This is a genomic window from Microbacterium aquilitoris, assembly GCF_031932285.1.
GTDB lineage: Bacteria > Actinomycetota > Actinomycetes > Actinomycetales > Microbacteriaceae > Microbacterium > Microbacterium aquilitoris.
This window is the reverse complement of sequence record NZ_JAUZVT010000002.1, coordinates 898863-1014205: the sequence shown is the minus strand read 5'-3', so window position 1 is coordinate 1014205 and position 115343 is coordinate 898863. Positions and strand designations below refer to the sequence as shown.

Annotated in this window: 110 protein-coding genes and 5 tRNA genes (2 of these 115 cut by a window edge); 90 read left to right on the top strand and 25 right to left on the bottom strand. The window is 69.5% G+C overall.

The window, feature by feature from the left end; genetic code table 11:
• On the top strand, positions 1-475 hold the 3' portion of the coding sequence (locus Q9S78_RS11755; protein WP_311870327.1) for an alpha/beta hydrolase. 764 nt of this gene lie to the left of the window's left edge; the window shows 475 of its 1239 coding nt (coding positions 765-1239); its start codon lies beyond the left edge, outside the window; it ends in the stop codon at positions 473-475.
• Here Q9S78_RS11755 and Q9S78_RS11750 read toward each other — a convergent pair.
• Complete coding sequence (locus Q9S78_RS11750; protein ID WP_311870325.1) at positions 447-1151, bottom strand: dihydrofolate reductase family protein; 705 nt, start codon at positions 1149-1151, stop codon at positions 447-449. The genes Q9S78_RS11755 and Q9S78_RS11750 overlap by 29 nt on opposite strands.
• A 54-nt stretch (positions 1152-1205) precedes the next feature.
• On the opposite strand from Q9S78_RS11750, the gene zapE reads away from it, so the two are divergent.
• The 4 genes from zapE (at position 1206) to Q9S78_RS11730 (ending at position 5619) form a co-directional block, all read left to right on the top strand.
• On the top strand, positions 1206-2237 hold the full coding sequence (gene zapE / locus Q9S78_RS11745; RefSeq protein WP_311870323.1) for a cell division protein ZapE: 1032 nt from the start codon (positions 1206-1208) through the stop codon (positions 2235-2237).
• 159 nt (positions 2238-2396) lie between these two features.
• A complete protein-coding gene (locus Q9S78_RS11740; RefSeq protein WP_018186702.1) occupies positions 2397-3665 on the top strand; it encodes an ammonium transporter in 1269 nt (422 codons plus the stop codon).
• Between the two features lie 167 nt (positions 3666-3832).
• Positions 3833-5116, top strand: coding sequence for an ABC transporter substrate-binding protein (locus tag Q9S78_RS11735; RefSeq protein WP_116229139.1), 1284 nt, complete (start codon positions 3833-3835; stop codon positions 5114-5116).
• Between the two features lie 32 nt (positions 5117-5148).
• Positions 5149-5619 (top strand): type II toxin-antitoxin system PemK/MazF family toxin, encoded by a 471-nt coding sequence (locus Q9S78_RS11730; protein WP_311856657.1) that lies wholly within the window; start codon positions 5149-5151, stop codon positions 5617-5619.
• Positions 5620-5665: 46 nt separating this feature from the next.
• Here Q9S78_RS11730 and Q9S78_RS11725 read toward each other — a convergent pair.
• A tRNA-Val gene (locus Q9S78_RS11725) sits at positions 5666-5738 on the bottom strand.
• 160 nt (positions 5739-5898) lie between these two features.
• On the opposite strand from Q9S78_RS11725, the gene Q9S78_RS11720 reads away from it, so the two are divergent.
• The 3 genes from Q9S78_RS11720 (at position 5899) to Q9S78_RS11710 (ending at position 6195) form a co-directional block, all read left to right on the top strand.
• Positions 5899-5970, top strand: a tRNA-Gly gene (locus tag Q9S78_RS11720).
• A 55-nt stretch (positions 5971-6025) separates the two neighbouring features.
• Positions 6026-6099: transfer RNA gene (locus tag Q9S78_RS11715), tRNA-Cys, on the top strand.
• Between the two features lie 24 nt (positions 6100-6123).
• Positions 6124-6195: transfer RNA gene (locus Q9S78_RS11710), tRNA-Val, on the top strand.
• Positions 6196-6267: 72 nt separating this feature from the next.
• On the opposite strand, the gene Q9S78_RS11705 is transcribed toward Q9S78_RS11710, so the two are convergent.
• A complete protein-coding gene (locus tag Q9S78_RS11705; RefSeq protein ID WP_020097327.1) occupies positions 6268-6576 on the bottom strand; it encodes a DUF7882 family protein in 309 nt (102 codons plus the stop codon).
• A gap of 135 nt (positions 6577-6711) precedes the next feature.
• Between Q9S78_RS11705 and Q9S78_RS11700 the strand changes: the two genes are divergently transcribed.
• Positions 6712-7062 (top strand): YnfA family protein, encoded by a 351-nt coding sequence (locus Q9S78_RS11700; protein ID WP_116229134.1) that lies wholly within the window; start codon positions 6712-6714, stop codon positions 7060-7062.
• 18 nt (positions 7063-7080) lie between these two features.
• Here Q9S78_RS11700 and Q9S78_RS11695 read toward each other — a convergent pair whose 3' ends face one another.
• Positions 7081-8124, bottom strand: a complete 1044-nt coding sequence (locus tag Q9S78_RS11695) for an NAD(P)-dependent alcohol dehydrogenase (protein WP_311870321.1) — start codon at positions 8122-8124, stop codon at positions 7081-7083.
• Positions 8125-8200: 76 nt separating this feature from the next.
• Between Q9S78_RS11695 and Q9S78_RS11690 the strand changes: the two genes are divergently transcribed.
• Positions 8201-8713: an ACT domain-containing protein gene (locus Q9S78_RS11690; RefSeq protein ID WP_116229132.1), complete on the top strand. Its 513-nt coding sequence runs from the start codon at positions 8201-8203 to the stop codon at positions 8711-8713.
• Between the two features lie 23 nt (positions 8714-8736).
• Here Q9S78_RS11690 and Q9S78_RS11685 read toward each other — a convergent pair whose 3' ends face one another.
• Positions 8737-9903 (bottom strand): SLC13 family permease, encoded by a 1167-nt coding sequence (locus tag Q9S78_RS11685; RefSeq protein ID WP_311870319.1) that lies wholly within the window; start codon positions 9901-9903, stop codon positions 8737-8739.
• A gap of 154 nt (positions 9904-10057) precedes the next feature.
• On the opposite strand from Q9S78_RS11685, the gene thrS reads away from it, so the two are divergent.
• A complete protein-coding gene (gene thrS / locus Q9S78_RS11680; RefSeq protein ID WP_311870317.1) occupies positions 10058-12067 on the top strand; it encodes a threonine--tRNA ligase in 2010 nt (669 codons plus the stop codon).
• The gene (locus Q9S78_RS11675) at positions 12064-12615 is read left to right on the top strand and encodes an HIT family protein (protein ID WP_020097321.1); all 552 of its coding nucleotides are present in this window, start codon (positions 12064-12066) and stop codon (positions 12613-12615) included. The genes thrS and Q9S78_RS11675 overlap by 4 nt, the downstream gene beginning before the upstream one ends.
• Before the next feature lie 21 nt (positions 12616-12636).
• Here the strand turns inward: Q9S78_RS11675 and pdxY are convergent, their stop codons facing one another.
• Positions 12637-13488 (bottom strand): pyridoxal kinase PdxY, encoded by an 852-nt coding sequence (pdxY, locus tag Q9S78_RS11670; protein WP_311856694.1) that lies wholly within the window; start codon positions 13486-13488, stop codon positions 12637-12639.
• A complete protein-coding gene (locus Q9S78_RS11665; protein ID WP_311870315.1) occupies positions 13485-14837 on the bottom strand; it encodes an aminotransferase class I/II-fold pyridoxal phosphate-dependent enzyme in 1353 nt (450 codons plus the stop codon). The genes pdxY and Q9S78_RS11665 overlap by 4 nt, the downstream gene beginning before the upstream one ends.
• Positions 14838-14877: 40 nt before the next feature.
• Between Q9S78_RS11665 and pdxS the strand changes: the two genes are divergently transcribed.
• From pdxS to Q9S78_RS11615, 10 genes are all read left to right on the top strand, one after another.
• Positions 14878-15768, top strand: coding sequence for a pyridoxal 5'-phosphate synthase lyase subunit PdxS (pdxS, locus tag Q9S78_RS11660; RefSeq protein ID WP_018186716.1), 891 nt, complete (start codon positions 14878-14880; stop codon positions 15766-15768).
• Complete coding sequence (gene pdxT, locus Q9S78_RS11655) at positions 15765-16355, top strand: pyridoxal 5'-phosphate synthase glutaminase subunit PdxT (RefSeq protein WP_311870313.1); 591 nt, start codon at positions 15765-15767, stop codon at positions 16353-16355. The genes pdxS and pdxT overlap by 4 nt, the downstream gene beginning before the upstream one ends.
• Positions 16356-16413: 58 nt before the next feature.
• Positions 16414-17178, top strand: a complete 765-nt coding sequence (locus tag Q9S78_RS11650; protein ID WP_018186718.1) for a YebC/PmpR family DNA-binding transcriptional regulator — start codon at positions 16414-16416, stop codon at positions 17176-17178.
• Between the two features lie 56 nt (positions 17179-17234).
• The gene (ruvC, locus tag Q9S78_RS11645; RefSeq protein ID WP_018186719.1) at positions 17235-17795 is read left to right on the top strand and encodes a crossover junction endodeoxyribonuclease RuvC; all 561 of its coding nucleotides are present in this window, start codon (positions 17235-17237) and stop codon (positions 17793-17795) included.
• 47 nt (positions 17796-17842) lie between these two features.
• The gene (ruvA, locus tag Q9S78_RS11640; protein WP_311870311.1) at positions 17843-18454 is read left to right on the top strand and encodes a Holliday junction branch migration protein RuvA; all 612 of its coding nucleotides are present in this window, start codon (positions 17843-17845) and stop codon (positions 18452-18454) included.
• The gene (gene ruvB / locus Q9S78_RS11635; RefSeq protein ID WP_018186721.1) at positions 18447-19478 is read left to right on the top strand and encodes a Holliday junction branch migration DNA helicase RuvB; all 1032 of its coding nucleotides are present in this window, start codon (positions 18447-18449) and stop codon (positions 19476-19478) included. The genes ruvA and ruvB overlap by 8 nt, the downstream gene beginning before the upstream one ends.
• Before the next feature lie 76 nt (positions 19479-19554).
• Entirely contained in the window at positions 19555-20004 is a 450-nt protein-coding gene (locus tag Q9S78_RS11630) for a preprotein translocase subunit YajC (protein WP_018186722.1), read from the top strand.
• A 39-nt stretch (positions 20005-20043) separates the two neighbouring features.
• Positions 20044-21759: a protein translocase subunit SecD gene (gene secD / locus Q9S78_RS11625; RefSeq protein WP_018186723.1), complete on the top strand. Its 1716-nt coding sequence runs from the start codon at positions 20044-20046 to the stop codon at positions 21757-21759.
• Positions 21759-22748: a protein translocase subunit SecF gene (secF, locus tag Q9S78_RS11620; protein WP_028497396.1), complete on the top strand. Its 990-nt coding sequence runs from the start codon at positions 21759-21761 to the stop codon at positions 22746-22748. Before secD ends, secF begins: the two co-directional genes overlap by 1 nt.
• A gap of 69 nt (positions 22749-22817) precedes the next feature.
• A complete protein-coding gene (locus tag Q9S78_RS11615; protein WP_018186725.1) occupies positions 22818-25085 on the top strand; it encodes a RelA/SpoT family protein in 2268 nt (755 codons plus the stop codon).
• Here Q9S78_RS11615 and Q9S78_RS11610 read toward each other — a convergent pair.
• From Q9S78_RS11610 to Q9S78_RS11600, 3 genes are all read right to left on the bottom strand, one after another.
• Positions 25064-25633 (bottom strand): type IV toxin-antitoxin system AbiEi family antitoxin, encoded by a 570-nt coding sequence (locus Q9S78_RS11610; protein ID WP_311870309.1) that lies wholly within the window; start codon positions 25631-25633, stop codon positions 25064-25066. The two genes, Q9S78_RS11615 and Q9S78_RS11610, sit on opposite strands and share 22 nt — an antisense overlap.
• Positions 25634-25729: 96 nt before the next feature.
• Positions 25730-26983, bottom strand: a complete 1254-nt coding sequence (locus tag Q9S78_RS11605; RefSeq protein WP_311870307.1) for a DUF349 domain-containing protein — start codon at positions 26981-26983, stop codon at positions 25730-25732.
• Between the two features lie 70 nt (positions 26984-27053).
• Positions 27054-27395, bottom strand: coding sequence for a dioxygenase (locus Q9S78_RS11600; protein WP_311870305.1), 342 nt, complete (start codon positions 27393-27395; stop codon positions 27054-27056).
• A gap of 89 nt (positions 27396-27484) precedes the next feature.
• Between Q9S78_RS11600 and Q9S78_RS11595 the strand changes: the two genes are divergently transcribed.
• The 48 genes from Q9S78_RS11595 to pyk all read left to right on the top strand — a co-directional run bounded on the left by Q9S78_RS11595 (position 27485) and on the right by pyk (position 79554).
• Entirely contained in the window at positions 27485-28840 is a 1356-nt protein-coding gene (locus Q9S78_RS11595; RefSeq protein ID WP_081626443.1) for a replication-associated recombination protein A, read from the top strand.
• Positions 28833-30341 (top strand): tetratricopeptide repeat protein, encoded by a 1509-nt coding sequence (locus Q9S78_RS11590; protein ID WP_311870302.1) that lies wholly within the window; start codon positions 28833-28835, stop codon positions 30339-30341. The genes Q9S78_RS11595 and Q9S78_RS11590 overlap by 8 nt, the downstream gene beginning before the upstream one ends.
• 139 nt (positions 30342-30480) lie before the next feature.
• The gene (rpsD, locus tag Q9S78_RS11585) at positions 30481-31137 is read left to right on the top strand and encodes a 30S ribosomal protein S4 (RefSeq protein WP_376716544.1); all 657 of its coding nucleotides are present in this window, start codon (positions 30481-30483) and stop codon (positions 31135-31137) included.
• Between the two features lie 81 nt (positions 31138-31218).
• The gene (locus Q9S78_RS11580; RefSeq protein WP_018186732.1) at positions 31219-31455 is read left to right on the top strand and encodes a hypothetical protein; all 237 of its coding nucleotides are present in this window, start codon (positions 31219-31221) and stop codon (positions 31453-31455) included.
• A gap of 70 nt (positions 31456-31525) precedes the next feature.
• A complete protein-coding gene (alaS, locus tag Q9S78_RS11575; RefSeq protein ID WP_116229121.1) occupies positions 31526-34192 on the top strand; it encodes an alanine--tRNA ligase in 2667 nt (888 codons plus the stop codon).
• Entirely contained in the window at positions 34189-34641 is a 453-nt protein-coding gene (ruvX, locus tag Q9S78_RS11570) for a Holliday junction resolvase RuvX (RefSeq protein WP_018186734.1), read from the top strand. Before alaS ends, ruvX begins: the two co-directional genes overlap by 4 nt.
• A 19-nt stretch (positions 34642-34660) precedes the next feature.
• Entirely contained in the window at positions 34661-36061 is a 1401-nt protein-coding gene (mltG, locus tag Q9S78_RS11565; RefSeq protein ID WP_311870296.1) for an endolytic transglycosylase MltG, read from the top strand.
• On the top strand, positions 36061-36909 hold the full coding sequence (locus tag Q9S78_RS11560; protein WP_311870294.1) for a shikimate dehydrogenase: 849 nt from the start codon (positions 36061-36063) through the stop codon (positions 36907-36909). The genes mltG and Q9S78_RS11560 overlap by 1 nt, the downstream gene beginning before the upstream one ends.
• Positions 36910-36913: 4 nt before the next feature.
• Complete coding sequence (gene aroC / locus Q9S78_RS11555) at positions 36914-38140, top strand: chorismate synthase (protein WP_020097306.1); 1227 nt, start codon at positions 36914-36916, stop codon at positions 38138-38140.
• Entirely contained in the window at positions 38127-38672 is a 546-nt protein-coding gene (locus tag Q9S78_RS11550) for a shikimate kinase (RefSeq protein ID WP_311870292.1), read from the top strand. The genes aroC and Q9S78_RS11550 overlap by 14 nt, the downstream gene beginning before the upstream one ends.
• The gene (gene aroB, locus Q9S78_RS11545; RefSeq protein WP_020097304.1) at positions 38669-39748 is read left to right on the top strand and encodes a 3-dehydroquinate synthase; all 1080 of its coding nucleotides are present in this window, start codon (positions 38669-38671) and stop codon (positions 39746-39748) included. The genes Q9S78_RS11550 and aroB overlap by 4 nt, the downstream gene beginning before the upstream one ends.
• Positions 39745-40278 (top strand): GNAT family N-acetyltransferase, encoded by a 534-nt coding sequence (locus tag Q9S78_RS11540; protein WP_311870290.1) that lies wholly within the window; start codon positions 39745-39747, stop codon positions 40276-40278. The genes aroB and Q9S78_RS11540 overlap by 4 nt, the downstream gene beginning before the upstream one ends.
• A 9-nt stretch (positions 40279-40287) precedes the next feature.
• Positions 40288-40734: a type II 3-dehydroquinate dehydratase gene (gene aroQ, locus Q9S78_RS11535; protein WP_020097302.1), complete on the top strand. Its 447-nt coding sequence runs from the start codon at positions 40288-40290 to the stop codon at positions 40732-40734.
• Positions 40735-40824: 90 nt separating this feature from the next.
• Entirely contained in the window at positions 40825-41385 is a 561-nt protein-coding gene (gene efp, locus Q9S78_RS11530; RefSeq protein WP_018186742.1) for an elongation factor P, read from the top strand.
• A 7-nt stretch (positions 41386-41392) separates the two neighbouring features.
• Positions 41393-41800, top strand: a complete 408-nt coding sequence (nusB, locus tag Q9S78_RS11525; protein WP_018186743.1) for a transcription antitermination factor NusB — start codon at positions 41393-41395, stop codon at positions 41798-41800.
• 214 nt (positions 41801-42014) lie between these two features.
• Positions 42015-42545 carry a bifunctional pyr operon transcriptional regulator/uracil phosphoribosyltransferase PyrR gene (pyrR, locus tag Q9S78_RS11520; protein ID WP_311856719.1) on the top strand — a complete coding sequence of 177 codons (531 nt, stop codon included), beginning with the start codon at positions 42015-42017 and terminating at the stop codon, positions 42543-42545.
• Positions 42542-43513, top strand: a complete 972-nt coding sequence (locus Q9S78_RS11515) for an aspartate carbamoyltransferase catalytic subunit (RefSeq protein ID WP_311856720.1) — start codon at positions 42542-42544, stop codon at positions 43511-43513. Before pyrR ends, Q9S78_RS11515 begins: the two co-directional genes overlap by 4 nt.
• Positions 43510-44814: a dihydroorotase gene (locus tag Q9S78_RS11510; RefSeq protein ID WP_018186746.1), complete on the top strand. Its 1305-nt coding sequence runs from the start codon at positions 43510-43512 to the stop codon at positions 44812-44814. Before Q9S78_RS11515 ends, Q9S78_RS11510 begins: the two co-directional genes overlap by 4 nt.
• Positions 44811-45344, top strand: coding sequence for a PH-like domain-containing protein (locus tag Q9S78_RS11505; protein ID WP_311870288.1), 534 nt, complete (start codon positions 44811-44813; stop codon positions 45342-45344). The genes Q9S78_RS11510 and Q9S78_RS11505 overlap by 4 nt, the downstream gene beginning before the upstream one ends.
• On the top strand, positions 45341-46501 hold the full coding sequence (gene carA, locus Q9S78_RS11500) for a glutamine-hydrolyzing carbamoyl-phosphate synthase small subunit (protein WP_018186748.1): 1161 nt from the start codon (positions 45341-45343) through the stop codon (positions 46499-46501). Before Q9S78_RS11505 ends, carA begins: the two co-directional genes overlap by 4 nt.
• A complete protein-coding gene (gene carB, locus Q9S78_RS11495) occupies positions 46494-49781 on the top strand; it encodes a carbamoyl-phosphate synthase large subunit (protein ID WP_311870286.1) in 3288 nt (1095 codons plus the stop codon). The genes carA and carB overlap by 8 nt, the downstream gene beginning before the upstream one ends.
• Positions 49778-50641, top strand: a complete 864-nt coding sequence (gene pyrF / locus Q9S78_RS11490; RefSeq protein WP_018186750.1) for an orotidine-5'-phosphate decarboxylase — start codon at positions 49778-49780, stop codon at positions 50639-50641. The genes carB and pyrF overlap by 4 nt, the downstream gene beginning before the upstream one ends.
• Positions 50634-51530 (top strand): guanylate kinase, encoded by an 897-nt coding sequence (gene gmk, locus Q9S78_RS11485; RefSeq protein ID WP_018186751.1) that lies wholly within the window; start codon positions 50634-50636, stop codon positions 51528-51530. The genes pyrF and gmk overlap by 8 nt, the downstream gene beginning before the upstream one ends.
• A gap of 88 nt (positions 51531-51618) precedes the next feature.
• Complete coding sequence (locus Q9S78_RS11480; protein WP_018186752.1) at positions 51619-52458, top strand: ABC transporter ATP-binding protein; 840 nt, start codon at positions 51619-51621, stop codon at positions 52456-52458.
• Positions 52455-53483, top strand: a complete 1029-nt coding sequence (locus Q9S78_RS11475) for an aliphatic sulfonate ABC transporter substrate-binding protein (protein WP_311870283.1) — start codon at positions 52455-52457, stop codon at positions 53481-53483. The genes Q9S78_RS11480 and Q9S78_RS11475 overlap by 4 nt, the downstream gene beginning before the upstream one ends.
• Positions 53484-53485: 2 nt before the next feature.
• A complete protein-coding gene (locus Q9S78_RS11470) occupies positions 53486-54310 on the top strand; it encodes an ABC transporter permease (protein WP_018186754.1) in 825 nt (274 codons plus the stop codon).
• On the top strand, positions 54307-56322 hold the full coding sequence (gene acs, locus Q9S78_RS11465; RefSeq protein ID WP_311870281.1) for an acetate--CoA ligase: 2016 nt from the start codon (positions 54307-54309) through the stop codon (positions 56320-56322). Before Q9S78_RS11470 ends, acs begins: the two co-directional genes overlap by 4 nt.
• Before the next feature lie 29 nt (positions 56323-56351).
• Positions 56352-57689 carry an O-acetylhomoserine aminocarboxypropyltransferase/cysteine synthase family protein gene (locus Q9S78_RS11460; protein WP_311856730.1) on the top strand — a complete coding sequence of 446 codons (1338 nt, stop codon included), beginning with the start codon at positions 56352-56354 and terminating at the stop codon, positions 57687-57689.
• Positions 57686-58267 carry a CoA-binding protein gene (locus Q9S78_RS11455; protein ID WP_311870279.1) on the top strand — a complete coding sequence of 194 codons (582 nt, stop codon included), beginning with the start codon at positions 57686-57688 and terminating at the stop codon, positions 58265-58267. The genes Q9S78_RS11460 and Q9S78_RS11455 overlap by 4 nt, the downstream gene beginning before the upstream one ends.
• A 111-nt stretch (positions 58268-58378) precedes the next feature.
• Complete coding sequence (gene rpoZ / locus Q9S78_RS11450; protein WP_018186758.1) at positions 58379-58633, top strand: DNA-directed RNA polymerase subunit omega; 255 nt, start codon at positions 58379-58381, stop codon at positions 58631-58633.
• 116 nt (positions 58634-58749) lie between these two features.
• Positions 58750-59943: a methionine adenosyltransferase gene (gene metK / locus Q9S78_RS11445; protein WP_116229103.1), complete on the top strand. Its 1194-nt coding sequence runs from the start codon at positions 58750-58752 to the stop codon at positions 59941-59943.
• 5 nt (positions 59944-59948) lie between these two features.
• Positions 59949-61898, top strand: coding sequence for a primosomal protein N' family DNA-binding protein (locus Q9S78_RS11440; protein WP_311870707.1), 1950 nt, complete (start codon positions 59949-59951; stop codon positions 61896-61898).
• Positions 61899-61908: 10 nt separating this feature from the next.
• Positions 61909-62841 carry a methionyl-tRNA formyltransferase gene (gene fmt / locus Q9S78_RS11435; RefSeq protein ID WP_311870277.1) on the top strand — a complete coding sequence of 311 codons (933 nt, stop codon included), beginning with the start codon at positions 61909-61911 and terminating at the stop codon, positions 62839-62841.
• Positions 62838-64193, top strand: coding sequence for an RsmB/NOP family class I SAM-dependent RNA methyltransferase (locus tag Q9S78_RS11430; protein WP_311870275.1), 1356 nt, complete (start codon positions 62838-62840; stop codon positions 64191-64193). Before fmt ends, Q9S78_RS11430 begins: the two co-directional genes overlap by 4 nt.
• Positions 64194-64208: 15 nt before the next feature.
• Entirely contained in the window at positions 64209-64892 is a 684-nt protein-coding gene (rpe, locus tag Q9S78_RS11425; RefSeq protein WP_020097289.1) for a ribulose-phosphate 3-epimerase, read from the top strand.
• Positions 64893-64948: 56 nt separating this feature from the next.
• Positions 64949-65212 (top strand): phosphoribosyl-ATP diphosphatase, encoded by a 264-nt coding sequence (locus Q9S78_RS11420; RefSeq protein WP_018186764.1) that lies wholly within the window; start codon positions 64949-64951, stop codon positions 65210-65212.
• A 46-nt stretch (positions 65213-65258) separates the two neighbouring features.
• Complete coding sequence (gene hisG, locus Q9S78_RS11415; protein WP_018186765.1) at positions 65259-66101, top strand: ATP phosphoribosyltransferase; 843 nt, start codon at positions 65259-65261, stop codon at positions 66099-66101.
• 1 nt (position 66102) lies between these two features.
• Complete coding sequence (hisF, locus tag Q9S78_RS11410) at positions 66103-66867, top strand: imidazole glycerol phosphate synthase subunit HisF (RefSeq protein WP_311870271.1); 765 nt, start codon at positions 66103-66105, stop codon at positions 66865-66867.
• Positions 66864-67223, top strand: coding sequence for a phosphoribosyl-AMP cyclohydrolase (gene hisI / locus Q9S78_RS11405; RefSeq protein WP_311870269.1), 360 nt, complete (start codon positions 66864-66866; stop codon positions 67221-67223). The genes hisF and hisI overlap by 4 nt, the downstream gene beginning before the upstream one ends.
• Positions 67220-67804: a Trp biosynthesis-associated membrane protein gene (locus Q9S78_RS11400; protein ID WP_116229098.1), complete on the top strand. Its 585-nt coding sequence runs from the start codon at positions 67220-67222 to the stop codon at positions 67802-67804. The genes hisI and Q9S78_RS11400 overlap by 4 nt, the downstream gene beginning before the upstream one ends.
• Positions 67805-67898: 94 nt before the next feature.
• On the top strand, positions 67899-68126 hold the full coding sequence (locus Q9S78_RS11395; protein ID WP_018186769.1) for a DUF6704 family protein: 228 nt from the start codon (positions 67899-67901) through the stop codon (positions 68124-68126).
• A 1-nt stretch (position 68127) separates the two neighbouring features.
• Positions 68128-68904: an indole-3-glycerol phosphate synthase TrpC gene (trpC, locus tag Q9S78_RS11390; protein ID WP_116229097.1), complete on the top strand. Its 777-nt coding sequence runs from the start codon at positions 68128-68130 to the stop codon at positions 68902-68904.
• On the top strand, positions 68901-70160 hold the full coding sequence (trpB, locus tag Q9S78_RS11385) for a tryptophan synthase subunit beta (RefSeq protein ID WP_311870266.1): 1260 nt from the start codon (positions 68901-68903) through the stop codon (positions 70158-70160). Before trpC ends, trpB begins: the two co-directional genes overlap by 4 nt.
• Positions 70157-70957, top strand: a complete 801-nt coding sequence (gene trpA / locus Q9S78_RS11380) for a tryptophan synthase subunit alpha (protein ID WP_311870265.1) — start codon at positions 70157-70159, stop codon at positions 70955-70957. The genes trpB and trpA overlap by 4 nt, the downstream gene beginning before the upstream one ends.
• Positions 70958-70967: 10 nt before the next feature.
• Entirely contained in the window at positions 70968-71939 is a 972-nt protein-coding gene (gene lgt / locus Q9S78_RS11375; RefSeq protein ID WP_020097283.1) for a prolipoprotein diacylglyceryl transferase, read from the top strand.
• A gap of 53 nt (positions 71940-71992) precedes the next feature.
• A complete protein-coding gene (gene gltB, locus Q9S78_RS11370) occupies positions 71993-76597 on the top strand; it encodes a glutamate synthase large subunit (protein WP_376716543.1) in 4605 nt (1534 codons plus the stop codon).
• Positions 76590-78056, top strand: coding sequence for a glutamate synthase subunit beta (locus Q9S78_RS11365; protein ID WP_018186775.1), 1467 nt, complete (start codon positions 76590-76592; stop codon positions 78054-78056). The genes gltB and Q9S78_RS11365 overlap by 8 nt, the downstream gene beginning before the upstream one ends.
• A gap of 49 nt (positions 78057-78105) precedes the next feature.
• Positions 78106-79554: a pyruvate kinase gene (pyk, locus tag Q9S78_RS11360; protein WP_020097281.1), complete on the top strand. Its 1449-nt coding sequence runs from the start codon at positions 78106-78108 to the stop codon at positions 79552-79554.
• Between the two features lie 53 nt (positions 79555-79607).
• On the opposite strand, the gene Q9S78_RS11355 is transcribed toward pyk, so the two are convergent.
• Positions 79608-79693 (bottom strand) — tRNA-Leu (locus Q9S78_RS11355).
• A gap of 57 nt (positions 79694-79750) precedes the next feature.
• Between Q9S78_RS11355 and Q9S78_RS11350 the strand changes: the two genes are divergently transcribed.
• On the top strand, positions 79751-80374 hold the full coding sequence (locus Q9S78_RS11350; RefSeq protein ID WP_018186777.1) for an ANTAR domain-containing response regulator: 624 nt from the start codon (positions 79751-79753) through the stop codon (positions 80372-80374).
• A 10-nt stretch (positions 80375-80384) separates the two neighbouring features.
• Entirely contained in the window at positions 80385-80897 is a 513-nt protein-coding gene (locus Q9S78_RS11345; RefSeq protein WP_311870264.1) for a GNAT family N-acetyltransferase, read from the top strand.
• Between the two features lie 5 nt (positions 80898-80902).
• On the opposite strand, the gene Q9S78_RS11340 is transcribed toward Q9S78_RS11345, so the two are convergent.
• Entirely contained in the window at positions 80903-81334 is a 432-nt protein-coding gene (locus tag Q9S78_RS11340) for a hotdog fold thioesterase (RefSeq protein ID WP_020097280.1), read from the bottom strand.
• Positions 81335-81417: 83 nt separating this feature from the next.
• On the opposite strand from Q9S78_RS11340, the gene polA reads away from it, so the two are divergent.
• The 6 genes from polA (at position 81418) to Q9S78_RS11310 (ending at position 89394) form a co-directional block, all read left to right on the top strand.
• Positions 81418-84045, top strand: a complete 2628-nt coding sequence (gene polA, locus Q9S78_RS11335) for a DNA polymerase I (RefSeq protein WP_311870261.1) — start codon at positions 81418-81420, stop codon at positions 84043-84045.
• A 32-nt stretch (positions 84046-84077) separates the two neighbouring features.
• Positions 84078-85754, top strand: coding sequence for a DUF885 domain-containing protein (locus Q9S78_RS11330; RefSeq protein WP_311870260.1), 1677 nt, complete (start codon positions 84078-84080; stop codon positions 85752-85754).
• A gap of 84 nt (positions 85755-85838) precedes the next feature.
• Positions 85839-86870 carry an LLM class flavin-dependent oxidoreductase gene (locus Q9S78_RS11325; protein ID WP_018186782.1) on the top strand — a complete coding sequence of 344 codons (1032 nt, stop codon included), beginning with the start codon at positions 85839-85841 and terminating at the stop codon, positions 86868-86870.
• Positions 86871-86904: 34 nt separating this feature from the next.
• Entirely contained in the window at positions 86905-88254 is a 1350-nt protein-coding gene (locus Q9S78_RS11320) for an MFS transporter (protein ID WP_311870258.1), read from the top strand.
• A 29-nt stretch (positions 88255-88283) separates the two neighbouring features.
• The gene (locus Q9S78_RS11315; RefSeq protein ID WP_020097275.1) at positions 88284-89054 is read left to right on the top strand and encodes an SGNH/GDSL hydrolase family protein; all 771 of its coding nucleotides are present in this window, start codon (positions 88284-88286) and stop codon (positions 89052-89054) included.
• A gap of 82 nt (positions 89055-89136) precedes the next feature.
• Entirely contained in the window at positions 89137-89394 is a 258-nt protein-coding gene (locus tag Q9S78_RS11310) for a DUF6458 family protein (protein ID WP_018186785.1), read from the top strand.
• Positions 89395-89451: 57 nt separating this feature from the next.
• Here the strand turns inward: Q9S78_RS11310 and Q9S78_RS11305 are convergent, their stop codons facing one another.
• Positions 89452-90774: an MFS transporter gene (locus Q9S78_RS11305; protein ID WP_311856755.1), complete on the bottom strand. Its 1323-nt coding sequence runs from the start codon at positions 90772-90774 to the stop codon at positions 89452-89454.
• Between the two features lie 64 nt (positions 90775-90838).
• On the opposite strand from Q9S78_RS11305, the gene Q9S78_RS11300 reads away from it, so the two are divergent.
• A complete protein-coding gene (locus tag Q9S78_RS11300) occupies positions 90839-91141 on the top strand; it encodes a DUF427 domain-containing protein (protein WP_018186787.1) in 303 nt (100 codons plus the stop codon).
• Here Q9S78_RS11300 and Q9S78_RS11295 read toward each other — a convergent pair whose 3' ends face one another.
• Entirely contained in the window at positions 91142-92845 is a 1704-nt protein-coding gene (locus Q9S78_RS11295; RefSeq protein ID WP_311870255.1) for a glycoside hydrolase family 35 protein, read from the bottom strand. It lies immediately after the preceding gene.
• Positions 92846-93032: 187 nt separating this feature from the next.
• Between Q9S78_RS11295 and Q9S78_RS11290 the strand changes: the two genes are divergently transcribed.
• From Q9S78_RS11290 to Q9S78_RS11275, 4 genes are read left to right on the top strand one after another with little or no spacing between them, the layout of a single operon-like run.
• Positions 93033-94037 (top strand): LacI family DNA-binding transcriptional regulator, encoded by a 1005-nt coding sequence (locus tag Q9S78_RS11290; RefSeq protein ID WP_311856758.1) that lies wholly within the window; start codon positions 93033-93035, stop codon positions 94035-94037.
• Positions 94034-96076, top strand: a complete 2043-nt coding sequence (locus Q9S78_RS11285) for a glycoside hydrolase family 31 protein (protein ID WP_311870254.1) — start codon at positions 94034-94036, stop codon at positions 96074-96076. Before Q9S78_RS11290 ends, Q9S78_RS11285 begins: the two co-directional genes overlap by 4 nt.
• 32 nt (positions 96077-96108) lie before the next feature.
• Positions 96109-97578, top strand: a complete 1470-nt coding sequence (locus Q9S78_RS11280) for an alpha-N-arabinofuranosidase (protein WP_311856761.1) — start codon at positions 96109-96111, stop codon at positions 97576-97578.
• Positions 97575-99827, top strand: a complete 2253-nt coding sequence (locus Q9S78_RS11275) for a beta-L-arabinofuranosidase domain-containing protein (protein WP_311870252.1) — start codon at positions 97575-97577, stop codon at positions 99825-99827. The genes Q9S78_RS11280 and Q9S78_RS11275 overlap by 4 nt, the downstream gene beginning before the upstream one ends.
• A 10-nt stretch (positions 99828-99837) precedes the next feature.
• Here Q9S78_RS11275 and Q9S78_RS11270 read toward each other — a convergent pair whose 3' ends face one another.
• The 5 genes from Q9S78_RS11270 to Q9S78_RS11250 all read right to left on the bottom strand — a co-directional run bounded on the left by Q9S78_RS11270 (position 99838) and on the right by Q9S78_RS11250 (position 105576).
• Positions 99838-101148, bottom strand: coding sequence for a glycoside hydrolase family 27 protein (locus tag Q9S78_RS11270; protein WP_311870251.1), 1311 nt, complete (start codon positions 101146-101148; stop codon positions 99838-99840).
• A gap of 22 nt (positions 101149-101170) precedes the next feature.
• The gene (locus Q9S78_RS11265) at positions 101171-102451 is read right to left on the bottom strand and encodes an ROK family transcriptional regulator (RefSeq protein ID WP_311870250.1); all 1281 of its coding nucleotides are present in this window, start codon (positions 102449-102451) and stop codon (positions 101171-101173) included.
• 31 nt (positions 102452-102482) lie between these two features.
• The gene (locus tag Q9S78_RS11260; RefSeq protein WP_018186795.1) at positions 102483-103331 is read right to left on the bottom strand and encodes a carbohydrate ABC transporter permease; all 849 of its coding nucleotides are present in this window, start codon (positions 103329-103331) and stop codon (positions 102483-102485) included.
• Complete coding sequence (locus Q9S78_RS11255; protein WP_311870248.1) at positions 103328-104266, bottom strand: carbohydrate ABC transporter permease; 939 nt, start codon at positions 104264-104266, stop codon at positions 103328-103330. The genes Q9S78_RS11260 and Q9S78_RS11255 overlap by 4 nt, the downstream gene beginning before the upstream one ends.
• A gap of 65 nt (positions 104267-104331) precedes the next feature.
• Positions 104332-105576 (bottom strand): ABC transporter substrate-binding protein, encoded by a 1245-nt coding sequence (locus Q9S78_RS11250; RefSeq protein WP_018186797.1) that lies wholly within the window; start codon positions 105574-105576, stop codon positions 104332-104334.
• A 187-nt stretch (positions 105577-105763) separates the two neighbouring features.
• On the opposite strand from Q9S78_RS11250, the gene Q9S78_RS11245 reads away from it, so the two are divergent.
• On the top strand, positions 105764-106993 hold the full coding sequence (locus Q9S78_RS11245; protein WP_020097263.1) for an ROK family protein: 1230 nt from the start codon (positions 105764-105766) through the stop codon (positions 106991-106993).
• Between the two features lie 40 nt (positions 106994-107033).
• A complete protein-coding gene (locus Q9S78_RS11240) occupies positions 107034-107507 on the top strand; it encodes a hypothetical protein (RefSeq protein ID WP_311870246.1) in 474 nt (157 codons plus the stop codon).
• On the opposite strand, the gene Q9S78_RS11235 is transcribed toward Q9S78_RS11240, so the two are convergent.
• From Q9S78_RS11235 to Q9S78_RS11220, 4 genes are all read right to left on the bottom strand, one after another.
• Complete coding sequence (locus Q9S78_RS11235) at positions 107488-108414, bottom strand: aminoglycoside phosphotransferase family protein (protein WP_311870245.1); 927 nt, start codon at positions 108412-108414, stop codon at positions 107488-107490. The genes Q9S78_RS11240 and Q9S78_RS11235 overlap by 20 nt on opposite strands.
• A gap of 85 nt (positions 108415-108499) precedes the next feature.
• Positions 108500-109510 carry a hypothetical protein gene (locus tag Q9S78_RS11230; protein ID WP_311870243.1) on the bottom strand — a complete coding sequence of 337 codons (1011 nt, stop codon included), beginning with the start codon at positions 109508-109510 and terminating at the stop codon, positions 108500-108502.
• Complete coding sequence (locus tag Q9S78_RS11225) at positions 109503-109724, bottom strand: helix-turn-helix domain-containing protein (protein WP_020097260.1); 222 nt, start codon at positions 109722-109724, stop codon at positions 109503-109505. Before Q9S78_RS11225 ends, Q9S78_RS11230 begins: the two co-directional genes overlap by 8 nt.
• Positions 109724-110188, bottom strand: a complete 465-nt coding sequence (locus Q9S78_RS11220; RefSeq protein WP_116229080.1) for a DUF2975 domain-containing protein — start codon at positions 110186-110188, stop codon at positions 109724-109726. Before Q9S78_RS11220 ends, Q9S78_RS11225 begins: the two co-directional genes overlap by 1 nt.
• An 84-nt stretch (positions 110189-110272) precedes the next feature.
• Between Q9S78_RS11220 and Q9S78_RS11215 the strand changes: the two genes are divergently transcribed.
• On the top strand, positions 110273-111205 hold the full coding sequence (locus tag Q9S78_RS11215; RefSeq protein ID WP_311870241.1) for an AEC family transporter: 933 nt from the start codon (positions 110273-110275) through the stop codon (positions 111203-111205).
• A 16-nt stretch (positions 111206-111221) separates the two neighbouring features.
• Here the strand turns inward: Q9S78_RS11215 and Q9S78_RS11210 are convergent, their stop codons facing one another.
• A complete protein-coding gene (locus tag Q9S78_RS11210; protein ID WP_311856770.1) occupies positions 111222-111983 on the bottom strand; it encodes an SDR family oxidoreductase in 762 nt (253 codons plus the stop codon).
• Positions 111984-112118: 135 nt separating this feature from the next.
• On the opposite strand from Q9S78_RS11210, the gene Q9S78_RS11205 reads away from it, so the two are divergent.
• From Q9S78_RS11205 to Q9S78_RS11190, 4 genes are all read left to right on the top strand, one after another.
• Positions 112119-112589, top strand: a complete 471-nt coding sequence (locus Q9S78_RS11205; RefSeq protein ID WP_311856771.1) for an NfeD family protein — start codon at positions 112119-112121, stop codon at positions 112587-112589.
• The gene (locus tag Q9S78_RS11200; protein WP_311870239.1) at positions 112586-113548 is read left to right on the top strand and encodes an SPFH domain-containing protein; all 963 of its coding nucleotides are present in this window, start codon (positions 112586-112588) and stop codon (positions 113546-113548) included. The genes Q9S78_RS11205 and Q9S78_RS11200 overlap by 4 nt, the downstream gene beginning before the upstream one ends.
• Entirely contained in the window at positions 113545-114318 is a 774-nt protein-coding gene (locus tag Q9S78_RS11195) for a glycerophosphodiester phosphodiesterase family protein (RefSeq protein ID WP_311870238.1), read from the top strand. Before Q9S78_RS11200 ends, Q9S78_RS11195 begins: the two co-directional genes overlap by 4 nt.
• Positions 114319-114424: 106 nt before the next feature.
• Entirely contained in the window at positions 114425-114796 is a 372-nt protein-coding gene (locus Q9S78_RS11190; RefSeq protein ID WP_018187978.1) for an RNA polymerase-binding protein RbpA, read from the top strand.
• A 3-nt stretch (positions 114797-114799) separates the two neighbouring features.
• On the opposite strand, the gene lnt is transcribed toward Q9S78_RS11190, so the two are convergent.
• Positions 114800-115343, bottom strand: partial view of an apolipoprotein N-acyltransferase gene (lnt, locus tag Q9S78_RS11185; protein ID WP_311870236.1) — the 3' portion only. Its footprint extends 1010 nt past the window's final position; the window shows 544 of its 1554 coding nt (coding positions 1011-1554); its start codon lies beyond the right edge, outside the window; its stop codon occupies positions 114800-114802.

Genomic DNA, 115343 nt, shown 5'->3' with positions numbered 1-115343 from the left:
GGGCGGCGCCATCGCGATGCAGCTCGCGGTCAACTCCGCTCACCGCGACCTGATCGGCGGGGTCGTCCTCGATTCCCCCGTCGTGGACTGGCGCCAAGTGCTCAGCCACCACGCGGCCCTCAGCGGCATCCCTCGTCCGCTGACCCGAGTGGCCCTCGATGCTCTGACTCGTCGGTGGGCGTCCCCGCTGACCGGCGCCGTCGACCCGATCTCCTGGGACCGTCTCGACGTTCTCGCCCAGGCCCGTGATCTCGTGACGCCGACGCTGATCCTGCACAGCGACGGAGACGACTTCGTCCCCGCGCAGGCTTCGCGGGATCTCCGCGACCTGCGCCCCGACCTCATCGAGCTCGAGGAGTTCGAGGGTGCCCGCCACACGAAGCTGTGGAACTACGACGAGGAGCGCTGGACGAGCCGCATCCGCGAATGGCTCGACGCGCGAGGGCTCAGCGTCGCCGGAGCCGCAGGTAGCTGAAGCCGTCGTCGTCGACGAGGACGCCGGCCGGCCACGTATCGATCGGTCGACGAAGGGGCAGGAACGGCCCGGCCGTGGGAACCAGATGCGGCGCGGCGGTGACGCAGTACTCGTCGATCAGGTCGTCCGCTGCGAACTGGGCCGCCAGGGTGGGGCCGCCCTCGCACACGATGTGCCGCAGCCCTCGGTCGATGAGCGATGACAGGATGCCGGTGGCCGACATCCGCCCCTCGCTCGCCGCGACGGGCACCACGGTGACGCCGTGGGCAGCCGGGGGTGGCTCCGCGCCCTCGGGCATGACGAGCAGCACCTGGTCGTCGGGGCCGTCCGGATCCGGGTCGAGGCGGTGGCCGGCGAGGTCTCCGGAGCCGGTGATCACCGCCAGCCGCGAGCGACGGGGGAGCAGGTAGCCCTCTGCCCGCACGGTCTCGGCGCCGACGATGATCGCATCGGCGCTGGCGCGGATGACGCCCAGGATCGCCCGGTCGGCGCGGTTGGTGAGCGTGTCGCTCGTGCCGTCGGGCCCGACCGCGGATCCCGTCAGGGACGTGATCATGTTGAGCCGGACCCAGTTCTCCTGAGCGGGCGCGTACCGATCGGCGATCCAACGACGGCCGTCCGCGCTCGCGGCATCCACTCGCTCTCCGGATGACGGCAACACCTCTGTGACCCACACCCGGCCATCCTCGCACGCGGCGAGGGCGCCTGCCCGGGTGACTAGGCTTGACGGGTGCCTGTCACCTCCTCCGGAACCACTCATCTGAGCGAACGCGATCCGAAGGTGAGCGGAGCCGAGATGGTCGCCGCACTCGTACCGCCTCCGCAGTTCGATCACGCGACCTTCGCGACCTACCGTGCCGACGAGTCCTACCCGTCGCAGCAGGGGGCGAAGGACCTGCTCGAGGTGTTCAGCTCGGGCCGCGGGGCCCCCGCGGCACGCGGCGGGTTCTTCCGCCGGGCCAAGCGCGAGGCTCCGATGAAGCCCGGCGTCTACCTCGACGGTGGGTTCGGCGTCGGCAAGACCCACCTCCTCGCCGCGATCTACCACGCGATGCCGGCCCGTCGGAAGTACTTCGGCTCGTTCATCGAGTACACCGCCCTCGTCGGCGCTCTGGGGTATCAGAAGACGGTCGAGCTGTTCCGCGGCGCCGACCTCCTGTGCATCGACGAGTTCGAGCTCGACGACCCGGGCGACACGATGGTGATGACCCGACTGATCGCCGAGCTCGTGCCGACCGGCACGAAGCTCGCCGCGACCTCGAACACCCCGCCGAACGCCCTCGGTGAGGGGCGTTTCGCCGCGCAGGACTTCCTCCGTGAGATCCAAGCGATGTCCGAGCACTTTCAGACGATCCGCATCGACGGCACCGACTACCGGCAGCGTGCCGTCGACGGTCACGCCGTGGTCCTCGACGACGCCGCCTACGAGAGCGCGATGACGGATGCCGCGGCATCCGCCCTCGTCTCCGATGACGACTTCAGCGCGTTCATCGGTCACCTGGCGTCGGTGCACCCGTCGCGCTACATCCGCCTCATCGAGGGCATCGGAGCGATCGGTCTGCGGAACGTGGTCGGTTTCGATGATCAGGCTGCCGCGCTCCGGTTCGTGGCGTTCGTCGACCGGGCCTACGACGCGCAGATCCCGATCCGCGCGACAGGCGTGGCCCTGGACTCGGTGTTCCGCGAGGACATGCTCGCGGGCGGGTACCGCAAGAAGTACCTCCGCGCCGTCTCGCGACTGGTCGCTCTCACCCACTCGTAAGCACGTTCCTCTCGGAGTGCCGGGAAACCTGATGTTTACCTCGTCGCCACCCTCGTAACCGGCGCGAAACACGGACGCGCCTCCAGGCGAAACCGCGGACCTCGACACTGGGGGCACCCGACGCTACACCTGCGTCCCTGCAGAGAGGTTCCCTTCGAGATGGATCAAGGCAACACCGCATTCATACTCATCGCGGCCGCACTAGTCCTGCTGATGACCCCAGGTCTCGCGTTCTTCTACGGCGGCCTCGTCAAGGCGAAGAGCGTCATCAGCATGATGATGATGTCCTTCGGCGCACTCGGCCTCATCGGCGTCCTGTGGGTGCTCTACGGCTACGCCATCGCTTTCCCGGGCGAGTCGGGAACGGTCTTCCCGTGGGCCATCGATGGCGGAGCGATAGGCCTGAGCAACGCACTGGAGCTCGCTGACGGGGCAAGCTACCCCGAGCTGGCATTCATCGCCTTCCAGGCGACGTTCGCCATCATCACCGTCGCTCTCGTCTCTGGCGCGATCGCCGATCGGGCCAAGTTCGGTGCGTGGATGATCTTCGCGGGTGTCTGGGCGACCGTCGTCTACTTCCCGGTTGCCAGCTGGGTCTTCAACTTCGGTCTCGCTGACGACGGATCGTTCGAATACGGCGGCTGGATCACCCACGGTCTGCAGGACGTCTTCGGCGTCGGCGTCATCGACTTCGCCGGCGGCACCGCGGTCCACATCAACGCCGGTGCGGCGGCTCTCGCCCTCGCGCTCGTCCTCGGCAAGCGCGTCGGCTTCCAGAAGGGCGTCCACGTCCCCCACAACCCGCCGTTCGTCCTCCTCGGCGCCGGCCTCCTGTGGTTCGGTTGGTTCGGCTTCAACGCCGGGTCCGAGCTCGCGGCCGACAACACCGCTGCGCTCGCCTTCGTGAACACGATCGCCGCTCCGGCCGCGGCGCTGCTCGGGTGGCTCGTCGTCGAGAAGATCAAGGACGGCAAGCCGACGTCGGTCGGTGCCGCCTCGGGTGCCGTCGCAGGTCTGGTCGCCATCACCCCCGCCTGCGGTTCGCTGGACCCCATCTGGGCCATCGTCCTCGGCATCATCACCGGTGCCGTCTGCGCCCTCGCGATCGAGCTGAAGTTCAAGCTCGGTTTCGACGACTCGCTCGACGTGGTCGGCATCCACCTCGTCGGTGGTCTGATCGGAACGCTGTACCTCGGGTTCTTCGCCCGCGGCACAGGGCTGTTCATGGGCGGAGACGCCTCCCAGCTGATCGTCCAGGCGATCGCGGCCTTCGCCGTGCTGATCTACTCCTTCGTGCTCGCCTTCATCATCGGCTTCGCGATCGAGAAGACGATCGGCTTCCGCGTCAAGAACGAGGACGAGATCGCCGGTATCGACACGATCGTGCACGGTGAGGCCGGCTACGTCCTGGAGGACGCCAAGGCCTGATCCGTCACAACACACGGAGGGCGTCGCGGGATTACCCGCGGCGCCCTTCGTCGTCGTTCGTGACACGTTTCATTTTCTGCTTGTGCGTTCTCGGCCGGCTGCCCTACGGTGAGCGGGAAGCGCTTTCCCCTCTGTCTCCGTCCAACGAAGGACGAGAAAGGACGACGATGTCCCGCATCCGTACGACCGCCGCCTGGGCGGCCGCAGCCGTTTTCGCTGTCTCGCTGGTCGGCTGCACCCCTGCCTCGTCTCAGTCGGGCGGTTCGTTCGACCCTGATGAGAAGGTCTCCCTCGATTTCGCGTGGTGGGGCAATGACGACCGAGCGGCTCGCTACGCGAAGCTCATCGAGGCCTTCAACGAAGAGCACCCGAACATCACGATCAAGACGACGTTCACGGACTTCCCGAGCTACTGGGAGCAGCGGCAGGTCGAGGCAGCGAGCGGCAGTCTCCCGGACGTCTTCCAGTTCTCGGACAGCTACCTGCGCCAGTACGGCGAGAGTGGTGCGATCCTCGATCTGAACGAGGTGGCCGATCAGATCGATGTCACGACGTTCGACGACAGCCTGCTCGGCACGGGCCGATTGGACGGCACGCAGTACTCCCTCCCGACCGGCTACAGCCTCTGGGCGAACTTCGTGAACGAGGACCTGCTGAAGAAGGCGGGTCTCGAGCTCCCGGCGGCGGGTTCGTCGTTCGAGGAGTTCGATGACTGGCTCGCCGAGGTGACCGAGAAGACCGGCGGCGACCCTTTCGGCGGGACCGACTACACGCAGCGCATCCAGGTGTTCGAGCTGCAGCTTCGCGCCGCGGGGAAGGCGCTGTACACCGACGAGGGTGAGCTCGGCTTCACGAAGGACGAGTTGGCGACATTCTGGGAGTCCGGAGCGACGCTGCGCGACGGGATCACCATTCCCCAGCAGCAGCTCGAGGAGATCAGTCCCATCTCAGGCTTCGGCTCGACCCGGACGCTCAGTGAGATGAGCTGGAGCAACTTCCTCGGCGGGTACCTGGCCGATTCCGGTGCATCGTCGATCGCCATCGTGGCTCCGCCGACGACGGATGCCGGGGCGAAGGACCTCTACCGCCAGGGCGGTCTGCAGGTCGCGATCTCCTCGCGGACGAAGCACCCCGAGGCCGCCGCGATCTTCCTCGACTACGTCGTCAACAGCCCGGAGGCGGGGGAGATCTTCGGCACGACCCTCGGCTTCCCGGCATCCAGCAGCAAGCTGGAGGGCACGAAGCTCGAAGGGCCCGATCAGCAGGTCGCGGACTACATCGAGTCGGTCTCCGACCGGATCGGCGACGCCCCGCCGCCGGCGGTCGTGGGATACGGCTCGCTCGAGCAGAAGTTCTGGGATCTGGGCAAGGAACTCGGACTCGGAACGAAGTCGGTGGATGCCGCGGTGGATGAGTTCTTCGCTGAGGCGGACGTGATCCTCAACAACTGACCGGACCCGCGGACGAGGGCTAGGGTGACGGCGTGGCATCCCGTCTGATCTCCGCCCTCGTCCGCTTGTTCCGGTCCTCGCCTGACACGACCCGGCCCGCCGGAACCGTGCGTGTGATGCCCGGCGACGTGCGGGACCTCCGCATCAGCTATCGCCCGGAGTCGGACGGGGATCCCGACGCGGGTGAGATCGTTTGGACCTGGGTTCCGTTCGACGAAGCTGACGGGCGTGGCAAGGATCGTCCGGTCCTCGTCATCGGGCAGCACGGTCGTGACCGGCTGTACGCGGTCCGCCTGACGAGCAAACCCCACGACCGTGATGGAGAGCATCTGGCGCTCGGATCGGGGGAGTGGGATGCCTCCGGCCGCCCGTCATGGATAGACCTCGGCCACCTCTACAGCGTCCCGCCGGGTGCGATGCGACGCGAGGGAGCGGCCCTGGACCGTCGCCGCTTCGATCAGGTCGCCGCAGCGCTGAATGCCCGGTACAGCTGGTCCGTCTGAGGCCTGAGAACAAACGAAAGCCCCCGGAAATCCGGGGGCTTCTCGGTGGGCGATGCCGGACTCGAACCGACGACCTCTTCCGTGTGAAGGAAGCGCGCTACCAACTGCGCCAATCGCCCGAATGACACTCGGGCCGATGACCGAGCATACCGGATGCCGCGGCCCCGACCGAACCCGCCCGCGCCGTGACGGCGAGACACGCGCGGGGCGGCGCCGGTTTTGCGCTGGCGCGGGAATCGTCTAATGTTTAACGAGTGCCGGAGAGATCCGGAACGAAATGCGGATGTAGCGCAGTGGTAGCGCATCACCTTGCCAAGGTGAGGGTCGCGAGTTCGAATCTCGTCATCCGCTCGAGTGTGGGGATCTTCCTCCGGGGAGATCACGTCACGTGGGTCAAACCACACACGGTGGCGTGGCCGAGTGGCTAGGCAGCGGCCTGCAAAGCCGTCCACACGGGTTCGAATCCCGTCGCCACCTCCACTCACAACTCAACAGCCTTCACAGGCGCGATTGGCGCAGCGGTAGCGCGCTTCCCTGACACGGAAGAGGTCACTGGTTCGATCCCAGTATCGCGCACAGACAAACCCCCGGTACTTCCGGGGGTTTTTTGTTGCGCCGACAGGGCGCGCGATCGCGCGCCCCGCGCCGTCAGCCGGCGGTCTCGTCGGACTCCGGCAGCTCGTGCAGGCCGGCAGGCGAGTTCGCCAGGGTCATCAGCCGCGCGACCCAGTCCTGATTCAGCGGGATGCGGGTGTCGTGGCGGCGCCGGAACGCGAGACGCGCCGCGCGGTTCATCCAGACGGTCGTGCGCCCGGTGCCTTCTCCCGCTGCTCGCGACCACGTGAACAGGAACGCCTCACCTCGGCGGAGCTTCGCGTAGATCACGGCTTCGAGGTGCACGAGGGTGCGGTCGTCGATGTCGAATCGAGTGGTGGCGTTGTAAGAGAGGAGTCCCATGGAACCGACCCAGGTCTAGGCGTACAAAGAGGGCGGAGCTGCGGTCTCCTCTGTCATTGTGCCATCCGATCAGCCGTTCCCGTGTCCGGCGCGGCCGTGTCACACCCGGGGATCCCTCGCTGACAGACTGACCCCATGACCACCGCCCGGATCGTCGCCCTCTTCGTCGTCGCCGCCCTCGCCGAGATCGGCGGAGCCTGGCTGATCTGGCAGGCCGTACGCGAGAACCGCGGCTGGTGGTTCGCGCTCCTGGGCATCGTCGCACTCGGCGCGTACGGGTTCGTCGCCGCGTTCCAGCCGGATGCGAACTTCGGTCGAGTCCTCGCGGCCTACGGCGGCGTCTTCATCGCAGGTTCACTCGCCTGGGGAATCGTCGTCGACGGGTTCCGTCCGACGCTCTGGGATTACGTCGGGTCGGCGATCGCCCTGGTGGGGGCCGCGATCATCATCTTGGCTCCGGTCGTCACCGACGCAGGAGAGGCGTGACCGCGACCCCGGGACGCCTCAGGGGACGATGACCGCGCGGCCGCGGACCGTTCCCGCGGCGAGGGCCTCGTATGCCTTCGGTCCCTCGTCGAGCGAGTACCGCTGGATCTCGACGCCGACCTGCCCGGAACGAGCGAGCTCGAGCACTTCGATCAGCTCGCTGCGCGACCCCCAGTAGGGGATGCGGAGAGCCGCGTCGTAGGCGATGGAACCGAAGCCGACGTGCGCTGTTCCGCCGCCGATCCCGACGATCGTGACGTCCGCGTCGAGCGCCGCCGCCGCGACGGCGGTCGCGATCGTGGGCTCGGCGCCGACGAAGTCGAAGACGGCGTTCGCTCCCAGGCCGTCGGTGAGTTCGCGGATCCGATCGACCGCGTTCTCGTCGCTGATCACGGTGTGGTGCGCGCCCACCTCCCGTGCCAGCTCGAGTTTCTCGTCGGTGACGTCCAGCGCGATCACCGTCGCCGCCGAGACGGCACGGAGGATCTGGATCGCGACGTGGCCCAGCCCGCCCGTTCCGATGACGACCGCGGTCGTCCCGGCGCCGAGCTTCGGCAGGGACGTCTTGATCGCGTGGTAGGGCGTCAGACCGGCATCCGTCAGTGACACGTTCTGCACGGGATCGAGGTCGCCCAGCGGCACGAGGTGACGTGCGCTGTCGACGATCATGTACTCCGCCATCGAACCGGGCGCGCCGAGACCCGGAGGCATGATCCCTTCGGCCTGCGCGTTCGTGCAGTAGTTCTCCTTGCCCTGAGCGCAATTGCGGCAACGACCGCAACCCCAGGGCCCGTATACGGCGACCGCGTCGCCGACCTGGAGGTGTTCGACGCCCTCGCCGAGCTCCTCGACGGTGCCCGCGCCCTCATGCCCGAGGGTGAGCGGGAGCGGATACCCGGCGGCGGTGTACTCCTCCTCGCTCAGACTCATGACGAACTCGTCCGAGTGGCAGACGCCCGCGGCGGTGACCTTCAGGAGGACCTGACCGGGTCCGGGAGAGGGCTTCTCGATCTCGACGACTTCAGGGTGGGAACCGATGCGCGTGTACTGGAGTGCCTTCATGCTCCGCACGCTACGCCTGCGGATCCCCCGCGCGCACGGCCCTGCGCCCGCGCAGCCGGGACGATAGGATCCGGCCATGGCCCACCTCGTGCTCACTGTGGTCGGCGACGACCGTCCGGGACTCGTCAATGCCCTCGCCGAGCAGGTGTCCGCCGTCGGCGGCAACTGGGAGCGCAGCGAGCTCGCCGAACTCGCCGGCGCGTTCGCCGGCATCGTCCTCGTCACGATCGACGATGACCGAGAAGCCGACCTGGTCGCGGCTCTCGAGGGGCTCGACGGGATGCTGCGCGTCGCCGTCCACGGCGGCCGGGCCATCGCGTCCGCTGACGCCGTCGAGCGCTCCCTCGAGGTGACGGTCCTCGGCAATGACCGTCCCGGCATCGTCCGCGACGTCACCGCCGCGATCGCCGCTCACACTCTCAGCATCGACACGTTCCGCAGTCGCACGCTCGACGCGCCGATGGCCGGTGGGACGCTCTTCGAGGCGACTGTCGCGTTCCGTCTCCCGGCTGGAGCGGACGCCGCCCCGGTGACCACCGCGCTCGAGGAGCTCGCGGGCGAGATCCAGGTCGACCTCACCGTCGCCTGACCCCGGGCGCCCGCGGCGCGGGGTCAGCGGAACAGGAGCGGCACCGTGGCTGCGGCCACGACGAGCGGCGCGGCGACGAGGCCCCAGAGGATGAACCGACGCCACGGCAGGTGGACGTCTGCGGCGACGAGCCGTTGATGCCACAGAAGTGTCGCGAGCGAGGCCCACGGGGTGATCAGGGGGCCCGCGTTAACTCCGATCAGCAGCGCCGCAAGACGTTCCGGCGTGTCTACCGTCGTCTCGAGGAGCAGGTAGGCGGGCAGGTTGTCGAGCCCATTCGCTGTGACGAGCGCGGTTCCCGACATGCGCAGGAGGTCGAGGGGCTCCGACCCCGAGCCGGCGAGCGCCGTGGCGAGCTGGCCGGAACCCCACGCCTCGAGCGCCGCGACGGCGGAGAAGAGGCCGGCGGCGAAGACCAGCAGCGACCACGGCACCAAGCGGATGCCGAGGGCCCGCGGCGAACGCCAGGCGAAAAGGACGAGCAGCGCGACGGCTGCGCCCGTCGCCGGGATCCATGGCTCGATACCGCTGACCAGCAGGGGGAGCAGTGCCAGGACGACGATGGATGCCGCGACCAGCTGCACCCTGTCGCTCACCCGCGGCGGCGCCGCCACCGTGAAGGTCCCGACCAGCGACCGGCGGTGGAACGTCCAGAGCAACCCGACGGTCACGAGGATCGCGACCGCGGCGGACGGGCCCAGAAGGAGGACGAACGAGGCAGGGTCGGCGGCCCCCGGCATCCGAGCCAGGGCGAGGAGGTTCGTCAGGTTCGACACCGGGAGCACGAGGGAGGCGGTGTTGGCGAGCCAGACGGTGGTGAGCGCGAACGGCAGTGGGGGCAGACCGTTCGCGCGGGCGACGGCGATGACGACGGGCGTCAGCAGCACGGCTGTCGTGTCGAGGGAGAGGAACGCCGTGGTCACGACGGCGAGCACGAAGACGAGCACCCAGAGGAGCGCGGTGCGTCCCCGCGACAGGCGAGCGAGCCACGACGCCGTGACGTCGAAGACGCCGGCCTTCGCGGCGAGCTCTGCGACGATCGTGACCGCCACGACGAACGCGAGGATCGGCAGGACGCGTTCGGCGACGTCGCCGAGGTCGGCGAGGGGGAGGACCCCGGTGACGAGGGCGGCGATCGCCCCCAGGAGCAGGACGAGTCCCGCGAGAGCGAGCTTCACGGCATCCATCATCGCCCCTGTCCGCCGCCCAGTAGACTCGCAGGATGCAGAACGGCCGGTCATCCCACCTCGCCGGTACGCGAACGCCGCGGGCCTGAGCGGGCGGAGCGCGTCGTGCGCTCGAAGCTGACTACTCTCATCCGAGCCACTTCCTGGAGATCCTCCCTTGTCTGATCTGATCGCCCCGGCGGATGTCGACCTTCCTGCCGACGGTTTCGCCCTGTTCCCCGACCGCTCCGTCGTCGCCCTCCGTGTCCGCGGCGAGCTGAAGGACCTCGCGACGGTCGTCGACTCTCTGGACGGCGTCGAGCCCGTGACGGTGTCGAGCCCCGATGGGCTGAACATCCTGCGCCACTCGACCGCCCACATCCTCGCGCAGGCGGTGCAGCGCGTCCGCCCGCAGGCGAACCTCGGGATCGGTCCGCCGATCACGGACGGCTTCTACTACGACTTCGGCGTCGACGAGCCGTTCACGCCGGAAGACCTGAAGGCCATCAAGAAGGAGATGGAGCGCATCGTCCGCGAAGGGCAGCGCTTCGTCCGCCGTGTGGTGACCGATGACGAGGCTCGCGCCGAACTCTCCGACGAGCCGTTCAAGCTCGAGCTCATCGGGCTCAAGGGCGGGTCGCAGGAAGCCGCCGAGGGCGCCTCGGTCGAGGTCGGCGCCGGCGAGCTGACCATCTACGACAACGTCACCCGCGACGGCGAGACCGCGTGGAAGGACCTCTGCCGCGGGCCCCACGTGCCGAGCACCCGTGTCGCCGGCAACGGCTGGGACCTCACCCGCGTCGCCGGCGCCTACTGGCGCGGCAGCGAGAAGAACCCGCAGCTGCAGCGCATCTACGGCACCGCGTGGCCCACGAAGGACGAGCTGCGCGCCTATCAGCACCGTCTTGAGGAGGCTGCCAAGCGCGATCACCGCAAGCTCGGCAAGGACCTGGACCTCTTCTCGTTCCCCGAGGAGATCGGGCCCGGCCTGTCGGTGTTCCACCCCAAGGGCGGCATCATCCGGTACGAGATCGAGCGCTACATGCGCGAGAGCCTCCTCGCCAACGGATACCAGGTCGTGAACACGCCTCACATCACCAAGGGCGATCTGTTCATGACGAGCGGCCACCTGCAGTGGTACGCAGACGGCATGTACCCCCCGATGGTGCTCGACGAGGTGGTGGATGCCGACGGCCACGTCTCACGCGAGGGCCAGGAGTACTACCTCAAGCCCATGAACTGCCCGTTCCACAACCTGATCTTCCGCTCGCGCGGACGCAGCTACCGCGAGCTGCCGCTGCGTCTCAGCGAGTTCGGCTCGGTCTACCGGTACGAGAAGAGCGGCACCCTCGCGGGACTCACCCGGGTGCGGGGGATGACGCAGGACGACACCCACATCTACGTGACCGCCGACCAGGTCAAGGGCGAGCTCGAGCACAGCCTCGCCTTCGTGCTGCAGACCCTTCGCGACTACGGCCTGAACGACTTCTACCTCGAACTGTCGACGAAGGAGGAGGGAAACCCCAAGTTCATCGGCGACGACCGCCTGTGGGACGAGGCGACGCAGACCCTCCGCGAGGTCGCCGAGGGCTCCGGCCTGGAGCTCGTGCCCGACCCGGGTGGGGCTGCGTTCTACGGCCCGAAGATCTCCGTCCAGGCGCGTGACGCGATCGGGCGCACCTGGCAGATGTCGACGATCCAGCTCGACTTCAACCAGCCCGAGCGGTTCGAGCTCGAGTACACCGGCCCCGACGGTGAGAAGCACCGGCCGGTCATGATCCACCGTGCGCTGTTCGGCTCGATCGAGCGTTTCTTCGCGATCCTCCTCGAGCACTACGCCGGGGCCTTCCCGGTATGGCTCGCTCCCGTCCAGGTCGTCGGCATCCCCGTCGCCGAGGAGTACGGTCCGTACCTCGACGAGATCGTCGCGCGCCTGCGCGCAGTGGGCGTCCGCGCCGAAGTCGACCACTCCGACGACCGCATGCCGAAGAAGATCCGCACCCACACGACCCAGAAGGTCCCCCTGCAGCTCATCGCGGGGGAGCAGGACCGTTCCGGGGGCACGGTGTCGTTCCGCTTCCGCGACGGGTCGCAGACCAACGGCATCCCGGTGGACGAGGCGATCGAGAAGATCGTCGCGGCGATCGCGGGTCGTCTTCTCGTGAACACGGCCGAGGACCTCGTATGAGCGACCCCGACGAGGGTCGGGCGGAACCGGCATCCGCTCTCGCGGGCGTGCCGGACGAGTTCCAGCGACTGTGGACCCCGCATCGGATGGCCTACATCCAGGCGGGACCGGAACCCCTCAAGCACGACTGCCCGTTCTGCGCCGCACCCGGCAAATCGGACGAGGAGGGACTCATCGTCGCCCGCGGCGAGACGGCGTACGTCCTGCTGAACCTGTTCCCGTACAACTCCGGTCACCTGCTCGTGTGCCCGTACCGCCACTTCGGCACGTACGACGAGGCGACGCCCGAAGAGGTCGCCGAGATCGGCGCGCTGACCCAGGTGGCCATGCGGGTGCTGCGGAAGGTCGCGAACTGCGACGGCTTCAACCTCGGGATGAACCAGGGCGAGGTCGCCGGTGCGGGCGTCGCGGCGCACCTGCACCAGCACGTCGTCCCCCGCTGGGCGACGGACGCGAACTTCTTCCCGATCATCGCGAAGACGAAGGCGCTTCCCCAGCTGCTCGGCGAGGTCCGCCAGTCGGTGGCGGACGGCTGGCCCGTCCTCTGACGAGCCCGCCGCCCGTGGCGATCACCGGACCTGAGTGACCTCGAACTGCATCCGCGGGTGCGCGTACGCCTCCTGCGACTCGACGAGCTGCAGTTCGCGCGTGCCGGCGTCGTAGGTGTTCTGCAGAAGGTCGAACACGCTCGAGGTGGTCTTCGCGAGCGCGTCGGCGGCGTTCCCGCTCTCGCGGAAGTGGGCGGTGAACAGGGCGGCGGTCACGTCGCCGGAGCCGTTCGCCTTCATCGGGATGTGCGGGGTGCGGACGATCCAGGCACCGTCATCCGTCACGGCGAGCATCTCGATCGTCCCCTCGGGGCGGTCGGGCCGCTCGACGCTCGTCACGAGCACGGTCGACGGTCCCAGGGCACGCGCCGCGTCGACGGAGGCGAGGGTCGACTCGAGGTCGGCCGGGTCGGTCCCGGTGAGGAAGCCGAGCTCGAACTGGTTCGGCGTGATCAGGTCGGCGGCGGGGACGACCCGCTCGCGCAGGAGGACCGGGATGGCGGGGGCCACGAAGCATCCGCTCTTCGCGTTGCCCATGACGGGGTCGCAGGCGTAGATCGCGTTCGGGTTGGCGGCCTTGACGCGCGCGACGGCGTCGAGGATGACGTCGCCGATTCCCTCGCCGCCCTGATAGCCCGAGAGGACCGCGTCGATCTCGCCGAAGGCGCCGCGTTCCTCGATGCCGGTGATGACGTCGGCGACGTCCTGCGGGCTGATGAGCGGGCCGCGCCAGGCGCCGTACCCGGTGTGGTTCGAGAAGTTGACGGTGTAGACCGGGTAGACCTCGACGCCGATGCGCTGCAGCGGGAACACGGCGGCGGAGTTTCCGACGTGGCCGTACGCGACGGCGGACTGGATGGAGAGGATCTTCACGGGGCGGTACTCGCTTCCGGTGAGGGCGCGATCGCTCGCGCCGAGGCGGCGACGTCGGCGGCGAGCCGCGCGAGGTCGGTGTCGGACAGGTCGTGGACGGTGAGGCGCAGGCGGCGACGGGCGTCGTCGTCGGCGAGGACGAATTCGTCGCCGGGTCGAGCGAGCCAGCCGCGTCGCATCAGCTGCTCGGCGACGGCGCGGGCGGGAGCAGGGACGCGCACCCACAGGCTGAGGCCGTCGCCCGCCGTCGTGGGGACACCCTGGCGCGTCAGTTCGTCGGCGAACGCCTCGTTGCGCAATCGGTAGTGCTGAGCCGCGCGTTCGACCTCGGCCATGACCTCGTCGTCGGACACCAGGGTGACGGCGAGGCGCTGCAGGAGGTGGCTCACCCACGTCGACCCGGGGCTGAGCCGCCGAGCCAGTCGCTCCGCCGTGTCGCGGTCGCTCGCGGTCACGGCCAGGCACATGTCCGGCCCGAGGAACTTCGAGACCGACCGGATCAGGGCCCACCGACGATGGTCTGGGCCGATGATCGAGTGGTACGGCTCCCGCGAGAGCATCGAGAAGTGGTCGTCCTCGATGACCAGAACGTACGGATGCCGCGCCAGCACGGCGCGGAGCTCCGCCGCCCGCTCGGCGGTCAGGCTCACGCCGGTGGGGTTCTGCGCCCGAGGCGTGCAGACGATGGCGCGGACGCCCGCGTCGAGCGCGGCCTGGAGGCCGACCACCGTCATCCCGTGCTCGTCGACGGGGATGGCGACGGGCCGGTAGCCGCCGATCTTCACGGTCCGCAGTGCCGACAGGAAACAGGGGTCTTCGAGTCCGACTCCGTCGTCGCGGGTGAGGGCGTCGGCGAACAGCCGCTCGAGGGCGTCGACGGCGCCGCCGGTGATCGTCAGCCGGAGGTCATCGCGGCCCGGCAGGTCGTTCTCGATCCACCGGGCGGCCCACGCTTCGAGGTCCGGGTCGATCGTCGGCTCTCCGTAGAGGACGGGACGACCGGCGAGGCTCGACAGGGCGAGGGAGGGGTCAGGGATGAGGGTCGGATCGGGGTTCCCCGTCGCGATGTCGCGGAGGACCGTGTCGGCGGCGAACCCTTCTTGAGCGGGGTCCGAGCGGGGCGCCACGCGGGTTCCGGCTCGGCCGGCCGTCTCGACGGCGCCCGCGGCGGCGAGGTGGCGGTACGCCGCGACGACCGTGTTCCGGTTGACGCCGATCGTGTCGGCGAGCGCGCGAACCGGCGGCAGCGCAGCGCCCGGGGCGAGATCGCCGCGGTCGATGAGGGAACGGATGCTGTCCGCGATCTCCGCAGCAGTGTCGCCGCTGATCGCCAGGACATCGTTCGTCATGCCGTCGAGTCTATGTCCGGGTCATGCTAACTTTTGGCCTATGCCAACGAATTCGACCGGAACGGCGCGCGTCAAGCGTGGCCTCGCCGAGATGCTCAAGGGCGGCGTCATCATGGACGTCGTCACCGCCGACCAGGCCAAGATCGCCGAGGACGCCGGCGCCGTCGCCGTCATGGCGCTCGAGCGCGTACCGGCCGACATCCGCGCCCAGGGCGGCGTCGCACGCATGAGCGACCCCGATCTCATCGACGACATCATCGCGTCCGTCTCGATCCCCGTGATGGCCAAGGCGCGTATCGGACACTTCGTCGAGGCTCAGGTGCTGCAGGAGCTCGGCGTCGACTACATCGACGAGTCCGAGGTCCTCTCACCCGCCGACTACGTGAACCACATCGACAAGTGGGGCTACACCGTGCCCTTCGTCTGCGGTGCGACGAACCTCGGCGAGGCACTGCGGCGGATCACCGAGGGAGCGGCGATGATCCGCTCCAAGGGGGAGGCCGGCACGGGCGACGTGTCGGAGGCCATGAAGCACATCCGCAAGATCCGCGGTGAGATCGCCGCCCTGTCGGCGCTGTCGAAGGATCAGCTCTACGTCGCCGCGAAGGACCTGCAGGCGCCGTACGAGCTCGTTGCCGAGATCGCCGAGACCGGCACGCTCCCCGTCGTCCTCTTCGTCGCCGGTGGCGTCGCGACGCCCGCGGATGCGGCGATGATGATGCAGCTCGGGGCCGACGGGGTGTTCGTCGGGTCCGGCATCTTCAAGAGCGGCAACCCCGCCGAGCGCGCCGCCGCGATCGTGAAGGCGACGACCTTCTTCGACGACCCGAAGGTCGTCGCGGACGTGTCCCGGGGGCTCGGCGAGGCCATGGTCGGTATCAACGTGTCCGATCTCCCCGCTCCGCACCGGCTGGCGGACCGGGGCTGGTGACGAGACCTCGCATCGGCGTCCTCGCCCTCCAGGGCGATGTCCGTGAGCACTCCCGGGTGCTCACGGACCTGGGTGCCGACGTCCTCTCGGTCCGGCGTCCCGGCGATCTCGCCGCGGTGTCCGCGCTCGTCCTGCCCGGTGGCGAGTCGAGCGTGATCGACAAGCTCTCCCGCGCCTTCGGGATGCGCGAGCCCCTGCGTGCGGCGATCGCGGGCGGGATGCCGGTCCTCGGCACGTGCGCCGGCCTCATCCTTCTCGCGGACCGGCTCGAGGACGGCATCGTGGGTCAGCAGACGTTCGGCGGGCTCGACGTGACCGTGCGACGCAACGCGTTCGGCTCGCAGACCGAGTCGTTCGAGACCGATCTCGAGGTTCCGGCGGTGGGGGACCCGCGCGTGAAGGCCACGTTCATCCGTGCGCCGATCGTGAGCGAGGTCGGTCCGTCGGCCGAGGTGATCGCGCGTCTCCCCGACGGCGGCGTCGTCGGAGTCCGGCAGGGGGGCGTGATGGGGCTCTCGTTCCACCCCGAGCTCGACGGCGAGAGGCGCTTCCACAAGCTCCTCCTGGATGCCGCGCGTGACGCGTAGCGAAGGGGCGCGGCCTCGGTCCTAGACTGGACCCTGCGCTTTTTCCGAGAGGAGTCCCATGAGCGGACATTCCAAGTGGGCGACCACCAAGCACAAGAAGGCCGTCATCGACTCGCGTCGCGCGAAGTCGTGGGCGAAGCTCATCAAGAACATCGAGGTCGCCGCCAAGCTCGGCGGCGCCGATCTGCAGGGCAACCCGACGCTGTTCGACGCCGTCCTGAAGGCCAAGAAGACGTCGGTCCCCAAAGACAACATCGATCGCGCCATCAAGCGTGGCGCAGGCATCGGCGGCGAGTCCGTCGAGTACACCTCGATCATGTACGAGGCCTACGGCCCGAACGGCGTGGCACTCATGGTCGAGTGTCTGACCGACAACAAGAACCGCGCCGCCGCCGAGGTCCGGACCGCCCTCACCCGCAACGGCGGCACGCTCGCCGACCCCGGCTCGGTCGCGTACAACTTCGCCCGCAAGGGCGTCATCGTCGTCTCCGGCGAGGGCACGACCGAGGACGACGTCATGATGGCCGCCCTCGAGGCGGGCGCCGAGGAGATCGAGCCGCACTCCGAGGGCTTCGAGGTCGTCACCGAGGCATCCGACCTCGTCTCTGTCCGCACCGCGCTGACCGACGCAGGTATCGAGTACGAGTCGGCGGACGTCGAGTTCGTCCCGAACCTCAAGGTCGAGATCGACGCCGACACGGCGCGCAAGGTCTTCCGACTGATCGACGCCCTCGAGGACAGCGAAGACGTCCAGAACGTGTACGCCAACTTCGACCTCACCGCCGAGGTGCAGGCCGAGCTCGAGGACGACGAGTCAGAGTAAGGCCTCACCGGGCGCGCCGACGAGCGGATGCCGCACCTCCCGCCTAGCGTGGGGGAGTGGCATCCGCTCTTCGCGTTCTCGGGATCGACCCGGGCCTGACCCGGTGCGGCGTCGGGGTGGTCGATGTCCGCCCCGACCGGTCGGCCTCGCTCGTCCACGTAGGTGTCGTCCGCTCCTCGCCGGAGGCGCCGATCGAGCAGCGCCTCGCGACGATCGCCGCCGGCATCCGTGCGGTCCTAGCCGAGCACGGGCCCGACGTCGTCGCCGTCGAGCGGGTCTTCGCACAGCAGAACCGGAGCACCGTGATGGGCACGGCCCAGGCGAGCGGCATAGCCCTGCTCCTCGCGGCCGAGCACGGTCTGCCCGCGGCGACGCACACTCCGTCGGAGGTGAAGGCGGCGATTACCGGGTATGGGAACGCCGAGAAGCTCCAGGTCCAGACGATGGTCGCCCGTGTGCTGCGTCTGGACGCTCTCCCGCAGCCGGCCGACGCAGCGGACGCCCTGGCGCTCGCGCTGTGCCATGCCTGGCGGCGCGGGTCGTCGGCCCCCGTCGGTGCGGCGCTGACTCCGGCCCAGCGCGCCTGGGCTGAGGCCGAGAAGGCGTCGCGACGCTGACGCGTGTCGCTCGAACATACGTCCGAACGCTCCCGTAGGCTCGTCGCATGATCTCCTCGCTGCGCGGTCGCGTGATCCACCTCGAACCCGACTCCGCCGTCGTCGACGTGCACGGTGTGGGCTACGCCGTGGCCGTCACCGCTCAGTACGCACGGCAGGTGCACCTGGGCGACGAGGTCTTCGTCCACACGGCGATGATCGTCCGCGAAGACGCCATGCTGCTCTTCGGATTCGAGGACCGCTCCGAGCTCGACGTCTTCGGGCATCTGCTCAGCGTGTCCGGCGTGGGTCCGAAGTCCGCCCTCGGTGTCCTCTCGTCCCTCACGGTCGACCAGATCGCGACGGCGGTCGCCGACGAGGACGACGCTCCGTTCCGTCGTGTCTCGGGCATCGGTCCGAAGACCGCGAAGCTCATCGTGGTCCAGCTGGCCGGCAAGCTCACGGCGCCCACCCGCACCGCCGCGGGCGCCCCGATTCCGCAGGGGCTGGGCGCGCAGGTGTCCGCGGCCCTCATGGCGCTCGGGTGGAATGAACGCGTCGCACTCGAGACGGCGGAGAACGTCCTCGCCGACGCGCCCGCCGGAGCGTCGGTACCGGCGCTCCTCAAACTCGCGCTCGCCCAGCTGGGCCCGGCCCGTGCGGAGCGCTCCGGTGTCTGATCCCCGCGACCAGCGCCTCCCCGAGAACGAGACCGAGCTCGCTGTCGAGGGTGCGCTCCGCCCCGGCTCGCTCGCGGAGTTCATCGGGCAGATGAAGGTGCGCGGACAGCTGCAGTTGCTGTTGGATGCCGCCCGCATCCAACAGCGTCCCGCCGACCACATCCTCCTGTCGGGCCCGCCCGGACTGGGTAAGACGACTCTCGCGATGATCGTCGCCCACGAGAGCGAGCGGCCGCTCCGGATGTCGAGCGGTCCCGCGATCCAGCACGCCGGCGACCTCGCCGCCCTCCTGTCGAGTCTCGTGCCGGGTGAGGTGCTGTTCATCGACGAGATCCACCGCATGGCGCGCTCCGCCGAGGAGATGCTGTACCTCGCGATGGAGGACTTCCGCATCGACATCATGGTCGGAAAGGGAGCCGGTGCGACCAGCATCCCGCTCGACCTCGCGCCCTTCACCCTCGTCGGTGCGACCACCCGCTCCGGGCTGCTCCCCAACCCCCTCCGCGACCGCTTCGGCTTCACCGCGCACCTCGAGTACTACGAGCCGGTCGAGCTCGAGCAAGTCATCGCCCGCTCGGCGGTGATGCTCGACGTCGATGTGCCCGCGGCATCCCGGGAGGAGATCGCCCGTCGATCGCGCGGCACCCCTCGCATCGCGAACCGGCTGCTCCGCCGTGTGCGCGACTACGTCGTCGTCCACGGCGGCTCGTCGACACAGGCGACGACGGGCGACGTCTCGGCGGCCCTCGAGCTTTACGACGTCGACGACCTCGGGCTCGACCGCCTCGACCGCGCGGTGCTCGACGCGCTCGTGCGACGTTTCCGCGGCGGCCCCGTGGGACTGAACACCCTCGCCGTGACGGTGGGGGAGGAAGCCGACACGATCGAGTCGGTCGTCGAGCCCTACCTCGTCCGGATCGGGTTCATGGGACGCACTCCCCGGGGGCGGGTCGCGACCCCCGAGGCCTACGCCCACCTGGGGATCCCCCGTCACGACGGGGCGCTGACCCTCGATGACCTATAATCGCTGAAGGCTCCGGCCTCCCACCCTCTTCGCCGCATCGATGCGGCGTGCCCTCCCGAAAGGCGGACCCGCGTCCATGTTGCTTCTCTCCCAGCAGAACACCCAGCAGGCCACCGGAGGAAACTTCTTCATGGACTACGGCCTGCTCATCCTGCTGGCGGCTCTGCTGGTCTTCATGTTCGTCAGCTCGCGTCGCCGCGCGAAGAAGATGAAGGAGCAGCAGGAGCAGAAGGCTCAGCAGATGGTCCCGGGCGTCAAGGTCCTGCTCCAGGGCGGGCTCTACGGCACGATCGTCGAGTACGACCCGACCGACCTCTCCAAGCCGGCTCACGTGGAGCTCGCTCCCGGCATGGTCGTCGAGGTCCACAGCCAGGCCATCCTCCGCATCGTCGAGGACGAGGAGCCTGTCGTCGACGAGGACGAGCAGGTCGCCGGTGACGACGTCATCGTCTCGCGCGACGAGACGATCCTCGACTCGCGTCCCGTCGACAGCACGCCCGACGCGGACGACAAGCCCAAGGCCTGATCTCCTCCGCTTCGGCGGTCCCTGAAGAAAGTTCCCTCCGTGGCTTCATCCACCCCCGTCCGCCGCGCCTGGCGCGCACTCATCGGACTCCTCGCCCTGACCGCCGTGCTCTTCGGGGTGAACGCCGCGGGCGTCATCCTCTTCGAGAAGAGTTCGTGGGTGCCCGAGTTGGCGCTCGACCTCCAGGGCGGCACGCAGATCATCCTGCAGGCGCAGACCCGGGAGGGCGCTCAGCCCACAGCGGATCAGATGCAGCAGGCGGTCTCGATCATCCGTCAGCGTGTGGATGCCTCGGGTGTCGGCGAGACCGACATCACGACGCAGGCGGGCAACCAGATCGTGGTGCAGCTTCCGGGCATCGCCGACGAGGAGACGCGCGACCGCATCGGCCGTTCGGCGCAGATGCAGCTGCGGGCCGTCCTCTACACGGCGGCCCCGAGCAACACGTTCGTCGGTGACGACGGCAAGCAGACCCCGTACCCGACGCCCGGTCCGTCCCTGAACGCGACTCCCACTCCGGCGCCGACGAACGGCAGCGACCTGTCGTGGGCGACGGAAGAGGTGCAGGCCGAGTTCCTCGCCTACGACTGCGCGAAGCCCGCGAACGACCCGGCCCAGGAACCCGCGGACCAGCCACTGATCACCTGCGACGCGGACGGTTCGGCCAAGTACCTCCTGGGACCCGTGGAGCTCACCGGCTCCGCGATCTCCGACGCGACCAACGGTCTGAACTCGCAGAACGGCCAGTGGGCCGTCAACATCGTCTTCAACGGGGCCGGCACAAAGACTTTCGGGGACATCAGCCAGCGGCTCTTCAATCTGCAGTCGCCGCAGAACCAGTTCGCCTTCGTCCTGGACGGCGAGGTCATCTCCGCTCCGTCGATGAACGCCGTGATCACCGACGGCAAGCCGCAGATCACCGGCAACTTCGACCAGGAGACCTCGAAGACGCTCGCGGATCAGCTCAAGTACGGCGCTCTTCCGTTGAGCTTCGAGGTCCAGAGCAGCAACTCGATCTCGGCGACGCTCGGATCGCAGCAGCTGCTCATCGGTCTCGTCGCCGGACTCATCGGTCTCGCCCTGGTCGCCATCTACTCGCTGACGGTCTACCGTGCCCTCGGCTCGGTCATCATCGCGTCGCTCGCAGTGATGGGCGTCCTCACCTACATCACCCTGTGCATCCTCGCGTGGCGGATGGGGTTCCGACTCTCCCTCGCGGGTGTGGCCGGCCTGATCGTGACGATCGGCTTCACGGCCGACTCGTTCATCGTCTACTTCGAGCGCGTCAGGGACGAACTCCGCGACGGCAAGTCGATCACCGGTGCCGTCGAAGACGGCTGGGACCGCGCCAAGCGCACGATCTACATCTCGAAGTCGATCAACATCCTCGCCGCCGTCGTGCTGTACATCCTGGCCGACTCGACGGTGAAGGGCTTCGCCTTCACGCTGGGTCTGACCACCGTGATCGACGTTCTCATCTTCGTGCTCTTCACGCACCCCGTGATGCAGCTGCTCGCGCGGACGCGTTTCTTCGGTGGGGGGCACCCGCTCTCGGGTCTCGATCCGACAGCACTCGGTGCCGTCTACCGTGGTCGTGCGCAGTTCCGCGCACCCGTCGCCGCCGGCGGCAAGTCCCAGGCCGAGAAGCGCTCGTCGCGGTCACGCAGCGAAGCCGTCCGCCGACAGACCATCGCTGAGCGCAAGCTCGCGGAGCAGAGCGGCACCAACCGCTCGGCAGGGGAGGGGAACGACTGATGCGTTCCATGAGTGATTTCGGTAACGACCTCTACACGGGCAAGGTCTCCTTCCCGTTCGTCGGCCGCCGCCGTCTCTGGTTCCTGATCGCGGCGATCCTCGTGATCGGTTCGGCGCTCGTGCCGGTCTTCCGTCCGGTCCAGTTCTCGATCGAGTTCACCGGCGGATCGCAGTTCACCGTCAACGACGTCGCCAAGCCCGACCAGCTGCTCGCGACCAAGGCGGTCCAGTCGGTCGTCCCGGACGCCGCGCCGCGCGTCACGACGGTCGGCGACGACAGCCTCCGCATCCAGACCGACCAGATGGGTGAGATCGAGACCCGCGAGGTCACCTCGGCTCTCGTCGAGGCGTACGGGGTGTCGGACAAGAGCGTCAGCTCGTCGTTCATCGGGCCGAGCTGGGGGGAGAGCGTGACTCGTCAATCCCTCTGGGGCCTGGCGATCTTCCTCGTACTGACGTTCGTGATCCTCGCGCTGTACTTCCGTACCTTCAAGATGTCGGTCGCCGCCATGATCGGTCTGGTCGACGTGCTCGTCGTCACCGTGGGCGTCTACGCGCTGTTCGGCTTCGAGATCTCGCCTGCGGCCGTGATCGGCTTCCTCACGATCTTGTCCTACTCGCTGTACGACACCACGGTCGTCTTCGACAAGATCCGCGAGAACACCTTCGAGGACGGCGAGAAGTCCGGTCGGACCTTCGGCGAGTCGGTCAACCTCGCCGTGAACCAGACCCTCATCCGATCGATCAACACGACCGTCGTGGCGGTGCTGCCGACGGGGGCGATCCTCTTCATCGGCGCCCTGTGGCTCGGGGCTCAGACCCTGACGGACATCTCGCTGTCGATCTTCGTCGGAACGATCGTCGCGGCGTACTCCACGCTGTTCGTCGCTGCGCCACTGTACTCGCTCCTGCGCGAGAACGAGGCCGACCTCAAGGCGCGCGACCAGCGTGTCGTGGAGGCTCGCTCGGCAGCCGTCGCCGCGGTCTGAGCCGGATGCGCGCGGGCGTAGGATTGACCTCCAGTTCCAGGCGCGTACGGGCATACAGGAGGCGATCGCATGGCTGAAGCGGTCACTCCGACAGGGTCTGCGACGGGCGGGCAATCGCTGCGCAGGCTCGTGCCGCGCATCTTCTCGCGGGCCCCGTCTCGCGACGCCCTCGAAGAGCTCATGCGGACGGTGCGCGTTCACCACCCCAAGGGCGACATCGCGATCGTCGAGCGCGCGTACCGGACGGCGGCGAAAGCGCACGCGTCCCAGAAGCGCCAGAGCGGCGAGCCGTACATCACGCATCCGCTCGCGGTCGCGCAGATCCTCGCCGAACTCGGCCTCGGTCCGCGCGCGATCGCCGCGGCCCTCCTGCACGACACGGTCGAGGACACCGACTACTCGCTCGATCAGCTGACCGCCGACTTCGGCGACGAGGTCGCGATGCTGGTCGACGGCGTCACGAAGCTCGACAAGGTCAAGTACGGCGACGCTGCGCAGGCGGAGACCGTCCGCAAGATGATCGTCGCGATGTCCAAAGACATCCGCGTTCTGCTGATCAAGCTCGCGGACCGCCTGCACAACGCTCGCACCTGGGGGTTCGTCCCTCCCGAGAAGGCCGCCAAGAAGGCCCGCGAGACGCTCGAGATCTACGCGCCGCTGGCGCACCGTCTCGGCATCCAGACCGCCAAGAGCGAGCTCGAGGATCTGTCGTTCGCGGTGCTCCACCCCAAGCTCTATGCCGAGATCGACTCGCTCGTGAAGCAGCGCACCCCGCAGCGCGAGCAGTACGTGCACACGGTCATCGACAACGTCGAGGCGGACCTGCGAGACCTCCGCATCCGCGGACGCGTCATGGGGCGGCCCAAGCAGCTGTACTCCGTCTACCAGAAGATGGTGGTCCGCGGTCGCGAGTTCGACGACATCTACGACCTCATCGGCATCCGCATCATGGTGGGCACGGTCAGGGATTGCTACGCCGTCCTCGGTGCGATCCATGCACGGTGGACGCCGATCCCGGGCCGGTTCAAGGACTACATCGCGACGCCGAAGTTCAACCTCTACCAGTCGCTCCACACGACGGTCATCGGTCCCGGCGGACGCACGGTCGAGATCCAGATCCGCACGCATGAGATGCACCAGCAGGCCGAGTACGGCGTCGCGGCGCACTGGAAGTACAAGGAGCAGATCGCCGGCGGTAAGGCGGACTCCAAGGCGATCGACCAGGACATGGCCTGGCTCGCGCACATCTCCGACTGGCAGGCAGAGACCGCAGACCCCGGCGAGTTCCTCGACTCGCTGCGCTTCGAGATCGGTGCGAAGGAGGTCTACGTCTTCACGCCGAAGGGTCGCGTCGTGGGGCTTCCCGCGGGGGCGACCCCGGTCGACTTCGCGTACGCGGTGCACACCGAGATCGGCCACCGCACGATGGGGGCGAAGGTCAACGGCAGGCTCGTGCCCCTCGAGTCCGAGCTGCACTCCGGTGACGTCGTCGAGGTGTTCACCTCGAAGAATCCGGATGCCGGGCCGAGCCAGGACTGGCTGGCCTTCGTCAAGAGCACCCGAGCGCGCAACAAGATCCGCGGCTGGTTCACGAAGGAACGCCGAGACGAGGCCGTCGAGCAGGGCAAGGACGCGATCGCTCGCGCGATGCGCCGACAGAACCTACCGCTGCAGCGGCTCATGAGCCAGGACTCGTTCACCGCCGTCGCCCACCAGCTCCGGTACGAAGACGTGACCGCGCTCTACGCGGCGGTCGGCGAAGGCCACGTCTCGACGCAGTCCGTCATCGAGAAGGTGACCGCGCTCGTCCGTTCCGAGGAGGAGGAGACCTCCACCGGTCCCATCGACCTGCCGGCCGTAGGGCGTTCGAAGGCGCCGCGCGGTGGCGACTCCGGTGTCCTCGTCCGCGGCGCCCCCGACATCCTCGTCAAACTCGCCAAGTGCTGCACACCGGTGCCGGGCGACGAGATCGTGGGCTTCGTGACCCGCGGAAGCGGTGTGTCGGTGCACCGAGCGGACTGCACGAACGTCGGCTCGCTCCGCGATCAGCCCGATCGACTGATCGACGTGTCATGGGCTCCGACGTCGAAGAGCGTCTTCCTCGTGCACATCCAGGTGGAGGCGCTCGACCGTTCGGGCCTGCTCAGCGACATCACGCGGGTGCTCAGCGAACACCACGTGAATATCCTGTCGGCATCCGTCCAGACGACCAACGACCGTCTGGCCCTCAGCCGTTACGTCTTCGAGATGGGCGACACCGTCCACCTCGATCGCGTGTTGAACGCCGTCCGGCGCATCGACGCCGTGTACGACGTCTACCGGGTCACTTCTTCCTGACGCCGCCGTAGTTCTGCGGCCGCCGCCCGTTTGTGGTGGATGGGACCCGCCGCGTCGATCCAGGTGACGGCATCGGCGAGGAGGTCCGGTCGCCACGCGAGCATGTCATCGACCAGGTGGCGCGGCGAGCCGCCGACCACGGCGTCGCGGACGAGGTCGACGAGGGTGCGGACGGGCGTCGTCACGGCGACGCCGCTGATGAGCTCGATGTCGCCGGCCGGCAGCGCGACGTCCCGGAACCGGATGCGCGCGTCGACCGGGAACGCTGCTCGCCGCCGGCCGGCGCGCTGCAGAGTGTGGATGAGCGGCGGGTCCGGGATGGCACCGTGCACCCACGCCGCGCTCGCGTGGGTGACTGCGCGCTCCGGCCCGCCGATGGAGCGGAAGGACGCTGCGCGCAGCTCTCGTGTCTCGACGGCGTCCGCCGGCATGAACGCCTCGCCGACCTCCACCAGGTCGCCGTCGAGACGGGCGGCGGTCAGCTCCGCAGTCGACAACCGATCATCGGCGAAGTAGAGGAACGGCCACATGAGGGCAGTCTGCGCCATCGAGGTGTGTCGCCGTCGGGCCGCCGACACCTCTGTGGAGAACGCAGAGAGCGGAGCACCCCGGGGGAGTGCTCCGCTCTCTGTCGGTACGAGGTGTCAGCCGCCGAGGGCGCGCAGCCAGCCCTTGCGGGCTTCGAGAGCGTCCTTCGCCTTGGCGATGGCGGCCTTGTCCTTCGTGTCCTCTGCGGCCGCGAGTTCTTCTTCGAGCTTGGTGATGGCGTCCTGGAGCTGGCTCGTCATGTCGTTCTGACGTGCCTTCGTCTCGGGGTTGTTGCGCTTCCAGTCCTCGTCCTCGCGGGACTTCAGCGTGGTCTCGACCTTGCGGAGCTGGTCGTCCAGCCCGCGCTCGGTGTCGCGCGGGAACACACGACCGATCTCGTCCCAGCGGCGCTGGATGTTCGTGAGGAGTGTGCGCGCCTTGGCGTTGTCCTTCTCCTTCGCGACGGCGGCGGCTTCGTCGAGCAGAGCGCGCTTGGCCTCGATCTTCTCCTTCGATGCTTCTACGTCCGCGTTCTCGCGTTCGATGCGCGCACCGTAGAGGACGTCGCCGGCGGCCTTGAACCGGGCCCAGAGCGCGTCGTCCGCCTTCTTTCCGGCGCGGCCGGCGCTCTTCCACTGGTCGAGCAGCTCGCGGTACGCCGAGATGCCATCCTCACCCCTCGTCGCCAGCGCCTCGGCGCGCTCGACGAGGCGCGTCTTCGCGTCGCGGGCGCTCTTGTGCTGCTCGTCGAGGCTCGAGTAGAACTCGCGCCGGTTCTTGTCGACGACGGCACGTGCGTCACGGAATCGCTTCCAGAGCTGCTGACCGACCGCCTTGGGCAGGCGGGGGCCGGTGCTCTGGTGCTCCTGCCAGCGTGCGAACAGCGCGGCCACGTCCGCCGTCGTCTGCTTCCACTGGATGGAGCGCGGGTCCTTGGCGGCGATCGCCTCGATCTCGGCGACGATGCTCTCGCGCTCGGCGACGGCGGCATCCACTGCTGCCCGCTGCGCCTGCGCCTCTTCCGCACTCGCTTCGGACAGTGCCCCCTCGAGCGCGGTGACGCGTGCCTCGAGCGTGGCCAGGTCGCCGACTGCGGCAGCGCCGTCGAGCCGTTCACGGATCGTCCGGGCGGTGCCGCGCAGGTCTGATGCCGAGGCGCCGCCCCGACGGTGGCGCACCTCGAGCAGCGTCACCTCGGAGGCGAGGTCTGCATACTTGCGCTCGAAGTAGGCGAGCGCCTCTTCGGGGGTGCCGTCGGGGTACTGGCCGACGACGCGCCACTGGTCGCCCTCACGGACGGAGACGGTGCCGTCGTCGTCGACGCGGCCCCACGGCTGGGTCTCGGCGGATTCGGGGGTGGCGGAACTCACGGGGGTCACCTCGTCGGCGGCATGCGCCGCATGGGGGGTCGGATTAGTGACTCAGCCTAGTACGCGGCGGTCACGGGGTCGGAGTGGGCGTCGGCGAATCCGTCGCCGTGGGCGACGGCGCGGGTGTCTCGCTCGTCGTCGAGGTCGGGGTCGGGCTCGGTGCGGGTTCGGGAGTTCCGGGGCCCACGGTGTAGTAGGACGCCTGACCCGCCAGGATCCCCAGAAGAAGGATGCCGCCCGCGACGCCGGCGATCACGTTGTCGCGGCGGCGGCGCTGCACCAGCGACGCGTTGAAGCGTCGGCGCGCCTCATAGAGGCGGACGCGCTCCCGTTCCTGTGCGCTTGCGCGCGGCCTGCTCTTGCCCGCTGCCACGGCGATCCTTCCGTCGGGGCTGCGCACGAGCCCAGCCACCTGCAGATTATTCGGCTCGCGCGCTCGCGACAAAACCCGGGGGCCATGCCTCGACCCGGGATGTCGGTGACGGCGATTAGCCTGGGACGATGGCACAGAGTGACGCGCTTTTCCGTGGAGCGACGCCACTGGCCGTCAGGATGCGACCGGCATCCCTCGACGAGGTGGCCGGTCAGACGCATCTGCTGCGCCCCGGTTCGCCGCTCGTCGCCCTCGCAGATTCGGGGCGCGCGACCACCGGCGCGGTGTCCGTGATCCTGTGGGGGCCGCCGGGGACGGGGAAGACGACGCTGGCGCAAGCGATCGCGCGGACGTCGGGCCGTCGGTTCGTGGAGCTGTCCGCGGTGACTGCCGGCGTCAAGGACGTCCGCGAGGTCATGCAGGAGGCGATGACGCAGCGCGACCTCTACGGCGCCTCCACGATCCTCTTCCTCGATGAGATCCACCGCTTCACGAAGGCTCAGCAGGATGCTCTGCTCCCGGGTGTCGAGAACGGGTGGGTCATCCTCATCGCCGCGACCACCGAGAACCCTTCCTTCTCGGTCATCTCGCCGCTGCTGTCGCGGTCGCTTCTGCTCACCCTGCAGCCGCTCACCGATGAGGACCTCGGGATGCTGATCGACCGAGCCGTCAGCGATGCGAGGGGACTCGCGGGTGCGGTCAGCCTGTCGGACGAGGCGCGCGCCGCGTTGGTCCACCTCGCATCCGGTGACGCGCGGCGTGCCTTGACCTCGCTCGAGGCCGCGGCGTCCATGGCTGAGCCCGCGGAGCCGACCGACGAATCGGATGACGGCGCCGAGGAGACCGCCCCGCCGGTCATCACGGCGGAGCACGTCGCGCAGGCCGTCGACCGCGCGCTGCTGCGGTACGACCGGCAGGGCGACGAGCACTACGACGTCATCAGTGCCTTCATCAAGTCGATCCGCGGATCCGACCCGGATGCCGCGATCCACTACCTCGCCCGGATGATCGAAGCCGGTGAGGATCCCCGGTTCATCGCGCGGCGCCTCGTCATCTCCGCCGCAGAGGACATCGGACTCGCCGACCCGCAGGCGCTCCAGATCGCGGTCGCCGCGGCCGACGCGGTTGCGTTCATCGGGATGCCGGAGGGACGCATCCCCCTGGCGGAAGCGACCGCCTACCTCGCGACCACGGCGAAATCGAACGCCGCGTACACCGCGATCAACGCGGCGATCGCGGACGTCCGTGCCGGCGGTTTCGGCCGGGTGCCGATCCACCTGAGGGACGCGCATTACGCCGGAGCGAAGCGCCTGGGTCACGGCAAGGGGTACGTCTACCCGCACGATCTCGATGTCGGCGTCGCGACGCAGCAGTACCTGCCCGACGAACTGCGTGGTCGCCGCTATTACGAGCCGACCGGTCGGGGTGTGGAGCGGGACATCTCCGCCCGACTCGAGAAGATCCGGAAGATCCTCGGTGACTGATCCTCGGTGGGTGCGCGAATCGGGTGAGGTCGTCTACGACGGCTTCACCCGGATCCGGCGCGACGTGTACCGGATGCCGGACGGCGCGCGCGCCGACTGGGACGTCCTCGACCAGGGCGACACGATCGCGGTCATCGCCTTCACCCCGCATGGCACGGTGGTCCTCTTCGATCAATTCCGGGTCGGCCCGCAGCGTGTCATCGCCGAGATCCCCGGGGGCGCCGTCGATCCGGGTGAGTCGCCGCGAGAGGCGGGCGTCCGGGAACTCCGCGAAGAGACCGGCTATCGGGCGGGCATCGTCGTGGAGGCGGGCTCCGAGTGGAGCGGCGCCAACTCGACGCGGCGTCAGCACGTCCTGATCGCCGCGGACTGCGTCCCGGAAGGCCCGCCGGAATGGGATGAGCTCGAGCACGGCACCGTGCGCGAGGTCCCGGATGCCGCCTTCTTCGCCCATCTGCTGTCCGGCGAGCTGAGTGATGCCGGCGTGGCGCTGCGCGGACTCACCGTCTTCGCGCGTGACGCGAACGTCGACGTGGGGCTGGAACCGCTGCAGCGGCGCGTCCGAGCGATGCTGAGCGGCGATGCACCTGCAGCAGGCGGGGCCGATGACCTCGGCCGGAGGATCGACGATGTGTGGGCGGCGGCCGACGAAGAGAAGCCCGACGAGCTCCGCGCCGCGATGAGCGGCGCGCTCGCGGGGACTCCCGGCAGCGACCCTCGAGCCCTGTTCGAGCGTGCGTCCGTCGAGGACTTCCTGGGGGAGGAGGCGGCGGCGATCCCGCTTTATCGCGCGGCGCTCGCTGCGGGGCTCGAGTCTCCCTACGAGACGCAGGCGAGGATCCAGCTGGCGAGTTCCCTGCGCAACGTGGGGGATGCCTCGGGCGCGATCGCCGTTCTGAGGGACGTCCCGCCGACCGACCCGTTGGCGGGCGCCGCGGCCGGCTTCCGAGCGCTCGCCCTGTACGACGACGACAAAGCCGTCCGTGCGCTCCGCACCGCGCTCGCGGCTCTCGCTGACGGGATACCGCTCTACGACCGGGCGCTCCGCGCCTACGCAGCCGAGGTCCGTTCCCGCCCTCGCATCCGCGTGATCTCGGTGGCGGTCGTCATGAGGGACGGGTTCATCCTGGGGGAGCTGTATCCGGCGACGACGGTCCGCCCGGCCTTCTTGCGGGCTCCGGGCGGCGGTGTGGAACCGGGGGAGACGGCCGAGGCGGCCGTCCGCCGGGAGCTCGCAGAGGAACTCGGGGCGACGGTGACGGAGTCGCGGCTCCTCGGGGTCATCGAGAACATCTTCGACAACGAGGGCCGGCCCGGACACGAGATCGCGTACCTCTTCGCGGTGAGCAGTCCCGAGCTCGATGCCCTGAGCGTCGACGAGCGGATCCAGGTTCTCGACGGTGAGACGTCGGTCGGCTGGTACCGGCTCGATGACCTCCACCCGGATGCGTTCCCCTTCTACCCGCCCGGTGCGCTCGATCTGGCTCACGGCCAGGGATGATCCCACCCGTCTGTTAGGCTTAATCGGCTCGAAACCGTGTTTTCGGGCATCCTCTTCTCTCTTTCCCACCTTTCGGCGTGCCCCGGCGTGCAGTCCGAGAGGGCGAGAGACGGCGATACGCCCGTGAGCCGTGAAAGACATGGCCACGTCATGGAAGGAAGATTTCGTGGCAACGAAGTCCCAGGACCGCCGCAAGGTGCGCCTCTCGCGCGCCCTCGGCGTCGCACTGACCCCCAAGGCCGCCCGCTACCTCGAGAAGCGTCCCTACGCTCCCGGTGAGCACGGCCGCACCAAGCGCAAGCAGGACAGCGACTACGCCGTCCGTCTTCGCGAGAAGCAGCGTCTGCGCGAGCAGTACGGCATCCGCGAGAAGCAGATGCGCAACACCTTCAACGAGGCCCGCCGCACGGAGGGTCTGACCGGTGAGAACCTCGTCGAGCTCCTCGAGATGCGTCTCGACTCGCTCGTGCTCCGTTCGGGCTTCGCCCGCACGACGGCGCAGGCGCGTCAGCTCGTCGTGCACCGTCACATCCTCGTCGACGGCCAGCTCGTCGACCGCCCGTCCTTCCGCGTGAAGCCGGGCCAGACGATCCACGTCAAGGCCAGGAGCGAGGCTCTCGAGCCGTTCCAGGTCGCAGCCGCCGGCGGTCACGCCGAAGTCCTGCCCCCGGTTCCCGGTTACCTGTCGGTCGAGCTCGACAAGCTCCAGGCCCGTCTCGAGCGTCGCCCCAAGCGCGCCGAGGTCCCGGTGACCTGTGAAGTCCAGCTCGTCGTCGAGTACTACGCCGCGCGCTAAGCGAGGTTCGACCGCTCAGCGGTTCGAAGGGGCGTCGGGTTCACCCGGCGCCCCTTCTGCTTTGCACCTAACATGGACCCCATGAAGAAAGTCCTCTGGTTCCTGATGGGCATCGTCGCCGGCTTCGTCGCCGCGCACCTGGTCAACAAGGACCCGCGAGGCCAGGAACTCCTCTCCGAGGTCGACCTCCGCATCTCCGAGTTCACCGACCGGATGGGCGAGGCCTACCGGACGCAGGAGGCGAAGATCGAGGGCATCGTCGCCGACGCGCAGGACGCCCTGTCGAAGGATGCCGCGTCCGCCCCGCAGGGCGACTGACCCACTTCCCCATCTCCCGGTCGCGGCCCCTGGGACGCGACCGATCCCGCATGCAGTTTGAGGACACACGATGAAGACCGCTGAGATCGCCCGGCGCTACCTGGACTATTTCGAGAAGCGCGGGCACACGATCGTGCCCTCGGCATCCCTCGTCAGCGACGACCCGGCGCTGCTGTTCACCGTCGCCGGCATGGTCCCCTTCATCCCGTATCTCTCGGGCGATGTTCCCGCGCCCTACAAGCGTGCGGCGGACAACCAGAAGTGCATCCGCACGAACGACATCGAAGAGGTCGGCAAGACCCCGCGTCACGGCACGTTCTTCCAGATGCTGGGCAACTGGTCGTTCGGCGACTACTTCAAGAAGGACGCGATCCGGTACGCCTGGGAGCTCCTCACCACGCCCGACGACGACGGGGGGCTCGGATTCGATCCGAAGGACCTCTGGGTCACCGTCTACGAGGAGGACGACGAGGCGATCCAGCTCTGGCTCGAGCACTCGAGCCTCCCCGAGGAGCGCATCCAGCGCCTGGGCAAGGACACCAACTACTGGACCACGGGGCTTCCCGGTCCCGCCGGCCCGTGCTCCGAGATCTTCTTCGACCGCGGTCCCGAGTACGGCGTCGACGGCGGACCCGCCACGGATGACGACCGCTACGTCGAGATCTGGAACCTCGTGTTCATGCAGTACGAGATCACGAACGTGCGCTCGAAGTACGAGTTCGACATCATCGGGGATCTGCCCGCGCAGAACATCGACACCGGTATGGGGCTCGAGCGCGTCGCGTTCATCAAGCAGGGTGTCGACAACATGTACGAGACGGACCAGGTCCGTCCCGTCCTCGACAAGGCCGTGGAGCTCTCGGGCAAGCGGTACGGCGAGAACCACGACGACGACGTCCGCTTCCGTGTGGTGGCGGACCACATCCGCTCGTCGCTCATGCTCCTGTCCGACGGCGTCACTCCGGCCAACGACGGCCGCGGCTACATCCTGCGCCGTCTCATGCGCCGCGCGATCCGCTCGATGCGTCTGCTGGGCGTCGAGGGACCGACGTTCGCGGAGCTCTTCGCCGTCTCCCGGGACGCCATGAAGGAGTCGTACCCCGTCGTCGAGACCGACTACGCCCGGCTGTCGCAGTACGCTCTGGCCGAGGAGGCGACGTTCCTGCGCACCCTCGCGAGCGGGTCGGAGATCCTCGACACCTCGATCGAGTCGGCGAAGTCCACGCAGTCGACCGCGCTGAGCGGCTCGCAGGCGTTCCTGCTGCACGACACGTACGGCTTCCCGATCGACCTCACGCTCGAGATCGCCGAGGAAGCCGGCCTCACGGTCGACCGCGCCGGATTCGACACCCTCATGAAGGAGCAGCGGGACCGCGCCAAGGCCGACGCCCGCTCGCGCAAGCGTCAGCTCGCCGACACGAGCGTCTACCGCGACTTCCGCGCGCTGGGTGAGACGGTCTTCACGGGATACACGGATCTCGAGACGGAGTCCCGGATCCTCGGCATCCTCGTCGACGGCGCCCCGGCCGATCGTGCCGCGCAGGGGCAGATAGCCGAGGTCATCACCGCCGAGACCGCCCTTTACGCGGAGTCCGGCGGCCAGGTCGCTGACAAGGGCGTCATCGTCGGTCCGGGCTACGAACTCGAGGTCCTCGACGTGCAGAAGCCCGTCCCCGGTCTCATCAGCCACACGGTCGAGGTGACCACGGGCGAGGTCGCCGTCGGTCACGCCGCGACGACGGTGGTGGATGCCGCGAACCGCCGTGCGGCCGCGCAGGCCCACTCCGCCACCCACCTCGTTCACGCCGCTCTGCGCGACACCCTCGGTAAGAGCGCCACCCAGGCGGGCTCCCTCAACCGCGCCGGATATCTGCGGTTCGACTTCTCGTGGGGTCAGGCGCTCTCGCCCGAGACCCGGAGCGAGATCGAGGAGATCGCCAACAACGCCGTCCGCGACGACCTCGAGGTCACGACCCGGGTCATGTCGCTCGACGAGGCGAAGGCCGCGGGCGCCATGGCGCTGTTCGGCGAGAAGTACGGCGACACCGTGCGGATGGTCGACATCGGCGGCCCCTGGTCGCGCGAGCTGTGCGCCGGCACTCATGTGTCCTCGAGCGCCCAGGTAGGGCTCATCAACCTCGTGGGGGAGTCGTCGGTCGGCGCCTCCAACCGCCGCGTCGAGGCCCTCGTGGGTCAGGATGCGTTCCGCGAGCTCGCGGCCGAGCGGGCGATCGTGTCCCAGCTCACCTCGGGACTGAAGATCCCGCGTGACCAGCTGCCCGCCCGCATCGCGGAGCTCCAGGCGAGCCTCAAGGCGGCAGAGAAGAAGATCGCCCAGTTCGAGGCGAAGGCCCTCGGCGAGCGGGTCCCGACTCTTGCGGCATCCGCCGTCTCCGCCGGTTCCTACCGTGTGGTGGCGCAGTCGATCGGCTCGGTCGCCTCCGCAGACGACCTGCGGACCCTCGCGCTGCAGGTGCGCGAGCGTCTCGGTTCCGACGCCGGTGTCGTCGCCCTCGCGGGTGAGGCCGGTGGGCGTCCGATCGTCATCGTCGCGACGAACGAGGCCGCGCGTGCCGCGGGTGCCAAGGCCGGCCTGCTCGCGAAGACCGCTGCCGGTGTGCTCGGCGGCGGCGGCGGCGGCCGTGACGATGTGGCTCAGGGAGGCGGAACGGATGCGTCCGCTCTGCCGACCGCGCTGAGCGGCATCGTCGCGGCACTGGAGGGTGCGACCGCGTGAGCGGTTTCCGTCGCGGGGTCCGACTCGGGATCGACGTCGGGCGAGCCCGCGTCGGGGTCGCCCGGTGCGATCCGGACGGGATGCTCGCCGTCCCCGTCGAGACCGTGCCCCGGGCCGAGACCTCGGTCGCGCGCATCGTCGAGATCGCGCGCGAGTACGACCCGCTCGAGATCCTTGTCGGTCTCCCGATCAGCCTCGGCGGGTCAGAGACCGCATCGACGACGGATGCGCGCGAGTTCGCCACCGAGCTCTCCGCCGCCGTCGATGCGCCCATCCGACTGGTCGACGAGCGGCTGAGCACCGTTTCGGCGAACGCCGTGCTCCGTCAGAACGGGCGTTCGCAGAAGTCGTCTCGTAGGATTGTCGACCAGATCGCCGCGGTCGTCCTCCTCCAGCAGGCGATCGACGTCGAGAAGAGCACCGGTAACCCGGCCGGTGCGGCGCTGTAGGAGACGCAGGAGTCCACCGATGTCCGAGACCCCCTCGCGCGACGACCGCCCCGAGACCTTCCCGGCAGATCCTTCCGCTCCGACGGACGGGGCGATCCCGTCGTCGCGTCGGGCTGCCCGGAGGGCGCAGAGCCAGGAGCCGACGGGGTCGGCGACGGACGCCGGAGCCGTGCCCGGTGGGCAGCGGGAAGAGGCAGCATCCGTTGCTGCTCCACGTCCTCGTCCGGCCGAGCGGGCGACCGCCTCGTCGACCGCCCCGATCGACGCGCTCTTCGAGGACGAGGGACTGAAGGCCCCGTCCGCCGCACCGCATCGGCAGGACCGTGACCGGCGCAAGAGCCGGGTCGCCGCGTGGGGCGTCTTCGTCATCATCATCGCCATCATCGGCGGACTGGTCGGCGGCGGGTTCGCCGTGTTCAACACCTACGAGGATCAGATCCGGAAGGTCCTCGGATGGGAGGAGCCGAAGGATTACGAGGCCGGTCTCGCCGAAGGCGAGGCGAGCGTCACGGTCCTCTCGGGCCAGACGGGTGCCGACATCTCCCGCGCCCTCTTCGATGCGGGGGTCACGAAGACCTCCGACGCGTTCTACTCGTATCTGATCGACAACGGAGAGGATCCGAACGTCCTCAAACCGGGCGTGTACTCCCTGCAGAAGAAGATGACCTCGCAAGCGGCGTTCGAGGCTCTGCTCGATCCCGCGAACAAGCAGGAGTACACCGCCCAGCTGCGCGAGGGCCTGACGGTCGCGCAGTCGGTCCCGCGCATCGCCGAAGGCGTCGGACTGCCCGTCGCCGATGTCGAGGCGGCCGTCAAGGACCCCGCTGCTTACGGGGTGAAGGCGCCGAGTCTCGAAGGATGGCTGTTCCCGGCGACGTACACCTTCAACCCCGGCGTGACCGCGAAAGAGGTCGTTCAGACGATGGTCGACCGGACCATCGCAGCCCTCGACGACGCCGGCGTGCCCGCCGATCAACGGGAGAAGATCCTCACGATCGCGTCGATCATCGAAAAGGAAGGCCGCTACGAGGACGACTTCTACAAGGTCTCCCGCGTGATCCAGAACCGGTTGGATCCTGCGATCAGCGACACCAACGGTCTCCTGCAGATGGACTCGACCGCGCAGTACCCGTTCGCCGACCGCGAGGGCGGGACGAACTCGCGCGCCGAGGAGCTCGCGGACGACAACGGGTGGAACACGTACAAGAAGAAGGGTCTGCCGGTCACCCCCATCGCGAACCCGGGAGAGCTCGCCATGAAGGCGGCTCTGAACCCGGCCGAGGGACCGTGGCAGTACTTCGTCACGGTCAACCTCGACACGGGGGAGACCGTCTTCTCGGCGACCTTCGCCGAGCATGAGAAAGCCGTCGCCCAGTACCAGAAGTGGTGCCGCGACAACCCCGACGGAGGCTGCTCCTGATGACGGCCACCGCCCCGGAGGCCACCGCTCTGGAAGTCTGGGGCGATCCGATCGGGCACAGCCTGTCGCCGGCCATGCACACGGCCGCGTACGCGTCGCTCGGCTGGGAGTGGACCTACGGCCGACGACGCGTCGACCAGGCGTCGTTCGCGGGCGAGCTCGCCGCCCTCGGCGCCGACCACCGCGGACTCTCGCTGACGATGCCGCTGAAGCGCGCGGCGTTCGACGTCGCGTCCGAGCGCGACGTGCGCGCCACCCTTGTCGGTGCGGCGAACACGCTGGTGCGGACGCCCGCGGGGTGGCGGGCGTTCAACACGGATGCCGGGGGCATCGTCGCCGCGCTCCGTGAACAGGGTGTCGAGGCCGTCGACCGCGCACGCATCGTCGGTGCGGGGGCGACGGCATCCGCCGCGCTCGTGGCGCTGTCCGAGCTCGGCGTCCGCGACGTCGAGGTCGCCGCACGTCGCCCTGAGGCGGCGCAGGGACTCGTCGACCTGGGGGAGCGGCTCGGTGTCCGCGTCGTCGCCGCACCGCTCGCGGGCGAACGGACCGACGCCGTCGATGCGACGATCGCGACGCTGCCGGGCGGGGTATCGGTGGATGCCGGGACCGCGGACGCCCTGGCGGCGGCGGGCGGCATGCTCATGGACGTCGTCTACGGTCACTGGCCCACCGACTTGTCCCGGGCGTGGGACCGCGCCGGGCGGCCCGCCTCGGGGGGAGAGGGGATGCTGCTGCACCAGGCGGTCCTGCAGATCCGGGCGTTCGCCACGGGGGGCGTCGACGAACCGCTCCCGCGCGAGCCCGATGTGGTGGCGGTCATGCGCCGTGCGCTCGTGGGAGACTAGACCAATGCTCCGCGTGCTCACCGCCGGCGAATCCCACGGCCCCGAACTCGTCGCCATCATGGAGGGCCTGCCCTCCGGCGTCCCCGTCTCGCTCGACGCGATCCGCGCCGACCTCGCTCGACGCAAGCTCGGCTACGGCCGCGGCTCGCGGATGAAGTTCGAGGAGGACGAGCTGAACCTCTCGGGCGGCGTCCGACACGGTCTCTCGCTCGGCAGTCCGATCGCCCTTCGCATCGGCAACACCGAGTGGCCCAAGTGGGTCGAGGTCATGAACCCCGAGCCCACCGAGTTGAGCGAGCGCTCCCGCGGCCGCGGTGCCGCGCTCACGCGCCCCCGCCCCGGTCACGCCGACCTCGTGGGCATGCAGAAGTACGACTTCGATGAGGCCCGTCCGATCCTCGAGCGCGCCAGCGCCCGCGAGACGGCCGCTCGTGTCGCGCTCGGCGCGATCGCCCGCAGCTTCCTGTCCGAGCTCGGCATCCGCCTCGTGAGCCACACCCTGTCGATCGGTCCCGTGCAGGTGCCCGAGGGGGCGGAGCTCCCCGGTCCCGACGACGTCGACGCGCTCGACGCCGATCCGCTCCGCTGCTTCGACCCGGCGACCTCCGAGCGCATGGTCGCCGAAGTGGATGCCGCGAAGAAGGACGGCGACACCCTCGGCGGCATCGTCGAGGTGCTCGCCTACGGTCTTCCCCCGGGGCTCGGATCGCACGTGCACTGGGACCGCCGTCTCGACGGCAAGCTCGCCCAGGCCCTCATGAGCGTCCAGGCGATCAAGGGCGTCGAGGTCGGCGACGGGTTCGAGACGACGCGTCGCCGCGGGTCCGCCGCGCACGATGAACTCTTCGCGACGGAAGGCGGCATCACGCGCGCCTCCGACCGCGCCGGCGGGACCGAGGGCGGCATGTCGACCGGCACGGTGCTCCGCGTCCGGGCCGGCATGAAGCCGATCGCGACGATCCCGCACGCGCTGCGCACGGTCGACGTGGCCACCGGCGAGACCGCCGCGGCCCACCACCAGCGTTCGGACGTCTGCGCGGTACCGGCGTCGGGCGTCGTCGCCGAGGCGATGGTCGCGATCGTGCTCGCCGATGCCGTGCTCGAGAAGTTCGGCGGTGACAGCATCCGTGAGACGCGTCGCAACCTCGAGACCTACCTCGCGGCGATCCCCGAGACGCTCAAGACGACCCCTGCGTCCGAGGCGGCACTCCTCGCGCATGACCTCGCCTGAGCCGTCGTCGATCGTCCTGATCGGTCCGATGGGGGCCGGTAAGACGAGTGTCGGCAAGCGGGTCGCCAAGCGGCTCGGCCGGACCTTCCACGACACCGATGCGATGGTCGTGAGAGCGCATGGACCGATCGCGGAGCTCTTCGCGACGCAGGGCGAGCCCCGCTTCCGCGAACTCGAGCGCGATGCGGTCGAGGAGGCGCTGTCGCGCGGCGGCGTCGTGTCGCTCGGTGGCGGAGCGGTCCTCGACGAGACAACACGCGAGCGGCTTCGCGCCCATCGCGTCGCGCTCCTCACCGTCGCTCCTCGCGTCGTCGCGCGTCGATTGGGCGAAGCGGCATCCCGCCCCCTGCTCTCGGCGGGCGACGAGACGCCGATCCAGCGCTGGGAGCGCATCTACGCCGAGCGCCGACCACTGTACGAATCCGTCGCCGACGCGACGTTCGACACATCATCCGGGCCACTCGAGAACATCGTGACCGCCATCGCGGACTGGGCCGAGCCCGCCGCCGACATTCCGGGAGTCACCCCATGACCCACACGACCATCAGCGTCACCGGCGCAACTCCCTACGACATCCACGTCGGGCGGGGACTCCTCGCCGGAGTCCGCGATCACCTCGCCCCGACGGTGAAGAAGGTGCTGATCGTCCACACCCCGCGCCTGGGGGCGAAGGCCTCGGAGCTCCGAGACCTCCTCGTCGCCGACGACGCGCTCGAGGTGCTGATCGCAGAGATCCCCGACGCCGAGGACGGCAAGCGCATCGAGGTCGCGGCCTTCTGCTGGCAGGTCATGGGCCAGGCCGACTTCACTCGCACCGACGCGGTCATCGGCTTCGGCGGCGGCGCGGTGACGGACCTCGCCGGGTTCGTCGCGGCATCCTGGCTGCGCGGCGTGCAGATCGTGCAGATCCCGACGACGGTCCTCGGGATGGTGGATGCCGCCGTCGGCGGCAAGACCGGCGTCAACACGGCCGAGGGGAAGAACCTCGTCGGCGCGTTCTGGGCGCCGCGGTCGGTGATCTGCGACCTCGACGTGCTGGACACGTTGCCGCGCAACGAGATCGTCGCCGGATTCGCCGAGGTCGTGAAGGCCGGCTTCATCTGGTTCCCCGAGATCCTCGACATCGTCGAGCGCGACCCCGAGGCCGCCGTCGACCCCTCGACCGACGAGTTCCGCCGCTGCATCGAGCTCGCGATCGAGATGAAGGCGCGTGTCGTGAGCGAGGACTTCCGCGAGGCGGGGCTCCGTGAGGTCCTGAACTACGGGCACACCCTGGGGCACGCCATCGAACACGCCGAGCGGTACCGCTGGCGTCACGGCGCCGCCATCTCGATCGGCATGATGTACGTCGCCGAACTGTCGCGACTGGCGGGGCGTCTCTCCGACGAGGACGTCGCCCGGCACCGTCGCATCTTCGACATGCTCGGCCTCCCGACGACCTACCGCATGGACGGCTGGCAGCACCTTCTGGGCGTCATGCAGCGCGACAAGAAGTCGCGCGCCGGCATGCTCCGCTTCATCGTCCTCGACGCGATCGGCAAGCCGACCGTCATGCAGGCCCCCGACGAGTCACTGCTGTTCGCCGCGTACCAGGAGATCACCGGGTGACGGATGCCGCGGTCCGCCGCATCCGTCTGCAGGAGTGGCGCGAGGTCCGCGACCTCCGCATCCGCGCGGTGAGCGACCCGGCGGCATCCCTCGCCTTCCTGACCAACCGCGAGCAGGAGCTGGCCCGGGACGACGCGCACTGGCAGTCGCGGACCGCGGATGCGGCGATGGGCGAGAACGCGGCGCAGTTCGTCGCGATCTCAGGGGAGAGGTGGATCGGCTCCGTGACGGTCCTCGTGCGGGATGCAGGCGCGACGGACGCGCTCGGACGCGGCGTCGCCGCCCCACGGGCCGAACTCGTCGGTGTCTTCGTCGACCCGGGCCATCGCGGTCGCGGCGTCCTCGACGCCCTGGTGGCGGAGGCATCCGTCTGGGCCGAGACCGCCGGCGCTGACGGGCTCACCCTCGACGTCCACATCGACAACGCCCGCGCGCAGGCGGCCTACCGCCGGCTCGGTTTCACGGCGACCGGGCTCGCCCTCGACACAGAGGTTGGGCGCGAGATCCAGATGCACCGCCCCTCCCACTAGGGTCGTCACGTGTCGACCTCCCGCCGCCTGCTCCTCGTCAACGGACCGAACCTGAACCTGCTCGGCATCCGGGAACCCGACGTCTACGGGCATGCGACCCTCGACGACGTCGTCGCCCTCGTCGAGCGGACGGCCGCGGAGTCCGGCTACGAGGTGCGGGCGGTGCAGAGCAACCACGAGGGCGTCCTCATCGACGCGATCCACGCGGCCCGCACGGACTGCGCGGGGATCGTCATCAACCCGGGCGGGCTGACGCACACCTCCGTCGTGCTGCGCGACGCCCTCTCGGGGGTCGCGCTGCCCGTCGCCGAGGTCCACATCTCCGACGTCTCGGCGCGCGAGCCCTTCCGGCACCACTCCTACGTCGCCGACGTCGCCGTCGTCCACGTGGTCGGCCGAGGGGTCGCCGGGTACGCCGACGCGACCCGCGAACTGCTTTCGACCCTCGCGAGCTGACCGCTTTCCGGGGCGGATGCCGCGGCATCCCGTAGAATCGATCGTCGGCCGCATCGGCCCCGAACTCACCGAACGGAAAATCGCACTCTCATGGCATCCACTGCAGACATCAAGAACGGCGTCGTCCTGTCCATCGACGGACAGCTCTGGAACGTCGTCGAGTTCCAGCACGTGAAGCCCGGCAAGGGTGGCGCCTTCGTCCGCACGAAGCTCAAGAACGTCGTCTCCGGCAAGACCGTCGACCGCACGTACAACGCGGGCGCGAAGATCGAGATCGAGAACGTCGACCGCCGCGATTTCACCTACCTGTACAACGACGGCGACAGCTACGTCTTCATGGACGTCGCCGACTACGACCAGCTGAGCGTGACGGCCACCGTCGTCGGCGACGCCGCCAACTACCTGCTCGAGAACCAGCAGGTCCAGATCGCGCTCAACAACGGCAACCCGCTCTACGTCGAGATGCCGGCCTCCGTCGTCCTCGAGATCACCTACACCGAGCCGGGCTTGCAGGGCGACCGCTCGTCGGCCGGCACGAAGCCCGCCACGCTCGAGACCGGCTACGAGATCCAGGTCCCGCTGTTCGTCGAGCAGGGCACCAAGGTCAAGGTCGACACGCGTACCGGGGACTACCTCGGCCGCGTGAGCTGACCGCGCGATGAGCGCACGGAGCAAGGCGCGAAAGCGCGCCCTCGACATCCTGTACCAGGCCGACATCCGCGGTGACGACCTCGGTGTCACGCTCGCCGCAGAGGCGAAGCGCGCGGCGAACGAACCCGCCCGCGAAGCCTCCTGGCTCTACGCCCGCGAGATCGTCGACGGCGTCATCGACGCTCAGAGCGAGATCGACGAGCAGATCATCACGCACGCGCGCGACTGGAAGCTCGAGCGGATGCCGGCGGTCGACCGCGCGATCCTGCGAATGGGCGTCTGGGAGATCCTGCACAACGACCAGGTGCCGACCGCCGTCGCGATCGATGAGGCGGTGGAGCTCGCCAAGGAGTTCTCCACCGACGACTCCGGCTCGTTCGTCCACGGCGTCCTCGCACGCATCGCGCGCTCCTGAGCCGGGGCCGGATCACCTGGCACATTCACCGACAGACGGCATCCCACCCACGACACGCGGCTTCGCGCCGAGTCTTGACCGGGATGCCGTTTCTCGTCGCCGGGGGAGTCCGCAAGGGCGAGCGGATGCCGCGGCTCACCGCCCGGCCCCGCTAGAGTGGTCTCGAACAAGCAACCTTTAACACCGTCCTGTGAGGCGGAGAAGGGAGCGGCGGATGACTTCGCGCATCGTCTTGCACGACGCTGACATCGCCCGCGCACTCACGCGCATCTCTCACGAGATCCTCGAGTCGAACAAGGGCCCCGACGGGCTCGTGCTCCTCGGGATCCCCACCCGCGGCGTCACCCTCGCCGAACGCATCGCCGAGCTCATCGCCTCGTTCACGGGCGTGACCGTCCCGGTCGGCTCGCTCGACGTCACGATGTACCGCGACGACCTGCACCGCAATCCCACGCGGACGCCGCGCCCGACCGAGATCCCGCCCGGCGGCATCGACGCGAAGACCGTGGTCCTCGTCGACGACGTCCTGTTCTCGGGCCGCTCCATCCGCGCCGCCCTGGACGCGCTGCAGGACATCGGACGGCCCGCCGTGGTGCGTCTCGCGATCCTCGTCGACCGGGGTCACCGCGAACTGCCCATCCGCCCGGACTTCGTCGGCAAGAACCTGCCGAGCTCGCGGGAGGAGCGCGTCAACGTGCGGCTGACCGACGTCGACGGTGCCGAGGAGGTGACGATCGCCTCATGAGACACCTCCTCGACACCCGCACCCTCAGCCGGGACGACGCGCTCCGCATCCTCGACGTCGCCGAGGACATGCGCGACACGCAGTCCCGCGAAGTGAAGAAGTTGCCGACGCTGCGCGGTAAGACCGTCGTCAACCTCTTCTTCGAGGACTCGACGCGCACGCGCATCTCGTTCGAAGCGGCCGCGAAGCGGCTCTCGGCCGACGTCATCAACTTCTCGGCCAAGGGGTCCTCGGTCTCCAAGGGCGAGTCCCTTCAGGACACGGCGCAGACCCTGCAGGCGATGGGCGCCGACGCCGTCGTGATCCGCCACGGCGCGTCGGGCGCTCCGCACACGCTCGCGACGAGCGGCTGGATCTCCGCCGGGGTCCTGAACGCCGGAGACGGCACGCACGAGCACCCCACGCAAGCGCTGCTCGACGCCTTCACCATCCGCAAGCGTTTCTTCGGCGACGACAGCAGGGGCCGCGACCTCGCGGGGTTCCACGTCGCGATCGTCGGCGACATCCTGCACTCGCGCGTCGCACGGTCGAACGTCTGGCTGCTCACGACGCTCGGCGCGCGGGTCACCCTCGTCGCACCTCCGACGCTGGTCCCGCAGGACGTCTCGGCCTGGCCTGTGACGATCTCCTACGACCTCGACCAGGCGATCGCCTCGGCGCCGGACGCCGTCATGATGCTCCGCATCCAGCTGGAGCGGATGAACGCCGCCTATTTCCCCACTGAACGGGAGTATTCACGCCGTTGGGGATTGGATGCCGCGCGGATGGGATCTCTTCCGACAGGTAGCATTGTGATGCACCCCGGGCCCATGAACCGGGGTCTGGAGATCTCCGCCGACGCCGCCGATTCGCCACGATCGACTGTGCTCGAGCAGGTCGCGAACGGTGTCTCGGTCCGCATGGCGGCGCTCTACCTGCTCCTGGCGGGGGAGCGACCCACCACCCACCCACAGGAGGAGGCCCGATGAGCGAGAGCATCCTCATCCGCGGGGCGCGGATCGATGGCGGCGTCGCCGCGGACATCCTGATCACGGACGGCGTCATCGCCGAGCTCGGCACGGGTGTCAGCGCGAACGGCGCACGCACGGTGGACGCGGACGGCCTGATCGCGCTGCCCGGCCTGGTCGACCTGCACACGCACCTGCGCGAGCCCGGCTACGAGGCATCCGAGACGATCCTGTCGGGGTCGCGCGCGGCCGCCGCCGGCGGCTACACGACGGTGTTCGCCATGCCGAACACCTCACCGGTCGCCGACACCGCCGGCGTCGTCGAGCAGGAGCTCGCCCTGGGCGAGGCCGCCGGCTACGCCCACGTCCAGCCGATCGGCGCCGTGACCGTCGGGCAGAAGGGCGAGCGACTCGCCGAGCTCGGTGCGATGGCCTCGTCGCGAGCCCGGGTCCGCGTCTTCAGCGACGACGGCTTCTGCGTCTTCGACCCGCTCATCATGCGCCGGGCGCTGGAGTACGTGAAGTCCTTCGACGGCGTCGTCGCGCAGCACGCGCAGGACCCCCGCCTGACCGAGGGTGCCCAGATGAACGAGGGCACCGTGTCGGCCGAGCTCGGCCTCACGGGATGGCCGGCCGTCGCCGAGGAGTCGATCATCGCGCGCGATGTCCTCCTGGCCGAACACGTCGGATCGCGCCTGCACGTCTGCCACCTCTCGACCGCAGGCTCCGTCGACCTCATCCGGTGGGCGAAGAAGCGCGGCATCAACGTCACGGCTGAGGTCACGCCCCACCACCTGCTGCTGACCGAAGACCTCGTGCGCGGCTACGATCCGCGGTTCAAGGTGAACCCGCCGCTGCGGCGGGACGAGGACGTGCGCGCGGTCCGCGAGGGACTCGCCGACGGCACGATCGACATCGTCGCGACCGACCACGCCCCGCACCCCGCCGAGGCGAAGACCTGCGAATGGCAGGCGGCTGCCAACGGGATGGTCGGACTCGAGTCCGCCCTCCGCGTCGTGCACGCCGCGATGGTCGACACCGGCCTGCTCGAATGGTCCGACGTCGTCCGCGTCATGTCCGCAGCCCCCGCCCGCATCGGCCGGCTCGCGGATGCCGGGACCCCGATCGCGGTCGGATCCCCGGCATCCCTCGCCCTCTACGACCCGGCGCCGGTCCGCGCGTTCAGCACGGACGACCTGCGGGGAGGCAGCGTGAACTCGCCCTACCTCGGGCGGGAACTGCCGGGCGAGGTCCGGGCGACGTTCTTCCGCGGCCGGCAGACCGTTGCCGATGGCGCGGTCGTCGCCGAGGTCGTCTCGTGACGCGCGAGGCCGCCGTCCTCGTCATGGTGGCGGTCGCCGTCCTGCTGATCGTGGTCGGACTGATCGCCTGGCGACGACGCTCGAGGCGGGACGCGGGCCTGTCCGCCCCGGTCGGTGACGCCCCCGACGGCGCCGTCGCGAGCCTCCGCTCGGAGGGCCTGTACGTCGCCACGACCCGTCACGGCGATCCGCTGGAGCGGCTCGCGATCCGCGGGCTCGCCTTCCGATCCCGCGTCGACGTCACCGTCACCGACACCGGCGTGGCGCTCGATCTGACCGGCCAGCCGCGGATCTTCCTCGCCGCGGACGCCCTCGTCGCGGTCGACCAGGCGACGGTCGCCATCGACCGCGTGGTCGAGCGCGACGGCCTCGTCCGTCTCGCGTGGACCACCCCCGAGGGCACGGTCGTCGACAGCTACCTCCGCCCGCAGGACCTCTCGGCACGATCGCTCAGCGACGCGATCAGTCGGGTCCTCCCCGCCACCTCTTCTCCCACCTCTCCCCAGCAGATTCCCGGAAGCGACGCATGAGCATTCAGAGATTCCAAGCTCCCGAACCCGCCGTCCTCGTCCTCGAGGACGGTTCCCGACACCCCGGACACGCCTACGGTGCCCGCGGCACCACCCTCGGCGAAGTCGTCTTCGCGACGGCGATGACCGGGTACCAGGAGACGATCACCGACCCGTCGTACGCGGGTCAGATCGTCCTGCAGACTGCACCCCACATCGGCAACACCGGCATGAACGGCGAGGACCACGAGTCCCGCCGCATCTGGGTCGCCGGCTACATCGTCCGCGACCCCTCGCGCATCGTGTCGAACTGGCGCGCCGACCACTCGCTCGAGGACGCCCTGGTCCGCGACGGCATCGTCGGCATCAGCGGCGTCGACACGCGTGCCGTGACCCGCGTGCTCCGCTCGGCCGGGTCCATGCGCGGCGGCGTCTTCTCGGGGGATGCCGCATCCCTGACCGATGACGAGCAACTGCGCATCGTGCGCGAGGCTCCCGAGATGAGCGGGCAGAACCTGTCCGCCGACGTCTCGGTGCCCGCCGCCGAGGTGACTCCCGCGGTGGGCGAGAAGATCGGCAACCTCGCGATCCTCGACCTCGGCGTCAAGCAGGCCACCGTGAACAACCTCGCCGCCCGCGGGTTCGAGGTCCACGTCCTGCCGCAGACGATCTCGTTCGCCGACATCCAGGCGGTCGACCCCGTCGCGGTCTTCTACTCGAACGGACCGGGGGACCCCGCGGCATCCGATCGTCACGTCGCGCTCCTGCGCGAGGTCCTCGACGCCCGCCTGCCGTTCTTCGGGATCTGTTTCGGCAACCAGCTGTTCGGTCGGGCCCTCGGGTTCGGCACCTACAAGCTGCCGTTCGGGCACCGCGGCATCAACCAGCCGGTCCTCGACAAGACCACGGGCCGGGTCGAGATCACCGCGCACAACCACGGGTTCGCCGTCGACGCGCCCCTCGAGGGGGTCATCGACAGCCCCCACGGCTACGGCCGCGTCGAGGTCAGCCACGTGGGCCTCAACGACAACGTGGTCGAGGGGCTCCGCGCCCTCGACCTCCCGGCGTTCAGCGTGCAGTACCACCCCGAGGCCGCCGCCGGCCCGCACGACGCCAACTACCTGTTCGACCGCTTCCGCGACCTCGTGGTCGCCACCCAGGAGACGAAGAATGCCTAAGCGCGACGACATCCAGAGCGTCCTCGTCATCGGATCCGGCCCGATCGTCATCGGTCAGGCCTGCGAGTTCGACTACTCCGGCACCCAGGCGTGCCGGGTCCTCCGCGAGGAGGGCGTGCGCGTCATCCTCGTGAACTCGAACCCCGCCACGATCATGACCGACCCCGACTTCGCCGACGCGACCTACGTCGAGCCGATCACCCCCGAGGTGATCGAGACGATCATCGCGAAGGAGAAGCCCGACGCGATCCTCCCGACCCTCGGCGGCCAGACCGCGCTGAACGCCGCCATGGCGCTTCACGACCGCGGCATCCTCGAAAAGTACGGCGTCGAGCTGATCGGCGCGAAGGTCGAGGCCATCCGCAAGGGCGAGGACCGCCAGGTCTTCAAGGAGCTGGTGCTCGAGTGCGGCGCCGACGTCGCCCGCAGTGTTATCGCGCACACGATGGACGACCTCCTCGCCGGCGCGGCGGAGCTCGGCTACCCGCTCGTCGTCCGCCCCTCGTTCACGATGGGCGGCCTCGGATCCGGTTTCGCGTACGACGAGAACGATCTCCGCCGCATCGGCGGAGCGGGTCTGCGCGACTCTCCCACGACCGAGGTGCTGCTCGAGGAGTCGATCCTCGGATGGAAGGAGTACGAGCTCGAGCTCATGCGCGACACGGCCGACAACACGGTCGTCGTCTGCTCCATCGAGAACGTCGACCCCGTCGGCGTGCACACGGGCGATTCGATCACGGTCGCGCCGGCGCTGACCCTGACGGACCGCGAGTACCAGAAGCTCCGTGACATCGGCATCGACATCATCCGCGCCGTCGGCGTCGACACCGGTGGCTGCAACATCCAGTTCGCCGTCGACCCGGCGACCGGCCGCATCATCGTCATCGAGATGAACCCCCGCGTCTCGCGCTCGTCGGCCCTCGCTTCGAAGGCGACCGGTTTCCCGATCGCGAAGCTCGCCGCGAAGCTCGCCATCGGTTACCGGCTCGACGAGGTGCCCAACGACATCACGAAGGCGACGCCGGCGAGCTTCGAGCCGACACTCGACTACGTCGTGGTGAAGGTGCCCCGCTTCAACTTCGAGAAGTTCCCCGCCGCCGACACGACGCTCACGACCACCATGAAGTCGGTCGGTGAGGCCATGGCGATCGGCCGCAATTACACGACCGCCCTCCAGAAGGCGCTCCGCTCGCTCGAGAAGCGCGGCTCCAGCTTCCACTGGGGGCCCGAGGAGCGCTCGATGGAGGAGCTCCTCGAGATCTCGAAGACGCCCACCGACGGTCGCATCGTCGTGCTGCAGCAGGCGCTCCGCAAGGGCGCCACCCTCGAGCAGGCGTTCGACGCCACCGCGATCGACCCCTGGTTCCTCGACCAGATGATCCTCATCAACGAGGTCGCCGAGTACATCCGCGAGGCGGACGATGTGACCGAGGACGTCCTGCGCCTGGCGAAGGACCACGGCTTCAGCGACGCGCAGATCGCCGAGCTCCGCGGCCTCGGCGAGGCGGACGTGCGCGGCATCCGTCACGGCTTCGGCCTCCGCCCCGTCTACAAGACGGTCGACACGTGCGCGGGGGAGTTCCCCGCGCTGACGCCGTACCACTACTCCTCCTACGACCGCGAGACCGAGGTCACCCCCAGCGAAGGACGCAAGGTCGTCATCATCGGGTCGGGTCCGAACCGCATCGGGCAGGGCGTCGAGTTCGACTACTCGTGCGTCCACGCGTCGTTCGCGCTGTCGGATGCCGGTTTCGAGACGATCATGGTCAACTGCAACCCCGAGACGGTCTCGACCGACTACGACACCAGCGACCGGCTGTACTTCGAGCCGCTGACGCTCGAGGACGTCCTCGAGGTGCTCCACGCGGAGGCGCAGTCCGGCGAGATCGTCGGCGTCGTCTGCCAGCTCGGCGGTCAGACGCCGCTCGGGCTCGCGAAGGGGATCGAGGCCGCCGGCTACACGATCCTCGGCACGAAGCCCGCCGCGATCGACATCGCCGAGGAGCGCGAGCTCTTCTCGCAGCTGCTCGACCGCGCGGGCCTCACCGCCCCGCGCCACGGCACCGCGACCGACGAGGCGGGCGCCATCGCGATCGCGGAGGAGATCGGCTACCCCGTGCTCGTGCGTCCGAGCTTCGTGCTCGGTGGACGCGGCATGGAGATCGTCTACGACACCGAGAGCCTGCGCGACTACTTCGTACGCATCGCCGACCAGGCGATCATCCGCGACGACGCCCCGCTTCTCGTCGACCGCTTCCTCGACGACGCGGTGGAGATCGACGTCGACGCGCTCTTCGACGGCGAGCAGCTCTACATCGGCGGCGTCATGGAGCACCTCGAAGAGGCCGGCATCCACTCCGGCGACTCGTCGTGCACCCTGCCGCCGATGTCGCTCGGGCGCGGTGAGATCGATCGCGTACGCATCGCGACGCACGCCATCGCCGAGGGCGTCGGCGTCCGCGGGCTCCTGAACGTCCAGTTCGCGGTGTCGGCGGGCGTGCTCTACGTCATCGAGGCCAACCCGCGCGCCTCGCGCACGGTCCCGTTCGTGTCGAAGGCTCTCGGTATCCCGATGGCCAAGGCGGCGAGCCGCATCATGGCCGGATCGTCGATCGCAGAGTTGATCGCGGAAGGGCTCCTTCCCGAGCAGGATGGCTCGCGAGTGCCGCTCGACGCGCCCGTCGCCGTCAAGGAGGCCGTGCTGCCGTTCAAGCGGTTCCGGACCGCAGACGGTCGCACCGTCGACTCGGTCCTCGGACCCGAGATGCGCTCCACCGGTGAGGTCATGGGCATCGACCGCGACTTCCCGACGGCGTTCGCGAAGAGTCAGGCCGCAGCCTACGGCGGGATGCCGACCTCGGGAACCGTCTTCCTTTCGGTCGCCGACGACGACAAGCGCGCCGTCATCCTGCCGGCCCACCGGCTGCAGGAGCTCGGCTACACCCTCATCGCGACGGAGGGCACGGCGGAGATCCTGGCTCGCAACGGCATCACGGTGAAGGTGGTCTCCAAGTACTCCGAGACGCAGGCCTCGGGCGAGCAGAACGTCGTCGATCTGATCAACGCGGGTGAGATCGACATCGTCGTGAACACCCCGTCGGGCGGCATCGCCCGTGCGGACGGGTACGAGATCCGCGCTGCCGCGGTGGCCGCGGACAAGGCGCTGTTCACCACGATGGCCGTCCTCGGCGCCGCCGTCTCGGCGATGCCGGTCCTCCGCGAGGGCTTCGCCGTCCGGAGCCTGCAGGAGTACGCCGCCGACCGGAAGGCGTCGGTGTGACCTCATTCGGTTCGCGGCTGGCCGCGGCGGTCGACGCCCGCGGTCCGCTGTGCGTCGGCATCGACCCCCACGCGTCGCTCCTCGACGCGTGGGGGCTCCCGGCATCCGCTGCGGGTGTCCGCGACTTCGGCCTGCGCGTGGTGGATGCCGCGCGCACCCGCGTCGGCGTGGTCAAGCCGCAGGTGGCGTTCTTCGAGCGCTACGGGGCCGCCGGGTACGCCGCGCTCGAAGAGGTCATCGGGACGGCCCGCGCGGCGGGCCTCGTCGTGATCGCCGACGCCAAGCGCGGCGACATCGGGACGACCATGGACGGCTACGCCGAGGCGTGGCTCTCAGCGGGATCGCCCCTGGAGTCCGATGCCGTGACCGTGAGCCCCTACCTCGGACCGGACTCGCTCCGCGGCACCATCGCGACCGCCGTCCGCGAGGGCAAGGGCGTCTACGTCCTCGCCGCGACGAGCAACCCCGAGGCCGCCGGCCTGCAGTCCGCCGAGCTCACGACCGTCGACGCCGAGCGCGGTCAGACGGTCGCGGACTGGGTCGCGCAACGCGCCGGTTCGGCGAATTCGTCCGCTGTGGTCGCAGGCGACCGTTTCGGCCCGGTCGGCTTCGTCGTCGGGGCTACAGTGGAGCGCGCCGATCTGGGACTGACGGATGCCTCGTTGCACCGCGCGTCCCTCCTCGCCCCCGGTTTCGGAGCGCAGGGTGCCCGCCTTCGCGACATCTCCGAGCGCTTCGGGTCCCTGGCCCCCCAGGTCCTCGCCAGCGCCAGCCGCAGCATCCTCGGCGCCGGTCCCGACGGGATCGCCGCCGCCATCGACACCCACAACTCCGAACTCCAGGACGCCCGACATGCCTGACTCCCGCACACCCCCCGAGGTCGACCGCGCCGCCGCGTCCCGTCGCGCCGTCGCCGCGCGCCGTGAACGTGCCGCGCTCAAGCGCGACGTGTCGACGCGCGTCATCAGCCCGCAGGACCTGCTGCGCCACGCGTGGGCGGAGCCGCAGTCGGCCGCCGCGGCGATGCGCGTGACCGAGTTCCTCACCGCGATCCCCGCGATCGGCGAGGGCAAGCGCGACCGCATCCTGGCCGATCTGCAGATCGCTCCGGTCAAGAAGATCGGGGGCCTCGGCATCCGTCAGCGCCAGGTGCTGCAGGACTACCTTGACCGTCGCCTCCCCGAGCCGCGCGCCCGTGACGCACGCAGCCGTCTGATCGTCCTCGCCGGCCCCACCGCAGTGGGGAAGGGGACGGTCGCCGCCCACATCAAGGAGCACCACCCCGAGATCCTGCTGTCGGTCTCGGCGACCACGCGACCGCCGCGACCGGGCGAGGTCGAAGGCGAGCACTACTTCTTCGTCGACGACGCCGAGTTCGACCGGATGGTCGAGGCGGGCGACCTCCTCGAGTACGCGACGGTGCACAACGCCTACCGCTACGGCACGCCGCGTCGCCCGATCGACGCCGCCCTCGCCGAGGGACGGACCGTCCTCCTCGAGATCGATCTCCAGGGCGCCCGCCAGGTGCGCGCCGCCGCTCCTGACGCGACGCTGGTCTTCCTTCTCCCGCCCAGCTGGGACGAGCTGGTGAACCGGCTCGTCGGGCGGGGGACCGAGGGCGAGGAGGAGCGTGCGCGCCGTCTGAAGACCGCGCGCGTCGAGCTCGCCTCGCAGGGCGAGTTCGACTACCGCGTCGTGAACGACGACGTCGCGCGTGCCGCGGCGGAGATCGCCCGACTCGCACGCTGACCCCGGGGGACGGCTCCCGCCACTGCTTCGTTTCACACCGTTACGACGCGATGCGGTCGATCCGACACCTTCCGGAAGGCTGGGGGGCATGTCCGCTGTCCTCACCGCCTCCGACGCCGTCCGACGCGCTGCCGCCCCGCGCGGCGCCGTGTCGCTGTCGGGTGTCCGCCGGACGTTCGCGGGCGCGGCGGGACCGGTGCCCGTCCTCCGTGGCGTCGATCTCGACATCGAGCCCGGTGAGATCATCGCGGTCGTGGGGCCCTCGGGATGCGGGAAGTCGACGCTGCTCCGGCTCCTCGCGGGGCTCGACGCCCCGTCCGCCGGGTCGGTGACCGTCGACGGCACGCCGCTCCGCGACACCGACGCGCGCACTGCCGTCGCCTTCCAGGAGCCGCGCCTGTTGCCGTGGCGCACCCTCACGCAGAACGTCGAGATCGGGATGCCGCGCGGCACCGCGCGCCCCGACGTGTCGGCGCGCGTCGCGGAGCTGCTCGAGCTCGTCGGGCTCACCGGTGCCGCGTCACTCCGGCCGCGTGAGGTGTCGGGCGGCATGGCGCAGCGGGCGTCGCTCGCGCGCGCCCTCGCCCGCGGTCCCGAGGTGCTGTTGCTTGACGAACCGTTCGGAGCACTCGACGCGCTCACGCGGCTCCGCATGCAGGACCTGCTCCTCGACATCCATTCCGCCGAACCCACGACTGTCGTCCTCGTGACGCACGACGTGGAGGAGGCTCTGTACCTGGCAGATCGCGTGCTCCAGCTGCGCGCGATCGATGCCGATTCCGAGGATTCCTCGATCGCCCGTGTGATCGAGGTCCCCGGCATCCGTCCCCGTGACCGCGCAGATCGCGGCTTCACGGACCTCCGCGCCGAGCTCCTCGACGGACTCGGCGTCGACACCCACCGCTCAACCCCTCAGGAGACCCGATGAGCACCGTCATCCGCCGCACCGTTCCCGCCCTCGCCGTGGGTGCTGTGGTGATGCTCATGGCCACGGGCTGCCTCGCGGGCGAGAACGCGAGCTCGTCCTCCGATGGCGCGAGCGCCGGATCGTGGTCGACCGACACCCTCTCGATCGACTTCGCGACTTACAACCCGCTCAGCCTCGTCGTGAAGGACCAGGGGCTCATCGAGAAGGCTCTCGGCGACGACGTCGACGTCGAGTGGACCCAGTCCGCCGGGTCGAACAAGGCGAACGAACTCCTCCGCGCCGGCGCCCTCGACGTCGGTTCGACGGCCGGTTCGGCCGCGCTCCTCGCTCGGGCGAACGGTTCGCCGATCAAGGTCATCGATGTGTACTCGCAGCCTGAGTGGTCGGCCATCGTCGTCGGCCCCGACAGCGACATCACGTCGGTCGCCGATCTCAAGGGCAAGAAGGTCGCCGCGACGAGCGGAACCGACCCGTACTTCTTCCTCCTGCAGGCGCTCGAGACCGAGGGACTGAGCGTCAAGGACGTCGACGTGCAGAACCTGCAGCACGCGGACGGGCGCGCCGCCCTCGACGGCGGCTCCGTCGACGCGTGGGCGGGCCTGGACCCGATCATGGCGGCCGCAGAGGTCGAGTCCGGCGACAAGCTCATCTATCGGAACGTCGACTTCAACTCCTACGGCTTCCTCAACGCGACCGAGGATTTCCTCACCGACCACAAGGACGTCGCGCAGGTCGTCGTGGACGCCTACGAAGAGGCGCGCACCTGGGCGCTGGCGCACCCCGACGAGACCGCGGCGCTGCTCGCGAAGGTGGCCGGGATCGACCCGAAGGTCGCGACGACTGTCATCGGCGAGCGCTCGAACCTCGACGTCAGCGGCGTCCCCGGTGAGGCTCAGCTCGCCGTCCTGAAGAAGATCGCGCCCGTCCTCGTCGACTCCGACGCCGTGACCGGCGGGCAGGATGCCGTCGACAAGGCACTCGACACGATCATCGAGCCGTCCTTCGCCGAGAAGGCGGCGGGCTGACGATGACGGCATCCGTCGACACGACCGCCACCGCCGCAGCGCCTTCGGGCGTCGCGGCGGTGCGGCCGTTCTGGTCCCGGACGAGTGTCCGCATCATCGGAGGTCTCGTCGTCCCCCTCGCCGTCCTCGCGCTCTGGCAGGCGGTGACGGGCTTGGGTCTCATCCCGACCTACCGGCTCCCGGCTCCGGTCGACGTCGTGGTCGCGGCGATCCAGCTCGCCGAGGGCGGCGCGCTGTGGACCCACGTCGCGATCTCGGTGCAGCGCGTCGTTCTCGGGTTCGTGTTCGGATCGCTCGTCGGACTGGCGGTTGCGGCCATCGTTGGGCTGACGCGCTCCGGCGACGTGCTGCTGAGCCCGATCCTTGCCGCTTTCCGCGCGATCCCCTCCCTTGCGCTCGTTCCGCTCCTCCTGCTCTGGATGGGGATCGGCGAGGACTCGAAGGTCACTCTCGTCGCCATCGGCGCGTTCTTTCCGATGTTCACGACGGTTGCGGGCGCTCTGCGGCACGTCGATCCGCACCTCGTCGAGATGGGACGCTCCTTCGGCCTCCGCGGCTGGGATCTGTTCCGGTCGGTCCAGCTCCCCGCGACCGTTCCTGCCCTGATCTCGGGGCTGCGCCTCGCGCTCGCACAGGCCTGGCTCTTCCTGGTCGCCGCCGAACTCCTCGCGGCGTCGATGGGACTCGGGTTCCTCCTCACCGACGCGCAGAGCACCGGCCGCGTGGATCGCATCTTCCTCGCGATCGTCATCCTGGCGGCACTGGGGACCCTGTCGAACGCGCTCGTGACCCTGCTGCAGCGCCGTCTGCTGAGGAGATGGGCATGACGGGTGACTCCACCGAGGAGCTCCGCCTCGTCGAGACGCGCGCGTACCCTGCCCCGTCGGCCTTCGCCGCGCAGGCGAACGTGTCACAGGGTGCGTACGCGGATGCCGCGGCCGATCCGATCGCGTTCTGGGAGGACGCCGCCCGGCGGCTCGACTGGCAGACGCCGTGGCACACCGCCCTCGATTGGCGCCCTCCCGTCCGTTCCGCGGAAGGCGACCTGTCGATCCCTGTCGCCCGATGGTTCGACGGCGGCACCCTGAACGTCGCGGCGAACTGCGTCGACCGTCACGTCGAGGCCGGGCGCGGCGAGAAGGTGGCCCTGTACTTCGAAGGCGAGCCGGGCGACCGCACCGCGGTCACCTACGCCGACCTCCGGCGCCGGGTGTCGCAGGCCGCGAACGCGCTCATCGCCCTCGGCATCCAGCCCGGCGACCGCGTCGTCGTCTACCTGCCGGTCCTCGTCGAGACCGTCGTCATCGCGCTCGCCTGCGCCCGCATCGGCGCGGTGCACTCGCTCGTGTTCGGCGGGTTCTCGGCCGAGGCCGTCCGGTTCCGTCTCGAGGACACCGGCGCGAAGCTGCTGGTGACGAGCGACGGTCAGTTCCGACGCGGGGGAGCGGTCGAGGTCAAGTCCGCCGCTGACATCGCCGCCGCAGGCCTGCCCGCGCTCGAGCACGTGCTCGTCGTCCGACGCACCGGCAGCGACGTGCCCTGGACGCCCGGCCGCGACGTCTGGTGGCACGACGTCGTCGACACGGCATCGCCCGTCCACGAGGCGACGCCGTTCGATGCGGAGCATCCGCTCTTCATCATCTACACGTCGGGCACGACCGGAAAGCCGAAAGGCCTCGTCCACACCTCGGGCGGGTACCTCGCGCACGCGAGCTGGGCCCACTGGGCGCACTTCGACGCGAAGCCCGACGACGTCCACTGGTGCACCGCCGACCTCGCCTGGGTGACGGCCCACACCTACGAGATCTATGGGCCGCTGTCGAACGGGCTCACGCAGGTCATCTACGAGGGCACCCCCGATGCGCCCCACCGGGAGCGCCACCTCGAGATCATCAAGCGGTACGGCGTGACGGTGTACTACACGGCGCCCACCCTCATCCGCACCTTCATGACCTGGTTCGGCGACGACCTCCCCGAGGGCCACGATCTGTCGAGCATCCGCCTCCTCGGCACCGTCGGCGAGGCGATCAACCCCGCCGCGTGGGCGTGGTTCCGCCGCGCCTTCGGACGTGACGAGGTCCCCGTGGTCGACACGTGGTGGCAGTCCGAGACCGGTGCCGCCATGATCGCCCCGCTACCGGGAGTCACGACGCTGAAGCCGGGCTCGGCGAGCGTGCCGCTCCCCGGGATCGACGCCGCGGTGGTCGATCCGGACGGCCGCGAGGTCGAGCCGGGCCGATCGGGCGCCCTCGTCGTGCGTCGCCCGTGGCCGGGGATGGCGCGGACCGTATGGGGCGACCCCCAGCGGTACCGCGACTCGTACTGGTCGACCTATGCCGGGCACGGTGAGCACGGCGGTTACTACGTCGCGGGCGACGGCGCGACCCGCGACGCCGACGGCCACATCTGGATCCTCGGCCGCCTCGACGACGTCGTGAACGTCTCGGGCCACCGGCTGTCGACGATCGAGATCGAATCGGCGCTCGTCGCGCACGCCTCCGTCGGAGAGGCCGGAACCACCGGCGTCGTCGACCCGATCACCGGTCACGCCGTCGCCGCGTTCGTCGTCCCGTCCGGGGCGGGGCAGCCGGATGCCGCTGCCCTCCGCGCGCACGTCGCCCGCGAGATCGGCCCGGTCGCCAAGCCCCGTCATGTGGTCGTCGTCCCCGACCTCCCCAAGACCCGCTCCGGCAAGATCCTCCGCCGCCTCCTCGCCCAGCTGTGGGAGGCCGAGCAGGACCGCCGCGCCGGACGTGAACCCGCGCCCCTCGGCGACACCACGTCGCTGCAGAACCCCGACGCCGTCGACCGCATCGCCGCCGCGCTGGCCGCGGCGTGACCTTCGGCACCATCCGCCAGAGAGAGAACATGACTGACGAACACCGCTTCGGCTTCCGCACGCGCGCACTGCACGCGGGAGGAACACCGGATGCCGCGACCGGCGCCCGCGCCGTGCCGATCTACCAGACCTCCTCCTTCGTCTTCGACGACGCGACGGATGCCGCGAACCTGTTCGCGCTGCAGAAGTACGGCAACATCTACTCGCGCATCGGCAACCCGACGGTCGCTGCACTCGAGGAGCGCCTCGCGTCCCTCGAGGGCGGCATCGGCGCAGTCGCGACCGCCTCCGGGATGAGCGCCGAGTTCATCACCTTCGCCGCGCTCGTCGGTGTCGGCGACCACGTCGTCGCGTCGGCGCAGCTCTATGGCGGCACCGTCACTCAGCTCGACGTGACGCTCCGCCGTTTCGGGGTCGACACGACGTTCGTCGCCTCGAGCGACCCGGCCGACTACGCGGCGGCGATCCGCCCCGAGACGAAGGTGCTCTACGTCGAGACGATCGGCAACCCGTCGGGCGAGATCGCCGACATCGAGGGCCTCGCCGAGGTCGCACACGCGGCCGGCATCCCGCTCGTCGTCGATTCGACCCTCGCGACCCCCTACCTCGCGCGCCCACTCGAGCACGGCGCGGACATCGTCATCCACTCCGTGACCAAGTTCCTCGGCGGACACGGCACGACCCTCGGCGGCGTCGTGATCGAGAAGGGGACGTTCGACTGGGGGAACGGCAAGTTCCCGCAGATGACCGAGCCGGTCGCCTCGTACGGCGGCATCAAGTGGTGGGACAACTTCGGCGAGTACGGCTTCCTGACCAAGCTCCGGAGCGAGCAGCTCCGCGACATCGGTGCGGCTCTCAGCCCGCACTCCGCCTTCCTGCTGCTGCAGGGCATCGAGACCCTGCCGCAGCGGATCGACGCGCACGGCGCGAACGCGCGGATCGTCGCCGAATGGCTCGCCTCAGACCCCCGGGTCTCGTTCGTCACGTGGGCGGGGCTGCCGGATCACCCCCACCGCGAACGGGCCGAGAAGTACCTCCCGCTCGGGCCGGGATCGGTCTTCGCGTTCGGCGTGAAGGCCGGCGACGATGCCGCGAACGAGGACGACCGCGTCGCCGCGGGTCGCCGGGCGGGGGAGGCGGTCATCGACGCGCTCCAGCTCGCCTCGCACCTCGCCAACATCGGCGACGCCCGGACGCTCGTCATCCACCCCGCCTCGACGACGCACCAGCAGCTCAGCGCGGATCAGCTCGTCGCCGCCGGGGTGCCGGCCGACCTCATCCGCATCTCGGTCGGTCTCGAAGACCCCGAGGACATCGTGTGGGACCTCGATCAGGCCCTCACCGCCGCGACAGGAGTCTCCCGATGACCGATCCGAACGCCTGCGCCCTTCCGACCCCGCCGGCACCGGCCGACGGCGTCGCCTGCGCGCTGCCCGGCGCGCCGGCGGCGGCGAACGATGTGCGGACGTGGCCCGCCGCCGGTCCTCAGGAGAGGTTCGAGATCCTCCGCCGGGCGAAGACGATCGCGATCGTGGGTGCCTCCGACAACCCGGCGCGCGCGAGCTACTTCGTCGCCACCTACCTGAGTGGAAGCTCGCCGTACGACGTCTATTACGTCAACCCGCGGGCGAGCGAGATCCTCGGGAGGCCCGCCTACGCGTCGCTCGCCGACCTGCCCGTCGTCCCCGACATCGTCGACGTCTTCCGCAAGCACGACGACCTGCCCGGCGTCGCGCAGGAGGCGGTGGATGCCGGTGCCTCGACGCTCTGGCTGCAACTCGGCTCGTGGCACGAGGGCGCCGCGAAGATCGCCGCCGAAGCGGGTCTGTCGGTCGTCATGGACCGGTGCGTCAAGATCGAGCACGCCCGCTTCCACGGTGGTCTTCACCTGGCGGGCTTCGACACCGGGGTCCTCAGCTCGAAGCGGCAGCTTCTCAGCCGGTGAGCCGGGCGCAGGCGTCACAGGCGCGCGGCGACCTGTAGACTGAGAGGATGCCGCGCCGCGTCCGCGCGCGTTCCGGCAGACATCTCTCCTCACCGATCCTGGAGGACCACCATGGCCAACCGTGACCAGGGCATCATCGACCCGCCCATCGACGCACTCCTCAACAAGGTCGACTCGAAGTACCAGCTCGTGATCTACGCATCCAAGCGCGCGCGTCAGATCAACGACTACTACTCGGACCTCCACGAGGGCAACCTCTTCGACAACGTGGGCCCGCTCGTCGACTCCAACGTCGAAGACAAGCCGCTGACGATCGCCCTCCACGAGATCCACGAGGACAAGCTGCGCCTCCGCGCGGCCGAGTGATCTCGACCTCATGACCCCGGCGCCACACGGCGTCATCCTCATGCCCGCGAGCCCCCCGTGTCGGGGGCCGCGGGCATGATGGTTTACACACCCCCGATCCGCCCTCTGGAGGACCGATGAGCGCGCTGCGCCTGTTCACGTCGGAGTCCGTGACCGAAGGTCACCCCGACAAGATCTGCGACCAGATCTCCGACAGCATCCTCGATGCCCTCCTCGCGGTCGACCGCGGCAGCCGCGTCGCCGTCGAGACACTGGTCACGACGGGCCTCGTCCACGTCGCAGGTGAAGTCCGCACCGACGGCTACGTCGACATCCCGGGGATCGTCCGTCGCGTCGTGAACCGCATCGGGTACACCTCCTCCGAGACCGGCTTCGACGGCGACTCGTGCGGTGTGACGGTGTCGATCGGCGAGCAGTCGGGCGACATCGCCGCGGGCGTCGACAACGCCCTGGAGCACCGCGAGGGCGGTTCGGTCGACCCCGTCGACGCGCTCGGCGCGGGGGACCAGGGCATCATGTTCGGCTACGCGACCAACGAGACGCCCGTGTACATGCCGACCGCGATTTGGACCGCCCACCGGCTGGCCGAGCGGCTCACCGATGCGCGTCGCAGCGGCGCACTGCCGTTCCTCCGCCCCGACGGCAAGACGCAGGTGACCCTCGGTTACGACGGCACGACGCCGCGGACCGTCGATACGGTCGTCCTCTCCACCCAGCACCACCCCGACATCTCGCTTCCGGCCCTCCGCGCCGCGGTGCAGGCCGAGGTCATCGACCCCGTCCTCGCCCAGACGGGGCTCGACGTCTCGGGCGTGCGCTACGTCATCAACCCGGCGGGCCCCTTCGTCGTGGGCGGTCCCAAGGGTGACGCGGGCCTGACGGGTCGCAAGATCATCATCGACACCTACGGTGGGGCCGCGCGTCACGGCGGTGGGGCCTTCAGCGGCAAGGACCCCTCCAAGGTCGATCGCTCGGCGGCGTATGCGATGCGCTGGGTCGCGAAGAACGCCGTCGCGGCGGGCCTGGCCGACCGGCTCGAGGTGCAGGTCGCCTACGCGATCGGCCGTGCCGCCCCCGTGGGGCTGTACGTCGAGACGTTCGGAACGGGCCACGTCTCGGACGAGAAGATCACCGCCGCGATCCGCGAATCGTTCGATCTCCGGCCGCAGGCGATCATCGACGACCTCGACCTCCTGCGCCCGATCTACGCGCAGACCGCCGCCTACGGACACTTCGGGCGGGAACTGCCCGAGTTCACGTGGGAACGCACCGACCGCGTCGACGCGTTGCGGGCCGCCGCCGGGCTCTGACGCCCGTGGTCGCCGTCGCGCGGATCCTCCTCGATTCGCCGCTCCCTCAACTCGACCGGCTCTTCGACTATGCCGTGCCGGGCGCCCTGGACGCCGACGCGCAACCGGGTGTGCGGGTGAAGGTGCCGTTGCGGAGCGCCGGCCGGATGATCGAGGGCTGGGTCATCGAGCGGGCCGAGGTCGAGCCCGGCGGGCGGCCGCTGTCCGAGGTGGCATCCGTCGTCTCTCCGGTACCGGTGCTTCCGGCATCCCTCTACGCGCTGGCACGGCGCGTCGCCGACCGTGCCGCGGGCTCGGCGAGCGACATCCTGCGCCTTGCGGTGCCAAAGCGGATGGTGCGTGCCGAGAAGGCCTGGCTCGCCGCCGATCCGCCCGGAACGCCGCAGGTGGATCCGGATGCCGTGACCCGCGCGCACGAGCTCGCATCGCCCTATCCGGGGCTCGCCGACGCCGTCCTGTCCGGGGAGCGGGTCGCGATCGACGCCCCGCCGCATCCGACTCCCGGAGCGCTCCGCGGTGCGTGGGCGGACCTGCTCGCGAGCCTCGCCGCGCTCGTCCTGGACAGCGGTCGGAGCGCGCTGCTCGTCGTCCCCGATCACCGGGACCAGACGCAGCTCCTCGACGCCCTGACGACCCTCCTCCCGGGCGAGGCGGTCGTCCGCGACGACGCCCGACGCTCGGGCCCGGAGCGGTACGCGACGTACCTTCGGATGCTGAGTCCCACGCCCTGCATCGTCGTCGGGAACAGGTCCACCGTGTACGCGCCCGCCCACGATGTCGGCGCCGTCTTCGTCTGGGACGACGGCGACACGCTTCTCGCCGAGCCGCTCAGTCCGGGAGTCCACGCACGGGATGCCGCGCTCGTCCGTCAGGAGGAGGAGCACTCCGCGCTCGTCTTCGCGGGCCACACCCGCACCACCGATGTCGAGCGTCTCGTCCAGCTCGGGTGGGTGCGTGAGATCCCCGCGTCGCGACGGGTCAGTCCGAGGGTCGTCCTGTCCGCGACGCACGAGGCCGAGTACCGCGGTGCCCGCGTCCCCTCGGCCGCCTTCGGTGCGGCGCGAGAGGCCTTGCAGCACGGCCCGGTGCTGGTCCAGGTCGCCCGGCCGGGCTACTCACCCGTCCTCGTCTGCGCGGAGTGCCGAACTCCCGCCCGGTGCCGGCACTGCTCCGGCCCGCTCCGTGCCCGCCGCCCCGGTGCGACTCCCGACTGCGGATGGTGCGGCCGGTCGGCGCCGAACTGGACGTGCGCCAACTGCGCCGGGACGCGCTTCCGGATGGCGTCATCGGGGAGTGAACGTACGGCGGACGAACTCGGTCGGGCGTTCCCCGGCATCCGTGTCATCGTCGCCGACGGCGATCACCCCGTCGCATCGGTCGACGGCCGACCGGCCCTCGTGATCGCTACGCGCGGAGCGGAGCCCGCGGCGGAGGGCGGCTACCGTGCGGTCATCCTCCTCGACGGCGACAAGATGCTCATGGCCGAGCAGTTGCGGATCGGCGAATCGTGCCTGCGGTGGTGGTCGAACGCCGCCGCGCTGGCGGCTCCCGGCTCGGCCGTCCATCTCGTCGGCGTCACCGGTCCCGTCGCCCGTGCCCTCGCGACGTGGACCCACGCCGCATACGCACGTGCCGAGCTCGCGGACCGGGCGCCACTGCTGATGCCCCCGACCGTCCGGGTCGCCGCCGTCGAGGGGGCCGCGGCATCCGTCGACCGCGCCCTCGCCGAGCTGCGCGAGACGGTTCCCGACCTCGCCCCGCTGTCTGTGCTCGGCCCGGTGCCCACCGACGACGGCGCGCGCGCCCTCGTCCGGGTGGACTACGCGCACGGCCGCGCCGTCGCCGAGCAGCTGCGGGCATCCGTCGTCGCCGATGCGGTCCGGGGTCGCCGCCGGGGTCCTGGACCCCGGACTACACTCAGGGTTCGGCTCGATGTGCCCGAGCTCGATCTGTGAGGACCCCTGCATGCGCGTCGTTTTCGCCGGAACCCCCGAACCGGCCGTCCCGTCCCTCCGCGCCCTCGCGGCCTCGTCCCATGAGGTCGTCGGCGTCGTCACGCGACGCGATGCTCCGATCGGACGCAAGCGCGTCCTGACGCCCTCGCCGGTCGCGGTGGCGGCGGAGCAGCTCGGGCTCCCGATCGTCAAGGCGGACCGCCTCGACGACGCCGCGACGGCCGAGATCGCCGCGCTCGGCGCGGACCTGGGTGTCATCGTCGCCTACGGCGGACTGGTGCGCGAACCGCTCCTATCGATGCCGCCGCACGGCTGGATCAACCTGCATTTCTCCCTCCTCCCGCGCTGGCGCGGCGCGGCGCCCGTGCAGCACGCGCTCATCGCCGGCGACCGTGTGACGGGCGCCGCCGTGTTCCAGCTCGTCCCCGCCCTCGACGCCGGGGACGTCTTCGCCGAGCTCCGCTACGACGTCCCGCGCGGTGCCACGGCGGGCGACGTGCTCACGGACCTGGCCGCGTCCGGCGCGGAACTCGTCTCGGGAGTCGTGGATGCGATCGCCGACGGCTCGGCGGTCACGACGCCCCAGCACGGCGAACCCACCCTCGCGCCGAAGCTCACCCAGGCCGACGGCGCCCTCGATCTGGCCGAACCCGCTGACCGGGTGATCGACCGCTTCCGCGGGACGACGCCCGAGCCCGGTGCCCACGTGTCGCTCGACGGTCAGCGGGTGAAGGTGCTCGCCGCCCTCCGCGGTCCCGACGCCGATCTCGAGGCCGGTCAGGTCGCGCTCGTCGGCCGTGACGTCGTCGCGGGCACGGGGGAGGGAACCGTCCTTCTCCGGACGGTCCAACCCGCCGGAAAGGGTGCGATGAACGCGGCCGACTGGTGGCGCGGGCTCCGCGTCGATGATCCTCGGATCGATCTCCCTGGAGCGGTCTCGTGAGCGCCGCCCGCGACGTCGCGTACGCGGTCATCCGCGCCGTCGGCGAGGACGACGCCTACGCGAACCTCCTCCTGCCGCGCGAACTCGATCGCGCCCGGCTGTCGACGGCGGATGCCGCCCTCGCCACCGAGCTGACCTACGGCACCCTCCGCCGCGTCGGGACCTACGACGCCATCATCGAGATGGCGGCGTCGCGCCCCGTCTCGGGGGTCGACGCGCCCGTCCTCGACGCCCTTCGACTCGGCACGCACCAGCTCCTCGCGACCCGCGTCCCCGCTCACGCCGCCGTCCACGAGACGGTCGACCTCGTCGGCCGCGTCGCCGGACGGCGCGCGACGGGGTTCGCCAACGCCGTCCTCCGCCGCGTGTCGGAACGGGACGAGGAGGAGTGGCTGACCCGCATCGAGGATGCCGCCCGCTCCGACGACGAGCGCCTGGCCGTCCGGTTCGCGCACCCCGTCTGGATCATCCGCGCCTTCCGTCGCGCACTCTCCGTCGAGGGACGCGGCGACGAGCTCCTCGACCTCCTCGCCGCCGACAACGCCGCACCCACCGTGACCCTCACCGCCCTGCCGGGCGTCGGGTCGATCCCGGACGACGCGGAGCGCACCCCGTTCTCCCCGATCGGCTTCCGCCTCGCCGGTGGCGACCCGGACCGGATCGTCCGCGGGTCGGGGGGTGCTGTCCGCGTGCAGGACGAAGGGTCGCAGCTTGCGGCCCTCGCCCTGTCGCGTGCGGTCCCGATCCGCGCGGGGGAGCGGTGGCTGGATCTCTGCGCCGCGCCCGGCGGCAAGACCGCCGTGCTGGCTGCCGAGGGCGCCAGCGGCGGCGCGATCGTCGAGGCGAACGAAGTGTCACCTGCGCGGGCCCGCCTCGTCCGGCAGTCGGTCGCCGCCGTCCCTCTCGACGTGCCCGTGTCGGAGGAGGACGGTCGCACCCGCGCGGGCCGCGGGGTCTACGACCGGATCCTCGTCGACGCCCCCTGCACCGGCCTCGGCGCCCTCCGACGCCGGCCCGAGGCGCGGTGGCGGAAGGCCCCGGCGGACGTCCCCGAACTCACGCAGCTGCAGACCGAACTCCTGACCGCGGCGGTCGACGCGCTTGCTCCCGGCGGCGTCGTCGCCTACGTAACGTGCTCACCTCACCTCGCCGAGACCGCGGGTGTCGTGGCAGAGGTCGAACGTCGGTTCGGTGACGCTCTCACCCAGCTCGACGCGCGCGAGGTGCTCCGGCAGGTCGCCGGCGGAAATATCGATCTCGCGGAGCCGTCGGATGGATCGGGCCGCGCCCAGCTGTGGCCACACCGTCACGGCACCGACGCGATGTCGATCTGGCTGCTCCGCAAGAACTGACCGGGCACCGGGATAATGGCTGACGTGGCCGATTCCGACGTACGCATCAACCCCAGCATCCTCGCCGCCGACTTCGTGAACATGCAGGCGGAACTCGCCCGCATCGCGTCGGCCGACTTCGTCCACGTCGACGTCATGGACAACCACTTCGTCCCGAACCTGACGTTCGGCCCGCAGATGGTCGAGCGCATCCAGGCGACGAGCCCCGTCCCGCTCGACGTGCACCTCATGATCAGCGACGCCGATCGCTGTGCTCCCGAGTACGCCGAGATCGGGGCGGCATCCGTCACGTTCCACCTCGAGGCGGCCGCCGACCCCGTCGCCCTCGCTCGTCGGCTGCGGCAGATCGGCGCACGCGCCGGCGTCGCGGTCAAGCCTGCGACCCCCGTGGAGCAGCTATTCGACGTCCTCGACGAGTTCGACCAGATCCTCGTCATGACGGTCGAGCCCGGCTTCGGCGGGCAGAGCTTCATGGCCGACCAGATGCCCAAGCTCCGCCGGCTCAGCGACGAGGCCCGCCGGCGCGGGTCGCGAGTGTGGCTCCAGGTCGACGGCGGCATCGGCGAATCGACCATCGCGCAGGCAGCGGATGCCGGTGCCGACACGTTCGTGGCGGGCTCGGCCGTCTTCGGGGCCGAGGATCCCGGCGCAGCGATCAGCGCGCTCCGCTCGGCCGCGGCATCCGCCCACCGTCACTGACGAGCACGGCCGTCACGCGGACCGGCCGGGATCGGCGGGCCGGTACCCTGGAGGGTGTGAAGACCTTCGACGCACTGTTCTCCGAGCTGAGCGAGACCGCGGCGAGCCGTCCCGAGGGATCGGGCACGGTCGCGCAGCTGGACCGCGGCGTCCACGCCATCGGCAAGAAGATCGTCGAAGAGGCCGCCGAGGTCTGGATGGCCGCCGAGTACCAGTCCGACACCGAGACGGCCGAGGAGATCTCGCAGCTGCTCTACCACCTGCAGGTGATGATGCTCGCGAAGGGGCTGACGCTCGAGGACGTGTACCGACATCTCTGATCGGTCCCTCGACTCGTCCGCCCACCTCCACACCGAAAGACGCTCCATGCTGCGCATCGCCGTCCCCAACAAGGGCATGCTCGCCGAAACCACCGCGGGGATGCTCGCCGAAGCCGGGTACACCGGTCGACGCGACCCCAAGGACCTGCACGCCATCGACCCCGTCAACGACGTCGAGTTCTTCTACCTCCGTCCCAAGGACATCGCCACCTACGTCGGCTCCGGTGCGCTGGACGTCGGCATCACCGGTCGCGACCTGCTGCTGGACGCCCGGATGCCGGGTGCCCGCGAGATCGAGAAGCTCGGCTTCGGCGGCTCGACGTTCCGGTTCGCCGGCCCTCCCGGACGCTTCACGGAGCTCGCCGACCTCGACGGACTGCGCGTCGCGACGGCCTACCCGGGCCTGGTCGACGCGTACCTCGACGACCTCGGCGTCGCCGTCGACCTCGTGCCGCTCGACGGTGCGGTCGAATCCGCCGTCCAGCTGGGTGTCGCGGATGCCGTCGCCGACGTCGTCTCGACCGGCACGACCCTCCGCCAGGCGGGGCTCGAGATCTTCGGACCGGTGCTGCTGGAGTCCGAGGCCGTCCTCATCGGCGCGCCGACCGAGGCCGACGGCACCGAGACGCTCCTGCGCCGCCTGCGCGGCGTGATGGTCGCCCGGCGCTACGTCCTCATCGATTACGACCTGCCGGCGCACCTGGTCGACCAGGCGGTCGCCCTCGCTCCCGGCATCGAGTCGCCCACGATCTCGCCGCTCCGCGACCCCGAGTGGGTCGCCGTCCGCGTCATGAGCCCGCGGAAGACCGTGAACCAGGTCATGGACGCCCTCTACGAGATCGGCGCGCGGGCGATCCTCGTGACCGCCATCCACAACGCGAGGCTCTGACGTGTCGCTCGTCAGCCGCGTGATCCCGTGTCTCGACGTGGCCGCGGGCAAGGTCGTCAAGGGCGTCAACTTCGAGAACCTGCGCGAAATGGGCGATCCGGTCGATCTGGCGCGCCGGTACTACGAGCAGGGCGCCGATGAGATCACCTTCCTCGACGTGACGGCCACCGTCGACGCGCGCGACACGACGTACGACGTCGTACAGCGCACCGCCGAGCAGGTCTTCATCCCGCTCACCGTGGGCGGGGGAGTGCGCTCGGCCGAGGACGTCGCACGGCTCCTCGGGGTCGGCGCCGACAAGGTGGGCGTCAACTCGGCCGCGATCGCCCGGCCCGAGCTCGTCGGCGAGATCGCCGACCGCTTCGGGGCGCAGGTCCTCGTCCTCTCCCTCGACGTCAAGCGCGCCCCCGGCACGCCGTCCGGCTTCGCCGTCACGACGCACGGCGGACGCACCCTCACCGACCTCGACGCGCTCGCCTGGGCGCACGAGGCGATCGAGCGCGGTGCGGGGGAGCTCCTCGTCAACTCGATCGACGCCGACGGCACGAAGGAAGGCTTCGACCTCGAGCTCGTCTCGCTCATGCGCGAGGTGTCCACGGTGCCCGTGATCGCGTCCGGAGGAGCAGGGGATGCCGCGCACTTCGCCCCGGCGATCGCCGCCGGCGCCGACGCGGTGCTCGCGGCATCCGTCTTCCACTCCGGCCAGCTGACCGTCGCGGACGTCAAGGACGCGCTCGTCCGCGAAGGGGTGGAGGTCCGCCGATGACCCGGTCGATCGAGGAGCGCATGTCCCGAGTGGTCTACAACGCCGACGGCCTCGTCCCCGCGATCGTGCAGCAGCACGACACGCGCGAGGTGCTCATGCTCGGGTGGATGGATGCCGAGGCCCTCCACCGGACGCTCACCGAGGGTCGCGTGACGTTCTGGTCGCGGTCGCGTCAGGAGTACTGGCGCAAGGGCGACACGTCCGGCCACGCGCAGTTCGTGAAGGGCGTGCGGCTGGACTGCGACGGCGACACGCTGCTGGTGTCCGTCGAGCAGGTCGGCGCGGCCTGCCACACCGGCGACCGCACGTGCTTCGACGCCGACGACCTCGATCCCGTCGTCGGCGCGTTCTCGTGACCGAGGCGACGTCGCGACGCACCCGCCTGTCGGCCGTCCTCGCGATCCTGGCCGGCGGCGCACTCGGCATCATCGGGTCGACCCAGACCTGGCTCGAGGCGACCGTCGACGACGGGTCTCCGGTGCCGATCGCCGTCGCGGGAGCCGATGCCCTCGCCGTCGTCGCGCCCCTGAGCCTCGCGGCGCTCGCTCTCGGGCTCGCCCTGACGATCGTCGGCCGCGTGCTCCGCCACGTCTTCGCCGTCATCGCCGTGGCCCTCGGCGCCGGCCTCGGATGGGGTGCGTTCCGCATCGCCTCTCAGCGACCCGTGGATGCCGTCGCCGGCCCGGTGACCGACGCCACCGGTCTCAGCGGGGAGAAGAGCATCGCCGCCATCGTGACCGAGGTCACGGCGACGCCCTGGCCGGCGGTCACCGTCGCGGCATCCGCTCTGATCCTGCTCGGCGGCGTGCTCGCCCTCGCGACGGCACACCGATGGAGCTCGGCGGGCCGGAAGTACCGCACGGATCGCGCGGCCGGTCCCCGCGACAGCATCGACTCCTGGGACGATCTCTCGCGCGGCGAGGACCCGACCACCTGAGCTCCGCGGGGCGGGGGAGTCTGCACGCCCCGCTAGACTGATCACGCGGCGTCAGCCGATCCAGACAACCCGTGCGTCCCATCGAAGGAGAACAATGAGCGGCATCGAGGACCCCGGCCACGGACACTCCCCGGCGGCATGGACGACGGTCATCATCATGCTCGTCGCGCTGACGATCGGCACCGTGTTCTTCTTCCTCGAGATGCCGCTCCTCGTCTGGCTCTCGGTCGTCCTGCTGCTCCTCGGTCTCGTCGTCGGCTTCATCATGACCAAGGCCGGCTACGGCGTCGGCGGGTCGAAGACCGTCTCGAAGCAGCACTGACATGCTCGCCGACCTCATGGGCGGCGCGGTGGAGGATGCACGGGAGCGGGAGACCGTCCGCCCCCTTGCTGTCGTGGAGAAGCTTGCCCTCGCGCAGCCTGCCGCGATCGACGCCCTCGCCGCCCTCGCACCCGCAGAGCGCGTCAAGATCATCGCCGAGGTCAAGCGCGCGAGCCCGTCGCGCGGTGACCTCGCCGACATCCCCGATCCCGCGCTGCAGGCGCGCCGGTACGAACTCGGCGGCGCGTCCGCCATCTCGGTCCTGACCGAGGGGCGCAAGTTCAAGGGTTCGCTCGCCGACCTCGAGGCCGTCCGCGCCGCGGTCACGCTTCCCGTGCTCCGCAAGGACTTCATCTCGACGGCCTACCAGGTGTTCGAGGCACGCGCCGCGGGCGCCGACCTCGTGCTGCTCATCGTCGCCGGGCTCGAGCAGGACCTGCTCGCCGAGCTCCACGGTCTCGTGCAGGAGCTCGGGATGACGCCCCTCGTCGAGACGCACTCGGCGGAGGAACTGGCGCGCGCGAACGACATCGGTGCGCGTCTGGTCGGAGTCAACGCGCGCAACCTCTCGACCTTCGAGCTCGACCGCGACCTCTTCGGGCGGCTCGCGGCCGACATCCCCGAGGGTGTGATCAAGATCGCCGAGTCCGCGGTCCTCTCACCCGCCGACGTCGCGCACTACCGTGCTGCGGGTGCCGACGTCGTCCTGATCGGCGAAGCGCTCGTCACGAGTGACCCCGTGTCGACGCTCGCCGCCTTCCTGGAGGCAGGTTCATGAGTCTTCGTGCAGCTACCGGTCCGTTCTTCGGCGAGTTCGGCGGGCGGTTCATGCCCGAGTCCCTGATCGCCGCGATCGACGAGCTCACCGCGGTCTACGAGGATGCGAAGGCGGACCCCGCCTTCGCTGCCGAGTTCTCCCGGCTCCTGAGCGTCTACGCCGGCCGACCGTCGGCCCTGACCGAGGTGCCCCGGTTCGCCGAGCACGCCGGCGGCGCGCGGGTCTTCCTCAAGCGCGAAGACCTCAACCACACCGGCTCGCACAAGATCAACAACGTCATCGGTCAGGCGCTCATCACGAAGCGGCTCGGCAAGAAGCGCGTGATCGCCGAGACCGGGGCAGGCCAGCACGGCGTCGCGACCGCGACCGCCGCCGCCCTGTTCGGCTTCGAGTGCACGGTGTACATGGGCGAGGTCGACACCGAGCGACAGGCGTTGAACGTCGCGCGCATGCGGCTGCTCGGGGCCGAGGTCATCCCCGTCACGACGGGCTCGCGGACGCTGAAGGACGCGATCAACGAGGCGTACCGCGACTGGGTCGCGTCGGTCGACACGACCAACTACATTTTCGGCACCGCCGCCGGGCCCCACCCGTTCCCCGCGATGGTGCGCGACTTCCAGAAGATCATCAGCGAGGAGGCGCGTCAGCAGCTCCTCGACGAGATCGGCCGGCTCCCCGACGCGGTCGTCGCCTGCGTGGGCGGCGGGTCGAACGCGATCGGCATGTTCGACGCCTTCCTCGACGACGAGGGCGTGGCGCTCTACGGCGTCGAGGCGGCCGGCGACGGCGTCGACACGCCCAAGCACGCGGCATCCATCGAACGCGGTCGCCCCGGCATCCTCCACGGAGCCAAGACGTTCGTCCTGCAGGACGAGGACGGGCAGACGACCGAATCGCACTCGATCTCGGCCGGGCTCGACTACCCCGGCGTCGGTCCCGAGCACGCGTGGCTCGCGAGCATCGGCCGCGCGCAGTACATCCCCGCCACCGACACCGAGGCGATGGAGGCCCTGCGTCTGCTCAGCCGGACCGAGGGCATCATCCCCGCCATCGAGTCCGCGCACGCCCTCGCCGGGGCGCTGCGCATCGGGCGCGAGCTGGGTCCCGACGGCGTGATCGCGATCAACCTCTCGGGCCGCGGTGACAAGGACATGGACACCGCCGCCCGGTGGTTCGAGCTCTACGACGCCGACAAGGAGCCCGTCGAGGTGCCGACCGACCCCGCGCACGGCAGCGGCGAAGGGGTCGAACTGTGACCTCTCGCGTCGCGGCGGCGATCTCCGCCGCGAAGGAGGCGGGACGCGGGGCCTTCGTGGGCTACCTCCCGATCGGATATCCCGACCTGCAGACGAGCATCGACGCCGCGGTCGCCCTCGCCGAGAACGGCGCCGACATCCTCGAGCTCGGCCCGCCCTACTCCGACCCCGTCATGGACGGCGTCGTCATCCAGGAGGCCACCCAGGCCGCCCTGGCGGCCGGGTTCCGCTTCCGCGACACGTTCACGGCCGTCCGTGCGATCGCCGAGCGCGTCGACGTCCCGATCGTCGTCATGACGTACTGGAACCCGGTGTTCCAGTACGGCGTCGACCGCTTCGCCGACGACCTGGCCGCTGCGGGCGGCGCGGGGCTCATCACGCCCGACATCACCCCCGACGCCGCCGCCGACTGGATCGCCGCGTCGGAGCGCACCGGCCTGGACCGCATCTTCCTCGCGGCGCCCTCTTCCACCGAGGAGCGGATCAAGATGATCGCCGAGCACTCCACGGGCTTCGTCTACACCGTCTCGACGATGGGCATCACGGGGGAGCGTGCCGAGTTGGATGCCGCAGCCCGCGCCCTCGTCGACCGCCTGCGGACCCACGGGGTCGAGAACGCCTGCGTCGGCATCGGGATCTCCACCGCCGACCAGGTGGACGGTGTCCTCGAGTACGCGGACGGTGCGATCGTCGGCACGGCGCTCGTCCGCGCGCTGCGCGACGGCGGCGTCGACGGGCTCGCGGCGACGGCGCGCGAGCTGTCGCAGGGCGCAGGACCGCACGCCGTCACCGCGTAGACTCGCCGTCGTGACTTCTGCTGCCCTCTCTGTCGTCGCGAGCATCCCCAGCCCGTCGATCAGTTCGTTCCAGCTCGGCCCGCTGACGATCCACTTCTACGCCCTGTGCATCCTGGCGGGCATCATCGTCGCGACGCTGTGGACCAACCGTCGCCTCACTGCGCGCGGCGCGGAGCCCTGGGTCGTGATCGACATCGCTCTGCTGGCCGTGCCGCTGGCCATCATCGGCGCGCGCATCTTCCACGTCCTGACCCACCCCGGCTTCTACTTCGGGGAGGGCAAGGACCTGTGGGCGATCTTCCGGATCTGGGAGGGCGGCATCGCCATCTTCGGCGCCCTCATCGGCGGTGCGATCGGCGCGTGGCTCGGCTGCAAGTGGAGCGGCATCCGCTTCTGGACGTTCGCCGACGCCCTCGCGCCCGCACTGCTGCTGGCGCAGGCGTTCGGACGTTTCGGCAACTGGTTCAACCAGGAGCTCTACGGTCTTCCCACCGACCTGCCCTGGGGTCTGGAGATCGACTACCCGAACTCGGCGTGGCCCGCCGGGCTGCCCGTGGGCACCCTGTTCCACCCGACGTTCCTCTACGAGGTCATCTGGAACGTCATGGGCGTCATCATCATCGCTGCGGCGGGACGCCGGTTCCGGCTGCAGTGGGGACGCCTGTTCGGCCTCTACCTGGTCTGGTACTCGGCCGGTCGCATCGTCTGGGAGTCGATCCGCATCGATCCGAGCGAGGTGTACCTCGGTCTCCGCACCAACGTGTGGGCGGCGATCTTCGGTGTCATCGTGGGTCTGGTCATCATGATCGTGCAGAAGCGTCGGCACCCGGGGCTCGAGCCCTCGCCGTACCAGCCGGGTCGCGAATGGACTCCGCCGGGCGGGGTACACTCACAGGGAACCGATGACTTCGTGGACGTGAGCGCACCCCCCGCGTCCGAAGAATCCTCCGGTGGGGCCACAAGCTCCCTCACCACCCGATAGCACCGCAGGGCCGACGTCGTCCCAGGTTGAGCACCCATGTGAGGACGGTAGGCATGCCCTCGAGCTCCCGTCACGAAGACACCACGACCCGGCCGGCCGGGTCCATCACCGGTGGTTCGTTCCCTGCGAAGCAGGGGATGTACAACCCGGCGTTCGAGAAGGACGCCTGCGGTCTGGCGATGGTCGCGACTCTGCGCGGCGAGGCGGGCCACGACATCGTGGACCTCGCCCTCACCGCGCTCCGAAACCTCGAGCACCGCGGTGCCATCGGGTCGGATGCCGGTACCGGTGACGGCGCCGGCATCCTGACTCAGATGCCCGACGCGTTCCTGCGCGCGGTCGTCGATTTCGACCTGCCCGCGGTCGGCGAGTACGCCGTCGGTCTCGCGTTCCTGCCGACCGACCACGACGAGCGTGCTGCGCAGAAGGCGGCTGTCGAGGACATCGCGGCGAGCGAGGGCCTGACGGTCCTCGGGTGGCGCGTGGTCCCGACGGCGGACGAGAACCTGGGCAAGTTGGCGTTCAACGCACGCCCGGCGTTCGAGCAGCTCTTCGTGTCACGGCCCGCCGTCGGCGATGCGCCGGCGCTGTCCGGCATCGCGCTGGACCGCCGCACCTACCGCCTGCGCAAGCGCGCCCAGCACGAGCTCGATGCGTACTTCGTGTCGCTGTCGAGCCGCACGCTCGGCTACAAGGGCATGGTGACGACGCTCCAGCTCGAGCCGTTCTATCCCGATCTTCAGGACGATCGTTTCGCGACCGAGCTCGCGGTCGTGCACTCCCGCTACTCGACCAACACCTTCCCCTCGTGGCCGCTGGCCCAGCCGCTGCGCATGCTGGCCCACAACGGCGAGATCAACACCGTCAACGGCAACCGCAACTGGATGCGGGCGCGGCAGTCCCAGCTCGAGTCCGAGCTCCTCGGCGACATCAGTCCGCTGCTGCCGATCTGCAGCCCCGGCCAGAGCGACTCCGCGTCGTTCGACGAGGTGCTCGAACTGCTGACGTTGACCGGCCGCAGCCTGCCGCACGCGATCATGATGATGGTCCCCGAGGCGTACGAGAAGCAGGCCGACATCCCCGACGACCTGCGCGCCTTCTACGACTACCACTCGATGCAGATGGAGCCGTGGGACGGCCCGGCAGCGCTCATCTTCACCGACGGCTCGCTCGTCGGCGCGACGCTCGACCGCAACGGCCTGCGCCCCGGTCGCTGGACCGAGACGACGGACGGCCTCGTCGTCATCGGAAGTGAGACGGGTGTGCTCGACTTCGAGCCCCAGCGCATCAAGCGGCGCGGTCGGCTCCGACCGGGACGCATGTTCGTCGTCGACACGGCGCAGGGCCGCATCGTCGAGGACGACGAGATCAAGCGCGATCTCGCCTCGCTCCACCCGTGGCAGGAGTGGCTCGACGCAGGTCGCGTCCGCCTCAAGGACCTTCCCGAGCGCGAGCACATCGTGCACCCCATCGCCTCGATCACCCGGCGTCAGCGGACGTTCGGCTACACCGAGGAGGAGGTGCGCATCCTCCTGACCCCCATGGGCCAGACCGGTGCCGAACCCCTCGGTGCGATGGGCTCGGACACGCCGATCGCCGTCCTCAGCCAGCGGCCGCGCCTTCTCTTCGACTACTTCGTGCAGCAGTTCGCGCAGGTCACGAACCCGCCGCTCGACTCGATCCGCGAAGAGGTGGTCACCTCCCTCGGGCTCGGCCTCGGCCCCGAGCGCAACCTCCTGGCCTCCGGCGCCGACCACACCCGGGTGATCACCCTCGACTTCCCGGTCATCGACAACGACGAGCTCGCGAAGCTGCAGAACATCGACCGCGCCCTGCCCGGTCGCCGCTCCATCACGATCCGGGGCCTGTACCGCGCAGACGCCGACGCGGACTCGCTGCGCTCCCGGCTCGACGAGATCTGCGCCGAGGTGGATGCCGCCATCGCCGACGGTGTCGAGTTCATCATCCTCAGCGACCGCGACTCGACGTCGGACCTCGTGCCGATCCCTTCGCTGCTGACCCTGTCGGCCGTCCACCACCACCTCATCCGCAACCAGAACCGCATGAAGGTCGGTCTTGTCGTGGAGGCGGGCGACGTCCGCGAGGTCCACCACGTCGCGACGCTGATCGGATACGGTGCGTCGGCGGTCAATCCCTACCTCGCGATGGAGACCGTCGAGTACCTGGTCCGCGCGGGGTACATCACGGGCGTCGAGCCCGAGAAGGCCGTCCGCAACCTGATCTACGCGCTCGGCAAGGGCGTGCTGAAGATCATGTCCAAGATGGGCATCTCGACGGTGTCCTCGTACGCGGGCGCCCAGGTCTTCGAGGCCGTCGGACTCTCGCAGGAGTTCATCGACACGTACTTCACCGGCACCGAGACGAAGCTCGGGGGCATCGGGATCGAGGAGATCTCGCGCGAGAACCTCGCCCGTCACGAGTTCGCGTACCCCGCCGATCAGGCCGCGCGTGCACACGAGCGGCTCTGGACGGGCGGCGAGTACCAGTGGCGGCGGGACGGGGCATCCCACCTCTTCAACCCCGACACCGTGTTCCGTCTGCAGCACGCGACCCGGACGCGCCGCTACGACATCTTCCGCGAGTACACGCAGATGATCGACGAGCAGGCGTCCGACCTGAAGACGCTGCGCGGCCTCTTCAGGCTCAAGTCCGGCGTCCGCCCCGCGGTTCCCATCGACGAGGTCGAGCCGATCTCGTCGATCGTGAAGCGCTTCTCGACCGGAGCGATGAGCTACGGCTCCATCTCAAAGGAGGCGCACGAGACCCTCGCGATCGCGATGAACCGACTCGGTGCGAAGTCGAACACGGGCGAGGGAGGAGAGGACGTCGACCGGCTCCTCGACCCCGAACGGCGCAGCGCCATCAAGCAGGTCGCCTCGGGACGTTTCGGCGTCACGAGCATGTACCTGACGCACGCCGACGACATCCAGATCAAGCTCGCCCAGGGCGCGAAGCCCGGCGAGGGCGGGCAGCTGCCTCCCGGCAAGGTCTACCCCTGGATCGCGCGGACGCGCGGCGGCACGCCCGGTGTGGGACTCATCTCACCGCCGCCCCACCACGACATCTACTCGATCGAGGACCTGAAGCAGCTGATCTTCGATGTCAAGCGAGCCAACCCGTCGGCGCGCGTCCACGTGAAGCTCGTCAGCCAGTCCGGCATCGGCGCGGTCGCGGCGGGAACGGCGAAGGCCCTGGCCGACGTCATCCTCGTCTCGGGACACGACGGCGGCACGGGGGCGAGCCCGCTGAACTCCCTGAAGCACGCGGGCACGCCCTGGGAACTCGGTCTCGCCGAGACCCAGCAGACGCTCATGATCAACGACATGCGCGGCCGGGTGGTCGTGCAGGCGGACGGACAGCTGAAGACCGGACGCGATGTGCTCATCGCGGCGCTGCTCGGCGCCGAGGAGTTCGGCTTCGCGACGAGCGCGCTCGTCGTCGAGGGCTGCATCATGATGCGCGTGTGCCACCTCGACACCTGCCCCGTCGGCGTCGCGACGCAGAACCCGGAACTGCGCAAACGCTTCTCCGGTAAGGCCGATCACGTCGTGAACTTCATGGAGTTCATCGCGCAGGAGGTGCGGGAGTACCTGGCCGAGCTCGGCTTCCGCTCGATCGAAGAGGCCGTCGGTCACACCGAGGTCCTCGACGTGCAGCCAGCGGTCGACCACTGGAAGGCGTACGGGCTGGACCTGTCGCCCATCCTCCGCGGACCCGTGTTCGAGGAGGATGCACCCCGTCACCGCGTGCGCGAGCAGGACCATGAGCTCGAAGAGCACTTCGACGTCGGCCTGCTCGACCGGGCGCGCGATGTCGTCGCCCACGGGGGTCACGTGACGATCGACCTCCCGGTGCGCAACACCGAGCGTGCCGTCGGCACCATGCTCGGACACCACGTCACCAAGGCCCACGGCGAGAACGGTCTGCCGTCGGGCACGATCGAGGTCAACCTGACCGGATCGGCGGGGCAGTCCTTCGGCGCCTTCCTGCCTTCGGGCATCACGCTGCGTCTCGAGGGCGACTCGAACGATTACGTCGGCAAGGGCCTGTCGGGCGGCGAGATCGTCGTCCGGCCTCCCCGCGATGCCGCCTTCGACGCGTCGAAGAACGTCATCGCCGGCAACGTGATCGGCTACGGCGCGACCCGCGGCTCGATGTTCCTCCGAGGCGTCGTCGGCGAACGGTTCCTCGTCCGGAACTCCGGAGCCACGGCTGTCGTCGAGGGCGTCGGAGACCACGCGCTCGAGTACATGACCGGCGGACTCGCCGTGATCCTGGGGCCCACCGGCCGCAACCTCGGAGCGGGCATGTCCGGCGGATCGGCCTACATCCACCACCTGGACCGGGCCCTCATCAACCGCGAGGCCCTCGCGACCGGCGAGCTGGAGCTCCTCGAGCTCGGCGCCGGCGATGTCGAGATCCTCCGCGACCTGCTGGTCCGTCACGTCGAGGAGACCGGATCGGACCTCGCCGAGCGGCTTCTCGCGAACCTCGACACCGAGGTCGCGAACTTCACCCGCGTCCTGCCGCGTGACTACGCGGCTGTCCTGAAAACCCGCCAGGAGGCGGCCGCCGAGGGGCTCGACCCCGACAGCGACGTCGTCTGGAACCGCATCCTGGAGGTGACCCGTGGCTGACCCGAAGGGCTTCCTCAAAGTCACCGAGCGCGAGCTCCCGCCGCGCCGGCCCGTCCCCGTTCGCATCATGGACTGGAAAGAGGTGTACGAGCAGGGCGACCAGGCCGTGCTGCGTCGCCAGGCCGGCCGCTGCATGGACTGCGGCGTCCCGTTCTGCCACCAGGGATGCCCCCTGGGCAACCTCATCCCGGAGTGGAACGACCTCACCTGGCGCGGGGAGGGTCGCGCTGCCATCGAGCGGTTGCACGCGACGAACAACTTCCCGGAGTTCACCGGTCGCCTGTGTCCCGCGCCCTGCGAGAGCTCGTGCGTCCTGGGGATCAACCAGCCGGCCGTCACGATCAAGCAGATCGAGGTCTCCACGATCGACGAGGCGTTCGCGCACGGCTGGGTCGAGGCCGAGCCGCCGGGACGTCTGACCGGCAAGACGGTGGCCGTCGTGGGTTCGGGCCCCGCCGGTCTCGCCGCGGCGCAGCAGCTCACGCGCGCCGGGCACACGGTCGCCGTGTACGAGCGCGACGACCGCATCGGCGGTCTGCTGCGCTACGGCATCCCGGACTTCAAGATGGAGAAGCGCCACCTCGAGACCCGACTGCGGCAGATGCGTGACGAGGGCACCCGCTTCCGCGCCGGCGTCGAGATCGGCAAGGACCTGTCGTGGGACGACCTGCGGGCGCGGTACGACGCCGTCGTCATTGCCACCGGTTCGACCGTGCCGCGCGACCTCGCGATCCCGGGGCGCGACCTTGCCGGCGTCCACTTCGCCATGGAGTACCTCGTCGAGTCCAACAAGGCTGTCGCGGGCGATCAGGTCCCTCACCAGATCCACGCCGAGGGCAAGCACGTCGTCGTGATCGGCGGCGGCGACACCGGCGCCGACTGCATCGGCACGGCGCACCGCCAGGGTGCCCTGAGCGTCACCAACCTCGCGATCGGCAAGCAGCCGCCCGAGGCGCGTCCCGATCACCAGCCGTGGCCCATGATGCCGACCCTGTTCGAGGTCGCCTCGGCGCACGAAGAGGGCGGCGAGCGTTCGTACCTCGCCTCGACCGTCGAGTTCCTCGGCAACGAGGCGGGGGAGGTGCGCGCCCTGCGGGTGGCCGAGACGGAGTTCGTCGACGGCCGCCGCGTCCCCAAGGGCGGGACCGAGCGGGAGATCCCCGCCGATCTCGTTCTCATCGCCATGGGATTCACCGGCCCCGAGCGCACGGCGCTCGAGCAGCAGCTCGGCGCCGTGTTCACCTCGAACGGCAACGTTGAGCGTGCGGACGACTGGCAGGCGACGGCACCGGGTGTCTTCGTGGCCGGGGATGCCGGTCGTGGTCAGTCCCTCATCGTCTGGGCGATCGCAGAAGGGCGCGCGGCGGCCTCGGCCGTCGACGAGTACCTGATGGGGTCGACCAGCCTCCCGGCGCCGGTCCGACCGACCGACGTCGCGATCGGCCTCCAGCACGCCTAGGCTGAGACCGTTCCCAACTCCCGAATCACTACCCGACGGAGCAATTTCTGTGAGACGCGCGAAGATCGTCGCCACTCTGGGTCCCGCCACCGAAAGCTACGAGATGGTCCGTGCCATCATCGACGCCGGTGTGGACGTGACCCGCTTCAACCTCAGCCACGGCGACTACGCCGACCACGACGCCCGCCTGGCGAACGTGCGCAAGGCGGCGGATGACGCCGGCCGTGCCGTCGCCGTCCTCGTCGACCTGCAGGGCCCCAAGATCCGGCTCGGCCGGTTCGCCGAAGGCCCGCACTTCCTCGCCGTCGGCGACGTCTTCAAGATCACGACCGAAGACATCTCCGGCACGAAGGACATCGTCGGCACGACGTTCAAGGGCCTGCCCGAAGACGTCAACAAGGGCGACTTCCTCCTGATCGACGACGGCAAGGTCCGCGTCCAGGTCACCGGTGTCGAGGGTCCGGTCGTCACGACCGAGGTCATCGTCGCGGGCTACGTGTCGAACAACAAGGGCATCAACCTGCCCGGCGTCGCCGTCAACGTCCCCGCGCTGTCCGACAAGGACGAGGCCGACCTCCGCTGGGGCCTGCGCGCTGGCGCCGACATCATCGCGCTGTCCTTCGTGCGCAACGCCGCCGATGTCACCCGCGTGCACGAGATCATGGCGGAGGAGGGCCGCAAGGTCCCCGTCATCGCCAAGATCGAGAAGCCGCAGGCCGTCGACGCCCTCGAGGAGATCATCGACGCCTTCGACGGCATCATGGTCGCCCGCGGCGACCTCGGCGTCGAGCTGCCTCTCGAGGCCGTGCCGATCGTCCAGAAGCGCGCCGTCGAGCTCTGCCGTCGCATGGCCAAGCCCGTCATCGTCGCGACTCAGATGCTCGAGACGATGATCGAGAACCCGGTTCCCACGCGCGCCGAGACGAGCGACGTCGCCAACGCCGTCCTCGACGGTGCGGACGCGGTCATGCTCTCGGGCGAGACGAGCGTCGGCAAGCACCCCGTCGGCGTCGTCGAGACGATGGCCCGCATCATCGACGCGACCGAGACGCACGGTCTCGAGCGCATCCCCCCGCTCACGGCCAAGCCCCGCACGCAGGGTGGCATCATCACCCTCGCCGCGAACGAGGTCGCCGAGTTCGTCGAGGCCAAGTACATCTGCCTCTTCACCGAGTCGGGCGACACGGCGCGTCGCATGTCGCGCCTGCGCCCCGGCATCCCGATGCTCGCCTTCACCATCGAGCCCGCGATCCGTCGCCGGATGGCGATGACGTGGGGCATCCAGTCGGCGCTTGTCGACCACGTCGCCCACACCGACCTCATGTTCCTGCAGGTGGACGACTACTTCCTGTCGCGCGGCCTGCTGGAAGAGGGCGACAAGGTCGTCGTGATCTCCGGGTCCCCTCCCGGAATCATCGGTGCGACCAACGACATCCGCATCCACAAGATCGGTGACGCCGTGCACGGCAAGGCCCCGATCTACAAGGCCGAGAGCTGATCCCTCGCCTGTGATGCACGAAACGGCGCCCCCTCGGGGGCGCCGTTTCGCTGTGGTGCCGGTGGTGGGAGTCGAACCCACACGCCCTTTCGGGCAACCGAGTTTGAGTCGGTCGCGTCTGCCATTCCGCCACACCGGCGCGCGCCTGATCGACGATACCGCAGGATGCGGGTGCGCCCTGGCCTAGGATGGACGAGTGACTGAGCAGGAACCCTCCCTCGCCCCCCAGGCAGCTCCCACCCCGCGACGCGTCGTCGTCGCGGAGGATGAGTCGCTGATCCGCCTCGACATCGTCGAGATCCTGCGCGACAGCGGCTTCGATGTGGTCGGCGAGGCGGGCGACGGCGAGACCGCCGTCCAGCTGGCCACCGAGCTCCGTCCCGACCTCGTCATCATGGATGTGAAGATGCCCATCCTCGACGGCATCAGCGCCGCCGAGAAGCTGAGCAAGAACCACGTCGCCCCCGTCGTCCTCCTCACCGCCTTCAGCCAGAAGGAGCTCGTCGAGCGGGCGAGCGAGGCCGGCGCGCTGGCCTACGTCGTGAAGCCCTTCACCCCGAACGACCTCCTGCCGGCGATCGAGATCGCCCTCGCGCGCTACGAGCAGATCATCACGCTCGAAGCCGAAGTCGCCGACATGGTCGAGCGCTTCGAGACCCGCAAGCTCGTCGACCGGGCCAAGGGCCTGCTCAACGAGAAGATGGGTCTGTCCGAGCCCGAGGCGTTCCGCTGGATCCAGAAGGCATCCATGGATCGTCGCCTCACGATGCAGGATGTCGCCAAGGCGATCATCGAGCAGCTGGCTCCCAAGAAGGCCTGACGCCTTCGTCATGATCGACGAACTCGACGTCCCCGTCACCCTCGCATCGCGAAACGGATCGGTGCGACTACGGGGTGCGTCGCAGGACGACCTCGATGCGATCGTGGCGCTGCTGTCGGACGACCCGGTCAGCGCCGGTCGCGGAGATGTGGCGGCCGCGGAGGACCGGGGCCTCTACCTCCGCGGATTGCTGCGCACCCTGGACTCGGAGAGCAACGACGTGCTGGTCGTCGAGAGCGACGACCGCGTCGTCGGGACGATGCAGCTCACCGTCATCCCCGGGATGGCGCGTCGCGGCAGCACGAGGCTCCTCGTCGAAGCTGTCCGAGTCGCGAGCGCAGAGCGTTCAGCGGGGATCGGCGCCGCGATGATGTCGTGGGTCGCCGACGTCGCCGCTCCTGCCGTCGGAGCATCCGTCGTGCAGTTGACGTCGGATGCTGCGCGCACCGACGCCCATCGGTTCTACACGCGACTGGGGTTCGTCGACTCGCACGTCGGCTTCAAGCTCGCCGTCCCGCGCTGAGCGGATCAGGATGCCGGCAGGTCCCGCACCATGTTGGTGATCCGGACCGTCGAGCACCGGCGGCCCTGATCGTCGGAGACGACGATCTCGTGGACCGTGAGGCTCCGGCCGAGGTGCAGGGGGGTGCAGACCCCCGTCACCCATCCTTCGGTCGCCGAACGGGTGTGCGTCGCATTGATGTCGATGCCCACCGCGAGACGGCCGGGACCTGCGTGGAGATTGGCGTGCATCGACCCGAGCGACTCGCCGAGCACGACGTAGGCGCCGCCGTGCAGGAGGCCGACCGGCTGAGTGTTGCCGGCCACCGGCATCCGCGCCACGGCCCGTTCAGGCGAGAACTCGGTGAACTCCATGCCCATCTTCTCGGCGAGGGCTCCCATGCCCCGGCTCGTGACCCATTCGAGCGCGTCGGAGGGGAAGGACGCGGACTCGGGCATGGCGATTCACCTCGTGGATCGGGCGGTGCCGACGGGGCAACGCGGGGGAAGTCGATGTCGCGGGCCCGAACTAGGCTGGTCGGGTGAGCGACTCCGGAAAGCCTACTCTGCTCGTCGTCGACGGCCACTCGCTGGCCTACCGGGCGTTCTACGCCCTTCCCGTCGACAACTTCTCGACGAAGGACGGGCAGCACACCAACGGGATCTACGGCTTCCTCTCGATGTTCGTGAACCTCGTCAAGGCAGAGAAGCCGACGCACCTGGCCGTCGCCTTCGACACGTCGCGGCAGTCGTTCCGCACGCGCGTCTACGAGGAGTACAAGGCCAACCGCTCCGAGTCGCCCGCCGAGTTCAAGGGGCAGATCCCGCTGCTGCAGGACTGCCTCGCCGCCATGGGCGTGCCGGTGCTGACGAAGGAGGACTTCGAGGCCGACGACATCCTGGCGACCCTCGCGACGCAGGGGGTCGAGAGCGGCTACCAGGTGCTCGTGTGCTCCGGCGACCGTGACACGATCCAGCTGGTGACCGAGGACGTCACGCTCCTCTACCCGAGCGTCCAGGGCGTCTCGCAGCTGAAGCGCTACACCCCCGACGCGGTCGTCGAGAAGTACGGCCTCCCGCCCGAGAACTACCCGGACATCGCCGCGCTGGTGGGCGAGACGAGCGACAACCTGCCCGGCGTCCCGAAGGTGGGGGAGAAGACCGCGGTCAAGTGGATCACCCAGTTCGGTTCGCTCGACGCGCTCCTCGAGCGCGCCGATGAGATCAAGGGTGTCGTCGGTGGGAACCTCCGCGAGCACCTCGACGACGTCCGTCGCAACCGCCAGCTCAACCGCCTTCTGCGCGACGTCGAACTCGAGTACGCGCCCGAGGACCTCGTCATCCGCCCGCTCGACACCCAGGCGGTCCGCGACATCTTCGCTCGTCTGGAGTTCCGCACCCTTCTGCCGCGGGTGTTCGAAGCATTCGACGCGACCGACGAGCCGCCCGCGCCCGAGGTCTCGGCGCCCGAACCGCAGCAGACGGATGCCGCGACCCTGGCCGTGTGGCTGACGCAGCAGACGGGCGAACTGGCCCTGACGGTCACCGTCGCCGGCGGTCTTCCGACGCGCCTCGGCGTCGCGACGTCCGACACGGTCCACGAGGTCGACTGGGACGAGAGCGCCCGCGAGGCGCTCGCCCCGTGGCTCGAGAGCGACGCCGCGAAGATCATGACCGACGCGAAGCCGCAGGTGAAGGCCCTCCGCCGCGCCGGCGTTCGGCTGAGCGGGCTGACGTTCGACGTCCTGCTCGCGGGATGGCTGCTGCGTCCGAGCCTGCCCGACAAGACCCTCGCCGACCTCGTCGACCGCTACCTCGACGAGAAGCTGCCCGAAGCCGACCCGTCCCAGCTGGTCCCCGAGACCGAGGGCGCGACGCCGGGTCAGCTCGCCTGGTTCGCCCTGCGGGTGGCCGAGGCTGAACGGGCGGAGCTCCCGGCATCCGTCGGCGCCGTCCTGACTGACATCGAGCTCCCGTCCCTCGACGCCCTCGCCGACATGGAGCTCGCGGGGGTCTCGGTCTCGCGCGACAAGCTCTCGGGCTTCTCGGGCGAGCTGGCCGCACGTGCCGACGCGATCGCGCAGGAGGCATACGGCATCATCGGGCGCGAGGTGAACCTCGGCTCGCCCAAGCAGCTGCAGGAGGTGCTCTTCGACCAGCTGGAGCTGCCGAAGACCCGCAAGACGAAGACGGGGTACTCGACGGATGCCGCGGTCCTCGCCGACCTGCAGGAATCCCACCCGCATCCGTTCCTGGGGCTTCTCCTCCAGCACCGTGAGGCGACGAAGCTCCGCCAGATCATCGAGTCGCTGACGGTCGGCATCGCCGACGACGGACGTATCCACACGACCTACGTGCAGACCGGCAGTCAGACGGGTCGCCTCTCGAGCACCGACCCGAACCTGCAGAACATCCCGATCCGCAACGAGGAGTCGCGCCGCATCCGCGAAGCATTCGAAGTCGGCGAGGGGTACGAAACCCTGCTGACTGCGGACTACTCGCAGATCGAGATGCGCATCATGGCGCACCTGTCGGGCGATCCGGGGCTTATCGAGGCTTTCAACTCGGGTGAGGACCTGCACCGCTTCGTCGGCGCCCGTGTGTTCGGTGTGGAGCCCGCCGAGGTGACGGCGCCGATGCGCACGAAGGTGAAGGCGATGTCGTACGGCCTCGTCTACGGGCTGAGTGCCTTCGGTCTGTCGAAGCAGCTGCGCATCGAGCAGTCCGAGGCGAAGCAGCTCATGCTCGAGTACTTCGCCCGCTTCGGTTCCGTGCGCGACTATCTGCGCTCGTCCGTCGAGCAGGCGCGGATCGACGGCTACACCGAGACGATCTTCGGACGTCGGCGACCGTTCCCCGACCTGACGAGCCCGAACCGCGTGCTCCGCGAGAACGCCGAGCGCGCGGCGCTCAACGCCCCCATCCAGGGCAGCGCGGCCGACATCATGAAGATCGCGCTCGTCGAGATCCACAGCGACCTCCGTGAGAAGGGTCTGGCGTCGCGCGTGCTTCTGCAGATCCACGACGAACTCGTCGTCGAAGTGGCGACGGGGGAGTGGGACGCGGTCGAGGAGATCGTCCGCACCCGGATGGGGGACGCGGCGGAACTCTCCGTCCCGCTCGACGTGCAGATCGGCCGCGGCGCCGACTGGGACGAAGCGGCTCACTGACGTCCGGCGGTGCGACGCTCTACGCTCGAGGGATGACCGACGCACAACGCACGCCCACTCCGATCGACACGATCGCGGACCGCTGGGTGGACACGCTGGCAGAGCTCTCACCGAGTCTCGCGACCTACATCGGACGCACCGAGCACAACGGCCGTCTCGATGACTTCTCACCGGAGGGACACGACCGCCTCGCCGCTGTGGCGGGCGAGACGCTTCGCGCCCTGCAGGCCGCGGACGCGGTCGACGACGTCGACGAGGTCACGAAGATGGACCTCTCGGCGGAGCTCGGGCTGCAGCTCGACCTGCACGCGGCGAAGTCGCACCTGCGCGACCTCAACGTGATCGCCTCGCCGTCTCAGGACATCCGCGCGGCATTCGACCTCATGCCGACCGACACCGTCGAGGACTGGTCCGTCGTCGCCACGCGCCTCGCGGCCATCCCGACGGCGCTCGGCGGATACATCGAGACGCTCCGGCAGGGGATCGCCGAGGGCGTCGTCCCCGCGCGTCGCCAGGTCCGCGAGGTCGTGACGCAGATCGCGCGATACACGAGCGACACCGGCTTCTTCGCGACCTTCGTCGGCGATGCGGCCCCCGCCGACGGTCACCTTCCCGCCTCGCTCGCGCGCGAGCTCGCCGACAATTCGGGCGCCGCTCGTGTCGCGTACGACCAGCTCGCGGCGTTCCTCCGCGACGAACTGGCACCGGCGGCCACCGAGGTGGATGCCGTGGGCCGGGAGCTCTACGCGCTCCACTCGCGTCGGTTCCTCGGCGCGACGATCGACCTCGACGAGACCTACGAGTGGGGCGTCGAGGAGCTTTCGCGGATGGTCGCCGAGCAGGAGTCGATCGCGAACGAGATCCAGGCCGGTGCCAGCGTCGAGGAGGCCGTCGCCTTCCTCGAGCAGGACGAGGCGCGGAAGCTCCGCGGCACCGAGGCGCTGCAGAAGTGGATGCAGGAGACCAGCGATCGCGCCGTCGAGGAACTCGGACGCACCCACTTCGACATCCCCGACCCGATCCGTCGCCTCGAATGCATGATCGCGCCGACGAACGAGGGCGGCATCTACTACACCGGCCCGACGGACGACTTCTCGCGGCCCGGCCGGATGTGGTGGTCGGTCCCCGAGGGCGTCGACACCTTCGACACCTGGCGCGAGCTCACGACGGTCTACCACGAGGGTGTTCCGGGGCACCACCTGCAGATCGCGCAGGCGGTCTACAACCGGACCGAGCTGAACTCGTGGCGGCGCCTGCTCGCCGGTTCCAGCGGACATGCCGAGGGGTGGGCCCTGTACGCCGAGCGACTCATGGCGGAGCTCGGCTACCTCGACGACCCCGCGGACCGCCTGGGCATGCTCGACGGACAGCGGATGCGGGCGGCCCGCGTGGTCCTCGACATCGGCGTCCATCTCGGCAAGCCGCGGCTCGACGGCACCGGGACGTGGGACGCCGACTACGCTCTCGAGTTCATGCGGCGGAACGTCAACATGTCCGACGAGTTCATCCAGTTCGAGGTGAACCGCTACCTCGGGTGGCCGGGTCAGGCACCGTCGTACAAGGTCGGTCAGCGGATCTGGGAGCAGATCCGCGACGAGGCCGCTCAGCGCGGGGGTTCCGACTTCGACATCAAGAGCTTCCACATGCGAGCACTCCGCCTCGGCGGCGTCGGGCTCGACACCCTCCGTGCCGCCCTGCGCGACAGCTGACAAGACGTCGAAACTCTCCGTCGGGGGATGCCGGGAATATCCGGCATCCCCCGACGTTCATGCATGTGAATGAAAGGGGCGGACATGACCGCTGTGGAACTTGGCCTGGACACGTTCGGCGACATCACCGTCGATGAGAACGGCGACAAGGTATCGGGCGCTCAGGCGATCCGGAATCTCATCGCGCAGGCGACCCTCGCCGATCAGGTGGGCGTCGACTTCATCGGCGTGGGGGAGCACCACCGCGCGGACTACTCCGTGTCGAGCCCCGAGATCGTCCTCGCGGCGATCGCCGCGCAGACCGAACGCATCCGCGTCGGCACCGCTGTGACCGTCCTCTCCAGCGACGATCCGGTACGCGTCTACGAGCGCTTCGCGACGCTGTCGGCGATCTCGAACGGTCGCGCTGAGGTCATCCTCGGACGCGGATCCTTCATCGAGTCCTTCCCGCTCTTCGGGTTCGACCTCTCCGACTACGAAGCCCTCTTCGAGGAGCGGCTCGAGTTGTTCTCGCTGCTCCGGACGGAGAAGCCGGTCACGTGGCAGGGATCGACCCGGGCCCCTCTCACCGACGCGGACGTCTTCCCCAAGACCGAGCACGGCTTCCGCGCCTGGGTGGGCGTGGGCGGATCGCCCGAGTCGGTCATCCGCACCGCCCGCTACGGGTACGGGCTGATGCTGGCCATCATCGGCGGCCCGGCGGCCCGCTTCCGCCCCTACGTCGACCTGTACCACCGCGCCGTCGGAGAGCTCGGCACCGAGGCTCAGCCCATCGGCATCCACTCTCCGGGATACATCGCCGACACGGACGAGCAGGCGTGGGAAGAGGCCTACCCGGGCTTCGAAGCGCAGAACAACTCGATCGGCCGCGACCGCGGCTGGCCTCCCTACAGCCGGATGCGGTTCCAGCACGAGGTCGGCCCGGAGGGTTCGATCTACGCCGGATCACCCGAGACGGTGGCGCGCAAGATCGCCGACACCATCACGACCCTCGGCGCCTCGCGATTCGATCTCAAGTACGCCAACGGCACTCTCGGGCACGAGAAGCTGATGCGGTCGATCGAGCTCTACGGCACCAAGGTGATCCCGATGGTCCGCGAGATGCTCGGCGAGTGAGCCCGGACCGGCGCTCCCCTCGTACGATGCAGGGATGACCACGACCACGACGGGCTCCGTCGCCAGCCGGCTCGACCGTCTGCCGTTCACCCGGACGCACCTGCGTGTCCTGACCGGTTCGGGCGCCGGCTGGGCCTTGGACGCGATGGACGTCGGGCTGATCTCCTTCGTCATCGCCGCGCTGGTCAGCGAGTGGGACCTCACGCCGGCCTCGACATCGTGGATCGCCTCCGCGGGCTTCGCGGGCATGGCGATCGGCGCGACCGTCGGCGGTCTGCTCGCCGACCGCATCGGCCGGCGATCGGTCTTCGCCCTCACCCTGCTCGTCTACGGCGTCGCCACCGGCGCGAGCGCCCTCGCCGGTGGTCTCGTGGCTCTGATCGCGCTGCGGTTCCTGGTGGGACTGGGGCTCGGCGCCGAGCTGCCCGTCGCCAGCACCTACGTGAGCGAGTTCGCGCCGGCCCGGATGCGCGGGCGGATCATCGTCGTGCTCGAAGCCTTCTGGGCCGTCGGGTGGACGGCATCCGCCCTCATCGGCTACCTCGTCATCCCTTCGGTCGCCGAGGGGTGGCGCTGGGCCCTCGCGATCGGCGCCGTCCCCGCGGTCTACGCCCTCGTGGTGCGCTGGGGTCTCCCCGAGTCGCCACGCTGGCTGGCCTCCCGCGGACGGGTCTCCGACGCGGAGCGGATCGTCTCCGACCTCGAAGCATCGCGCCCACTGTTCGGACGGACGTCGACCGACTCCGCGCTCGCCCCGGACGCCCCGGCAGCACCCGCGACGACGGTGGGGATGCGGCTGCGCGGCCTCTGGGCCCCCGACGTGCGCGTGCGCACCGCCGCACTCTGGGTCGTCTGGTTCTGCGTGAACTTCTCGTACTACGGCGCCTTCATCTGGATCCCGACGCTCCTCGTGTCGCAGGGGTTCGGTCTGGTGCGCAGTTTCGAGTTCACGCTGCTCATCACCCTGGCCCAGCTGCCCGGATACGCCGTCGCCGCGTGGCTGATCGAGAAGTGGGGGCGGCGCGCGACGCTCTCGGTGTTCCTCGCCGGTTCCGCGGTCGCCGCGATCCTGTTCGGACAGGCGACGACGGTGCCGATGATCCTCGCCACGGGGATGGCGCTGTCGTTCTTCAACCTCGGCGCGTGGGGCGCCCTCTACGCCGTGACGCCCGAGACCTACGCCACCACCCTTCGGGCGACCGGTGCCGGCTGGGCGGCGGGCATCGGCCGGATCGCCTCGATCCTCGCGCCTCCGGTCGTCCCCGTGCTCCAAGCGCTCGGCGGCATCCCGCTCGTCTTCATCGTGCTGAGTGCCTTCTTCGCGGTCGCGGCGGCCGCCGCGTGGGGGCTCGCCGAGTCGCGAGGTCGCAGCCTCGCGGACTGATCGACGGCTGCGACTCGTAGGCTGGCGGGATGTCACAAGAAGTCCGCTACGTCGCGATCGGGGATTCGTTCACGGAGGGCGTGGGTGACGAGCTGCCCGACGGGACGGTCCGAGGCTGGGCCGACCTGGTCGCGCAGGGATGGGCCGATTCACGAGGCGAGGCGATCTCGTACGCGAACCTCGCCGTACGCGGCAAGCTCATCGGACCGATCGTCGACGAGCAGTTGGAGCGCGCCCTCGCCCTGAACCCGACGCACCTCTCGTTCAACGGCGGCGGCAACGACATGCTCCGCCCCCGCACTCCCATCGCCCGTGTCGCCGACGTCTTCTCGCAGGTGCTGCGGCGCTGCGATGAAGAGGGCGTCACGATGATCGTCCTGTCGGGGGCCAACCCGTCGGCGCAACTGCCGCTGTCGGGGCTCATCCAGCGCCGCGGCGATGAGCTGTCGCGCGCGGTGACGGAACGGATCCGCGGTCGTGATGACCTCGTCGTCGCGCTCAACTGGCCGGACGCCGAGCTCTCGGATCCCTCGTTCTGGTCGGCGGATCGTCTCCACATGAACTCCCGAGGCCACCATCGGGTCGCGGCACGCGTCCTCGAGGCCCTCGGCGAACGACCGCCCGCGCAGTGGTGGCGGCTCGACGAGGCGGACTCGGCGGTGTCCCTGAGTCGCGCCCGCTACTTCCGCGAACACCTCGGCCCGTGGCTTCGGCGACGTCTCACGGGCACATCCTCCGGCGACGGCCGACCGGCCAAATACGGTGACTGGCTCACCGTGCAACCGCGAGCCACAGCCTGATTCCGCCCCCTGTCAAGGGCTATCAGGTTCCTGTCAGGGTCGGGGATGATCGAAGCACACCGCCAAGAGAGGGAGTGTGCGCATGAGCATCGGAACCGGAATCGTGCTGTTCGTCATCGGAGCGATCCTGACGTTCGCCATCGACGTCGACGTCCAGTACGTCGATCTCGACCTGATCGGCTACATCCTGATGGGCGCCGGTGTCGTCGTCTTCATCCTCGGCCTCGTGCTGATGATGCGTCGGCGTTCCAGCGAGTCCACCGTCCGAACGGTGGACCCCGTCGCGGGGGAGCGGGTCACCCGCTCCGAGACGCGGACGTCGGGAGACGGCACCGTCTGACACGCGACAGACATCGAACGACCCGTTCCTCCCGGAGCGGGTCGTTCGTCGTTCCGGTCAGACGCGCCGGCGGGGCTGGTCCATCCCGATATGGATGCGGGTGCGCCGCCGTTCGATGCTGATGAACACCGCACCGAGGACCCACAGCGGGATCTGCACGAGGAACGCGATGCGGAAGGCATCGAGTCGGTAGGTGTCGGGGGTGCCCGCTCCCTGCAGATCGAGCACGAAGCCGATCGCGAAGATCGCGAGGAGGGCAGCGAGGAACCCACCCGCGTTTGTGACCCCGGTCGCCGTGCTGAGCCGGTGAGACGGATTGTGCGTCCGAGCGTGGTCGAAGGCGATCATCGATGCCGGCCCGCCCATGGCGAGGGCGATCAGCAGGACGACGAGGAGCCAGATCGGTGAACGCCCCGGCCATAGGATGACGGCCGACCACGCCAGGAGTTGAAACCCGACGGCGGGAAGCACGAGGGCACGCGATCTCCGGTGGGGCGCTCTCCGCGACAGCTCTCCGAGGACGGGACCGAGCGCCATCCCGGCGAAGACGTAGATCGAGGTGAGCGCGCCGGCTTGGCCCACGGTGAGCCCTTCGCCCGCGGTGAGGTACGGGAAACCCCACAGCAGGATGAACGCGGTGCCCGCGAAAGGCGTCGTGAAGTGCGACCAGAAAGCCAGTCGCGTCCCCGGGTGGGCGAGTGCTGCGCGGATGCCGACCCCGGTGTCGATCGTCGACGTCACCACGCGGATGGCGCCGGTGTCGGTGTCGACGCTGACGTCGCGCGCGAGTTCGGGCGGGCGGTTGCGGACGATCGCGAAGACCAGGATAGCGAAGAGCACGCAGAGCCCGGCGATCCCCCCGAACGTCACGCTCCAGTCCGTCGCGTGGAGGACGGCGGCGATGGGGATGACCGCGATGAGCTGACCCGCTTGCCCGAGGATGCCGGTCAACTGCACCATGAGCGGCCCGCGCTGTGCCGGGAACCACGTCGCCACCAGGCGAAGGACAGCGGGGAAGACGGCGGCATCGCCCGCTCCGAGCAGCATGCGCGCGACGATCGCCACGCCGACGCTGGGGGACAGGGCCATCGTCAGCTGGCCGGCCGCCATCAGCAGCATCCCGATCGTGATGATGGGTCGGGAGCCGTAGCGGTCGAGGAGGACGCCCACGGGGATCTGCATACCGCCGTAGACGGCGAGCTGGACCACCGCGAACAGCGACAGGGTCGCGGCATCCGCCTGGAACCGGTCGGCGGCGTCGACGCCCACCGCAGCCAGGGACGTGCGGTTGGTGACGGCCAACATGTACGCGGCGACACCGGTGCCCCAGATGAGCCAGGCTCGCAGACCCGGACCGTTCGCTCGTCCGACTGCGTCCACCCGCCCACGCTACTCTCCGCCGGGCGTACGCTGAGGCCACACCACCGGATGAGCGGAGAACGACATGAAGGCGACCATCGGCGAGACGGTCATCGCAGAGGCGAATGACGACGAGATCATCCGGATCGAAGGGAACGCCTATTTCCCGCCGGCATCCGTCAAGGAGGGCGTGCTGGTCGAGAGCCCGACGCCGTACACGTGCCCGTGGAAGGGCGAATGCCAGTACTTCCACATCGAGGCCGGTTCGGAACGCCTGTCCGACGGCGCCTGGTCGTACCCGAACCCGTACCCGTCCGCATTCGACCGTGTGGGTGCGGACTTCTCGGGCTACGTCGCCTTCGCGCCCGGGGTCACCGTCGGAGCCTGATCACTCCTCCAGCGGGCCGAGAAGGGGACGGGGAACGAACCGCGCCGTCTCGGCCAGAGGCTGTTCGAGCTCGACGACCGTCAGGGTGTTCCTTCCGGCACGGGTGACGGGCGCCGGCACGTAGAGCGTCTGCTGCGGTCCGTTGGACCAGTAGCGACCGAGCAGGAAGTCGCCGACGAAGACGTACCCCTTCCCCCACCCCGTGGTGTCGAGGTAGAGGTCGGTCGCTGTCTCGAGGTCGAAAGCGCCCTCCGCCACCGACAGCTCGGGCGCCGCCGAGGCGTCCTCGAGGAGGACCGGCGTCGTCCGCCAGCCTGCGAGATCCCGGCCGTCGACGGTCACCGGACCGATGAGACCCTTCACCTCGCCCAGCCGTTCGGCGTAGTTCACACGCCCCTGCTCCTCGACCAGGATCGAGAGCGCCGAGCCCCGTGGCAGCCGGAGGGCGTGTTCGTGGCGCGTCCGCGAGAGCGATCCGATCCGGATGCCGTCGACCGAGACCCACGCCTGGTCGCGGACCTCGCCGATCGCGAGGACGCCGCCGGGAAATCCGTCCGGCAGCGCGACGTCGTAGCGGAGGAGCGTGCCGGTGTGAGCGGCATCCTCGAACGTGACCCTCCCGGGCAGTGAGCGCTGCACTCCGGCGTCGGACGTGCGGCGCGGAGTCAGGGCGACGGAGAACTCCGGACGGGGCGTCGCCGACGGCGGCACGTCGTCCGGGACGTCGGCGTACTTCGCGATCACCTCTCGGAACGCGTGGAACTTCGCCGTGGGATCGCCGGCTTCGTCGAGCGGGGCGTCGTAGTCGTAGGACGTCACGATGGGCAGGTATCGGCCCTTATCGTTCGCGCCGTTCGTCGTCCCGAAATTCGTCCCGCCATGGAACATGTAGATGTTCACCGAGGCTCCGGCGGCCAGGAGGTCGTCCAGTTCGGCAGCGGCGGCGCCGGCATCCGTCGTGTGATGCGTGCTGCCCCACCAGTCGAACCATCCGTCCCAGAACTCCGAGCACATGAGGGGTCCCGTGGGCTGGTGCTGTCGGAGGGTCGCGAGACGTTCGCCGGCCCGCGAGCCGAACGAACCGGTCAGATGGATGCCGGGGAGCGACCCGGCCTCGAGCATGTCGGGCTCGGGCTGGTCGACCGTGGTGAGCGGCACCGTGATGCCCGCATCCCTCGTGACGCGGACCAGCTCCGCCAGGTAGTCCTTGTCCGAGCCGTAGGCACCGTACTCGTTCTCGATCTGGACGAGGACGACGTTGCCGCCGCGGTCGATCTGCCGGGGCGCGACGATGCGGTACACGCGGCGCAGGTAGGTCTCGAGCGCTGCCTGATAGGCGGCATCCGTCTGTCGCAACCGGATGCCGGGGGTCGCCGTCAGCCAGGTCGGGAGGCCCCCGTTGTGCCACTCGGCGCAGATGTACGGGCCGGGGCGGACGATGGCGTGCAGCCCTTCGGCGGCGATCAGGTCGAGGAAGCGGCCGAGGTCCAGGCCGTCCTCCTCGCTCCACTGGCCCTCGACGGGCTCGTGCGCGTTCCAGGCGACGTAGGTCTCGATCGTGTTGAGCCCCATGAGGCGTGCTTTGCGGATGCGGTCGGCCCAGTCGCCGGGATGGATCCGGAAATAGTGCATCGCGCCGGAGATGATCCGATGGGGCCGGCCGTCCAGCAGGAAGTCGCGGTCGCCGATGGCGAAAGTGCTCATGTGATCTCCGCTCGGAGCTGTTCGTCCGGGTACCCGCCTGCGTCGAGGAGGGGTGACGTGGCGCTGCGCGAACTGCTATGTTTACGCAATCATGTCGCCTCAGCGTAGCACGCGACCGGCCCCGGAGACGGGTGCCGATGCACCCCTCGACGAGCCCGTGGCACGTCGTGGCGGAACACCTCACGGCGTGCCCACGCAGGCCGACGTCGCTCGCCACGCGGGCGTCTCGGCGCAGACGGTTTCCCGCGTCGTCACGGGCGGCGCGCGGGTGGACGAGCCGACGCGGGAGCGCGTCCTGGCGAGCATGCGGGAACTCGGATACCGGCCGAACCGGGCGGCGCGTGCACTGCGCTCAGCCCGGTATCGGAGCATCGGCGTCATCATGAGCGATCTGACGTCGTACGGCAGCGTCCGCACGTGGGAGGCGATCTCCCGCGCGGGCGCGGCATCCGGCTATGCGGTCGCCCTCGTGCCGACCTCGCGATTCGACCGCAGCGCCGTCGTCGAGGCGATCGAGCGTGCGCGAGACCAGGCCGTCGACGGGCTCGTCATCGCGATCGGCGATCACCTCTCGGCGGGAGAGGATCTGCCCCTTCCCGACGACCTTCCCGTCGTCGTGGTCGATGCGTCCGCCCTCGATGACCGCTCCTTCGTCGACACGGATCAGACGATGGGCGCCGGTCAAGCCGTGACGCACCTCCTCGAGCTCGGGCACGAGACCGTCCACCATGTGGCGGGCCCGGTGAGCTCGTATTCCGCCGTCCGCCGCGAGCAGGGATGGCGGGTGGCGCTGACCGCCGCGGGGCGGACGGCCCCCACCCTCGAGCGCGGGGACTGGAGTGCGCAGTCTGGATACGACGCAGGATGCCGTCTGCGCGGGGAACCCGCCGTGACCGCCGTGTTCGCGGCCAACGATCAGATGGCCCTCGGGGTGCTCCGCGCGTTCCACGAGGCGGGCGTCGCGATTCCTTCGCAGGTCAGCGTCGTGGGCTTCGACGACATGCCCGAGGCGGGGCAGTTCTGGCCGCCGCTCACCTCCGTCCACCAGGAGTTCGAGCAGGTCGGGCGCGCGGCCGTCGACGTCCTCCTCGCGCGCATCGACGACACCGCCGCCGTCCAGCGACTGTTCGTCCCCACCCGACTGGTCGTGCGCGGGAGCACGGCCACCGCTCCCCGAAAGGCGACCTCATGACGTTCCACCCCTCGCACACCGGCGTGCTCTGGCGCGGCGACGGACAGACCGTCTCGATCGAGGCCTGGGGGAGCGGCGTGCGCGTGCGCGCCGCTCTCGGCCCGATCGACGACGCTCCCGGCGCCCTCGTCGAGGTGCCCGACTCCCGCGCCGAGGTGTCCATCGAGGGCGCCGTCGCGACCGTCGCGGCCGGTGGTGTCCGCGTCGTCGCCGAGGAAGAGGATTACCACGACTGGTCGGTGGGGTTCCACACGCCCCGACTGCGGTTGCAGGTGCAGGATGCCGACGGCCGCCTCCTGTTCGAGGAGATCCGCGACGGCGGGGCCCTCAAACTCGCCGCGCGCGAGTTCCGTCCGACCGAAGGCGGCGACCACCGGCTGCGGCTGAGCCTCGCCGCCCCGGCGGACGAGCACCTCGTCGGGATGGGGCTGTACCAGCAGGACCTGGTCGACCTGAAGGGCACGGTGCTCGAGCTCGCGCACCGCAACTCGCAGACCTCCGTCCCGTTCGTTGTCTCGAGTGCCGGGTACGGCTTCCTCTGGAACCTCCCCGCGATCGGCCGCGCCGTGTTCGGGGCGAATCGCACCGAATGGGAAGCCGAGAGCGCGACCCAGTTCGACTGGTGGGTGTGCGCGGATCCGCGTCCGTCGCAGATCGCCGCCGCGTACGCGGAAGCCACGGGTCATGCGCCGATGATGCCGGAATACGGCCTCGGGTTCTGGCAGTGCAAGCTGCGCTATTCGACCCAGGACGAGCTCCTGGCGGTCGCGCGCGAGTACCGCCGCCGCGGCATCCCGATCGACGTCATCGTGGCCGACTTCTTCCACTGGCGGTGGATGGGGGACTGGAGCTTCGAGGAGGAGTTCTGGCCCGACCCCGCCGCGATGACGGCGGAGCTCCGCGAGCTCGGGATCGAGCTCATGGTGTCGGTCTGGCCGCAGGTGGTGCCGCAGTCCAAGAACTGGGACGAGCTGCGCGACGGGAACATGCTCGTGCGCACCCGGCGCGGGATCGACGTCCAGTACTACTTCGACGGCCAATACACGCGGTTCCTCGACGTGACCGAACCCCGGGCGCGCGAGTTCCTGTGGCAGAAGCTCGCCGAGAACTACGGCGCCTACGGCATCACCGCGTTCTGGCTCGATGAGGCCGAACCCGAGTACGGGGCCTATCACTTCGAGAACTACCGGCTCGCTGCGGGGTCGAGCGCACAGGTCGCCAACCTCTACCCGCGGGAGTTCACCCGCGCGATCGCGGACGGCCTCCGTGCCGACGGCAACGATCAGCCGGTCTCACTCGTCCGGGCGGCTTGGGCCGGATCGCAGCGGCACGGCGCGCTGGTGTGGTCGGGCGATGTCCACTCGACCTTCGCCGACCTGAAGGCGCAGATCGCCGCGGGGATCCACATGGGGGCCGCCGGCATCCCCTGGTTCACGACCGACATCGGCGGGTTCACCGGCGGCGATGTACGGGAGCCCGCGTTCCACGAGCTCCTCATCCGCTGGTTCCAGTTCGGGGCCTTCAGTCCCGTCATGCGTCTGCACGGCGATCGCGTACCCGGGATCCCCGTCGTCGACGCCCAGGGCGTCGCGCGCGTCGGGTCCGGGGCCGACAACGAGGTGTGGAGTTTCGGCGAGCAGATCGAGGCCCTCCTCGTGGAGTACATCCGGCTGCGCGAGGACCTGCGGGACTACACCCGCGAGGCGATGGCGGACGCTCACCGTGACGGAGCCCCCGTCATGCGCGGCATGTTCTTCGAGTTCCCCGACGACGAGCGGGCGTGGACGACACCGGGGCAGTACCTTTTCGGGCCCGACATCCTCATCGCCCCGGTGACCGAGCCGGGGGCGACCCGGTGGGACGTCTACCTGCCCGCGGGGACGGCATGGACCGACGCGCGGAGCGGAGCGTCGCACGCCGGCGGTCAGACCGTGACGGTCGACGCCCCTCTCGCGTCGATTCCCGTGTTCCACCGCGGTGGCCGCGTCGGATCGGCGCTCGCCCGACTCGCTGACCTGCCCGACATCCGCCTGTCCTGATCCGACCTCACACCCTCGATGGAGAGAACCGAATGAGCCTCATCACCGCGACGACCCGCGCCCACCGCATCGACCGACGCATCTACGGCCAGTTCGCCGAGCACCTCGGTCGCGGCATCTACGAGGGCCTGTGGGTCGGCGAGCAGGACGAGATCCCGCACAAGAACGGTCTGCGCACCGACGCGATCGCGGCCCTCCGCGAGATCAAGGTGCCCGTCGTCCGCTGGCCCGGCGGCTGCTTCGCCGACGAGTACCACTGGCTCGGGGGCGTCGGGCCCACCGAGCAGCGTCGCGCGATGGTCAACACGCACTGGGGCGGTGTCGTCGACCCCAACACCTTCGGTACCCACGAGTACTTCGAGCTCCTCCACCAGCTCGACGCCGAGGCCTACGTCAACGGCAACGTCGGCAGCGGCTCGGTGGCCGAGATGCAGGACTGGGTCGAGTACATGACCCTCGACAAGCACACCCCGATGGCCGAACTCCGCCGTGCGCACGGGCGCGACCAGCCGTGGAAGCTGCAGTTCTTCGGGGTCGGAAACGAGAGCTGGGGATGCGGCGGCAACATGCTCCCTCTCCACTACGCGAACCTCTACCGCCAGTACCAGACGTTCGTGCGCGACTACGGGGACAGCCACGTCGCGAAGGTCGCGTGCGGTGCGAACGCCGACGACTACGAGTGGACGGACGTCCTCATGGCGCGGGCCGCCGGGCACATGGACGCGCTCAGCCTCCACTACTACACGCTCCCGACGGGGGAGTGGGACGTGAAGGGCGCCGCGCTGAGCTTCGACGACGCCGCCTGGTACGACACGATCCACCGCACGCGGCAGATGGACACGCTCCTGCGCCGTCACGGCGAGATCATGGACCGGCACGACCCCGCGCGCCGCGTCGGCCTCTTCGTCGACGAGTGGGGCACCTGGTACGACGTCGAGCAGGGGACGAACCCGGGCTTCCTGTTCCAGCAGAACACGATGCGCGACGCGATGGTCGCGGCGGTGAACTTCCACATCTTCCACCGTCACGCCGCCCGCGTCCGGATGACGAACATCGCGCAGATGGTGAACGTCCTCCAGGCGATGCTCCTCACCGACGGCCCGCGCCTGCTGAAGACCCCGACGTTCCACGCGTTCGGCATGTACATCGACCACCAGGACGCCGATTTCGTCGAGACCGTCGACGACGGCGGGCGCTCGGGCGGTCGTGGCGGAGCGCACCTCGACCACACCGTCAGCGTCAAGGACGGCGTCTACACCGTCAGCGCCGTCAACTGGGACCTCGAGACCGAGGCCGAGCTCGCACTGCGGCTGCCCGAGCGGATCGGCGAGGTCGTGAGCGCCCGGATCCTGCACGCGGCGGCATCCGCTCACAACACCTTCGACGAACCGGATGCCGTCGCCCCGGTCGACTTCGCCGGCACCGTCGTCGCGGGCACCGACATCCGTCTCGCGCTGCCGCCGCGCAGCATCGTGACGGTGCGGGTGCGGGCAGTCGGATGAGCGAGACGGCAGCCGAGCTGCTGCCGCTCGCCGCCGTCGCACTGACGAACGGTCCGTTCGCCGCCGCGCAGCAGCGCGCTCTGCGGACGGCGCTGGACCTCGACCCCGAGCGGCTGCTCGCGCCGTTCCGCCGGGAGGCGGGGCTGGCGACGGGTCCGGGATACGGCGGCTGGGAGTCGGAGGGACTCGACGGGCACACGCTCGGGCACGTCCTCAGCGCGCTGTCGGCGCACGCGGCCGGCGGGTCGGCCGCCGCACGCGAGCGTCTCGAGCTGCTGCTCACCGGGCTCCGCGACTGCCAGGTCGCTCACGGCACGGGTTACGTCGGGGGCGTGCCGGACGGCGTCGCCCTCTGGAGCGAGATCGAGAACGGACGGATCGACGCGCAGACGTTCGATCTCGACGGGCGGTGGGTGCCGCTGTACAACCTCCACAAGACGCTGACGGGTGTCATCGACGCCGCGGTGTACGCCAACTCCGCGCTCGGACGGACCGTTGCGGCGGAGTTCGTCGAGTGGTGGCTGCGGGTGTTCGCACCGCTCGGAGACGCCGACGTCGAGATGGTCCTCCGGACCGAATCCGGTGGCCTGGCGGCATCCCTCGGTCGATGGTCGCAGTTCACCGACGACGAGCGCCCGGGCGGGCTCGCCGTCCGTCTCGCCGTCCGCGCCCTGTGGGAGCCGCTCGCGGCGGGGCGTGATCCGTTGGACGGACTGCACGCCAACGCGCAGATCCCGATCGTCGTCGGACACGCCGTCCTCGCCGGACTCGGCCGGGGCGAGCAGTTCGCCGCCGCGGCCCGGACCTTCTGGGAGAGCGTCACGCGGCACCGGACGACCTCGATCGGCGGGAACAGCGTGCGCGAGCACTTCCCGCCGCGCGACGATTGGTCGACCATGTTCACGGCGCGCGAGGGCCCCGAGACGTGCAACACGGTGAACATGGTCGAACTCGCCCGTGAGCTCCACCGGCTCGACGGCGGCGCCGAGCACCTCGCATACATCGACCGCGCCCTCAGCGCGCACGTGCTCTCGGCGCAGCATCCCGACCACGGCGGCATCGTGTACTTCACGTCGCACAGGCCGGGCCACCATCGCGTCTACTCCCGACGCGAGACGGGATTCTGGTGCTGCATGGGCACCGGTCTCGAGGCTCCTGCCCGGTTCGCCGCCGCGGCATTCGCGCAGGCTCCCGGGCGTGTCGACGTGAACCTCCTCGTCGGTGCACGCGCCCAACTCGAGGACGTCGTCGTCGAGACCGAGACAGACCGTCCGTTCGGGGACGACGCGAGCATCCACGTGAGCGTGCCGACTCCGCGCTCCTTCGTTCTGCGGATCCGTCTGCCGGAGGGGGTGGATGCCGGGACGGCGGAGGCCCTGGTCGACGGCACCGCGTACCGGCCGGCGCCCGATGGCTGGTTCCGCATCGATCGCACGTGGACCGACCGCACAACGGTCCGGCTCACGCTGCCGCCTGTGCTCCGCGTCGAGGCGGCCCCCGACGGGTCCGGGTGGGCGACCCTCGTCGATGGGCCGCGCGTCCTCGCCGAGCGTCTCACTCATCCCGCCGTCGACCCGCTCGCGACGGACGCCCGCATGGGCCACATCGCCCGCGGGGCGCTGCTCCCGCTCGCAGCGGCGCCGATCCTGACACCCGAAGACGTGCGGTCGGCGGACCGATCCGGAGGCCCCGTCGTCGTGCTGCCGGCGACCCCGACCCGGCGCGAGATCGTCCTCGAACCTTTCGCCTCTCTGCACGATGATCGCTACATCCTCGCCTTCCCGTTCGCGTCAGACGGGGATGCCGCGACCCGCCTCACCGCGCTCCTCGCCGAGGACGCACGCGCCGACGAGCTCGACTCCCGCACGATCGACGCGGTGACGTTCGGTCAGCAGCAGCCGGAATCCGATCACGCCCTGACGTTGGCCGGCACGGAGTCCGGATACAACGCGGTGCACTGGCGGAGGTTCCTCGGTCCGTCGACGTTCGTCCTGCAGGACTGGGGTGCGTCGGCCGCGACCTTGCGTGTCTCCTGGCTCTCGGATGCGGTCGGCCGGCGGATGATCGTCGGGATCGGGGACGACGTCGTGATCGATCGCATCATCGACGCCGGCGACGGCGACGGCATGGAGATCGACCTCGCCGCCTACGCGGACGGGCGGTCTCGCTGGGTCGTCGTGGTGGACGGGGCAGGCGAGGGCACTCCGCGCCTCACCGAAGCCCGCCTGATGAGCGCGGCGGTCGCCTGACCGACGGCCGTCAGGCGTCGTGACGCCAGAACGCGCACGCGTGCGCGTCGAGGCGGAGGTCGACGGCGGTCGAGTCCGGCGCGACGCCGCGCACGGTCTCGTCTCCCCGCCGACCCGGGCGCATGGGCACGGTCGCATCCGTCCACACGTCGACGATCGACCTGGGTGCGGGGCCGAGTCCGAGGTCCCGCGTGTCCAAGGTCGCCGTCAATGCGGAGCCGGTGGTGTTGACCGCCGCGATCCACGTCGTGGCGCCGCCGATCGCGCGCCAGAGGACGAGGCCGTTCTCGCGTCGGATCTCACCGGACGATTCCGCTCGCGTCAGCAGGTCGACCAGGGCGGGGCTCTGCAGGAGTGAGATCGTTTCGGGCTCGGTCGAGGGCAGGTCGCCCCCGAACATGAGCGGCGAGCGGGCGATCGTCCAGAGTGTCAGCAGGCTCCGCCGCTCGGCGGGGGTGAGCGCATCGTCTCGTGGCTCGCCGCGCTCGGCACGGATCCCGATGCGGCCGAGCGGCAGCATGTCGGCGTCCGGCCAGGCACCCCGGCGCGCATGCGGCGCCCACCGTGCCATGCGTCCGAGGTTGTCTGCGACATCCTCCCACCGGTCCCACACGTCATCGCAGATGCGCCACATGCTCGCGTGCTCGGCGAGATGCTCGCGGTGAGCCGCGGACAGGTCGCGGCCGGGGGAGAGGCTGAGGATGATCTCGCGCTCTGCGGACTCCACAGCCGCGCTGTAGGCCGAGATGTCCCGCTCCTGGTAGGGCCAGAGCATGTCGTCGGCCTTGATGAGGTCGACACCCCACGCGTCGTAGAGGGCGACGGTCGAACGGTAGTAGGCCGCGGCATCCGGATGGGCATGATCAATGCCCACGAAATGGGGGTTCCACTCGCAGTCGTTCGCGGAGTCGGCGATCGCCGACAGCGGCGTCGAGGTGCCGTGCAGCAGCAGGCCTTCCGCCATCGCGCGACGAGGGATGCCGCGCATGACGTGCAGCCCGAACTTCAGACCGAGCGCGTGTATCTGCGCGGCGAGCGGTCCGAATCCCGCGCCACCGGACGAGGAGGGGAAGCGCGCCGGGTCGGGGAGGAGTCGCCCGTGCTCATCGATGTGCAGCCGGGCGTCATCGTTGTAGCCGTGGGAGCGGGCGTCGGGATCCGCCCAGTCCGCGTCGACGACGATGGTGTCCCACCCTGCGTCCCGCAGGTGCTCCGCCATGAAGCGGGCGTTCGCGAGCACCTCCGCTTCGGTGACCGTCGTGCCGAAGCAGTCCCAGCTGTTCCATCCCATCGGCGGGCGATCCGGGCGTGCGAGGACCATGTGACTCCTGTCGGGTTCGTCCTCAGCCGGCGACGGGCTGAGGGGCGGATGAGGGGGTCGGTGAGGGACCGGGCGGGTCCACCCGCGGACCGGGGCGCGACCGCGCGCGGCGGGCGAGAGCGCTCGAGTCGAGGTGGTTCTCGAAGGCGAGGACGGCCATTCCCGTCGCGACGCTGTTGACCTGGACCGGCGACACTCCGAGGTCGAGACGCGCGGCGGTCAGTTCCGGGGCACGCTCGGCGAGGGCGATCCGCGCGGCCGGCAGCAGCGCGTCTCCGAGCGCCCACGCGGTCCAACCGGTGAGGGTCATGACCTCCGGATTGAGCACCGCGACGATGTCCGACAGGGCGATGCCCAGATACCGCGCGGTCCGCGCGAGCGTCTCGGCGACGGGGGGATCGCCCACCGCGTCGCGGAGCCCCTCGATGAACTCCCGTTGGTGGAGCTGCAGGAGCGCGTGATCGGGATCCACCTCGCTGAGGGTGTGACGGATGCCGGGCACCCCCACGTACGCTTCGACGCACCCCCGGCGGCCACAGCGGCATGCGCGCCCGTCGAGCTCGAGGACCGTGTGGCCCCATTCGCCCGCCGTATGCGTCGCACCGCGGAGGACCCGCCCTTCGACGATGATGCCTGCACCGACGCCCGTGCCGAGATTCACGACGACAGCGCTCGAGCGCCCGCGCGCGGCGCCGAACCAGATCTCCGAATGTCCGACGGCTTGCAGGGGGTTGGCCGTCACCAGGGGTCCCGGGAGGCGCGGGCGCACGCGGTCCTCCAATCGGCCCACGTGCGCCGCCCATCCCGGCGTCGCCACGGTGCCGGCGCGGTCCGTCGACAGGAGACCTGGCAGGCCGAGGCCCACCCCGAGGATGTCACTCGGCGCGCGGCCGCCTCTCTCGAGCGCCAGGTCGACGGCACGCAGGAGAGCATCGGCGACGCTGTCGACGGACACCCACTCCTCATCGATCTCGACGTTCGCGGCGCCGATCTCCGTCACGGCGGCGTCGAACACGACGGCACGGACGTAGGTCTCGGCGAGGTCGATCCCGAGGAAGGAGCCTCCCTCGCCGTCGATCCGCAGCACCGTCGTCGGTCGACCGGTGCCGGCGCTGTCGGTCCCGGCATCCGCGATGAACCCGGCCTCCCTTAGCTCCGCGACCAGGTTCGACACCGTCGCGGCGCTGAGTCCCGTCGTGTGCGCGAGTTCGGTCCGCGTGGCCGTCCCCTGCACGACGAGTGCGCGGACGATCTCGCGCCGGGAGGCGTCGCGGATCTCACTCGAGGATCGAGTACGGGTCATGGTCGTCACAGGTCTCTGACCCGAGCGGGGCTCAGGCGCCCCCGAGGCCTGTCTCCGCGACACCGCGCAGCAGCCACCGCTGCAGCAGGATGAAGACGAGCAGGACGGGGATGGAGGCGAGGAAGCCCGCGGCGAACAACCCGGTGTAGTCGAAGGTCTGCGCCGTGATGAACGACGACAGGTAGACCTGCACCGTGAGCGCGCCGAATCCCGTACCGGCGACCACGAGTGGCCAGAGGAACGCGTTCCATGCGCCGAGGAAGCCGAGAACGGTGAGAGCCGCGGCGAAAGCGAGCGAGTTGGGCAGCACCACGCGCACGAAGGTGCCGATGTATCCGAGACCGTCGAGCTTGCCGGCCTCTTCCAGTTCCCTCGGGAACGAGATGAAGAACTGTCGGAAGAGGAAGACGTTGAACGCCGTGAACAGCGTCGGGATGACGATGCCCTGCAGACTCTCGGTCCATCCGAGCCACGAGACGATCAGGTAGTTCGGGAGGAACGTGGTGGCACTCGGGATGAGGAGCATCGTCACGGTCAGCGCCAGGAGCGGCTTCGAGGCGCGGTTCGGGATGCGGGCGAGCCCGTACCCCGCGAGGGCGCCGATGATGATCTGCCCCACGGTCATCGACACGGCCATGATCGCCGAGGTCACGAGGGACTGTCCGAAGCGCTCGTCGGCGAAGATCTCCGCGAACTTGCCCCAGTTGGGGTTCGTGGGCCACCACACGAACGTCTTGGAGGTGACGTCCTCGGGCTGCGAGACCGCGGTCTTGACCATGACGTACAGCGGCATCAGGAACAGCAGTGCGAGGACGATGAGGACCGCGTAGCGGAAGGTCAGTTCGACCCTCCGGCGGACGGGGTTTCCGACGACACTCATGAGGCGCGTCCCTTCCTGGCACCGCGGCGCGGCGCTTTCGTCTCGTCAGCGGCACCGAATCCGAAGAAGCGCGACTGCAGGAGGGCGACGAGGACGACGATCGCCGTGACGACGAACGCACCCGCGGAACCCTTGCCGTAGTCGAGTTGCTGGAACGAGAGGTTGTAGATGTAGAGGAGAGGTGGTCGGACCGAGGGGATCGTCCGGACGAGGTTGTAGAACTCGTCGAACGCCTGGAACGCCGCCACCAGCAGGAGGAGCATGACGGCCGCTGTCGTGGGGCGGAGCTGGGGCCACGTGATCGAGAAGAATCGCCGGGGTCCGCGGGACAGGCCGTCGATCGCCGCGGCCTCGTACAGCGTCTCGGGGATCCGCTGGAGGCCGGCGATGAACAGCAGCATGTAGAACCCGACCTGCAGCCACAGGCGGACGCTCACGATGACGACCCAGTAGTAGGGCGACTGCGTCAGCCAGGCATCCACCGTCGGCAGCCCGAGCGAGGAGAGCACCGAGTTGGCGACGGATGAGGTCGATCCGCTGAAGATGCCGAGCTTCCAGATCAAGGACGCGATGACGTACGAGAACGCCGTCGGCAGGAAGAAGACGGATCGGAAGAAGGCGCGGGCCACGGGGAGGTTCGCCACCAGCATCGCAAGGACCAGCGAGACGATGAGGGTGGTCGGCACGACAAGCACCGCGAACACGGTGAACGACAGGAGCGATGACAGGAAGCTCGGGTCGGTCAGCAGCGAGACGTAGTTGTCGAAGCCGACGAAGTCGGTCGGCGTGATGGTCGCAACGGCGCGCGTGAAGCTGAGATAGAAACCCCAGAACAGCGCGATGATGCTGAAGATCAGCAGGCCGAGGAAGAACGGGCTGACGAAGAGCCAGAAGGCACGCCGGGTGCCTCGGATCGGACGCCGGCGTCGCGGCACGGACGGCGGGGGAGTGGGCCGGTGGCCCGGGTCTGAGACCCGGGCCACCGGAGTGTTGAGCTGAGTCACTGGAGTGCGTCCAGCATGCCCTGCATCGTGGTCTGAGCCGCAGCCAGCTCGGACTTCGCGTCCGCGCCTTCGACGACGATGCGGTTGACCGCGTCGGTGAGCGCTGTGCTCATCGCGGGCGTGTAGTACGGGCCGCCGGTCCAGCCGTACTCCGTGGTCAGGTCGACGATGTCCTTCGCGATGCCGTCACCGAGGCTCTTGGCCTGCTCGCGCGCGGACTTCAGCGGCGGGATGTGGAATCCGTACTTGGTGCTGAACTCGATCTGCCAGTCTGTGTCGTCGATCCACTGCTTCTTGGCGATCTCCTTCGCCTTCTCGATCTTGCCCGACTTGCCGGCGACCATCTCGTTCCACTGCGAGACGCCCACGATGGGCTGTCCGCCTTCGAGCGCCGGGACCGCGAATGCGCCCACGTCGTCGCCGAGCGCCTTCTTGAGGGCGGGGATCGCCCACAGGCCCTGCCAGCTGATCGCGACATCACCGGCGATGAAGGACGTCGGGTCCCACCAGTCGGTCGGTGCGCCCATCAGGAGCGAGCCCGAGTCGTAGAGATCGTGAGCCGAGGTCAGCGCGTCGGCGAGCTGGGGCGAGTCGAGCGAGACCTTCGTGTTCTCGTCGTTGATGATGCCGCCGGGGGCTGCCGGCGGCAGGTTGGCTGCGAGGATGCCCGCGCCACCGTCGTTGCCGAGGAACAGGCCCTTGTGGTCGGCGTTCGTGAGCTTCTTGGCCGCCTCGACGAGCTCGTCCCACGTCGTGGGGACCTCGATGCCGGCTTCCTTGAACATGGAGGGCCGGTAGACGAAGAGCTGGGCATCGGTGATCATCGGGATGCCGTAGTACTTGCCGTCGATCGTGACGGGCTTGAGGGCGATCGGGAGGATGTCGTCCTTGACAGGCTCGACGATGTCCGTGAGATCTGCGTACTGCCCCTGTCGGGCCGCCTCGACGTTGATCGCGTTGTACTCGAACAGGTCGACCCCGCGGCCCGATGCGAGCAGGGCGTTGACGCGCTGCGCGTAGTCGCCCTCGACCCACTGGAGGTCGATCTTGGCGTCCTTGTAATCGTCCGCCCAGCGGTTGACGGCATCCTGGACGCCGTCTTCGCCGTACTGGTGGTAGAACTGCGTGATCGGGCCGTCCGCACCGCCGCCCGCGCCGCTCGAGCATCCGGAGATCAACAGCGCGGATGCGCTGAGGAGTGCTGCTGTGATTGCGAGCTTGCGTCGCTTGGGTGATGTCATCCTTCTCGCCTCTCTGCGGGATGGTGACGGCGATACGGGTATCCGATCGGTCCGCCGTCGCACCGATCGCCCTTAATCTAACGCTTAAAAGAAGGGGTGGTCTACCCCTGATCCAGAATCGGTTCGGCTCTGGCAGTATTCATGCAGGCAGTCGCGTAGGTCGTGGGGATGCCGGAGAGAAGAGACAGTGGTCGGGAAGAGATCGTCGCGCGACATCCGCAGCGAGTCGCGTCTCGACGTCCTGCACGGTCTGCTCTCGGCGGGAACCTCGACGCGTAACGAGCTCGCCCAGACGACGGGGCTGAGCGTCGCCACCGTCGCGACCATCGTTCAGGAGCTCCGCGGCGAGGGCCTGGTGGTGGATGCCGGCAGCTCGGCACTCGGTGCCGGACGACCGACGACGATGCTGCGGGTGAACGGTGACCGCGGCCGCATCCTCGGGATCGACGTCGCCGAGACGTACGTCCGCGCGATCGTGTTCGACGCGAGCCTCGAGGAGATCGGCTCCGTCGAGGTCCCGATGGACGAGTCCCTTCCGTCGGCGAGCAGCGTGACCGAGACCATCGTCCGCGCCGTCGACACGGCTCTCCGCGAGACGGCGATCGACCGCGAGCGTGTCCTCGGCGCCGGCATCGCCCTGCCCGGCCTCATCAGTGCGGAGGAGTCGGCGGACGCCGTCGCTCCCCGCTGGGCCGCGCGGAACGTCGAGGTGCTCCGCCAGCTGCGTGAGCGCATCGGTCTTCCGCTCGTCGTGGAGAACCCGCTGAAAGCCATCGCGACGGCCGAACTCTGGTTCGGGCGGGGCCGTACCGCGGCCTCGATGGTGATCGCCAACCTCGGCACGGGTGTCGGAGCGGGCATCGTGCTCGAGGGGAAGATCCTGCGGGGCGCGACGCATAGCGCAGGGGAGTGGGGTCACGCCGTTCTCGTCCTCGATGGGCGCACCTGCCGTTGCGGTCGCCGGGGATGCGTCGAAGCGTACGTGGGGGCACCCGGCATCCAGGTCACCCTTCGGGAGATCGCTCCCGATCACGAGCTCGCCGTCGTCCCGCAGCGCGAGTTCATCGACGGATTGGCACAGGCGCACCGCCGGGCCGGGGGAGACCCGGTCATCGACGACGTATTGGCGCGCACAGCCCATTACCTCGGGGCGGCGCTCGGCGACCTGGCCTCGATCATCGATCCCGAGGTGATGATGCTGACGGGCTGGACCGCGTGGACGCTCGGCGATGACCTGGTCGAGCCGACGAGGCGCGAGTTGCAGCGCCGGGCACCGATCGGCGCGACCACGCCGCGGGAACTCGGGGTGTCGACGGTGCGGGGGAGTTCGGTCGCCATCGGGATGGCGACGCTGGCGTTCGAGCGTTTCCTCGGCGACGTCGGCCTCTCGACGACGCGTCTTCCGCTCGCCCTGTGAGCGCCGGTCGAACCGGCGTGCGGCCGGCCATACTGAGGACATGGGCTTCTCCCTGAGCTTCTACCCGATCGACGGCGGCGATCTCGGCGACGCCGACCGGGACAGCCTGGCCGCGTTCCTCGATGCACGTGGATTGTCGGTGCACTCCGACGGCAGCGGGCTGTTCTCTGCGGACGGTGCCGCGCTGTCCTTCGACGGGGCCCGGAGCGACCTGGCCCTGGACGTCCTCGACCAGCCTGAGCCGGTCACAGGAACACTCCCGCACGCGACCCTCAGCTCGTCGGAGTGCGCCTTCGTGTTCGACCTGTGCACAGCGGGGAGGTTGATGATCGTCAATCCGCAGGGCGATCCCACCTACCTCGGCATCGCCGGCATCCACGACGGTGATGACTTCCCCGATCCTGACGACGCGGTCGTGGTCGGCAGCGCGGCGGAACTGGCCCTCGCCCTCGAAGGCGGATTCGAGAGGTTCCAGGACTACCTGCAGCGTGTCCTCAACGAGAACCCAGGCTAGATCCTCGGGGCCGTGAACCGGCCGGATCGAAGACGGTGCCCTCAGCGACGCGCTGCGAGAAGTTCCGGAGGGCGTGATCTCGGAGACCCGCAAGCCCGGCGAGATCCGCGGCAGCGGCGACCTGAAGCGGCAGCGAGGCGCGGTGCTGCATGGCCCGGCTGAGCTCCTCATCGGTGCAGATCTGCGCGGCGGCGGCCGCGCCGTGGATCCCGACGAGCGGTGCGATGTCGATGGCGGGATCTCCGATGCACGCGTGATCGAGGTCGACGAGTCCCGAGAGCCGAGGACCGTCCCACAGCATGTTGTGAGGGCCGAAGTCCCCGTGGACGAGCACGAGATCCGTCGGCGCGGAGCCATCCACGAACCCGACGACATCCTGCGCGAACGCTCGCACGGAGGTGGGGAGCCGTGGAACGAGCCGGTCGGCGACGACGCTCGGCCACGCGGGTCCACCGCACCACGCGCGCGGCACGGGGAGCTCGTCCAGCCGGGGGAGCGGCACGTCACGCAGGCTGCGGAGCGCCGCACCGTACGCCGCGAAGCCGTCCGCCGACGAGGCGTCCGCTCGTTCCCCCGGGCGCCCGGAAACCCTGCTCACAAGCGATGCACCCGCAGCGATCGCTGCGGCAGGCGTGTCGAGCGGTTCGGGGAGCGGGACGCTGACGGTCGTCCGCGACAATGCGCTCAGGATGCCGCGTTCGCGAGCCGTACGCGCAGCGGCATCCCGTCCGATCGCGACACGGACGACGAGACCTTCCGGATGGAGCGCGACCTTATGGAACGCACCGTGCGTCACGTGCGCCGCCGTCCAGTCCCACTCCGGCCAGAACCTCGACGCGACCGCGCGAACGTCCGCGCCGCCGTCCGGCACGTCGATCTCGCAATCGTCGCTCCGTTGGTCGGTCACCCGTCCATCCTCTGGCCGGGGAGCACCTGCGTCGTCGCCCGTCGCTGAGTTGACATAATGTACATTATCGGATGACTCATCTGGTTCAGAGGCATCCCGTGGTGATCGTCCCGTGGATCGTTCCGTCGATCGTTGAACGATCGACGATGCGCAGGGTGACCGTCGTGACTGGATCGAAGCGGATGTCCGTCTGGATCGCACGATCGACCTCATACCCGGCGGCATCCCACGTCGCGAGGATCCTCTCCAGCGACGTCGCGTTGTCCTCGGTTGCGAATGCGAACGTCAGCGCCGATTGCGATGCGCCCCGATCGCATGTCGTCCGTGTCGGCGCGGACGACGCCACGGCGCGGCCGTCCGTGCCGACGGCTCCGGGAACAGCAGCAAGCGTGGCTGCGTACATGCGCTCCATTTCCGCCTCGGCGCGTCCCAGACTGACGGGTGTCGGCGCACTCGGCGTCGGCGCCGGACGACCTGCCTGATACGTCGGACGCTTCTTCCCGCACTCCGGCACGTGCCCCGTCAGCTCAGGCACGGTCACCGTCTCGACGACGGAGGCAGCCGACACCCGGAGAGTTCCGTTCTCGTCCGAAACGCCGTATGCGCCCTCATGGAACGGCATCCCGCCATCCGCGTTCCAGATCGACGCCACGCTCGTCGCAACGAGACCGTCCATGCGGTACAGGGAGCTCGAGCTCGACAGCCAGTGGTTCTCCTCGCGGACGAGGTAACCGGTGTCGCATCCATCATCGTCGATGAGCGGCGACACGATGGTGGTCGGGAACGTCGCCAGGAACACACCTGCTCCCGCGACGAGCACCGCTCCGGTTGCCGCGACCCTCGCCACGATCACGGCAACGCGGGCCGCGACCCTCGTCGCTCGCAGACTGAAGACGAGGACGGCGAGGTCGATCATGCCCAGCAGGATGAGCACGGCCACGATTTGCGGCGAATCCAGCGTCCCCACGAGAACCGTCGTGCCCTCGCCTTCCTCGCTCGTCGCGGCGGCGACAGCGATCATCGCGGCGGCGACGAGTACCGCCACCACCGCTGTGAGGACTCGGATGCCGACGGCCACACGCCGTGCGTCAGCCACCCGTATCCTCGGCCGGCTCCCAGCGCAGCAGGTCACCCGGTTGGCAGTCGAGCGCCTCGCAGAGCGCGTCGAGCGTCGTGAACCGGACGGCTTTCGCCCGTCCGTTCTTCAGCACCGCGAGGTTCGCGGGTGTGATGCCGATACGTGCTGCCAGGTCGCCCACGGCCATCTTCCGGCGCGCGAGCATGACGTCGATGTCGACGACGATGGGCATCAGACGACCTCGTCGAGCTCGGAACGCATCTCGATCGCCTTCCGCAGCAGTGACCGCATCACGACGACCACGAGCGCGACTCCCCCGGTCGCCAGCGCAGCGCCGTAGACGATCCCGACCACCCCGGGTGCGGCGGGCCCCGGCGCCATCAGCGTCGCGAGAACGCCGGTGAGGATCGCCGCGACGGCGATCGCACCGATGACGGCGTCGACGAAGCGGAACGCCCCGGCCGAGAACACCGCGTCGGCGGCGGCCATCGACACGAGTCGCCAGATGCATAGTGCGACTACCTGAAGGCATACGAGCCACAGGGCGAGAATCATGATGACGGTCACGCGCAACCCGATCGGAACCGTCGCTAGGTCGCCCCAGAGTGCGGGCAGCACGAGAAGCTGCACCCACAGCGACCCGATCAGTGAAAGGGCGAGAAGGGCCCGCAAGGTCAGAATCGTCGCGCTTCCCATGAATGCCTTTCGATAGCCATCTATCGACAAACGATAGCCACTCCCCCGTCTCCGGGCAACCGCGGCTCCCCGTAGGCTCGAATGATGATCGAGGTGCTGACCGGATTCGCCGTCATCGGCGTCGCGATCATGGTCGGGTGGATCATCGGACGCATCGACCTCCTGGGTCCCACCGGCGGCCAGGTCCTCGGTCGGATCACATTCTTCGTGCTGAGTCCGTTCCTCCTCTTCGTCGTGCTGGCGCGCGCCGACGTCGCGACGCTGTTCTCCGCGCTCCTGCCCGTCTCGGCGCTCGCAGCCGTCTCGGTGTTCGCCATCTTCGCCGCCGTGTCGCGATTGGTCTGGCGACGACCGGCCGGCGAGATCCTCATCGGCCTCCTCTCGGCCGGTCAGGTCAACTCGAACAACATCGGCATCCCGCTGTCGCTTTACGTGCTCGGAAGCGCGGCGTACCCCGCACCGGTGATCCTCTTCCAGCTGCTCGTGCTCACACCCGTCGTGATGGCGATCTTCGAAGCCCTGACGACGGACGGACGACGGCGGCCGTGGCCGATCCTGCGCCGGACGATCACGAACCCCATCGTGGTGGGATCGCTTCTCGGCACGATCGTCTCGGCCACCGGCATCCCGCTTCCGCAGATCGTGATCGCGCCGATGGAGCTGATCGCCGGCGCCGCCGTCCCCGTGCTGCTGATCAGCTACGGCATCTCACTCCACGGCCAGCGGGTCCTGGGCACGCCGGGACGACGCCGCGACATCCTCCTCGCCGCCGGCCTGAAGCTGCTCCTCATGCCCGTCGTGGCGTGGGTCCTCGCACAATTCGTCTTCGGCCTCTCCCCCGCCGAGGTCCTCGTCGTGACCGTGCTCGCCGCGCTCCCGACCGCGCAGAACGTCTTCAACTACGCGCAGCGATACGCGACCGGGCAGACGATCGCCCGGGACACCGTCTTCGTGACGACGATCGGATGCGTCCCCGTACTGTTCGTCGTGGTCCTGCTCCTGCGACCGGGCGGTTGAACCCGCCGGGGCGCCGTCAGACGCCGAACGAGCTCGTGTCGCCGATGAGGCGAGTGTTGTCGGCGGGGATCGGCTCCACCGCGGCGCGGGCGACCTCGGCCGCGAACTCCGACACGTTGTAGAGCTTGCCGGCGCTCTCGCGACGCTCGGCGATCGCACCGGGGTTGGCGCGCTCCAGCAGCGTCGCGGTGATGGTGCCCTCGATCATGTCGCCCGAGACGACGACGAACTCGACGCCCTTCTCGGTGAGAGCCGGGATCCGCTCGCGCAGGGCGTCCTCGCCGGCACGCTTGGAGCGGGCGACGGGCTCGTATTCGGGCATCGTCGGCGTCGTGTGGATGAAGTGGGCCTGGTGGCTCGTGACGAAAACGACGCGGCCACCGGCCGGGATCAGCGGGAGCGCAGCCTTGAGCGCACCCACCTGGGCGTCGCGGTTCAGGGTCAGGGCGTAGTCCTCGGCCATGCCGCCCTCCATGCCGCCGGACGCGTTCAGCACGAGGATGTCGAGCGAGCCGAAACGCTCCTCGATCGCCGAGACCATCTCCGACACGGATGCCGCATCGGTCAGGTCAGCGCCGACGGTGAGCACCTCGACGCCGAGCCCCCGCAGTTCGGTCGCGAGCTTCTCGGCTCGAGGAGCCTTGTTGCGGAAGTTGATGACCACGTTCGCGCCCGCCTGGGCCAGATAGCGCGCCGTGTCGGCGCCGATGCCTCGCGACGACCCGGTCACCAGGGCGGTCTTACCGGTCAGGGATGCGGCGGGGACGGGCTGCGACATGGGGCTCTCCTGCGAGGTGCTCGGCGGGTGCGCGAGGCGGATGGGGCTCGACGAGCCTATCAATCCGGCGCGTCCGACCCGCGCGAGGGAGCCCGTTGGTAGTGTGCGAGGACACGCCCACCGAAGGAGCCGACGATGTTCCCGGACCTCATCCAGTACCTGTGGATCGGTTGGCTGGTGCTCTCGGTCCTCTTCGTCATCATCGAGCTGCTTACCCTCGAATTCACCTTCCTCATGCTCGCTGCCGGCACGCTGGTCGGCGGGCTGGGAGTGAACCTCGTCGGTGGCGTCTGGTGGCTCCAGATCCTCGCGGCCGCGGCCGTCTCGGCGCTGTTGCTGTTCACGATCCGTCCGCTCCTGCTGCGGGCGTTGCACCGCTCGAGTCAGCACATCCCGACCAACGTGGACGCTCTTACCGGGATGTCCGCGCGGGTCGTCTCGGCCTTCGTCGACGGCGACGGCTCGGTCAAGCTCGACAACGGTGAGACCTGGACGGCGCGATTGACGGATGCCGCGGCATCCGTCTCCCCCGGTCAGCGCGTCACCGTCACCGCCGTCCGCGGCGCCACCGTCGTGGTGGCACCCGAAGAAGGGAACCCCGCATGAGAATCCCCCTCACCGTCAACGTCGGTGACTTCGTCGGTCAGATCTTCGTCGTCGTGTTGCTGGTCGTCGTCGCGATCTTCGTCGTCGTCGTCCTCTTCCGCTCGATCCGGATCATCCCGCAGGCCTACGCCGGGGTGGTCGAGCGACTCGGGCGCTACCAGCGCACCCTGTCCCCCGGACTGAACCTCCTCATCCCGTTCATCGACCGCCTCCTGCCGCTGGTCGACATGCGCGAGCAGGTCGTCTCGTTCCCGCCTCAGCCGGTCATCACCGAGGACAACCTCGTGGTCTCCATCGACACGGTCGTCTACTTCCAGGTCACCGACGCGCGGGCAGCGACGTACGAGATCAACAACTACCTCGGCGCCGTCGAGCAACTGACGACGACCACGCTCCGCAACGTCGTCGGTGGTCTCAACCTCGAAGAGGCACTGACCAGCCGGGACAACATCAACACTCAGCTGCGCGTCGTCCTCGACGAGGCGACGGGGAAGTGGGGCATCCGCGTCTCGCGCGTCGAACTGAAGGCGATCGACCCGCCGGTGTCTATTCAGGATTCGATGGAGAAGCAGATGCGCGCAGAGCGCGACCGCCGCGCCGCGATTCTCACCGCGGAAGGTTCCAAGCAGTCGCAGATCCTCGAGGCCGAGGGGCGACGTCAGGCCGAGATCCTGCGCGCCGAGGGCGACAAGCAGGCCGCGGTCCTCCGCGCCGAGGGCGAGGCCGAGGCGATTCAGTTCGTCTTCGAGGCCATCCACAAGGGTGATCCCGACGAGAAGCTCCTCGCCTACCAGTACCTGCAGATGCTGCCGAAGATCAGCGAGAGCTCCTCGAACAAGCTCTGGATCATCCCGAGCGAGTTCACGAACGCCCTCAATTCGTTCAGCACGGCCTTCGGCGGCTCCGACGCGCACGCCTCGAAGCCGAGGCCCGCAGACGGGACGACTCCGACGTCATGACCCACCCGTGGTTCCTCGGTGAGGCGACCCCCCGCATCCTCGCCCACCGCGGTTTCGTGCCGCCCGATTCCGAGAACGTCGCCGAGAACTCCGTCGCCGCCCTCGCGGCGGGCCGGGCGACGGGGACGCTCTATCTCGAGTCGGACTGCCACCTGACCGCGGACGGCGACGTCGTCCTCTTCCACGACGATGACCTTCGCCGCGTCACCGGCGATCCCCGCCGCGTCGCTGACATACGGACCCGAGAGCTCACCGACATCATGTCGACGCGAGGCGGTCTCGCGGTGCTCCCCGACGTCCTTCAGGCGTTCCCCGATGCCCGATTCAACCTCGATGTGAAAGCGGATGCCGCCGCCCACCAGGTCGGCACGCTCGTCGCACGCGAAGCCCACCGCGTCCTCCTCACGAGCTTCTCGGATCGCCGGCGTGAGGTCGCCCTCGCGGCCGCCCGGTCGCAGGGCGGCGAGCCGGCGACCTCGGCGGGCTCACGGACGCTCGCCGGCGTGCTCGCCGCGCTGTCGGCGCGCCTCCCCCGCCTCGCTGCGCGACGACTCGACGGGGTGGACGCCCTGCAGATCCCCGAACGCCACCGCGGCATCCCGATCCTGACGCGCCGGCTGCTCGATCTTGCTCATGCGAGGGGCATCGAAGTCCACGTCTGGACGGTGAACGATCCCGACGCCATGACACGACTGATCGGTGTCGGGGTGGACGGCATCGTCACGGACCGAGCCGATCTCGGCGCGGCCGCACGGGCGAAATCGCTATAACCTCCGGGCCTGGAAGTCGGCTGTGAATACCACATCGATTGAGGTCTTCTCGGATGATCCGCACAGGTGGGTTCGTTATACCTGAGGACGACGAGAGGACCACACAATGGCAGATCGCAGCCTTCGCGGCATGCGTCTCGGCGCTTCGAGCCTACAGAGCGAAGAAGGCGTCGTATTCGTAGAGCGCACCAACCACACCTACGTCTGCACGCAGTGCGAGCGGGAGACCGTTCTCACCTTCGCTGCAGACGCTGAGGTCCCTGAGGCCTGGGAATGCCGGACCTGCGGAGCCGAAGCACTCCGCCGCATCGGCGACACCGTCGCCGTGGTGGACCACTCCGGTGACAAGGCCGCTCGCACGCACTGGGACATGCTCATGGAGCGTCGCACCATCCCCGAGCTCGAAGAGCTGCTCGAGGAGCGACTGGCTCTCCTGCGGTCCCGACGCGGCGAGAACTCCGGCAAACTGAGCGCCTGACCCTCACACTTCAGCGGCGTCGTCCTTCGCGGACGGCGCCGCTTTCGTGCGCCTGCGGACGAGGACGCCGAGCAGCAGCAGCACGGGGAGGGCCGACCAGCCGAGGACCCACTGCACCGCCGGGCCGATGACGACGGCGGGTGTGAGGCCGGTGCGCAGCGGGACGTCCACCAGAAGGGCCCCGGAGGTGTCTGCGGCCAGGCCGTCGATGACGGAGCCGTCCGGACCGATGACCTGACTGGTCCCCACCGTCGAGATGTTGACGACGGCGCGGCCCGTCTCGATCGCCCGCATGCGCGCGAATCCGAGCTGCTGCACGTTCTCGTCGGTCCCGCGGAAATCGGCGTTGTTCGTCTGGAACATGTACACCTCGGCGCCGTCCCGGGCACCCTGCCAGATCACGTCGTCGTAGATGACGTCGAAGCAGATCGCCAAACCGACGCCCACGCCGTTCACATCGAAGAAGGGCGGGTTCGTACCCGGGGTGTACTCGCGAGTGATCAGGCCGACGAGATCAGGCGCCAAGGCTTCGAAGAACCAGCGATCG

Excerpts from the sequence above, each read along its gene's own strand:
- Q9S78_RS11240 (WP_311870246.1), top strand. The coding sequence starts at position 107,034 with ATGGGCTTCTCCCTGAGCTTCTACCCGATCGACGGCGGCGATCTCGGC.
- Q9S78_RS11700 (WP_116229134.1), top strand. The coding sequence starts at position 6,712 with ATGACCACCGCCCGGATCGTCGCCCTCTTCGTCGTCGCCGCCCTCGCC.
- Q9S78_RS11210 (WP_311856770.1), bottom strand. The coding sequence starts at position 111,983 with ATGTCGCAGCCCGTCCCCGCCGCATCCCTGACCGGTAAGACCGCCCTG.
- Q9S78_RS11630 (WP_018186722.1), top strand. The coding sequence starts at position 19,555 with ATGTTGCTTCTCTCCCAGCAGAACACCCAGCAGGCCACCGGAGGAAAC.
- Q9S78_RS11580 (WP_018186732.1), top strand. The coding sequence starts at position 31,219 with ATGAAGAAAGTCCTCTGGTTCCTGATGGGCATCGTCGCCGGCTTCGTC.
- Q9S78_RS11665 (WP_311870315.1), bottom strand. The coding sequence starts at position 14,837 with ATGACGAACGATGTCCTGGCGATCAGCGGCGACACTGCTGCGGAGATC.
- Q9S78_RS11325 (WP_018186782.1), top strand. The coding sequence starts at position 85,839 with ATGACCGCTGTGGAACTTGGCCTGGACACGTTCGGCGACATCACCGTC.
- Q9S78_RS11595 (WP_081626443.1), top strand. The coding sequence starts at position 27,485 with ATGGCACAGAGTGACGCGCTTTTCCGTGGAGCGACGCCACTGGCCGTC.
- carA (WP_018186748.1), top strand. The coding sequence starts at position 45,341 with ATGAGCATTCAGAGATTCCAAGCTCCCGAACCCGCCGTCCTCGTCCTC.
- Q9S78_RS11215 (WP_311870241.1), top strand. The coding sequence starts at position 110,273 with ATGATCGAGGTGCTGACCGGATTCGCCGTCATCGGCGTCGCGATCATG.
- Q9S78_RS11695 (WP_311870321.1), bottom strand. The coding sequence starts at position 8,124 with ATGAAGGCACTCCAGTACACGCGCATCGGTTCCCACCCTGAAGTCGTC.
- Q9S78_RS11615 (WP_018186725.1), top strand. The coding sequence starts at position 22,818 with ATGGCTGAAGCGGTCACTCCGACAGGGTCTGCGACGGGCGGGCAATCG.
- efp (WP_018186742.1), top strand. The coding sequence starts at position 40,825 with ATGGCATCCACTGCAGACATCAAGAACGGCGTCGTCCTGTCCATCGAC.
- Q9S78_RS11280 (WP_311856761.1), top strand. The coding sequence starts at position 96,109 with ATGAGCCTCATCACCGCGACGACCCGCGCCCACCGCATCGACCGACGC.
- rpsD (WP_376716544.1), top strand. The coding sequence starts at position 30,481 with ATGGCCACGTCATGGAAGGAAGATTTCGTGGCAACGAAGTCCCAGGAC.
- Q9S78_RS11220 (WP_116229080.1), bottom strand. The coding sequence starts at position 110,188 with ATGGGAAGCGCGACGATTCTGACCTTGCGGGCCCTTCTCGCCCTTTCA.
- Q9S78_RS11225 (WP_020097260.1), bottom strand. The coding sequence starts at position 109,724 with ATGCCCATCGTCGTCGACATCGACGTCATGCTCGCGCGCCGGAAGATG.
- Q9S78_RS11650 (WP_018186718.1), top strand. The coding sequence starts at position 16,414 with ATGAGCGGACATTCCAAGTGGGCGACCACCAAGCACAAGAAGGCCGTC.
- Q9S78_RS11515 (WP_311856720.1), top strand. The coding sequence starts at position 42,542 with ATGAGACACCTCCTCGACACCCGCACCCTCAGCCGGGACGACGCGCTC.
- Q9S78_RS11260 (WP_018186795.1), bottom strand. The coding sequence starts at position 103,331 with ATGAGTGTCGTCGGAAACCCCGTCCGCCGGAGGGTCGAACTGACCTTC.
- gltB (WP_376716543.1), top strand. The coding sequence starts at position 71,993 with ATGCCCTCGAGCTCCCGTCACGAAGACACCACGACCCGGCCGGCCGGG.
- Q9S78_RS11460 (WP_311856730.1), top strand. The coding sequence starts at position 56,352 with ATGACTGACGAACACCGCTTCGGCTTCCGCACGCGCGCACTGCACGCG.
- Q9S78_RS11285 (WP_311870254.1), top strand. The coding sequence starts at position 94,034 with ATGACGTTCCACCCCTCGCACACCGGCGTGCTCTGGCGCGGCGACGGA.
- acs (WP_311870281.1), top strand. The coding sequence starts at position 54,307 with ATGACGGGTGACTCCACCGAGGAGCTCCGCCTCGTCGAGACGCGCGCG.
- Q9S78_RS11395 (WP_018186769.1), top strand. The coding sequence starts at position 67,899 with ATGAGCGGCATCGAGGACCCCGGCCACGGACACTCCCCGGCGGCATGG.
- Q9S78_RS11270 (WP_311870251.1), bottom strand. The coding sequence starts at position 101,148 with ATGGTCCTCGCACGCCCGGATCGCCCGCCGATGGGATGGAACAGCTGG.
- Q9S78_RS11190 (WP_018187978.1), top strand. The coding sequence starts at position 114,425 with ATGGCAGATCGCAGCCTTCGCGGCATGCGTCTCGGCGCTTCGAGCCTA.
- gmk (WP_018186751.1), top strand. The coding sequence starts at position 50,634 with ATGCCTGACTCCCGCACACCCCCCGAGGTCGACCGCGCCGCCGCGTCC.
- aroB (WP_020097304.1), top strand. The coding sequence starts at position 38,669 with ATGACCCACACGACCATCAGCGTCACCGGCGCAACTCCCTACGACATC.
- Q9S78_RS11345 (WP_311870264.1), top strand. The coding sequence starts at position 80,385 with ATGATCGACGAACTCGACGTCCCCGTCACCCTCGCATCGCGAAACGGA.
- rpe (WP_020097289.1), top strand. The coding sequence starts at position 64,209 with ATGGCTGACGTGGCCGATTCCGACGTACGCATCAACCCCAGCATCCTC.
- trpC (WP_116229097.1), top strand. The coding sequence starts at position 68,128 with ATGCTCGCCGACCTCATGGGCGGCGCGGTGGAGGATGCACGGGAGCGG.
- Q9S78_RS11740 (WP_018186702.1), top strand. The coding sequence starts at position 2,397 with ATGGATCAAGGCAACACCGCATTCATACTCATCGCGGCCGCACTAGTC.
- Q9S78_RS11205 (WP_311856771.1), top strand. The coding sequence starts at position 112,119 with ATGTTCCCGGACCTCATCCAGTACCTGTGGATCGGTTGGCTGGTGCTC.
- Q9S78_RS11330 (WP_311870260.1), top strand. The coding sequence starts at position 84,078 with ATGACCGACGCACAACGCACGCCCACTCCGATCGACACGATCGCGGAC.
- Q9S78_RS11195 (WP_311870238.1), top strand. The coding sequence starts at position 113,545 with ATGACCCACCCGTGGTTCCTCGGTGAGGCGACCCCCCGCATCCTCGCC.
- Q9S78_RS11675 (WP_020097321.1), top strand. The coding sequence starts at position 12,064 with ATGAGCGACCCCGACGAGGGTCGGGCGGAACCGGCATCCGCTCTCGCG.
- Q9S78_RS11480 (WP_018186752.1), top strand. The coding sequence starts at position 51,619 with ATGTCCGCTGTCCTCACCGCCTCCGACGCCGTCCGACGCGCTGCCGCC.
- rpoZ (WP_018186758.1), top strand. The coding sequence starts at position 58,379 with ATGGCCAACCGTGACCAGGGCATCATCGACCCGCCCATCGACGCACTC.
- Q9S78_RS11610 (WP_311870309.1), bottom strand. The coding sequence starts at position 25,633 with ATGGCGCAGACTGCCCTCATGTGGCCGTTCCTCTACTTCGCCGATGAT.
- Q9S78_RS11470 (WP_018186754.1), top strand. The coding sequence starts at position 53,486 with ATGACGGCATCCGTCGACACGACCGCCACCGCCGCAGCGCCTTCGGGC.
- Q9S78_RS11320 (WP_311870258.1), top strand. The coding sequence starts at position 86,905 with ATGACCACGACCACGACGGGCTCCGTCGCCAGCCGGCTCGACCGTCTG.
- Q9S78_RS11295 (WP_311870255.1), bottom strand. The coding sequence starts at position 92,845 with ATGAGCACTTTCGCCATCGGCGACCGCGACTTCCTGCTGGACGGCCGG.
- Q9S78_RS11475 (WP_311870283.1), top strand. The coding sequence starts at position 52,455 with ATGAGCACCGTCATCCGCCGCACCGTTCCCGCCCTCGCCGTGGGTGCT.
- Q9S78_RS11250 (WP_018186797.1), bottom strand. The coding sequence starts at position 105,576 with ATGACATCACCCAAGCGACGCAAGCTCGCAATCACAGCAGCACTCCTC.
- aroC (WP_020097306.1), top strand. The coding sequence starts at position 36,914 with ATGCTCCGCGTGCTCACCGCCGGCGAATCCCACGGCCCCGAACTCGTC.
- Q9S78_RS11510 (WP_018186746.1), top strand. The coding sequence starts at position 43,510 with ATGAGCGAGAGCATCCTCATCCGCGGGGCGCGGATCGATGGCGGCGTC.
- Q9S78_RS11705 (WP_020097327.1), bottom strand. The coding sequence starts at position 6,576 with ATGGGACTCCTCTCTTACAACGCCACCACTCGATTCGACATCGACGAC.
- secF (WP_028497396.1), top strand. The coding sequence starts at position 21,759 with ATGCGTTCCATGAGTGATTTCGGTAACGACCTCTACACGGGCAAGGTC.
- ruvA (WP_311870311.1), top strand. The coding sequence starts at position 17,843 with ATGATCTCCTCGCTGCGCGGTCGCGTGATCCACCTCGAACCCGACTCC.
- fmt (WP_311870277.1), top strand. The coding sequence starts at position 61,909 with ATGCGCGTCGTTTTCGCCGGAACCCCCGAACCGGCCGTCCCGTCCCTC.
- alaS (WP_116229121.1), top strand. The coding sequence starts at position 31,526 with ATGAAGACCGCTGAGATCGCCCGGCGCTACCTGGACTATTTCGAGAAG.
- mltG (WP_311870296.1), top strand. The coding sequence starts at position 34,661 with ATGTCCGAGACCCCCTCGCGCGACGACCGCCCCGAGACCTTCCCGGCA.
- Q9S78_RS11690 (WP_116229132.1), top strand. The coding sequence starts at position 8,201 with ATGGCCCACCTCGTGCTCACTGTGGTCGGCGACGACCGTCCGGGACTC.
- Q9S78_RS11550 (WP_311870292.1), top strand. The coding sequence starts at position 38,127 with ATGACCTCGCCTGAGCCGTCGTCGATCGTCCTGATCGGTCCGATGGGG.
- Q9S78_RS11685 (WP_311870319.1), bottom strand. The coding sequence starts at position 9,903 with ATGATGGATGCCGTGAAGCTCGCTCTCGCGGGACTCGTCCTGCTCCTG.
- Q9S78_RS11265 (WP_311870250.1), bottom strand. The coding sequence starts at position 102,451 with ATGACCCGTACTCGATCCTCGAGTGAGATCCGCGACGCCTCCCGGCGC.
- pyrR (WP_311856719.1), top strand. The coding sequence starts at position 42,015 with ATGACTTCGCGCATCGTCTTGCACGACGCTGACATCGCCCGCGCACTC.
- Q9S78_RS11560 (WP_311870294.1), top strand. The coding sequence starts at position 36,061 with ATGACGGCCACCGCCCCGGAGGCCACCGCTCTGGAAGTCTGGGGCGAT.
- Q9S78_RS11275 (WP_311870252.1), top strand. The coding sequence starts at position 97,575 with ATGAGCGAGACGGCAGCCGAGCTGCTGCCGCTCGCCGCCGTCGCACTG.
- nusB (WP_018186743.1), top strand. The coding sequence starts at position 41,393 with ATGAGCGCACGGAGCAAGGCGCGAAAGCGCGCCCTCGACATCCTGTAC.
- Q9S78_RS11200 (WP_311870239.1), top strand. The coding sequence starts at position 112,586 with ATGAGAATCCCCCTCACCGTCAACGTCGGTGACTTCGTCGGTCAGATC.
- metK (WP_116229103.1), top strand. The coding sequence starts at position 58,750 with ATGAGCGCGCTGCGCCTGTTCACGTCGGAGTCCGTGACCGAAGGTCAC.
- Q9S78_RS11455 (WP_311870279.1), top strand. The coding sequence starts at position 57,686 with ATGACCGATCCGAACGCCTGCGCCCTTCCGACCCCGCCGGCACCGGCC.
- Q9S78_RS11340 (WP_020097280.1), bottom strand. The coding sequence starts at position 81,334 with ATGCCCGAGTCCGCGTCCTTCCCCTCCGACGCGCTCGAATGGGTCACG.
- Q9S78_RS11735 (WP_116229139.1), top strand. The coding sequence starts at position 3,833 with ATGTCCCGCATCCGTACGACCGCCGCCTGGGCGGCCGCAGCCGTTTTC.
- Q9S78_RS11300 (WP_018186787.1), top strand. The coding sequence starts at position 90,839 with ATGAAGGCGACCATCGGCGAGACGGTCATCGCAGAGGCGAATGACGAC.
- Q9S78_RS11315 (WP_020097275.1), top strand. The coding sequence starts at position 88,284 with ATGTCACAAGAAGTCCGCTACGTCGCGATCGGGGATTCGTTCACGGAG.
- hisI (WP_311870269.1), top strand. The coding sequence starts at position 66,864 with ATGACCCGGTCGATCGAGGAGCGCATGTCCCGAGTGGTCTACAACGCC.
- trpB (WP_311870266.1), top strand. The coding sequence starts at position 68,901 with ATGAGTCTTCGTGCAGCTACCGGTCCGTTCTTCGGCGAGTTCGGCGGG.
- carB (WP_311870286.1), top strand. The coding sequence starts at position 46,494 with ATGCCTAAGCGCGACGACATCCAGAGCGTCCTCGTCATCGGATCCGGC.
- pdxS (WP_018186716.1), top strand. The coding sequence starts at position 14,878 with ATGCCAACGAATTCGACCGGAACGGCGCGCGTCAAGCGTGGCCTCGCC.
- hisG (WP_018186765.1), top strand. The coding sequence starts at position 65,259 with ATGCTGCGCATCGCCGTCCCCAACAAGGGCATGCTCGCCGAAACCACC.
- Q9S78_RS11310 (WP_018186785.1), top strand. The coding sequence starts at position 89,137 with ATGAGCATCGGAACCGGAATCGTGCTGTTCGTCATCGGAGCGATCCTG.